Below are 115,343 nucleotides of genomic sequence, written 5' to 3' on the forward strand. Positions count from 1 at the left end.
AGCTTAGATTTCGTAATGGTCTTGCTCGGTAAAAATATCAAAACTAAAGCTACTTGAACCGATGCTATGTAAGGTGAGCTTACACCCTTGGCGAATTTGCAGCTCTTTGACCAAGAAGTTTTTCAGGCACTGGTTACCTAACTGCACATCACCTGAAATATGCATTTGCTTATTTCCATTTGACCAATGGCAATCTAAACCTGCTGGCAAAATTGACAAACTAGCATCATTAAAATCCACCAAACCAAACAAGGCAGACACAGGCTGAGCGCACTCAGAACAGCCGATTCCGCGTTCCAAAATAGTCGCAATGTCTTTCAAATCAACACTCGAGCTACGTAAGTTACGCAAATAATCATGAAACAACGCTCTAACTAGCAACGTCGTGCCAACACCTCGCTCCTCACCGCTGGCAGAGTCGATAATGTAAAACGCCATTTGACCACTCATAAGCCAACTGTAATCAAACACGAGCGGTAAACTTTCTGTCGACTGCAACAAACGGTAACTGCAGTGCCATGCGCCTTGAGAACTGTCATTCTCTGGTAAAAGTGCATGTAATAACTCTTTGGCTGCGTTAGGATTTTTACGCAAATAATCTAGGTGCCAGTGAAGCTCTCGCTCTTCTGGCATCTCACCACCACCATCGACACGGAACCATTGACTTGAAAAATCACGCTGATCCGACAGAGTATTCTGAGTATCTTCCAGCGTGCTCTCAATGGCACAGGCTAAATGTTGATGATTACTGATCGGCTTGGGCAAAAAGTCCTTAATACCAAATTTCAATGCTTTCGCTACATCGGACATATCTTCCGTAGCAGAAACCACAATTAAAGGAAGTGATGGATAAGCAATGCTCACCTCTTCAACAAACTCAATCCCGTTTAACACTGGCATGGATAAGTCACAAAGAACAAGGTCTGGGGGCGTTTCTTTCAGTTTGCGCAGCCCATCCAAACCATCTTCGGCTTCAATAACGATATAGCCTTGAGCGACTAAATATCCACGAGTGATACGGCGAAAGATCGGATCATCATCAACGACCATGATGACCTTAGGTTGAACAGCTTCAGACACAAGCGCATTCGCTTCATCATCAATCCGAATTTCTTTATACATAGCTTCAACCTCACTATGCTCTTCCTGTTCACAAAATTTTTTATTGTTATAGGATAGTTTCATACGTTACCTATTAAGGTAGTCTTGAAATAACATTTATACAAATATTCCGGATTTCCGTATAGTTGCAAACTATACGTACGGAATATGGCATATCATACTAGTCGTTGATATGTCTCAAACTTTGATGTCCTATATGCGTATAAATTACTCCTTCTTGTAAAATAATGTGTCAGGAACTATGAAATTAGATGACCTAAACCTCTTTCGACTGGTTGTCGAAAATGGCAGCTACACCGCTACTTCACGCAAAACTATGATCCCTGTAGCCACCATTACCCGACGCATTCAAGCGCTTGAAGATTCGTTGAATCTAAGACTATTGAATCGCCATGCTCGTAAGCTGTCTCTTACTGAAGCCGGTGAGCGTTTCTTTGGTGAATGTTCTCCTCTGCTAGAGCGCCTTGCTTCTATGGCTGAAGAGATCACCGATGAATGCCGTGGTGCCTCAGGGAAAATTAAAATTTCTGCTCCGTCAAACCTTACTCGCCGTTTGATGATGCCAATGTTTATTGATTTCATGCGTGCTTTCCCAGAAATCAACATTGAACTTACCACCAGCAATCACGCGGACCAACTTGACCCAACTGAATGGGATGTCATCTTCCGCGTTGGTCCACAGCGAGACTCAAGTCTAATTGCCCGTAAAATCAGCGAAGTTAAGGACATTTTGGTCGCAAGTCCTGACTACTTAGCGAGAAACCCAACCCCTACTCATGCAGAAGATCTCACACAACACTCTCTGCTGAAAGGGTACCCATTGATTAAATGGCAGCTCACCGATAGCAAAGGTGAAACTGTCGTTAACTTGGATAAAGCACGTTTCCAAGCCAACACGATTGATGTAGTACGTCACGCCTGCTCTCAAGGATTAGGTATTACCTTGATGCCAGATGTCATGTTAGAACAGTACATTCAGTCCGGCGCGTTGGTGCGCGTACTGAGCGACTGGTCGGCCAACCCTCGTGATATCTATATGCTTTACAACCACAAAGACCACTTACCAGAAAAAGTGCGTCTGTTTATCGACTTTGTGATTGGCTACCACATCCACTGATCATCATCAGTATGCAACAACGAAGAAGGGCCTAATGGCCCTTCTTACATTACAAATATTCGACAAAATCCCCTAAGGAACGAGCCGGTGCTGGCATTTCAGTTCCCATTGGCGTGCCCAAATAGAGGAAGCCGACAATCTCATCTTCTCCTTCCACACCAAAGGCTGAACGCACTTCTGGGTGGAACATCCAGTTACCAGAACGCCAAATACCTTGGAAGCCCTGGGCAACTGCTGCCATCTGCATTGCTTGAACCGCACAGCCAGCTGACAAGTGTTGTTCAATCGCTGGCACTTTCACGTGTGGTGTCACTTTAGCAATAACGGTTATCACCATTGGGGCGCGAAACGGTGCATTTTTCACTTTCGTGATCACCGCTTCATCACTGTTATCCGCAACGGCCGCTTTAACCAAAATAGCAGAGAGTTTTTGTAACCCACTCCCTTGAGCAATCACAAAGCGCCACGGAGTTAAATTACCGTGGTCAGGAGCCCTCAGACCGGCACGAATAATATTTTCGAGAGCTTTACCTTCTGGAGCAGGGGCCTCCAGTTTTGCCATTGAGCGGCGATTTAACAGTAATTCAAGAGCGTCCATAACCATTCCTAACATCGAGTTACAATACCAACTGCTGTTTATTCAGCCAGTTTTATACCACTTATTGATAATAGTGACATAGCTTAGCAATTTCATAACAAAAAAAGCGAGTGATACACTCGCCTTTTACATTCTAATTCCGATTTAAACCGCCGTTTTTATACCGCTAAAGCATAAGCTAATAAAAGTGCTCTCCTTTACCCGCTCTATCGAGTAATCCGCTGCACGGTGCAAAACGAGGCCCATACAACTCACAATATCGGTTCATCAAGTCAATAACTTTGGGTAACCCAAGCTGGTCCATATAGGAGAAAGGCCCCCCTAAAAACGGCGGGAAACCGATCCCAAAGATAGCACCAACGTCACCATCGCGTGCAGAAGCGATCACCTGTTCGTCTAAACAGCGCACTGCTTCATTGAGCATAGGTAACACGCAGCGCAGCGAAATCGTTTTGGGCGTTAAATGGGTTTCCGTTGATAACCCAAACATTCGATAAACCTTACGATCAACCTCTTTTCGTTCACCTTGCCGATAAACATAAAACCCTTTCCCCACTTTGCGCCCTAACCGACCACTAGCTAACAAAGGCTCAAAAATATCGGGACCGGAAAAACGAGGACCGAGATTGTCGACTAAGTTTGGAATCACTTTTGCGCCAATATCAATCCCAACCTCATCTAACAAAGTAATTGGCCCGACAGGAAAACCGAAGTTCACCAACGCAGAATCAATCTCGTCGATGGGTTCACCATCCATCATTAATTGCGCCGCTTCATTCATGTAAGGTGCCAAAATGCGGTTAACGTAGAATCCCGCACTGTCTTTCACCACTATTGGCGTTTTACCTTGGCGTCTAGCAAAACTCACCGCCAGTTGAATCGCTTCGGGTGAAGTTTTCGCGTGTGGAATCACTTCAACCAATGGCATTTTATCCACTGGACTAAAGTAATGCAGACCAATAATTCGTTCAGGATGTGCAGCGTTTGCTGCAATCGCGTGAATGGGGATCGAGGAGGTATTAGAGGCAAACACTAATTGCTCATTGTGAGTTGAGCGGGTTTCAATCTCTTGCACCATCTGCTGCTTCAGTTCGATATCTTCAAATACTGCTTCAATTACTAACTGACAACGATCCAGAGTATTAAATTCGGTACTCCCCGAAAGACGCGACATGACATTTCGCATCTGATAAGAGGTGATCTTCCCGCGCTGTTGCTGCTGGGCTAATCTTTCATAACTGTAGCGTAACGCAGAAGCAATGCCCTGATTTGCCACATCTTTGATGCGTACATTCATTCCAGCTTTAGCAACGCTGACGTAACTGATGCCCGCCCCCATAAACCCACCGCCTAGCACCAACGCATGAGTCAACTCTCTAGCAGCTTCCGCTCCTTGCTGCTCTTTTTTCAGCTGAGTGGTCGCAAAGAAGAGCTTACGCAGCGCTTTGGATTGCTTGGTCATCACCAACTCACCAAATTTAAGCGCTTCTAGCTCTAGTCCTTTCTCAAAACCCGCTTTACTGCCCTGACCAATGACATCCAAGATGGCATCAATCGCGGGATAGTTACCACGTCCTTTCTTGAACGCTTGGGCTTGGGCTTTATCCAACACCCATTGTCTTATCCATTGAGATCGCGCCAAAAGACGTTCAAACCAAGGCAGAGTTTGGGACACCCTTTTATGCTCCAGCCAAAGCTGAGCAACGTCCAACAATACGCTATTAGCGACCATCACATCGGCTAAACCCAACTTAACGGCTTTTTTTGCCGCTACAGTTTTGCCAGTCAACATCATATCCAGCGATGGCAACAAGCCAATAAGTCTTGGCAAGCGCTGTGTACCACCAGACCCAGGCAGCAGCCCCAATTTCACTTCAGGCAACCCTAACACCGTGATGGAATCATCAGAGCAAACACGATAATCACAGGCCAAAGCCAACTCTAGTCCGCCACCAAGACAAGGACCATGAATGGCGGCGACCGAAGGGAAAGGCAATGCTTGAATTCGCGCAAATAATCTCTGTCCACGTGAAGCAATCTCTTGCGCTTCACTGGCGCTAGCGCAGGAGTGAATCATATTGACATCAGCACCGGCAATGAAGTTGTCGGCCTTGCCCGAATAGATGATCAACCCTTTGACACGATTTTGCTGAGTTTCGAGATCGGTTAGGATCTCCTCAAAATGTTCTATCGATTCGCGCTTCAGCGTATTCATTTTCTCGTCAGGCACATCGATACACAACCACGCAATAGAGTGGTTATCAATGGAAAATTGCAGTCCGGTTTGCTCGTTCATAGCTCAGCCTCCAACACCATTGCAACGCCTAAACCCCCAGCAGCACACGCCGTGGTTAGCCCTAACCCGCCACCGCGTTTACGTAATTCATATAAGGTTTGAGTAATCATTCTCGTGCCTGTCGCCGCAAAAGGGTGACCATAAGCAATCGACCCACCCTGGACATTAAAGCGTTCCCAATCCACCTCACCAACTTGAGCACTGCGGCCAAGATGGGCGGCAGAAAATGCATCGCTGCCTAGCGCTCGTACATTAGCAAGCACCTGTGAGGCAAAGGCTTCATGCATATCAATTAAGGTCAGATCTTTTAAGGTAACGCCTGCGCGATCCAACGCGATCGGCGTAGCGTAAGCAGGCCCCATCAGCATATCTTGCAGCACTTCAATTCCGGCAAAGGCATAAGAACGCAAATAGCCTAACACTGGCAAACCAAGCTCTTTGGCTCGACCTTCTTTCATCAGTAATACCGCCGAACCACCATCCGTCAAAGGTGAGCTATTTCCCGCCGTCACAGACCCATAGCGACGATCAAATACCGGCTTCAACATAGCGTAATCATCGAGGGTATTCTCTGGCCGTAACGTATTATCTTGCTCAAGCCAATGGGCATAGGGTTCTGGGAAAGCGACCATCACCTGCTGGCTCAAATCACCGCTACTCCATGCTTGTTGAGCTAACTGATGGGAGCGAAAGGCGAATTCATCTTGGTCTTGACGTGCAATATTGTGGGTTTTCGCCATCTGCTCAGCAATTTGTCCCATCGAAAGTCCGGTCGAGTAATCGGCGATAGGCAGTGGAACTGGCAAAAGATCGCGTAAATGCAAATGACGCAGCAAAGAGAGTTTATCGCCCCAAGTTCGCTTTTTGGACATGGCGAGCAATGCTGCCGCGAGAGGCTTTGACACTCCAATAGGCAATACGGAGCTGGAATCAGCCCCACCTGCAATCCCGGCTTGAATCGAGCCCGCCATAATGCTTTCTGCCACAGAGGCGACCGCTTGGAAACTGGTCGCACAAGCACGGGAGACACTGTAAGCATCTGTCGTCACCGCCATCCCCGTACCTAAAACTATTTCACGGGCAATATTAGGCGCTTCTGGCATTTGAATGACTTGACCAAACACCACTTGGTCTATCCACTTGGGGTCAACGTTGGCACGTAACAATAATTCTCGCACCACCATTTTACCGAGTTCAACAGCAGGAAGCGCTTTTAGCTCCGTACCTTGGCGAGCGAAAGGTGTACGCAGCCCAGCAACAAAGGCGACACGCTCTCCAGAACGCGTCTTCACACAATTCCCTTGATGAGTCATGATAAGTCCTTAACATGAAGGTCCGACCTGAATAACTTCAAGTGTAATCAGAATGTTACATTTCGCAAATTGGGGTAAAAATAAACGTGAGTAGCAACACCATTTAAATTGGTATTGGTTATAGCCTTCCCTTCAATTGGCTATTTACGCTAACTTTGACATGTGTAAATCCGTTATTGATCCACACAAAATATAATTTATATATTGATAAAGCATGGTCGGCTTAGAAAAATATTTCTGTGCGTAATATGGTTAAATAAAAATAGGAATTGGTATGAATAGGTACTATTCAATGATCGTGCGGAACTCACCAACTTGCTGGCAAAAAAAAAACCACACAAATCGTTGTGTGGTTGGAATTTATAAAGCAATTAACTTACGCCAATTGAAAAGTAATCAGTTTCCTGATTAGGAGAAAGTAAAGTCAGCCTTCAAAAGGAAGTGTCATCTTGCTCAACACGCTAGTCACAAGGACTAACTAGATGACAAGTGTTACTATAACGGCTTCAGAACAACAAAATTTGAATTAGATCAATTTTAGTGTGATTTATTCGAGGTATGAAATTTAAAATTGATTCAAAACAATCTCTGTGCAGATTGTGCTTTACAAGGGTGAAACACCATTTCTTAACGATTTATTACGTCAAGTTTCGCTATTTTCTTCTTTTAAAAACTAGGGAATTTCATCGTCATCTCAAATAAGGTTTGTCATTTAAAACCAACCCAAACTTCACTTTTAACCATTTAAAGTAAAAGAGTGACTCAAGTGCATAGATAATGCATTTTAACTACTGCATAACCCGCAAAATGTAAACGATAACATTATTTCCGCTCACACATTAACCGCCTAACGTTGATAGAGTATTTACTCTATATAAACGATTTTTTCGACGCATTTACGCCAATTCGCCATCATTTCCACAATTTTATCGTTTTTTTACCCATTAGTCGCATTGCCAAAAGGGATACTAACGTCTAGTATCAGCGACCCACTGAGTAATTGCTCAAGTTAACGCCCAAAAGAGGCGTAAAACCATAGGAAAAACACATGAAGAAGACGCGTCTGTTTAAAAAGACACTGGTTGCATTGACCGTTGGTCTCGCGACACAGCAAGCAGCTGCTGCGGGTTTCCAACTCAACGCACAGTCTGCGACGGGCCTTGGCCGTGCTTTTGCTGGCGATGCCGTAATAGCTGACAATGCTGCTGCAATGGCTCGCAACCCTGCCACTATGGCACTATTTGACAAAACCTCTCTCTCTTTAGGTTTTGAAACCATTACGACTGATATCAAAGTCAAAGATGCAACCTATTCACGTAGCATTACAGGTTTAGGTACAAAGATCAGTGAATCAGATGCAGACTATTCTGATGCTGGCAGCACATCTATCGCACCAAACTTACATCTAATTGTTCCAGTGAACGACAAATTCGCTTGGGGTGTTGATGCATACACAAACTTCGGTACAAAAACCTCTTTTTCCGATAGCTATTCTGCCGCGGAATATGGCGGCCTAACCGACGTTAAAAGTTTTAACTTTGGTTTGGCTGGGTCTTATCGTCTAAACGAGGCGTGGAGCTTTGGTGCTGGACTAGACGTAGTCTATGGTCAAGGTACGATGAAACGCGCCGTTCCATCATCCAGCAGCAACTTAATTGACGTTGACAAAGCTGATGGTTGGGCTGTCGGCTATAACGTTGGTACTGTATACGAAGTAAACGAAAACAACCGTTTTGGTTTGGCGTATCACCACAGTCCAGAATTCAAAGCAAAAGACGACAATGGTCAAGAGATCACCTTGCCGCTGCCTGATATCGCTGAATTCTCTGGCTACCACCGTATCAAAGATACGCGTTTTGCCGTGCACTACAGCGTTCAATGGATCGGCTGGAGTTCATTTGATCAAATTGATTTTGATAACCTAGATTCTAGTGAAAGCCAGCTGGCAGCAAGCAGTACTTCCTACGCTAAAAACTACCAATGGAAAGATGGCTGGCACTATGCTATTGGCGGAACCTTCTATCTGAATAAAACTTGGACACTACGTGCCGGTTACATGTATGACACTAGCGCACAAGATTCTGTGACCTCTATTTCTGTTCCAGATTCAGATCGTCAATGGTTCTCGACTGGTGTAACTTACCAAATCAATGAAAAATCCAACATTGATTTTGGTTTTACCTACTTGATGGGTAAAGATACCGACGTATCAGAGTCGCTTACACTGCCATCATCAAGCTCACCGACCAATTACGTTACAACTAATGTAACGGGTAAGACTCGCGCAGACGCTATCCTGATGGGTTTGCAATACAGCCGTACTTTCTAAGTGTTTGCTGCATAAAAAAGGTCGCTTAGCGGCCTTTTTTATTCCCTCAATTCAGCGAATTTCAAGCAATGCTATGCAATCAATCCACTTGAACAGTGATGCGAATTGCAAAATCGTCATCTACGCATACCTCTATAGAATAAATCTCAACTAATCCACACTCCTTACATTGCCAAAATCTGAGTTCACTAACTAGATTTACTGCAGTTTCTCCAGCGAGCGGAACGCTATCGTCCCCAAGTGCTCCACACTGCGATAGTCCGCTCAAAGGAGCTTGTGATATTTGCACTTATTTGCAGGCATTGATTCTGGGAGTTTGTAATGAAAAACACCTTTACCTTAGCGCTATTAGGCACTTTAACCTCTGCAATCTCCCTCCATGGCGTAGCCAGCGAGTCGAGCCACGGCGCAACCACTGAAGCAGTCGCAGACAGTGTTATCGCGGAGCAACGCACCCAACTAGCAGAAAACACCAAGAACAAAGGGTTTGGTCCTCAATCTCCGCGTGATATCGATAATACTCAAGGCAGTAATACCATTGTGTTTGGTATGGCACCTGAATACCAAGACCTCAACCTGTGTAATATCCATTTTCACAAAAATGCTGAACACAAAGGCGGACAATTTACGACTTACGCAGGGAACGGTGATGGTCACGGATACATGAGTGGCTTCGTTTATGACGGCAAACTCTCTTCCGATGAAAAGCACCCCACCGAACATGAAATTTGTCCGAGTGAACATGGGGCTTTGCAACCTGGTGACACCATTGAAGTTCACTATGTGCACTCATCCGCCAACGTGGGTCCTGGGCCAACCTTAGGGGCATGTTTAAGCGAGAGTATCAACAACCCACAACTGCGCGTTGAAGCTCAGGTATTTGTGTTAGTGAACGACCCATATGCGCTTGATTTTAATTACTTAATGGCAACTGGTAAGAAAAAAGGCCGCGAGCAAGCTCTGAATATTCCATCCCATACTGGTACTCCAGTGCTCTACTCTGGCTCTACCACTGGGCCGAGTTACAACGAAAAAGGGTCACCATTCCAAGTGACTTGGAGCGTGCGCCCGAACGTATCTAAAGTGAATATTGAAACCGTAGGCCAATGGTGTAAAAGCAACGTATTCAAAGAAGATCACGCCCACGGCGTGCGTAATCTCGTGATTAACCCTGACCTATTATCACCAATCCGCTAAGTCGCTAAGTCGCTAAATCACTATTTTCCAGTATCACGTGAGAGAAACCTGCAGCAGCAGGTTTCTTTTTATATGCTGCAGTTAAAGTCTGATGATTATAATGTGGCGAATATTCGCTCTGCGGCCTCTTCTAGCAAATCCAGTACGTGCTCAAACCCTTCATCACCCCCATAGTAAGGGTCAGGGATCTCTTCCTGCTCCATACCAGCCTTAGTCAGCAACAAAGAGAGCTTATGCTGATAAGCTTTTGGACAATGGTCAATTAAATAGTCCAAGTTCTCTTTATCGGCAGCTAAAATCCAATCGAAATCAACAAAGTCATCCGCAACCACTTGCCGAGCGTGAATGCCGTGAAACGAGTACCCTCGACGCTCACCTTCACGACGTGCTCTCTGGTCAGGCGCTTCTCCTTGGTGATAGGCAATGGTGCCAGCCGAATCGATACGAACAGAGATACCTAGCTGCTGGGCTTTAGCGCGAAATACCGCTTCAGCCGTTGGCGAGCGGCAAATATTGCCCATGCACACAATCAAAATTGCCTTCGTTTTCCCTGCCATACTTATCTCCTCTTTCCACTCCATAGTCATACACTGTCATGATGCAATACCACGAAGTGCTATCAAGTCATCTCCCTGATTTTTGCCAGTGTTTGCTCGGATAATATTAGGTTATGATGCAAAAAACAGAACAAGAAAGGAATAGTCATGTCTGAGGACAGCATTAAGCAAGAGCGTCACAAGGCTCGCCAACAAAAAGTAAAAGAGAAAGTCGATGCCAAAATCGCCTCTGCACAAGAAGTGAAAGGACTACTTTTAGTCATTACCGGTAATGGCAAAGGTAAATCCACTTCGGGCTTTGGCATGATTACTCGCGCGATTGGTCATGAGAAGCGTTGCGCTGTGGCGCAGTTTATTAAGGGCACTTGGAACAATGGCGAGCGCAATGTTTTAGAAAAGCTCGGGGTTGAATTCCACGTCATGGCGACAGGGTTTACTTGGGAGACGCAGAATAAAGAGACCGACACCGCCGCAGCGCAAGCCGTGTGGCAAGAGTGCAAACGTCTGTTGCAAGACGACACCATCGATGTACTGCTGTTTGATGAGTTAACTTATATGGTTAACTACGGCTACATTGAGCTAGAAGAAGTGATCACTGCACTACAAAACCGTCCGCACATGCAGTCGGTGATCATTACTGGCCGAGCAGCGCACCGCGAGTTAATTGAGATTGCTGACACTGTCTCTGAAGTAAAAAACATCAAACATGCGTTTGAATCTGGTATTAAAGCGCTTCAAGGGATTGATTGGTAAATTTTTCTCAACTCTCTTGTTAAAAAGGTCAGTGAATGACTTCACTGACCTTTTTAGGGTACTCAATTGGATGTGGAAAATGACATCACACTTAGTTAAACAAGCCTTTCAATAAACTGTTGACCGCCTTCTTGGTTTTCTCATCTTTGATTTTATCGTCGAGTTTCTTTAAGCCACGATCGAGCTCTTTTTCCGCCTTTTTCTTCATCACATCATCCATTTTCAAACGAAACTTAGGCTGTGCCCAAGCACCGTGAATTTGCAGCGGTATGGTCACATCGCGTAAATCATCAATCGATTTACCACCTTGACCTTCAAGTGAACCAACGATAGAGGTTCTAAACAGCATATCCATGGTCTGTTTAATGTAGTTGGCATCCCCCTGACCAGCGATACGCAGTAATGGCGATTGCATTTGTAGGTCCTGTGTCGACATATTGCCTTGATCAAATTTGAGTGTGGCAGTTAACGCGCTGAAATCGGTTTTCTTCGTATTCTCTTCCGTTACTTTTTCGCCTTTGATGCGGGCATAAGTGGTGCGAATCAAATGAGGAATATTGATCCCATTAATCGCTCCATCAGCAAAATTGATCGCCATCGTTCCGGTTAGGTTTTGCTTAATCGCTTTGGGCGTTAAACCACTGCCAGCAATATCAAAGGTGATATTACCTGTTCCTTCGAGCAGATCTTTTTCAGCCACATCGTGGAGTAACGGCAGAACTTTGACATTGGTCATCGCCCCTTTCGCTGTGTAATGTGCCGGCGCTTGATGGGCATCCAGTAAGGCTTGCAGTGTCATTTTCCCTTGGTACAGATCAGCATTGAGATGGTTAAGTTTGACCTGACCTTGCAATACCTTCATATCCACATCAACGTTTTGCAACTGCATATTTTGCACTTTAAGCGCACCGATTTTCACGGTGCCAGCCACATCTAGATTATTTAACGCTGCTAGGTTCGGTTCTGGTGTATCGGCTTCTACAGCGTCATTGGTTGCAGGTTTCTGTTTCTCAGTTCCCGATTGAGTTGAAGATGATTCATCACCCTTCGCCGCTTTTACACCAAGAAAAGCGTCCACATCGAACTTAGGACTGGTTAAAGCAAAGCGTATTTTGGGTTGTTGCAACAACTCAACACTGGCTTGCCCCTTCCACTGTAAATCGTTGGCTTTGAGACTATCCAGCCACAGCTGAGCTTTCCCAGCGGCTGAGTCATAAGCCAGTTTAGCCTGTAAGGATACATTTAACGGCGTTTGCGGCAGAGAGTCACCAGTAACCGTAGCATCCAACGTCAGTTGATCCACGCTCACTTTGGTCAACGCTTTATTGACCATCAATGACGCTTTTCCTTGCGTGGAAAAAGTTAAATCTTGTTTAGCTCCTGAGAGTTGATAATTGAGCTCGCTGGCTTGTCCGATCGCAAATTTGGGTAAGGACAACTTAAGCTCTTTCAACGCCATTTGTTGGTCATCATAGCTGGCCGTGATCTCAGTCTCTTTGAGCGCCGTCATCAAGGGGTCTTCAGCTAAGCGAATCTGGGTTGTTCCTGAAAGTGCGAACTGTTGCTGATTGTGTTGCCCTTTGGCACCGAAACGCAAATTCGACCAAGTTCCGACAGCAAACTCCGTTAGGTTCAACTGCACATCGTGCAACTTGGTGTAGGACTGGGTTTGCTGATTTTGAATATCGAACAAGGCATTAACGACTTCAATCCCCTCGAGTGAGACTTGCCAAGGCACTTTTTTCTCAGAGGAATTGGCCGCGGAAACAGTTACCGTACTCTTCTGGCTATCGCTGCTTGTTTTGGTATTCTCGGCAGGAGCGGCTTTTTTATCGGCTTGCTCAGCGGATGTCTTTAACGTTAAAGCATCGAGGTTAGAGGTGCCGTTTTTGAGGGTTTCAAGATGGACTTCAGCACCTTCTAGGCGCACTTTACCGATTTGTAATTGATGCTCCATTAAGCCAAACAGAGAAATATCAATTTCCACTTGGTCTACTTTAAACAAATTCACCGAGCTAAAACCGCTAGGATTCTTCAGCTCAGTTTTGCCCAATTCAAAACCGATCGCAGGGAAAAACTGCCAGCGAATATTGCCGTCGATCTTAAGATCTAGGCCAGTCTTAGCCTTAACCTGATTAACTAACAAGGGTTTAAATTGATTCGGGTTGACCAACACCACCAGCGCTAAAGCGCTACCACAAACCAGAATAAAGACAGTCAACACAATCAGGGACAGTTTTTTCATCGGTTCTTCCTTGTTAGCTACAGAAAAAGAAAATGGCACTCAAAGTGCCATTCATCTTAAAAGAAATATAACGCTAAATTGCTATTAATGCGTAAATTTTATGATTTTAGCAATTTAGAGATGTGCGCTTTTAACACATCGATCGCAATACGGTTTTTACCACCACGAGGAACGATGATGTCCGCATGCTGTTTAGACGGTTCGATAAATTGCAGGAACATAGGACGAACTGTTTTTTGATACTGAGTCAGTACCGAATCCATAGTACGACCACGTTCTTCAACATCGCGTTTCACACGACGCAGCAAACAGATGTCTAATGGCGTATCCATAAACACACTGGCTTGCATCAAACTGCGTAGACGTGGATCGGTTAGCAGCAAGATCCCTTCAAGAATGATCACTTTCTTTGGTGTTAGCAAAGTCGTGTTTTTAGTACGAGTGTGCTCAGTGTAGCTGTACTCTGGAACATGAACTTCTTCACCGCGAAGTAATTGTTCTAAATGTTCACAAAGCAGATCGTGATCCAATGCACTTGGATGGTCGTAATTCGTTTTTACACGTTCTTCCATACTCAGATGGCTTTGGTCTTTGTAATAGCAATCTTCTGTGATCACCCCAATTTGATGATCGCCCACTTTCGCGCGTAGCTCGTTATAAATAGTACTTGCGATAAGGCTCTTACCAGAAGCAGAAGCGCCAGCGATACCGATGATGACGCATTGATTATTATCAGACATGTATGTGTACCCGATACGTGTAAATGTGAGGAATTAAGATAAACCGCCTGATTATAGGGAGATCGCTAGTCAGATACCAGTTTCGAATGGCCAAAATACAGTGCTTTTCGCCCAATTGATTAAACAAAAAGCAGAGTAAACGATTACATTCACTCTGCTCAAAGTTAGATCTGCATCACAACTAGACTAAGGTTATACCAATCGCGTCCGGTTTTACCGTTCCTTGCCAAAAAAGAATCGAGCTGATTCGTTCTGCCAAGTCTAAATAATAACCCGCATGCTCACTTTCCGGGCGACGAGCGACCGTTGGAATACCCGCATCAATATCTTCACGCATCGCAATATGCAGCGGAATTTGTGCCAGAAGAGCTAAACCATATTCACCGGCTAACAGCACCGCCCCACCGTTGCCAAAAATATGTTCTTTTGTGCCACAGTGACTACAGATGTGATAGCTCATGTTCTCAATCAATCCGACCACGGGTACGTCGACTTTTTCAAACATCGCCGCCCCTTTACGCGCATCCGCTAACGCTAAGTCTTGAGGCGTAGTCACAATCACAGCCCCAGTCACCGGAATTTGTTGGGCGAGCGTTAACTGAATATCCCCCGTACCCGGTGGCATATCAATCACCAAATAATCCAAATCGGGCCATTGGGTTTCATTTAAAAGCTGCTCTAGCGCTTTCGATGCCATTGGGCCACGCCAAATCGCCGCTTCCGCTTTATCAACCAAATAGCCAATAGAATTGGTGTATAAACCGTGCGCTTCAACAGGCTTCATCCAACGATCATCCGCCACCAGCGGTTTTTGACCTTCGGTACCGAGCATTAAGGGCACTGATGGACCATAAACATCGGCATCCAATAACCCTACTTTGGCACCAGAGTGAGCAAGGGCCAGAGCCAAGTTGACTGCGGTGGTCGATTTACCAACACCACCTTTCGCCGACGTGACAGCAATGATGTTTTTCACCCCGGCAATGGTTTTAGCCACCGGCGTTGCTAAGGTTTTGGTTTTTACCGAGATGGTATAGTCAAATCTCGATACCTCTCCTTTTTGCAGCTGGTTTTGAATCCATGCATCCAACTCTTTGATCAGACCATGAGCGGCAAAAGGGAAAGTAATCTGATAAGCCTTAGGGCCAGATTCGGTCACTAAATGAGGTTGATTTGCCCAATCTGCAATCAGATGGGAATGGGAAAATTGATTTAGCCAGGCGCATAAATCTTGTTTGGACGTCAACGAATGCATAGGTCCTCCTTTTTGCTCGTATGCTATCACTCAATGTGCATAGAAAGAAGCCTGAAAAAGTTAGACATTCAACACTCCTGCGCCTTGGAGTTACTGGCATCATAAGGTAGTATTAACGACCAATCTTTTTATACCTATCAAGAAAGCGAATAATTAAGTATGGCAACTGAACCAAGAAAAATTTTGGTAACTTGTGCCCTTCCGTACGCTAACGGTTCTATCCACCTGGGTCATATGCTTGAGCATATCCAAGCGGATATTTGGGTACGTTACCAACGACTACGTGGCAACACTATTAACTTCATCTGTGCTGACGATGCTCACGGCACGCCAATCATGCTTAAAGCGCAACAGATGGGTATGACTCCTGAAGAGATGATTACCAGCGTTAGTGAAGAACACCAGAAAGACTTTGCTGGCTTTGATATCAGTTTTGATAACTACCACAGCACTCACAGTGATGAAAACCGTGAGCTGGCTTCACACATCTATCTTGAACTGAAGAAAAACGGTTTTATTTCTAGCCGCACTATCTCTCAACTCTATGATCCAGAGAAAGAGATGTTCTTGCCAGACCGTTTTGTAAAAGGCACTTGCCCTAAATGTAAGGCAGAAGACCAATACGGCGACAACTGTGATGTTTGTGGTGAAACCTACAGCCCAACAGAACTGATTAACCCTCGTTCAGCGGTGTCTGGTGCTACTCCAGTATTGAAAGATTCAGAACACTTCTTCTTCGACCTGCCTCAGTTCGAAAGCATGTTGAAAGAGTGGACTCGCTCTGGTTCGCTACAATCCGAAACTGCGAACAAAATGCAAGAGTGGTTCGAATCAGGTCTACAACAGTGGGATATCTCACGTGATGCGCCATACTTTGGCTTTGAGATCCCTGGTGAAACCGGCAAATTCTTCTACGTTTGGCTAGACGCACCTATCGGCTACATGGGTTCATTCAAAAACCTATGTAACAAACGTGACGACCTAGACTTCGCTGAATACTGGAATAAAGACAGCTCAGCTGAGCTTTATCACTTCATCGGTAAAGACATTGTTTACTTCCACAGCCTATTCTGGCCAGCGATGCTAGACGGTGCAGGTTACCGTAAACCAAACAACGTTTTCGTCCACGGCTACGTCACCGTCAACGGTGCGAAAATGTCTAAATCAAAAGGCACTTTTGTTAAAGCAAGTACGTACCTGAAACACTTAGACCCTGAATGTCTTCGTTACTACTACGCTGCAAAACTGAACAGCCGCATTGATGACCTTGATCTTAACCTAGAAGATTTCTCACAACGCGTTAACGCAGATGTCGTCAACAAGATTGTGAACCTAGCTTCACGTAATGCTGGTTTCATCACTAAGCGTTTTGATGGTCAACTCTCTGCGCAATTTGCAGAGCCAGCGCTATACAAAGAGTTTGCTGATGCAGCTGAACGTATTGCTGAGCTATTTGAAACTCGTGAATTCGGTCGTGCAATTCGTGAAATCACTGCACTCGCTGACAAAGCAAACCAATATGTTGATGAGAAAGCACCTTGGGTTGTGGCGAAAGAAGAAGGTCGTGATCAAGATCTGCAAGACATCTGTACTGTAGGCATTAACTTGTTCCGCGTGCTGATGACTTACTTGAAACCGGTTATGCCTGCTCTAGCTGAACGTACTGAAGCCTTCCTAAACCAAGAACTGACTTGGGATAGCATCGCAACACCACTGACAGCTCACGCAGTTAGCCCATTCAAAGCGCTGTTCAACCGTATCGATCCAAAAAATATCGAAGCGATGATTGAAGCATCAAAAGAAGAAGCAGCAGCCGAGAAAGCAGCCATTGCAGCAGCCGCGCCTAAAGTGACACAAACTGAATTGGAAAAAGATCCGATTGCAGCTGAAATCGAATTTGACGATTTTGCTAAAGTGGACCTTCGCGTTGCCAAAATCATCTCTTGTGAAGCTGTGCCAAAGGCTGAAAAACTACTTAAATTCCAATTAGATATTGGCGGTGAAATTCGTCAAGTCTTCTCTGGTATTAAAGCAGCTTACAATCCAGAGGATTTGGTAGGTAAATACACTGTGATGGTTGCCAACCTTAAACCTCGTAAAATGAAGTTTGGTATGTCTGAAGGTATGATTCTAGCCGCTGGCCCTGGTGGTAGTGAGCTATGGATTCTTGAGCCACACGAAGGTGCTCAACCTGGCATGCGCATCATGTAATCTGTGACGAATGTCCTAAGCCCTCATAGCCTCAGGTTATGGGGGCTTTTTTATGCCTCTTTATGCTTCAAACGCACTAATTAAGTGCACCAATTAGAAAAGATTACAAATAACCTGCTGATTTTTATAGGTGTAAAGATTGGCACTATGCCTGCATAGTTATACAGACAGTTGGGTATGACTGACAAGGAGTTGGTTATGTTTGTATTACTTTCTATGATCATCTCATTGGCCATCTTAGGCCTGATGTTTTTCTATGCCAAACAGCGAGAATCCTCAGCTCAGCGTAAATACGATTTGATCGTCGATTTGCGTGAACTGCTTGTCCTATGCCGCCAGCACCGTAGCGCGACCCATCATGTGTTGATGTTTGACGAAGATCGCCATCTCGAACTCAACGAGTTGCAACAAGCCTTGATGAATCAATCACAGCATCTGATCGGTATTGCGCACTTCGATAACAAACCTATGTATCGTATTTTGCAGCGCAAGCTCGACAGTCTCACCAGTGACTGGCAAGAACGCTCAATTGCCCGCAATCAAATTGTGCATGGCAAAGCGATTCGCCACTGTATGTTTCTACTGGATGAAGTGATGCTGGCATGGCTGGTTGAATCGGGACGTGAAGAGCTAAGTGACGAATACCACATTAACTGGCAGCAGATTATTGATGCTATGGATGCATTAACGCAACTGCGTATTTGTATTGAAGATCTCGATTCGGCAGAAGGACGTAGGCGCTTTGCCCACTACGTTGACACTGTGCAGCGTAAAATTAACCAGTTGTCGATCATCAGTGCATTAACGATCGCTTCGCCAGGTTGCACTCATGCTTTAGAGGTGTTGAGCGATTGGGAAAAAGATCAAACGATCTCATTGAGCACTCAAGAGTTATATGCCATTTCGTCAACATTGTCGCTGACCATCGCTCATGTTTACGATCATATGCTCAGTGAACTGTTGGAAACTCTTTACCAACCATTACCCAAACTGCTGATCGCTTGAGGTAAACAGAGACCTTTAAAAGCAACAAGGCCGCTAAATAGCGGCCTTGTTTAATACAGGATTAGATGATTAAACCGACATTACAGAAGCTTACGCGCTGTTTCCACAACCACTTTAATGGAACGAGTTTCCGCCAATTTTAGTGTCTCATGGTCTGGAGTCTCTTTTTGAGTGCGGTTAATGATCACACCAGCGACACAGCCCGCTTTAAGACCTGAACTCGCACACATGGTTAGCAAGGTAGCTGATTCCATCTCAAAGTTAAGTACACCCATCTCCTGCCACTCTTTCATTGAGCCTTGGAAACGACGTACAACACGACCAGTAAAGGTGTCGTAACGCTCTTGACCTGGGTAGAAAGTATCACTAGACGCAGTCACGCCAGTGTGAACTGTTGCGCCACTTTCGAGAGCAGCAGCCTTCATTGCTGTCGCAACATCAAAGTCGGCAACCGCTGGGAATTCCATTGGCGCGAAGTGTAGGCTTGCACCATCAAGACGGACAGAACCTGTGGTCACAATCATATCGCCGACATTTACGTGGGGTTGGATAGCCCCCGTTGTCCCTACGCGAAGGAAAGTACGCACACCGAGTTGCGCCAATTCTTCAACCGCGATAGAGGTTGATGGACCACCAATACCTGTCGAACAAACCACGACAGATTTACCTTCAAGCTCAGCACGGAACACGGTGTATTCACGGTGGCTAGCGAGGAATGTTGGGTTATCCATCAGATTGGCAATCTTTTCAACACGCGCAGGATCACCAGGGATGATGGCCAGCGTTGCCCCTTTTAAGTCTTCTTGAGTTACACCAAGATGGAATACAGCTTGAGTCATAGATACTCCTTATTGCGGCTTGTTCAGCTCTCTCATTTATAACGGGTACGGGCTTACTTTATCCGACCAGACCAATTTTAAAGCCGACGATTATCACAAAATTCACAGTAATAAATTTCACTATTACATTAATATGTGACTTTAATCACAATAAATAAGGGCAAGTGACATAGCCCAGCAAAGAAAAAGGTGCTGATAGCAGCACCTTTCAGTATAGAGCGATTCTAAAAATCAGCTGTGCTTGGGTTTATAACGAAGTAACCGTAACGCATTAAGTGTCACGAGCGCCGTAGCGCCACTGTCGGCCAATACGGCAACCCAAAGCCCCGTAATACCTAGAAGGCTAGTGACGAGAAAGACGGCTTTAAGCCCCAAAGCAATGGTCACATTTTGTTTGATGTTACGCATCGTCGCTCGGGATAACGCAATCATGTTCGGCAACTCAATCAAATGACTGTGGGTGATCGCTGCATCGGCAGTTTCAAGCGCCACATCCGAACCACTCCCCATCGCAATACCAATGTGTGCCTCTTTCATAGCAGGTGCATCGTTAATGCCATCCCCTACCATTGCGACATGGCGCTGCTGTGCTAAAGAGCGAATACAAGTGACTTTATCTTCAGGCAACAGCTGAGCTTGGTAGCTCATTCCTAGTTTACTGGCGATTGCCGCAGCGCTACGCTGGTGATCCCCAGTTAACATCACAGTGTCAACACCGAGGTCTTTTAGCGCGGAAACGGCACCTAGTGCATCATCGCGTAAGGTATCTTGCCAGGCAATGACACCAATAATCACCTCATCCACCGTAACGTACACGGCTGTTTTACCCTCACCCTGCAATCGTTCGATCGATGCCAGGGCTTGCTCTGGCGCATCGGCGAAATGATTTGGCGCGATCAGAGTAATGTGCTGACCATTGACCAATCCAGTCACGCCTTTACCAGCAATCGCACTACGCTGCAGCGCAGGCTCAAAGGCGACACCATCTTGCTTGGCTTTACGAATAACCGCTTGGGCAAGTGGATGGCTTGCGCCAACTTCAACCGCTGCCGCCATCTGTAATACTTGCGCTTCACTCCAAGCATCAAAACCTTTCACATCGGTTACTTGAGGTTTACCTTGGGTCAGCGTTCCTGTTTTGTCCAACGCAACTTGGTCTATATGCGCCAATTTTTCTAATGCCGCACCACCTTTAATCAGCACACCAAACCGAGCTGCCATGGCGAGCCCAGAGGTAATGGCAGCAGGTGTGGAAATCACTAATGCACAAGGACAGGCAATCAACAACATGGCTAAGCCACGATACACCCATGTATCCCATGGCTGAGCAAATAGCAGTGGAGGAATCGTCACCACCAGCAAAGCGACGACCATCATCAAAGGCGTGTACCAACGGCTGAATTTTTCGAGGAAACGTTCGAGCGGAGCTTTGCGCGATTCCGCCTCTTCGATCATATGCAAAATACGATCGATCGCATTTTCCCCTTGGCGCGAAGTCACTTGGATTTGAATCACTTTATCGATGACGACAGAACCTGCTGACAAAGACGCCCCTTGGGTATGCTCAACAGGAATAGACTCACCTGTGAGTGCACTTTCGTCCATACTGGCTAACGCATCCAATAGCTTGCCATCGGCAGGCAAACGCCCACCAGGTGCCACTTCGACGATATCGCCCACCGTCAAAGACGCAATATCCGTTTCAACACGTTGCCCATCGACAATTTTGATCGCTTTTTCAGGCAAGAGTGCCATCAACGCTTGCACACCACTACGCGCTTTTTCTGCGGCAAAGCCTTCAAGTCGTTCACCGATCAAAAAGAGCCACAGCACCATAGCGGCTTCGGCGGTCTCGCCTAAATAGAGCGCACCACATGCTGCGACCGTCATCAAGGTTTCAATGGCGAAAGGTGTACCTGCTTTCGCTAATTTGAATGCCGAGACAGCGATAGGGAAAAGACCAACAAGGCAGGTCAACACATAGAGCCATTGCGCGGCTGATTCTGAACTGAAGCTGACAACAAATGCTGCCAACATGCCAATACCTAAGCCAAGTAATCGCAGATTATCTGACTGTTGATACCAAGGTTTAATCTCATCCGATGAAGGAGATGGTGAGTCGAGAGAAACTATATTAAAACCCGAGCGACCTACCGCCTGTTCGACCGCGTTTTTGGTCTGTTCATCATCATGTTCAACCACCAGTTTTTCAGTGCTAAACACGACTTTGGCTACAACGATATCAGACAACTGCCCAACTGCGTTTTCAATTTTGCGCGCACATGAAGGACAATCCATCCCAACGACACGCCAACTAGAGCGATATTTACCTTCTCGCCGAGCAGGTTCTCCATCATCGCCACCACCGCCTTCCGGTGAATGAGCATCCAGTGCCAATGCACCTTGCACCGCACTGCCCGATGCTGGACGAATAGAGAGAATTTTAGGAGAGGAATGACAGCAAGATTCCTGAGATTTAACAGGTTTTGCACTGCGAGTAGAGCAACAATCAGTATGTTTGGTACACATAAATAAGACTCCTTATCAATTACATTACCAAGCATACACTTTGGAGTTAACTCTAAGGTCAAGCAGTTTTTTACTGCCCTAGAAAAAGGAAAGGGGCTTACGCCCCCGACACCTTTAGACTGGATGTTTAAAACAGCTCACCAGATTTTTTTCTACCGCTTTAAGCACTTCTGTGCGTGAAATCAGTCCTACCAGTTTTTGGTTATCCACCACCGGATACACTTTAGGCTTACCCACTTGCATCAAATCCGCAAGCTCGATGATACTCATATCAGGCGATACCGTAAGCACTTCTCGGTGCATACAATCCCCCACCACATGAGAGTCCTGACAGTAGTAACTGGCCTTCATCAATTTATCCAATAGATCCTGCTCGGAAATGAAGCCAATCACATGCTCCTGATTATCAATCACTGGGCCACCTGGTCTATTGGCTTTTAACAGCTTGGTCAAAGCAGCAGTCAGCGGCATGTCGGGGGTAAACGTAACAGGCTGATACGTCATATAATCTTTTACTTGTATTGAGTCCATAGCAAATCGCCTCCTTAGCGAGCAACCGACCGTTGCGGTTACTGTAAGTGTTGACCAGTTTTAGCGTTTTGCTAAATGGGAATCATCAATCAGTGTGATAGTTTTTACCAATAAAAAGGCTGAGTTATTCACTCAACCTATATAAATCAAGATCATCCACGCAAACTAAAGATGATTATTTCCAACGTTCAGCAGCTTGTTGATCGCATTCTCGCGACTCTATCCAGCGATTTTCATTGGCAGTGCGCTCTTTCTTCCAAAATGGAGCCTGAGTTTTCAGGTAATCCATAATGAATTCGCAAGCAGCAAAGGAAGCGCTACGGTGGGCACTCGTTACGCCGACCATTACAATTTGGTCACCTAGGTCCATATCACCGACACGATGGATAATACAAACACGAAGCAGTGGCCAACGCTTCGCCGCTTGATGGGCAATATCGGTTAACGATTTTTCTGTCATGCCTGGGTAGTGTTCTAGATGTAACCCTTGCACTTCGTCACCCAAATTCATATCGCGCACTTTACCAACAAAGGTCACGATTGCGCCTGCGTCGGTGCCTTGCGCCAATGCTGCATACTCATCCGCTAAGGAGAAGTCCTGCTCTTGGACCGATACTTTCAGTTCCATATTAACCTCCGGTTACCGGTGGGAAAAACGCGACTTCATCCCCTTCACACAAGCTATGGGTCATCGGGACAATCGATTGATTCACCGCTGCGAGCAACTTACCTGACTCCATCGCCAAAGACCATTTACCTGGCTGCAATGACAAATGTGCCCGCAAATCATCTACGGTCGCAAACTGGTTGTCGAGCTCGAGGCTATCGCAGCCCACAAGCTCTCGAGTTTGTGCAAAAAAGAGCACCTTAATCATGCATCCACCTTAAAGTGACCTGATTTACCACCGGTTTTCTCTAACAAGCGCACTTGTTCGATCACCATGTCTTTTTGCACCGCTTTACACATATCATAGATAGTTAGCGCAGCTACCGAAGCAGCCGTTAACGCTTCCATCTCAACGCCAGTTTTACCTGCAAGCTTGCATACGGACTCAATACGTACTTTGTTTTCAGCCGTGATCGCTTCTAAATGCACTTCAACTTTAGACAGCAACAGCGGATGGCAAAGCGGAATCAGATCCCAAGTTTTCTTAGCGGCTTGAATACCCGCAATACGCGCAGTCGCGAATACATCACCTTTGTGGTGCTGACCAGAAACAATCATATTTAAGGTTTCTGGAGCCATACGCACAAAAGCTTCTGCTCTGGCTTCTCGTACCGTTTCAGCTTTCGCAGACACGTCGACCATGTTGGCTTCACCAGAGGCGTTGATATGAGTAAATTGGTTCATCTCATGCTCCTATTACAGGTGAGGCATGAAGTTACATGGACGATGAGTCGCATCCAACTGATCTTTAATAATTTTCGTCCAGCCAGTGCGGCAAGCGCTGGTAGAACCTGGCATGCCAAAAATCACCGTGTGGTTAGCAAATCCAGCAACCGCACGAGATTGAATAGTCGATGTTCCAATCTCTTCATAAGAGATCATACGGAACAACTCACCAAAACCTTCAACTTCTTTATCAAACAAAGGCTTAATTGCTTCAGGTGTGCTATCACGTGAGGTAAAACCTGTCCCGCCAGTGATCAAAACGACTTGCACATTTTCATCCGCAATCCACTGTGAAATAACAGCGCGAATTTGATAAATGTCATCGATCACGATTTTTTTGTCTGCAAGATGGTGACCTGCGTCTTTTAGCTGCTCAACAAAGTATTGGCCAGAAGTATCGTTCTCTTCAGTACGAGTATCAGAAACAGTTAGAACGGCGATGTTTGCCGGTTGAAATTCACTTGCTGCGTGACCCATAAGTTCACCTTCAATTATCAGATTTATTCCACGGTACTTGTGCCATTTGGCAAAAGCATCAATTCTTTGCTCGCCCTTTGACCTTTGGGATTAGCGTAAATAACGCTTAACCACCAATTGAGGCTAAATGCGGCGTCATGCCAGTATTCCCGTCGTGCAAGAAGTGGCTAACAGACTTAGTTTGTAAATGTGATTGGATACGTTGAATCAAAGCTGGCTCTTGTTCATCCGCTTGCATCAGGTCACGTAACTCAACGCCCTCTTCACCAAACAGACAGAGATGTAACTTGCCAGTCGCCGAGATGCGCAGGCGATTACAGCTCTCACAAAAGTGCTTCTCATAAGGCATGATTAAGCCAATTTCGCCCTGATAATCTGCATGCACAAAGACTTGGGCAGGACCATCATTACGACCACGAGCTTTAAGAATCCAGCCGTTCGCAATCAGAGTGTTACGAATCGATGTACCAGAAACATGGTGTCGGTTGAAGAGATCATCCATTTCACCCGTTTGCATCAATTCAATAAAACGCAATTGGATTGGACGGTGTTTTATCCATTGCAGAAATTGAGGCAGCTCTTGATGATTGAGATTTTTCATCAAGACAACATTCACTTTGACCTGGTCGTAACCCACTTCAAATGCACGTTCAATTCCTGCCATCACCTGATGAAAACGGTTTTGACCTGTGATTTGATGAAACATACGTGGGTCAAGACTATCTAAACTCACATTAATATGAGTTAAACCTGCGTCACGCCACTCACCAACCAGCTTTTCCATTCGGTAGCCATTGGTGGTGGTTGCCACTTTTTCGATCCCAGGCGTCTGCGCCACGACATTAATGATGTCGGTAAAATCTTTGCGCAACGTCGGCTCACCGCCAGTAATACGGACTTTAGACGTACCACAATCGGCAAACGCATGCACGACACGCTTGATCTCAGGCAGAGTTATAAAGGATGAGTTACGCTGGCCCGAAGGACGATATCCATCAGGAAGACAGTAAGTACATTTAAAGTTACAGACATCTGTAACAGACAAACGCAAGTAATAGAACTTACGTTCGAATCGATCTTGAAATTGTTGCGCCACGAAACACCTTTCCAAACACGGGAGGCACCATCATTTCTCATCGTGCCCTCGTGGCATTATTGCCACTGGCTTCAGCACCGTATCCACGTTTAGACTTAGGTGATGAAGCTCGGAGTTATGGCAACTGGTTGCATTACATGAACTGTTCTACAATCAGCAGCTGGAGGCTAAAATACTTAAAAATTGTATGTCTTTCCACCCCTTAATCAAAAAAAAGATCGCTCCTACCTCACTTTTTTGGCAAAGCCATACCGCTTGTTAAAGAAATGACCTACATTGTGCTCACCTTCGTTAACCAAGCAGAATCAATGACCTTACATCATAGTCACAAAGTCGTCGCCATTGGTGGTGGCCATGGTCTTGGCCGAGTGTTAGCGGCACTGAAAAGTTTTGGCGACAACGCCACTGGAATCGTCACCACCACAGATAATGGCGGTTCAACAGGACGTATTCGTGATTGCCAAGGTGGGATCGCATGGGGCGATACCCGCAACTGCATTAATCAATTAATTACCGAACCCTCGATCAGTTCGATGATGTTTGAATACCGTTTCAAAGGGTCTGGTGAGCTCAATGGGCATAATTTGGGGAATCTGATGCTGACCGCTTTAGATAACCTATCGGTACGCCCCTTGGACGCGATCAACCTGATCCGTAATATGTTGAAAGTCGACGTACGCATTGTGCCAATGTCAGAGCATCCGTCTGATCTAACGGCTCTTTCTCGTGATGGTGTGCGTGTGACTGGCGAGACCAACGTCGACGAAATGGAAGGCGATCTCATCCGTTTAGATCTCGAACCTGAAGTACCAGCGACAAAAGAGGCAACTCAAGCGATATTGGAAGCCGATGCAATTATCTTGGGACCAGGAAGTTTTCTTACCAGCTTAATGCCACCGCTATTGCTCCCTGAGATAGCCAATGCCATTGCGACCAATCAAAATGCTAAGCTGATTTTTATCGAAAATCTCTCTCCAGAATTTGGCCCTGCAGGGCGAATGTCTCTACAGCAGAAACTGGAATGGTGTGAGCGATCATGTCACGCGCGCAAAATTGATGTGGTATTGGGAGAGAAAGCGCACCCAGAACTGGATACGCTTTGGAATTGTGTCACTCAAGAATTGGCTTCGCCAAATCGCGCTTGGCGCCACGATCGCATGAAACTGCAAAAGGCGATTGAAGACCAGTTAAGGTAATAGTTGCTGATAACGCGCGAACGTTGCTTTCAACAGTTCCATCATCCGCTCGGCTTCGGTATTCACTTCGAACTCCAAGCCGAGTTTGACCATTCCATCGATTTCTACCGCTTTAGCACACAGTCGATCTGCCCCAAAACTTGCCGCACTGCTTTTTAACGCATGACTGATCTCTTTGAGATACTCATACTGTTCAGCTCCACTAATTTGGCTAAGCTGCTGCTCGTAACTGGTCAATTCACCAAGAAAAATTTCCAACAACACAGGCACGTTCTCTTGACCAATTTCCTGCGCTAAACCATCGATTTTACCTTGATTTAAAAAGTCCATAAGCGATTATTTTTCCTTCTCTTTTTCTTTTTCGTTCCAACTTTGCAACTTACGATAAATGGTAGATGGGCTCACATCCAAATACCCAGCTGCTTTAGGAATATTGCCTTCACAAGCTTCAATGGCTTTTTCGATGGCTTGTTTTTCAGTTAACCACAAAGGGAAAATGTCATGCACTGACACCGGACCACGCTCATTGCTTTCGGTCACTACCTCAGCACGAGGTTCAATTGGGCGGTTTAATGGCGGTGGTAACATATTGAGGGTAATTTCACGTCCTTCGTTGAGCACAACGACGTTACGCAACACGTTTTGCAACTGGCGTACGTTACCTGGCCATCCATAGTGTTTAAAACGCTCTACCACTTCAGCATGCAGACGAACAAAACCTTTACCCTCTTCTTTTGACATAAAGCCCAGCAGTGAGTAAGCGATTTCAATCACATCATCACCACGTTCGCGCAGTGGTGGCAAATGCAATGGGATGACGTACAAACGGTAATACAAGTCCTCACGAAAACGACCTTCCTGTACCTCTTTCCAAGGATCACGGTTCGTTGCACAGACAAAGCGGACATCGACGCTCTTCATTTTGGACGAACCTACTTTTTGGAAGGTACCTGTTTGGATAAAGCGTAATAATTTGGTTTGTAGATCCAAATCCATTTCACACAATTCATCCAAGAACAACGTGCCACCATCTGCGGCTTCGGCTGCCCCTTGGCGATCCGTTGCTGCGCCAGTAAACGCCCCTTTCACGTGACCAAACAGCTCACTTTCGATCAAATCTTTCGGGATTGCAGCACAGTTAATCGCAATAAACGGTTTATCACCACGTTTACTCGCCGCATGAATAGCTTCAGCACATACCTCTTTACCCGTACCACTTTCACCAGTGATAAAAATACTCGCCTTACTGGTTGCTGCTGAGTCAATCGTGCGATACACCGCCTGCATAGTCTGACTACTACCGATAAAACCTTGATAATTTTGGTTACCAGGGTCATCAGTTTCATTTTTTAATTTGCTTGCCTTGCGAATGGCATTATTGACCGTGACACGCAAGCGGTCCGCTTCGCAGGGTTTAATGAGGAAATCTTGTGCACCATGACGCATTGCTTCCACAGCAGTATCAATCGAACCGTGTGCTGTCATGAACACGACAGGGACATCAGGATGCTTGAGTTTCACTGCGTGCAATACATCCATACCAGTCATATCTGGTAAACGCAGATCAAGTAGAATCAGATCCGGCTCTCGTTGAGCAATACTTTCGATGGCCTCTCGTCCGGTCCCAACTACCTTGATATCAATTTCCAAAGGCAATAGATAGGAACGGTATAGCGCCGCCACCGACGCGGTATCCTCAACCATGAGCAGATATTTTGCTTTTTGAGTTGGGTATTCTAATTGCATAACCTAGCCGTTACTGTTTTATTTGCATTTTGCTCATAATAATCGCATTAGGGATTGCATTTTGCAAATCGCAATTCCAATTTTGACCGATTATCGCAATGTCGTCACATTTTTTAATGATTTAAAGTTGGCATAGGATATGCATTATTAATATCGACCCGCAAGGGTCACCTAGCCAACTGACGTTGTTAGTGAATTCAATATTCACAGAATTACAGCCAATAGAGATAATTTCTATTGGCTATTTTTTTATCTTAAAAACGTCGTTTAGACACAAAGTCTAACTGTTAATAATGAATTTTGTACGTAGCGCTTCAATTTGATCGCGAATTTGCGCAGCTAGTTCAAATTCTAGATCTTGGGCGTGTTTGTACATCTTCGCTTCTAACTTGTGAATTTCTTTGTCCAGCTGCTGTGGCGTTAATGTGTCATAGCTTCCAGAAGGTTCTGCGACCTTGTTCAAAGGCACCAATTTTTGAGATTTTTGTTGTCGTGACTTCGTCACATCGCCCAGTTCCATAATGTCTTTCACATTACGTTTTAGCGCCTGAGGGACAATACCCATTTTTTCATTATAGGCTTGCTGCTTTTCACGACGACGATTGGTCTCATCCATCGCTTTGCTCATCGATTTCGTGATCCTGTCTGCGTATAGGATTGCTTTGCCTTTAATGTTACGTGCAGCACGTCCAATAGTCTGAATCAACGAACGCTCAGAACGTAAGAAACCTTCTTTATCGGCATCCAAAATGGCGACTAAGGAGACTTCTGGCATATCCAGACCTTCACGTAACAAGTTGATGCCGACCAACACATCAAATTCACCTAAACGTAAATCGCGGATGATCTCAACTCGCTCTACCGTGTCTATATCTGAGTGTAAATATCGCACCTTAACGTCATGTTCATGCAGGTATTCTGTCAAATCTTCAGCCATGCGCTTAGTTAATGTCGTCACTAATACACGTTCATCTTGCGCTGCGCGCAAACGAATTTCAGAGAGTAAGTCATCAACCTGAGTCGCGACAGGACGCACTTCCAATATTGGGTCAAGCAAGCCGGTAGGACGCACCACTTGATCCACAATATCTTCGCCCGATTTTTCCAATTCGTAATTACCTGGCGTCGCAGAGACAAAAATAGTCTGTGGTGCCAACGCTTCAAACTCATCGAACTTCAAAGGACGGTTATCCAGCGCTGATGGTAAACGAAATCCATACTCTACCAGCGTTTCCTTACGCGAACGGTCGCCTTTAAACATTGCCCCGATTTGGGGCACAGTCACGTGCGATTCGTCGATAACTAACAAGCCATCGTGAGGTAAATAATCAAACAGTGTTGGCGGCGGCTCCCCCTCAGCGCGCCCACTCAGATAACGCGAGTAGTTTTCGATCCCGGAACAAAAACCGAGTTCGTTCATCATTTCAATATCGAATTGGGTACGCTGACTAATGCGTTGCTCTTCTAATAATTTATTGTTGTCCAATAAATATTGCTTACGCGCCTGTAGCTCCACTTTGATATTTTCTATCGCTTCTAGAATCCGATCACGGGGGGTAACGTAGTGTGTTTTCGGATAAATAGTATAACGCGGCAAATCACGCTGTTTAACGACACCAGTCAGTGGGTCAAACACACTGATACAATCCACTTCATCGTCAAACATCTCAACACGTACCGCATCTTGTTCAGATTCTGCAGGGAAAATATCGATGACCTCCCCTCGCACCCGAAACTGACCGCGCTCGAAGCCAATATCATTACGCGAATACTGAAGTTCAGCTAATCGTCTTAACATATCACGCTGCTCAAGCACATCACCACGGCGCAAGTGCAACATCATTTTTAAATAAGAATCAGGGTCACCCAAACCATAAATAGCCGACACAGAAGCAACGATAATTGCGTCTTTTCGTTCCAGTAACGCTTTGGTCGCTGACAAACGCATCTGTTCAATGTGGGCGTTTACTGAAGCATCTTTTTCAATAAAAGTGTCTGTCGTCGGAACGTAGGCTTCTGGTTGGTAGTAATCGTAGTAAGAGACGAAATACTCAACAGCATTGTTGGGAAAGAAACTTTTCATCTCACCGTAGAGCTGTGCGGCAAGGGTTTTATTGGGAGCAAGTAATATCGTTGGACGTTGAGCTTGGGCAATCACATTCGCTAACGTAAAGGTTTTACCGGATCCAGTCACACCAAGTAAGGTTTGATGAGCTAAGCCCGCATCTAAACCTTCTAACAGTGATTGAATCGCTGTAGGTTGATCACCAGATGGCTGATAGTCAGAGACCAACTCAAACGCTTTATTCATTCTTCCTTCACTCTCTTTCTATTCTCTTATCACTATATTGTCGCTGTTAGTCGAAGCGCATGGCAAGTTGTTCTTTGTCTGCTGCATGCTAAACATAGTGTTTCACTCCATAGACGCCACGATAAATCGCTCTCCCAAAAGAACGCAGCAGTGAGCAGAAAAACATACCAATATGGGTAGATTAATAAAAATAACTCTGTTATTATCCGTGCCCCTGTCAGGATCCCCTCCTTAAATAGCACGTAAAATAATCCACGGTTTTTCCCCAGTTTTTCTAAAAATGACATTTCCATAACATTTACGATCAATTTCTTTTATCTGAAAAATTATTGTTATTAAGTCAATTTTAAAAAATAAAAACAATAAGTTAATCACAAAAACACTCCCATTTGTATAATTATCCACAAGACACTTTTTAGCCAAAATCTAATTACCCAGAAACAATTAACATGGTTATCCACAATTTTAGTGGATAAGTAAACCTAGCTCAGATGGGATAAGGTCTGCAGAAAAGTAAAGCGTTTATTTGCGAAAAAACTTTAATTTTTTCAACAGCAACAGGTTGACATGGTGGTGAGGGATCGTTAACATCCGCACCGCACTAAGCAATTCCCCCTTAGTTCAGTCGGTAGAACGGCGGACTGTTAATCCGTATGTCGCAAGTTCAAGTCTTGCAGGGGGAGCCAAATTCCAGAAAAAGCCCAATCGAAAGATTGGGCTTTTTCCATTTTTAATCTCTGGTGATTATCAAAACTCCGCATGCGGCATCACTTCAGTTGTGCTATTGAGCTTTCGTTGTCATCTAGTTTCATTTTCATCTAGTGTGTTACTTGGCTGCACTCTCGCTTCAACACCGTACCCCACCGAACCAACTAAAGACCTACTGTTTATGCAACCGTCTCTCAGTTGCAACATATGAATAAGATGTATGAATCTTGTTTTTTACTTTCGCAATTTTTCTATATATCAACAATTTTGACTGGTTTTGCGTATACTTTTTATTCTGCTATCTAAAACCTTAGCTTTCCTTGGTTGTTATTGGTTAGACAAAACTGGATAATGCTGGGATCGGAATAACACTCTTAAATAACTATGACCGAATATGTGTTGTTGTTAATCGGTACCGTACTGGTTAACAACTTTGTACTGGTAAAATTCTTGGGCTTATGCCCTTTCATGGGCGTGTCGAAAAAGCTGGAAACAGCGATTGGTATGGGGTTGGCAACCACGTTTGTCTTAACTCTCGCCTCCGTGTGTTCGTATTTAGTAGAAACCTACATTCTCCAACCTCTGGGGATCGAGTACTTACGCACGATGAGCTTCATTTTAGTCATCGCTGTTGTTGTGCAATTTACTGAAATGGTTGTGCACAAAACAAGTCCGACTCTCTATCGTCTGCTTGGTATTTTCTTACCGCTGATCACCACCAACTGCGCGGTGTTAGGCGTTGCGTTATTGAACGTCAACGAAAACCACAACTTCATCGAATCGATCATCTACGGATTCGGTGCCGCCGTCGGCTTCTCTTTAGTATTGATTTTGTTTGCGTCGATGCGTGAACGAATCAACGTTGCCGATGTGCCAGCACCTTTTAAAGGTGCCTCCATTGCTATGATCACTGCCGGTTTGATGTCGTTAGCCTTTATGGGCTTTACCGGGTTGGTGAAATTGTAATGAATACCATCTTAATTGCTGTCATCGCCCTCGCCGTTCTCGCCGCGATATTTGGGGCGATTCTCGGTTTTGCATCCGTACGCTTCAAAGTTGAAGCCGATCCTATCGTTGATCAGATCGACGCGATTTTGCCGCAAACTCAATGTGGTCAGTGTGGCTACCCTGGTTGTCGTCCATACGCAGAGGCGATAGCCAATGGCGATGCGATCAATAAATGCCCTCCAGGTGGACAAGCGACCATTGAAAAACTCGCCGACCTTATGGGCGTTGAAGTGCAAGAATCAGCACACGATCTTTCAGAGAATGTTAAAAAAGTCGCCTTTATTCATGAAGATATGTGTATTGGCTGCACTAAATGCATTCAAGCCTGCCCAGTTGACGCCATCGTGGGTGGGACAAAAGCGGTACACACTGTCATTAAAGATGAGTGTACTGGCTGTGATTTATGCGTAGCGCCTTGCCCAACCGATTGTATCGAGATGGTTCCTATTTCTGTTACGACAGATAGTTGGAAATGGCAGTTAAACGCTATTCCTGTTGTTAATGTTACCGACACTGAGCAACACGCTCAGAAAAGCGTGAAGTAAGGGCTGGTATGTTGTCATTAATCGAACAGATCAAATCCGGTAAACTCTGGGACTTTCCTGGTGGTATTCATCCGCCAGAGAACAAGACTCAATCAACTCGAGAAACCTTGGTACAAGCCAAAATTCCTCACGAATTGATTTTGCCAATTAAACAGCATATTGGTAAAGCAGGTGACCTACTTGTTGAACCCGGCACTTACGTACTCAAAGGTCAACCACTGACCAAATGCAATACCGCATTTACCGTGCCCGTGCATGCGCCAACGTCAGGCACAGTGGTTGCTATCGAACCACGTACCGTCGCTCACCCATCAGGTTTAACTGAACCTTGTATCATCATCGCGCCTGATTTCGCAGATACATGGTGTGAACGCCAACCGATGCCAGATTTTACTCAAGCATCGCCAGAAGATTTGATTGAAAAAGTCCGCCAAGCGGGCATTTCCGGCATGGGTGGTGCTGGCTTCCCAACAGCACGTAAGATCGAATCCGGTCAATCCAAAATAGAGATGTTGGTAGTAAACGCAGCAGAGTGTGAACCTTACATCACTGCCGATGACATGCTGATGCGCGAACACGCAGACGAAATCATTGCTGGCATCAAGGTCGTCGAACATATTCTGGCGCCCAAAATCACCATCATTGGTATTGAAGACAATAAGCCACAAGCAATTGCTGCCTTACAACAAGCGGCTGAACATGAAGAAAACATCGTCATTCGCGTAGTACCAACCAAGTATCCTTCTGGTGGCGCTAAACAGCTGATCAAGATTCTCACTAACTTGGAAGTGCCAAGTGGTGGTCGCTCGACCGATATCGGCCAGATGGTGCTCAACGTGGGGACTATTCAAGCGATCAAACGCGCGGTGATTGACGATGAACCCTTGATTCGTCGTGTCGTGACCTTAACCGGGAAAGCATTTAAGCGCCAACGTAACGTTTGGGCACTGCTGGGTACGCCAATTCAATCGCTATTGGACGAGTTTGGTTACAAAGCCGATAAAAAAATGCCACGCCTGATTATGGGTGGTCCGCTTATGGGCTTCACTTTGCCCCATGCACAAGTGCCAATCACCAAAATCGCTAACTGTATTTTGGCTCCGACACGTCGAGAAATCGCGCCGGCGCGCCCTGAACTCTCTTGCATTCGTTGTAGTGCTTGTGCCGATGCCTGCCCGGTCTCCTTGCTACCACAGCAATTGTATTGGCATGCAAAAGCCGAAGAGTACGACAAATGTGAAGAGCTGAATCTAAAAGAGTGTATTGAATGCGGTGCTTGTGCCTACGTTTGTCCAAGCGATATTCCACTCGTTCAATACTATCGCCAAGCGAAAGCCGAAATTCGTTCCCGTCGTATCGAAGCAGATGCGGCAGAAAGGGCTAAACAGCGTTTTGAAGAGAAAAAAGCTCGCCTCGAACGCGAAAAAGAGGAACGCGAAAATCGCTTCAAGAAAGCGGCGGAAAATCGCCGCACTGAAATGACCCAAACGGGTGGCGGTGACGCCATTGCCGCAGCCATTGCACGCGTGCAAGCACAAAAAGCACAACCGGCATCAGAAGCAGCAGTGAAACCTGCCGTTGCCGCCGCGATCGCAAAAGCCAAAGCGAGACAAGCAGAAGCGATGCAAACCGGCGCACAAGAGCCTGATAACAGTGAAATGGCAAAATTGCGTGAAGAGCGTAAGCGCCAAGCAAGAGAGCGAAAAGCACAAAAGGCAGCTGAAGAGGCAACAAACGCGGGTGATAGCAATCCAGCCGACGATAAGAAAGCATCTGTAGCCGCAGCGATTGCTCGCGCTAAAGCGCGTAAAGCCGCGCAGGAAGCTGAAGTACCAGCTGAAACCAGCGCAGACGTTGCACCAGCTCAAGCAGAACCCGAAGCGGCCGATCCGAAAAAAGCGGCCGTAGCGGCAGCGATTGCTCGTGCTAAAGCGCGTAAAGCCGCGCAGGAAACTGACGCTCCCGCTGAAACCAGCACAGATGTTGCGCCAGCTCAAGCTGAACCCGAAGCAGTTGATCCGAAAAAGGCGGCCGTGGCTGCTGCAATTGCTCGCGCTAAAGCACGTAAAGCCGCGCAGGAAACGCAAGCTCCAGTTGAAACCAACGCAGATGTTGCACCAGCACAAGCGGAACCCGAAACGGTCGATCCGAAAAAAGCGGCCGTAGCGGCAGCGATTGCTCGTGCTAAAGCGCGTAAAGCCGCGCAGGAAGCTGAAGTACCAGCTGAAACCAGCGCAGACGTTGCACCAGCTCAAGCAGAACCCGAAGCGGCCGATCCGAAAAAAGCGGCCGTAGCGGCAGCGATTGCTCGCGCTAAAGCACGTAAAGCCGCGCAGGAAACGCAAGCTCCAGTTGAAACCAACGCAGATGTTGCACCAGCACAAGCGGAACCCGAAACGGTCGATCCGAAAAAAGCGGCTGTAGCGGCAGCAATTGCTCGCGCTAAAGCACGTAAAGCCGCGCAGGAAGCTGAAGCCCCAGCAGAAACCAGCGCAGACGTTGCACCAGCACAAGCGGAACCCGAAGCCGTCGATCCGAAAAAAGCGGCCGTAGCGGCAGCAATTGCTCGCGCTAAAGCACGTAAAGCCGCACAAGAACAACAAAATAATCCAACTGAGGAGAACGACTAGTGGCCTTTTTTATTGCTAGTTCGCCGCATACCCATGTCAAGCGTCGCACCGCTGATATCATGAAATGGGTCGCGCTATGCGCCCTACCTGGTCTTGGTGTGCAAACCTACTTCTTCGGTTATGGCACACTGATTCAAGTGATCTTTGGTACTTTAGTCGCTTTAGCAATTGAAGCAATTGTGATGAAGTTACGCCATCGTTCTATTGCCGGTTCATTGGGTGATTTTAGCGCACTCGTGACTGCGTGGTTATTGGCAGTTGCGATTCCACCGCTTTCTCCATGGTGGGTCATTTTTATCGGTTTATTGTTTGCGGTATTAATTAGTAAGCAGCTATATGGTGGTTTGGGACAAAATCCATTTAACCCTGCGATGGTGGGTTATGTGGTACTCCTTATCTCATTCCCAGTACAAATGACCAGTTGGATGTCGCCTACTCAATTGGCGCCAGATAGTGTCTCATTTAGCGACTCGTTCTCTCTGATTTTTACTGGTTTTTCTGTCGACGGACTCTCGCTACAACAGATACGTACTGGCATCGACGGCATTACTATGGCTACGCCATTAGACGCAATCAAAACTTCGATCAAAGCAGGTCATAGCATGACCCAAGCGATTAACCAGCCGCAATTTAGCCATTTGGCGGGCATTGGTTGGGAATGGGTTAACATTGCTTATCTTCTCGGTGGTTTGATTTTACTGCGTTTACGCATTATTAACTGGCACATTCCAGCCGCTTTCTTAGGTGGGGTACTTGTGACAAGTATCATCGCAACTCTAGCAACACATGGCACAACGGCGTCACCGCTAATTCATCTATTATCTGGTGCCACTATGCTAGGAGCTTTCTTTATCGCGACCGATCCAGTCACCGCTTCCACGACCAATAAAGGTCGCCTGATTTACGGTGCATTTATCGGTGCCATGGTCGTCATCATTCGTAGCTGGGGTGGCTTCCCTGATGGCGTCGCATTTGCTGTATTGCTCGCTAATATGTGCGTACCAATGATTGATTACTACACCAAACCAAGAACTTACGGGCACTAAGGACATTCATGTTAAAAGCTATTCGCAAAAACGGTCTGACCCTCGCAGTCTTCGCCTGTCTTTCTACGGGAGTGGTTGCGTTAACTAACTTCCTGACATCGAGTCAAATTAAAGAGCAGGAAAAGGCTCAGCTTTTGTCTATTTTGAACCAAGTTATTCCACCAGCAATTCATGATAATGAACTAGCCAACACATGTACTTATGTGACCGCGCCAGAGCTGGGAACAACAGATTCCATGCCAGCTTACATTGCAACGCTCCAGGGTAAACCAACGGGTATCGCCATCGAATCGATTGCACCTGATGGCTACAGTGGCGCCATAAAAATCATTGTGGGTATGAATGCAGAAGGCGTTATCACCGGCACTCGAGTGCTCGCTCATCAAGAAACCCCAGGGCTTGGTGATAAGATCGATCTTCGCATAAGTAATTGGATCTTAAGCTTTACTGGCAAACAAGTAACACCAGAAAATTTAGATACATGGAAAGTGCGTAAAGATGGAGGCCAATTCGACCAATTTACTGGCGCTACCATTACCCCTCGCGCGGTGGTCAAAGCGGTTAAAAATACGGTACAGTATGTCAATGAACACCGAGATGAACTGTTTAGCCAAGCGCAGCACTGTGAGGTGAAATAAGATGAGTGACAATAAAATCTTAATGAAAAATGGGATGTGGGATAATAACCCTGCCCTTGTTCAGTTACTCGGATTATGCCCTCTCCTTGCGGTGTCATCGACGATTACCAACGCACTGGGCTTAGGCCTAGCCACCCTGTTGGTATTGGTGAGCTCTAACGTGACCATCTCTTTGGTGCGTGAATATGTGCCCAAAGATGTGCGTATTCCCGTCTTCGTCATGATCATTGCTGGACTGGTTACTTGCGTACAATTATTAATGAATGCTTATGCTTACGGGCTTTACCTTTCTCTTGGTATTTTCATTCCGTTGATCGTAACCAACTGTATCATCATTGGTCGTGCTGAAGCATTCGCTTCAAAAAATGATGTATTGCCGTCCGCTTTAGATGGCTTCTGGATGGGCTTAGGTATGACATCAGTACTTGCTGTACTCGGTGCATTACGTGAAATCATCGGTAAAGGCACTCTATTTGATGGCGCGGATCTCTTACTTGGTAGCTGGGCCAAGGTATTACGCATTGAAGTGTTCCACTTCGATAGCAGCTTTTTACTTGCTCTGCTCCCGCCAGGTGCCTTCTTTGGTGTCGGTTTTCTAATTGCCGCTAAAAATGTGCTCGATAAAAAATTGGCTGAACGCCAACCAAAAACAGAAAAGCCTGCCATTGAACGGGCTCGCGTTACTAACGCGCAATAACGATGACAATAATGACGAATTTGACCTCGCTCATGTATGTGAGTGAGCGTCAAACGCACTGGAAGCAGCCTCAAAATGAACAACACAATACGCAGAGAAATTCTCGAGCGATTGCGGGAAAATAATCCCCATCCGCAAACAGAACTTAACTGGTCAACACCATTTGAACTGTTGATCGCCGTACTACTCTCAGCTCAAGCAACTGACGTTAGCGTTAATAAAGCCACTGACAAGCTTTATCCCATTGCGAACACACCGCAGGCACTGCTCGATCTCGGTGTCGATGGGGTTAAAGAGTACATTAAAACCATTGGTCTATTTAATTCGAAAGCTGAGAACGTTATCAAGACTTGCCGCATATTAATTGAAAAGCATGGCGGTGAAGTACCTGAGAATCGTGAAGCCCTCGAAGCCTTGCCAGGTGTTGGTCGTAAAACCGCCAACGTCGTATTGAATACGGCGTTTGGTTGGCCCACTATCGCAGTAGATACGCACATTTTTCGCGTGTCCAATCGCACTAAATTTGCTGTGGGTAAAAACGTTGATGAAGTGGAACAAAAGCTACTGAAAGTGGTTCCCGCTGAGTTTAAGGTCGATGTACACCACTGGTTAATCTTACACGGTCGCTATACTTGCATCGCGCGTAAACCACGCTGCGGAAGTTGCATCATAGAGGACCTTTGTGAATATAAAGAAAAAGTCTACCCTGAAAATTAGGAGCAATTATGTCTAACAGCCGAATTCTTCACACCATGTTGCGCGTTGGCAACCTAGATACGTCGATTGCCTTTTATACCGACATCATGGGTATGAAACTATTGCGTAAAAGCGAAAACACCGAATACAAATACACCTTGGCTTTCGTTGGTTACAGCGATGAGTCTGAAGGTGCCGTTATCGAATTAACTTACAACTGGGGCGTTGAAAGCTACGACCTAGGCAACGCATTTGGTCATATTGCGATCGGCGTAGACGACATCTACACCACTTGTGATGCAATTAAAGCAGCAGGCGGTAACGTGACTCGTGAACCTGGTCCAGTCAAAGGTGGCACAACGCATATCGCCTTTGTTGAAGATCCTGATGGTTACAAAATTGAACTGATTCAAAACTCACAAGCAAGTTCAGCGCTCAAAGGCTAATTAGCTGGTCAACGTAATATAACGGATCAAAAAACCGCTATTTTTTAGCGGTTTTTTTATTCTCTTTTGCAGCACGAAATTCACCACAATGATATTTACATGATAATAATTATCATTTAATCTAAATGCCAATTGAGTCTTTAGGAGAGTGAACTCATGTCCATGAAAGAGTGGGAAAAGCATACTTTGCTAGCCGATAGCGCTATGCAACAAGCGGATCACCTACGCGGCATTTTGCACTATCAACAGGCACTAACCCTAAGTGAACGTATCAGTGACTATGAAGAAATTGAGCTCGAAGATCGACTATTTATCTCAGTGATCTCTTGCCATAATCTGGCTGATTTTTGGCGTCAGATGGGGGATGAACAGTATGAGCTTAAATACCTAGAGTTGGCCTCGGAACGCATACTCACCCTTGTACCTCAGTGTCATAACAGCAGTTGTGAAGCCTTTATTGACTCTTTAGGGTGCTGCAAAAAAGCCCTCGTTGAATTTATGAAACGCCATCCAAACCCGAAAGTCGCACAATCGGTAAAAGATGTGGATAGCGCAACAAGCTGCAATATCATCGCGCGTTTTCGCTTGAATTAATCGACTAGAAAACCTAAGGGTGGCTACTTAAGCCACCCTTACTCTTGAATCTGAATTAGTAGTACATCTCACTGCGCCCCAGCGAAATCACCACGCGACGGTTTTTCTGTTTGCCGATCGGTGATGCGTTATCAGCCACTGGACGACGTTTACCGTAGCCTTCCACTTGAATTCTGTCTTGCGCTAACCCTAGTGACTCAAAATACTTACGTAGTGACTCTGCCCGTTTTTCGGAGAGATCTTGACTGACATCTTTGGTATCCATGGAATCGGTGTAGGTTGCAACCAAGACCAAATCGATGTCTTTGTTATAGCGAATATATTCTGCAATCTGAGCCAGGCGTTTTTGCGAAGCCTTGTTAAGCTCAATACTGTCGCCTTGGTCATAGTGCAAAATGGTAAACGATATATCCTCAAAGCCGTAAGGCAGCAATTTAGAGATACACGTATTGAACGCATTATAGGGTTGTTGAAACAGCACCGAAGATAAGCCGATTTCAATCCGCTTATCAGAACTTTGCCATTCGTTGTAACTAAACGTCGGATAGCGCCCTTTCTCCAGTTCACTGAGCATAGTCCACGCCGTTTGCCCACCCACATAGCCATCAAACTGCTTAAAGAATTTCAACGTTGTTAAACGATCTGCACTCTCCCCAGGACGCCACGCTGGCGGGAGAGAAACAAGGCTTACATCGCGAGTTTCACCCATTGGGCGTAGCATTTTTAGTTCAAAGTCGAGATTAATTTTTTTCCCTGCGTGCGAGGAAAACTCTGCATCACCGAAATTAGGAATTGTATGAATAAGACGACATTCCAGCGGCGTATCTGTCGCTAGAGTCCATGTTGACTGTTCTGGTTTTGCCACATAATGCATTTCGAATGCGTTGGCAAAACAAGGCGTCATCATAATTGCCGCCCCCAGATATAATGCAACCTGTTTATTCATAAGAACTTTTTCTCTTTATGTAACTTCTATCAAAGGCAATGAATTGCCATACAACGTGTGACTAGCTGAATAATGCAAAAATCCCGCCAATCTGCATAGTGGCTCCACTAGGATTATCACTATACTTTTCGACTTATTCGGAATATTGGCGCTGTTGCCACAAACTAAGCAGAGACTTACGGCACCTAAGTGTACTCGTTACAAAACACTCTGCTAATCAAAACCAATTAATTGCCCCTAAAAACCTCAGTTTGGTTTTTCTTGTCGGCATTATCTGTAATAATGCTGCCCCTGTCACACATACTAGGGCACACATGAAAGAAGTAGATGAAGCACTCACCCTGAAAAAACGCTTTCGTGGCTATTTTCCAGTGGTTATTGATGTAGAAACAGCCGGATTCAATGCAAACACTGACGCTTTGTTGGAAATATGCGCAGTCACTCTGCGTATGGACGAACATGGTGATCTCCATCCTGCCTCGACTATTCATTTTCACGTTGAGCCGTTTGAAGGCGCAAACATCGAGAAAGCAGCACTAGAGTTTAATGGCATCTACGATCCATTTAGCCCTCTGCGCGGTGCAGTCAGTGAAGAGCATGCTTTGAAAGAGATCTATAAGCAGGTCAGAAAAGAGCAAAAAGCCGCCGATTGTAGCCGAGCCATCATCGTTGCCCATAATGCGACCTTTGATCATAACTTTGTGATGGCAGCCAGCGAACGATGCAAGATGAAGCGCGTTCCATTTCATCCATTTGCTCACTTTGATACAGCAACGCTGGCGGGGCTTGCCTATGGTCAAACTGTGTTAGCTAAAGCTTGCCGTAGTGCGGGAATGGATTTCGATAATCATGAAGCACATTCAGCCCTTTACGATACCGAGCAAACCGCTCGATTGTTCTGTGGCATCGTCAATAAATGGAAAGCACTTGGTGGCTGGCCTTTATTGGCAGACGACGAAGAAGAAAACGCATAACAATAATCACTATGTCTCGTGATTCCACTTTATGAGAGTCGCTCGCTGAGTATTACTCGAGAGTATAAGAGACACAACCGTTCGAGAAGTATATGAATCCTGTAGTTATTTCTGTCTGCATAATGCTGCTGCTAGCATTAATGCGAGTCAATGTAGTGGTGGCACTCACCTTTAGTGCCATTGTCGGTGGATTGGTATCAGGCATGAGTCTGACTGATTCTGTTGCCGCGTTTGAAAGCGGCCTTGGTGGCGGTGCTACTATCGCCCTAAGTTATGCCATGTTAGGGACATTTGCTGTTGCTATCTCTCGCTCTGGCATTACTGATTTGCTAGCACAATACGTGATCAAAAAGCTGCATGGTAAAGAGAACAATGCCGCAACGACTGGCCTAAAATACGGTGTATTGGTGGCACTGTTGCTAATGGCTATCTCTTCACAAAACGTGATCCCAGTGCATATCGCCTTTATTCCTATTTTGATTCCACCTTTGCTAGGCGTCTTTGCCAAACTGAAACTTGATCGTCGTTTAATCGCTTGTGTACTTACCTTTGGTTTGATTACGCCTTATATGGTGTTACCGATTGGATTTGGTGGCATTTTCCTCAACAACATTTTGTTGAAAAACCTGCACGATAACGGTCTACCAAACGTCACTGCTGCTCAAGTGCCGACCGCAATGCTGCTGCCGGGCGCGGGCATGATCGTTGGTCTTCTGATTGCCGTATTCTTTAGTTACCGTAAACCTCGCGAATATCGAGTAACTGAGCACACTTCGACAGAACAAAAAAGTATCACCATCAATAAAAAGCACATCGCCATCGCGGCTCTTGGTATCATCGCCGCTCTAGCAGTACAGCTAGTGACAGGCTCGATGATCATCGGTGCTCTGGCTGGCTTTATGGTATTTACTTTTGGTGGGGTTATCGCTTGGAAAGAGACCCACGATGTGTTCACCCAAGGCGTTCACATGATGGCGATGATTGGCTTTATCATGATTTCTGCAGCAGGTTTTGCGGCAGTAATGAAAGAGACTGGCGGTGTAGAATCATTGGTTCACGCCCTATCAACCAGTATTGGTCATAACAAACCACTGGCTGCACTATTGATGCTGGTTGTCGGTCTATTGGTGACCATGGGTATCGGTTCGTCTTTCTCAACCATTCCTATTATCGCGACCATTTACGTGCCGCTCTCTTTAGCCTTTGGTTTCTCACCAATGGCAACCATCGCTCTAGTGGGCACCGCTGCCGCGCTAGGTGATGCAGGCTCTCCTGCTTCCGACTCAACGTTAGGTCCAACTTCAGGACTAAACGCCGATGGTCAGCATGAACATATTTGGGAAACCGTGGTACCGACGTTTATCCACTATAACGTGCCTTTGATTATCTTCGGCTGGATTGCAGCAATGGTGCTGTAATCAATTCTAAGAGATGGTGAAAAAGCAGCGCACTGGCGCTGCTTTTTTATTGCTCTTCGCTACTCGCTGCCTGAGAGACGGCTTATCGTCAGTGATCGACATGTGAGCGCAGATTTTTTTAACAAGCACTTAATACGGCTGCTTGAACTCAAACAACGAACATCATAAATGACGCGCAAATAAAAAGGGCTTGGAATCTCCAAGCCCTTCTTATTATCCATTTTTAATGTAAGGCAATATTATGCGCCTTCGTTGTACAACTCTAAACTCGCAAGGTCTTGCTGAATTTCACGTTGTACTTTTGCGTCATCGTTACGCATTGATTCTAGATAGTCTAGGTATTCTTGGTTGATATCACCTGTCACATACTGACCATTGAACACTGACGTTTCAAATTGAGTAATCTCTGGGTTACCAAGACCTACAGCTTCAACCAAATCTTCCAACGTTTGGAAAATCAGCGCATCAGCACCAATCTGCTTACAGATGGCATCTGCGTCACGACCGTGTGCGATCAGTTCAGTTGCGCTAGGCATATCAATACCATACACGTTCGGGAAGCGAATTTCAGGTGCTGCAGAAACCATGTACACTTTCTTCGCACCAGAATCACGAGCCATCTCAATGATCTGTTCAGAAGTCGTACCACGTACGATAGAGTCATCCACCAAAAGTACGTTTTTGTCTTTAAATTCAGAACGGATTGCGTTCAATTTACGACGAACAGATTTCTTACGTTGTTGTTGACCAGGCATGATGAACGTACGGCCAACATAGCGGTTTTTCACGAAACCTTGGCGGTATGGTTTATCGATCGCTTGTGCGATACGTAATGCGATATCGTTAGAAGTTTCTGGAATTGGAATAACCACATCGATATCTAAGTCAGCGTATTCAGTCTTAATGCGCTCACCCAATTTAATGCCCATTTCAACGCGAGCGCTGTAAACAGAAATTTTATCGATAAATGAGTCTGGACGAGCAAAGTAGACGAATTCGAAGATACATGGGTTCAATTGTGGGTTATCAGCACATTGCTGTGCAAATAGCTGACCATCAAATGTCACGTAAACCGCTTCACCAGGTGCGATATCGCGTACGAAATCAAAACCAACAGCATCTAACGCAACAGATTCAGATGCTGCCATATACTCGGTACGGCCGTTCACTTCACGTTTACCAAGGCATAGAGGTCGAATACCATGTGGGTCACGAAACGCAATCATACCGTGACCGATAATCATAGCAACAACCGCGTAAGCACCTTTGATAGTACGGTGAACGTTAGCTACCGCACGAAAAACATCATCTTCATTCACGTTGCCGCGAACGGTATCAATTTCATGAGCAAGAACGTTCAATAGAACTTCTGAGTCAGAAGTGGTGTTGACGTGACGACGATCTTTATCAAACACGCGTTGACGAACTTCACTCGCATTAGTGAGGTTGCCGTTGTGTGCCAGAGTAATACCGAAAGGAGAGTTAACATAGAAAGGTTGAGCTTCAGAAGCGCTTGAACTGCCTGCTGTTGGGTAACGAACATGACCAATACCCACTGTACCTTGTAGTCTTTGCATGTGTCTTGCTTCGAACACATCCTTAACTAAACCGTTCGCCTTGCGCAGACGGAAACGATTGCTTTCTATGGTACAAATACCCGCGGCATCTTGGCCACGATGCTGCAATACCGTTAATGCGTCATAGATAGACTGGTTTACAGGCGTTGTGCCCACGATTCCAACAATACCACACATGTGCTAATCCTCGATTTGCGACAATAACTGGCGCGGTTAAGCGCCAGACATAAAACTTGATGATGACATTATGTGCTCAAAGAACGGCTCTATAATCGGTTTAAATTTAGGCACGAGTTCTGAATTTTGCCACCAATCGGCTGCGGCAAAGTTAGTGAACGTGTCAATAAAGACTAAAGCGGCTGCAACGATTAAAACCCCGCGCAGCGCACCAAACACCACACCTAAAACTCGGTCTGTACCAGATAGACCCGTCTTCTGCACTAATTGTGCTATCACGTAGTTAACAATGGCTCCGACAATCAATGTGGCAACAAATAAAATACCGATCGCTGCCCCATCTCGGAATGTCTCATTTTGGATATTGGTTAAGTACACTGCCAAACGGGAGTAGTACTGTGAAGCAATAAAAAATGCCCCAAACCAAATCACTAACGACAATGCTTCCCTAGCAAAGCCACGAATCAAACTGATCAAAGCGGATAGCCCGATCACACTTAAAATGACGATATCTAACCAATTCATGAGTTTTTACATCTTAAGTTGGCGCGCATTTTAACAGAAAAATGCGCGACGCAAACGTTTTCTTATGGGTTTAGTGGTTTAAATTTGAGCAATTGACCTTTTGCACCGGTAATTTTTTCCAATTCACCGAGCTGACGCTCCAATTTACTCTTTGACACATCTGGACCAACAATTACTCGTGTAAAACCATTTTCCTGTTTCACATGAGCCTGATAGCCTCTTTTTTGTAAATCCTCTACAAGTGTCTTAGCGTTGTCGGCATTCTTCAAAGCCATCAATTGAATCAACCAAGCATCATCTTGATAAGTGTTGGTATCAGGGACATCCTTCACTTCTGTTTTGAGCGGCTTATTGGCTGGAGCTTTACTTTGCTCTTCTGTCACCGTTACCGGCGTTTTTGGCAAAGCAGCTTTGTCTTCAACCGGGTTGAGTACCTCAAACTGCTCGGCTTGACTGTCAAGCTCTGGCTTAATTGGAATGCTGGCGACATCGTCTTTGTAATGTGTTTTTTGTCCATCTAACACATCCGGTAATACAATCACACCAAGCGCAACTAAGACTATGGTACCTACCAAACGGCTTTGAAACTTACTCGCCATTTATTCTCCTTTACTTTGCCAATGCTCCAGCACCTCACCAACGGTGTGGAATGAACCGGCGACGACTATGACATCGTCAGCAGAGACTTGTGTCAACGAGGCTTCAAAAGCCTCTACCGGTGTATTAAATTGCTGTAGAGATTGCTCTGTATGTGGTTGAATTTTCTCCACCAGCTCATCAGCTGTCGCTGCTCGTGGTCCAGTAAGAGATGCTGGATACCAATGTTTCACTACAGGAGCTAAGATTGCCATCGTTGAGGTGATGTCTTTATCATGCAACATACCGACAACCAGATGAACTTTCTGGTTTGGATAACGAGCTTGGATCTGATCAACAAGATACTGAGCTGAATGAGGGTTATGAGCCACATCAAGCAAAATGAGCGGGTCAGAATGAATCTTCTGCATGCGTCCAGCTAACTGAGCATTTTTCAATCCAGTAACGATATCAACATCACTGATTTCCAACCCAGACGTGCCTAACGCCATTAACGCAGTGGCAGCATTAGGTAATGGTAGAGTCGGAATAGGAAGGTTTTCGAGGTCAAAACTGCCGTTGTGCCAACGCCAAGTAGTATCTGAGGTTTTCTCATAATCGAACTGAATACCAACTTGATAGAACTTAGCACCGATATCATCTGCATGGGCAGCAACGGTGGCTGGCGGTTTAGGTTGACCACAAATAGCCGGTTTACCGCCACGGTAAATACCCGCTTTTTCAAAACCGATCACATTGATGTCATCACCAAGCCAATCCACATGGTCAATCGCTAGGCTAGTGATCATTGATACATCATGATCAACCACGTTGGTAGCATCCAGACGCCCACCTAAGCCCACTTCCAATAGCAACACTTCAACTTTCTCAGTTTGGAAAATTCTCAGTGCCGCCAACGTACCATATTCAAAGAGACTTAATGAAATATCACCACGTTGTTCTTCAATGAAGGCAAAAGCAGCCGTGTGTTTTTCATCAGCCAGTTCTTGGCCATTGATACGAATACGTTCGTTATAACGAATCAAGTGAGGGGAACTGTAAACGCCAACCTTGTATCCAGCAGCCAAAAGAATCGCTTCCATTAGCGCACAGGTTGAACCTTTACCATTGGTTCCGGCAACGGTAATTACCGTAGGAGCAGGTTTGGTCAATCTCGCCTTTTCAGCCACTTTTGAAACACGTTCAAGTCCGAGATCGATAGCAGAAGAGTGAATATGAGTTAAATAATCAAGCCACACCGCTAGTGGGGATGTGGCTTGAGGGATAAGGTTTTGTTTCATCTAACGTGTAACCATATTTCAGTTGGTTTAGTTAGTGCCTACTTTACCCTTTTTTGTCCGCTTCTGGTACAGAATATGAAGCTTCATTTTCTGCAACTTCTTCAGTGACTAGCGGAGAACTGTGATGCGTCATTTTTGCCAGTAAACCAGCAACACGAGCGCGCATATCACGACGGTCAACGATCATATCGATAGCACCGTGTTCCAATAGGAACTCACTACGTTGGAAACCTTCTGGAAGATCTTCACGTACGGTTTGTTCGATAACTCGACGACCAGCAAAGCCAATAAGCGCTTTAGGTTCACCAATGTTGATATCACCAAGCATTGCTAAACTTGCAGACACACCACCCATCGTTGGGTCAGTTAGCACGGAAATAAAAGGCAGACCTTTTGCAGATAGACGCTCTAAAGCTGCGCTGGTTTTTGCCATTTGCATTAGAGACATAAGCGCCTCTTGCATACGTGCACCACCACTAGCAGAGAAGCAGACTAAGCCACAGTTGTGTTTGATCGCTTCATCAACGGCGTGAACGAAACGAGCACCAACAACAGAGCCCATAGAACCGCCCATGAAAGAGAATTCAAACGCACACGCCACCACAGGAACAGACATCACTTCGCCTTTCATTGCGATCAGTGCATCTTTCTCACCACTGCTCTTTTGTGCAGCAGCAATGCGTTCTTTATAGCGTTTAGAGTCTTTAAACTTCAGTTTATCTTGAGGTTCAAGTTCTGCAGCGATTTCATAGCGACTGCTATCATCCAAAAACGTTTCTAGACGGCGACGAGCCTTCATACGCATATGATGATTACACTTAGGACACACTTCCAAATTGCGCTCGAGCTCTGCGTAATACAGAACCTGCTCACATGAAGTACATTTCGTCCACACCCCTTCAGGAATGTTTGCTTTGCGAGAACTAACAATATGGGTTTTGTCTAAAATCTTTTCGAGCCAACTCATGGAAGACCTTTTACTATAACTCTCCCGCACCATCGCGAAAGATACAAATCGAATATTAATGCGTGAGGATTAAACCACATAACCCGCTAACTGTGCACAAAAAACTGGTTGTACCTATTTTTTCGTACCACTTCACGCATATCTCTTTGGAGTTTTTGATGCAATTTTATCCAATTAGTTCAAGTTGTCCGGCAAAAATAGCGGGCCGACTGGAACTTTAGGTAAATCAAACTCCTGTGGATAATCCACTTCCACTAAATACAGACCTTCCGCTTTAGCAGTTGCCCCTGCCAAATTACGGTCTTTTGCCTGCAATAACCACTGAATCCATTCTATTGGTTGTTCACCGCGACCAACCACGAGCAAACTCCCAACAATATTTCGCACCATGTGGTGAACAAAGGCATTTGCCTTAATATCAACCACCACAAAATGCCCATGTCTGGTGACATTTAAATGCATGACATTACGCCAAGGGCTGCGTGATTGACAATGAGCAGCTCGAAACGACGTAAAATCATTTTCGCCTAGCAAATACTGACCAGCGATATGCATTTTTTCTGCATCTAAATCGCCGTGATAATGGCTGATGCCTTTATCCAAGATAGCCGGACGGTAGGCATGATTATAAATAATATAGCGGTAGCGACGTGCAGTTGCACTAAAGCGCGCATGAAATTCATCTGGCACTTCTTTCGCCCAACGAAGTGCGATGTCCTTTGGCATGTTCGCATTTGCGCCCATAGTCCAAGCCACCATTTTTCGGTCGGCTGTTGTATCAAAATGCACAACCTGTCCCGTTCCGTGAACCCCCGCATCAGTACGACCAGCACACTGAACTTCAACCGGGTGATTAGCAACAATACTCAGCGCCTTTTCTAACGATTCTTGGACACTTTTTACTTCCTGCTGTCGCTGCCAACCATAGTAATGAGCGCCATTGTACTCAATACCTAAAGCGATTCTCATGATGTTCTCTCGTTAAAAATGGGGCTGGAAGTATAATATCAATTCGCCACAATTTCTAATTACAGAATGAAAAAGGCAGGAATTCCTGCCTTTTAATCACTCTATGCGCGCCCATTAAGCACATCAATGAGGTGTTTTGCTTGACGACGAATTTCGTCATCCCCGTCCACAATCGCTTCTTCTAGCAGTTTAATGGCACCTTTCTTGTCGTTCATCTCAACGTACATTTTGGCAAGGTCCAATTTACCAGCGGCTTCAGCGTTCAAGTCCACATCAATATTAGAAATGGTACCGATCACATCTGGGAACTCGCTTAGACCGACATCCAGTTTCAGCTCTTCATCATCAGGGTTGAAACGCTCATCGTCTTGCTCAACTTGAGCCATCAATTCATCGATCGTCATGTACTTTTTATTCGGTTCATAATTTTCGATGTTTTCTTGTTGGCCCCAGTTTTCCTTCACCACGTCAGGCGACTGATTCTGAATATCGCTGTTCCATACGGCTTCTTCATCCGCTGGAACGTCATCTGGAATTTCAGCTTGTTGCTCTGGTGTAAGATTAAAACCATTCCAATCTTCGCCACCCATTTCCAACATAGCATCGATGTCCATACCGGCACTGTCGATGGTACGAGCATCAATCGGCTTATCAAAGCGGAATGGTGCTTGCTCGCTTGGTGTTTCATCTAACCAGTTATTCAGTGACTGCTCTTGATACTCTCTATCGATATCATTTGCACTATGAGCAACAGGATTAGCTTCAGCAGGCTCAGGTTCTGTTACTACTGGTTCAGCCAATGGGTCATCAAGGTCAGCCGTATCCAGTGAAAAATCATCGTCTTCACTCTCATCAGCTACAACAGCAGGTTCGCTAAAGACAGACGCCAAAGCATCTTCTTCGGTGAATTCTGGCAACTCATCATCGCCGACTTCAAAGTCACCCAGTTCGAATTCATCGTCGTCAATCGAATCTGAAACCACTTCACCAGGCTCACTCGCAACGGATGCTAATGCATCTTCTTCAGTGAACTCTGGTAGCTCTTCATCGCCAACTTCAAAGTCACCCAGTTCGAATTCATCATCGTCAATCGAATCTGAAACCACTTCACCAGGCTCACTCGCAACGGATGCTAATGCATCCTCTTCAGTAAACTCTGGTAACTCTTCATCACCAAGATCAAAATCTTCTAACGCAAACTCATCTTCCGGCTCTTCGGAAACAACTGGTTCTGATAACTCTGCAGAAGCTTCAGCAAGCTCTTCTGGCTCCTCAGAAACCGAAGCAAGTGCATCTTCTTCAGTGAACTCTGGTAGCTCTTCATCGCCAAGATCAAAGTCACCCAGTTCGAATTCATCATCGCCAATCGAATCTGAAACCACTTCACCCGGTTCACCCGCAACGGATGCTAATGCATCCTCTTCAGTAAACTCTGGCAGCTCTTCATCACCAAGATCAAAGTCGTCTAACGCAAACTCATCTTCCGGCTCTTCGGAAACGACTGGTTCTGATAACTCAGCAGAAGCTTCAGCAAGCTCTTCTGGCTCCTCAGAAACCGAAGCGAGTGCATCTTCTTCGGTGAATTCTGGTAGCTCTTCATCGCCAAGATCAAAGTCGTCTAACGCAAACTCATCTTCTGGCGCTGCAGAAGCGACTGGTTCGGATGATTCTGCTGGTGCTTCAGTTAGCTCTTCTGGTTCCTCAGAAACCGAAGCGAGTGCATCTTCTTCGGTGAATTCTGGTAGCTCTTCATCGCCAAGATCAAAATCTTCTAACGCAAACTCATCTTCCGGCTCTGCAGAAGCGAGTGGCTCTGATAACTCTACAGGAGCTTCAGCAAGCTCTTCTGGCTCCTCAGAAACCGAAGCGAGTGCATCTTCTTCGGTGAATTCTGGTAGCTCTTCATCGCCAAGATCAAAGTCGTCTAACGCAAACTCATCTTCCGGCTCTGCAGAAGAGACTGGTTCGGATGATTCTGCTGGTGCTTCAGTTAGCTCTTCTGGCTCCTCAGAAACCGAAGCGAGTACATCTTCTTCAGTGAATTCTGGTAACTCTTCATCGCCAACTTCAAAGTCACCCAGTTCGAATTCATCATCATCAATAGAATCTGAAACCACTTCACCCGGCTCACTCGCAACGGATGCTAATGCATCCTCTTCAGTGAACTCTGGCAGCTCTTCATCGCCAAGATCAAAGTCGTCTAACGCAAACTCATCTTCCGGCTCTGTAGAAGAGACTGGTTCGGATGATTCTGCTCGTGCTTCAGTTAGCTCTTCTGGCTCCTCAGAAACCGAAGCGAGTGCATCTTCTTCGGTGAATTCTGGTAGCTCTTCATCGCCAAGATCAAAGTCGTCTAACGCAAACTCATCTTCCGGCTCTGCAGAAGAGACTGGTTCGGATGACTCAACTGGGGCTTCAGTAACCTCTTCCGGTTCGTTATCACTCAAATCAAAATCATCAAGTGCAAACTCATCATCCGATTCTTCAGCTGTCTGATTCGCAAGAAGCGATTCTTCTTCTCGCTCAGCTTCAGGTTCTGGAGTTGATTCTTGCCCGTCCAACGCGACTTGAGGTTCAAGTGTTTCCATCTGCGGCTGAGTTTCAGACACGACAGGCTCTAACCCCGCGCGATCTGCATTTTCAGGCAGCTCTTGCTCGGCCAAATCAAAGATTGCGTCATCACTTTCTAGCGGCTCAAGTGATTCTTCATCGTCAATTAACCAATCATCATCTTGAGGAACACCAAATTCATTAGCGACTGGCTCAGGCTCGTTAGAAACCGTACCTTCAATTTCTGGGTTGAAATCAAAGCCATCATCATCGGCAGCTGTTTTTGGCTCAGATTCTGCTGAGAAATCAAACTCGCCCAACAGTGGATCTTGCTCAGGTACATTACTAATCAGATCATCAATGAAGTGTTCACTATCGAACGGCTCATCTTTTTCAGGTTCTGCTGCTTGCTCTATTTCAAGCAACTCGTCAAACAGATCTACCCCTTCTGCGTCATTTTGAACGGCTGGAGTATCTTGCTCCATTTCAATCAGTTCAGGGTCTTCAGATAACTGCAAATCATTGATAGGTGCTTGATCGTCATCGATAAGTTCATCGAGTAACGCAGTACTACCATCAGAGAGGTCTAAATCGAAATCCTCTTCCAGATCGCCAGTTTCTTCGTTAAGCAATTCATCTAAGGTTTCGCCCGCTTGCAACTTTGCCAGCAAGTCATCATCTTCCTCAGCATGTTTTGCTTCTTCAGGGTCTTGCAGTAGTTCATCTAATAACGCGACGCTGTCATCTTCAACAATCGGTGCACTGGTATTAACGACTTGTTCATCCAGTAGCTTATTGAGTAACTCTTCTTCATCGGAAGCAGGCGCAGTAGTTGCGAAAGCACTCTCATCAAGGGCTTCTTTTTCCAACGTTTCTAGATCGGCTTGCGACTCTATATTGCTAAACAGTGAGTCCAGCTCATCATCAGAAGCGAGGCTATCGCTCAAATCGAGGTCATGCTCTTCGTCTAATAACGCTCCTTTGCCCAGATCAAGTTCATCTGTCGTGGTGGCATCATCGTCATCGAGGAAAGCGTCAAAATCGACCTCTTCGTCAGTTGGGTCACTCTCACCATTTGCGAGTAACTCATCTAACAACGATTGATCCAACGAATCTGAGTCTAAATCTTCACCATCCCCATCACCGGCAAGTAATGCTTCGATATCATCTTGAGATATTGAAGAGTTATCGTCGTCTGAGAGGTCGAATATGTCAGAACCAGCGTCATCTGCAGCGGCATCAAGCGTACGCTGCATTTCATCTAAACCAATTGCTGGTTCATCTTCCAGAGCCGAGGCAGATAGGTCAGCATCAAGATCCCCGTCATCACCGATACCGGCAAACAGGTCTTCTCCATCTTCATCACCCAAATCGAAGTCAATGTCATCATCACTGAGTTCAGAGAAGAGTTCATCACCATCCTTGCTGTCGGTGACTGAGTCATCAAACAACGCTTCTTCACTGATATCACTTGAATCACCAAACAGGTCTTCATCCAATTTGAGATCGTCGTCATCCATATCCATTGGCTCTTCGCCAAGAGTGATAGGTTTTTCAGTGACAATGGGCTGTTCTAGGATCTGCGTCTCATCTTCGTTTTTACCTGAACGACGGTTGAGTAGCATTACCACCAGTAACGCAATTAAAACACCAGGAATCAGTGCTAGCCCAGCGACCAACCAAGTATTAGAAAGCAAACGATCCATCGTTGAAGGCGCTAAGCGCGCAGCCTCTTCGCGCTTACGTTTTTCTTCTTGCAGTAGCTTTTCAACTTCACTGCGAATACGGTTTTCATCACCTAACTGCTGTTTCAAGCCAGTCACTTCATTTTGTACATCACTGAGCATCAAACGCAGGCGATGATTCTTCTCTTCCAGAGCCAGCAACTCAGTTTGCGAACTACTCAGCTCTTTTTGCAAAGCATCCGCTTCTTTACCCGTAGGTGCGGCCGTAGCTTGTGCTGTTGTTGACGCGACTTTTGCTGGAGTTGCAGTTGCTGCATTAGGCGCTGCAGGTGCTGACGATTCGTCTGTTTTTTCTGGCTTAGGTGTTTCATTAGTCAAGCGAGCTTGATGCGCTTGCATCACGCGCACGGCTTCTTCTGTGGTCGCGCTTTGCACTTGCGCTAATGAAGGAATTCTTAAGGTGCTACCCGGTATGAGGGTGTGGATATTCTGATTTTCAAATGCTTGAGGGTTTAGACGATAAATCGCGAGCAGCGTCTGCTGAACTGAAACTCGTGGCGAAGGACGAAGCCGAGTCGCGATCGACCATAACGTATCTTTGGCCGTTGTGGGACCAAAAAATTGGGCGGGCTGATTTTCAGCAGCGACGGCTTGCGAGTTACGTACGACTTCACTGTTGTACTGAGGGGTAGATTGAACTTGGCCCGATGGCCCTAGAAGACGAATCCCCTCCGCGCTCACAACAGAAGTCTGAGTCACGGCTGCTACTGCAACGGGCAATAGCAAACGCTTAAAAAATTGACGCATATAAGGCTCAGCTATGTGCTTGGATAAATTAAAAAGAGATCTGTTAAATATATCGGAATCATGGGACAAAACTATAGAAACAAACGCAAAAAATGTGTGTAGCTACTAATAATCGCATAAATCTCACACTAATTTGTTTCAAACCGCCGTCTGTCCTACAACAGCGTATGTAATCTTGAGAAAAAAATAAAGCCAGCATTGACGCTGGCTTTAACATTTTCTTACTGCAACACGTTATTCTGCTTCAATTTTGGCCCAAGTGTCACGCAGGCCGACAGTGCGGTTGAAGACTAAAGCATCTGCTTTAGAGTCTTTGTTATCAGCACAGAAGTAGCCAATACGTTCAAATTGGTAACCAAACTCTGGTTTTGCAGTCGCCAAACTTGGTTCAACAAAGCCTTGAACTTTTTGCAGTGAATCTGGGTTGATTGTTTCTGCGAAGTTAGATGCTGCACCTGGGTTTGGTACAGTAAATAGGCGTTCGTAGAGACGGAATTCAGCAGGAAGTGCTTTCGCCACAGAAACCCAGTGAATTACCCCTTTCACTTTACGACCGTCTGCTGGGTTTTCACCTAGCGTCGCTGGATCGTAAGTACAGTAGATAGTTGTGATGTTGCCTTCAGCATCTTTTTCTACGCGTTCAGCTTTAATAATATAAGCGCCACGTAGACGAACTTCTTTACCTAGAACCAAACGTTTGTATTTCTTGTTTGCTTCTTCACGGAAGTCTTCACGTTCAATCCAAACTTCACGAGTAAACGGAACTTCACGTTCGCCCATTTCTGGTTTGTTTGGATGATTGTGAATGTTTAGCATCTCAACTTTATCGGCATCGTAGTTTTCGATAACGATTTTAACTGGATCTAGCACAGCCATTGCGCGAGGTGCACGTTCGTTTAGGTCATCACGAATACAAGATTCAAGTGAGCCGTACTCGATCATGTTTTCTTGCTTCGTTACACCTATACGTTTACAGAACTCACGCATAGATTCAGGAGTGAAACCACGACGACGTAAGCCAGAAATCGTTGGCATACGTGGGTCATCCCAACCGTTAACCAATTTTTCAGTCACGAGTTGGTTAAGCTTACGCTTAGACATCACAGTGTATTCAAGGTTTAGACGACTGAACTCGTACTGACGTGGGTGACATTCAATAGAGATATTGTCTAGAACCCAGTCATACAGACGACGGTTGTCTTGGAATTCAAGAGTACACAGAGAGTGAGTAATGCCTTCCAGCGCATCAGAAATACAGTGAGTGAAATCGTACATTGGGTAAATGCACCATTTGTCACCGGTTTGGTGATGCTCAGCAAAACGCACACGGTACAACACTGGATCGCGTAGAACGATAAAAGAAGAAGCCATATCGATTTTTGCACGCAGACATGCAGTACCTTCAGCAAAGCCACCTGTACGCATTTTTTCAAATAGCGCTAGGTTTTCTTCTACAGTGCGGTCACGGTATGGGCTGTGTTTACCTGGCTCGGTTAAAGTGCCACGGTATTCACGAATCTGCTCTGGACTTAGCTCTTCAACATACGCTAAGCCTTTTTTAATCAATTCAATTGCATATTCGTATAGCTTATCAAAGTAATCTGAAGAGTAATGAGGTTCTCCAGACCATTCAAAGCCTAACCATTTTACATCTTGTTTAATCGACTCAACGTATTCGAGATCTTCTTTTTCTGGGTTAGTGTCATCAAAACGAAGGTTACACTGTCCCTGATAGTCCTGAGCAATACCAAAGTTCAAACAGATAGATTTCGCGTGCCCAATATGCAGATAACCATTTGGTTCTGGTGGGAAACGAGTATGCACGCTATTGTGTTTACCATCCGCTAAATCTTTGTCGATGATTTGGCGAATGAAGTTCGATGGACGAGCCTCAGCTTCACTCATCTATAGCACCTCTAGTTTATTTAGTATTGTCAGTGTGAAAAATGTCTTTGTGCTCACAGGCCAATTCAACTGGCTAACAGTGAAGAACAAAGAATATTGCGGCTAATGATCCACAATTATTAAGTATTGCACAATAAAAAGTGCGGCTTTCTTATGATTATTTATCGTTACTGGTCGAATATCCTTCGTACCAGTCACAAAAAGCCCTCCGAAGGGAGGGCTGAATAGTATGCTTGATTGCACGTTATGGCAATGTCACATTGGACAAGTCTTCACTTGGATCAATGGATTTCATCTCACCGGCAACAATTTCAGCCAATGGTCCTAGCACAACTTGAAGATTGTTATTGCCCAACTTCACAACCCCCATCGCACCAAGTGCTTTTAGCGTTTTCTCGTCAATAACACTCATATCGTTCACGGTTAGGCGCAAACGAGTAATACAAGCATCGATATTGCTCAAATTTTCATGGCCACCAAGAGCTTTAAGATACTGTCTTGCTAAGCCACCTTTCGCTTGGTTTACTGCCGATTTTTGCGTAGCCACAGCGATATCGTCTTCACGACCAGGCGTTTTCAACTTGAATACTTTGATCGCGAAAGTGAACGTCACAAAGTAGATAAAGAAGAATACGATACCGATAACCAGCAAGGTGACAGGCTTAGTTGCCAAACCCCAGTTAAGTACGAAGTCAATCAAGCCTGCAGAGAAACCAAATCCATCGAGTGTGCCAAACATGTTCGCAACAACAAGAGAAAGGCCAGTAAATACCGCATGCAATGCATAAAGCGCAGGAGCTAGGAAGACAAACAGAAACTCAAGCGGCTCTGTAATACCGGTTAGGAATGCACAGAAAGCCACAGAGAACAACACACCACCAACTTGGCTGCGTTTCTCTGCTGGTGCTGCTAGATACATCGCCAATGCTGCCCCTGGAAGACCAAACATCATGACAGGGAAGAAACCATTCATGAATTTACCAGCACTTAAATCGCCACCAAAGAAGCGGTTTAAGTCACCTGTTTTCACAGTTTCAGTAACCTGATTCACAACAGCGGTCACTTCAGGTGTCACGACATTGCTAAATTGGAAAGTGTGTTCCTGACCAACCACTAACGATTTCGCCAAGGTTGGATCAACACACAGTTTAGTAATCGAAGGTAGCGCTTGACTCATTGAATGCGCGCCGGATACCAACACTTCCTGACAGCTTCCCATCCCGAACCAGAAATAAGAGTTCAGTACATGGTGTAGGCCCACTGGAATCAATGCACGGTTAAGTAGACCATACGCAAATTCACCAATAGAGCCAGAGTTAGCGATACCATGTGCAACGCTATCTAGACCCGCTTGGATACTTGGCCAAACCTGGCCCAAAATAGCACCAGCAATGACCGAAAACACCCCTGCCACGATAGGTACTAAACGTTTACCAGAGAAAAAGGCTAACCATTCTGGCAGGCGAGTATTATGAAAAGCATTATAAGAGTGACCAGCAATAATACCGGCGAAAATACCACCGAAGAACGACATATTAATCGTGCTATCAATGGTTTTCGTTGTTGCGGTTAAAACAAAGTAGGCAACGGCACCTGCAATACCTGCAGCACCTGCGCCGTCGACAGATAAGCCGACCGCAATACCCAAACCAAATAATAGTGGAAGATTGTCAAAGATAGCCCCACCAGCACTTGCCATAAATGGGATATCAAGAAGATCCCCTTGTCCCAATCGCAGCAATAAGGCGGCAACGGGTAAAGTGGCGATAGGCAACATTAGCGCCTTACCCAACTTTTGTGCATAACCTAAAACGTTCACGTGTTGTTCTCCAGTTTGATTTCCGTATCTTAACTTCTTTATGTGTAATGAATTGTGACTTTTTTTAGTCATTCAATTTAGTCACGGCCAGTGTATTCAGTTACTGTAACTAGGCAAACTATCAGCCCCACATCTTGTGACATCAATCACCAAAATATGCTTAACTTATGTTACAAATGGCGACATAGTCGAAACTTATTTTACATTATGAAATATGATATTTTCGCGCTATGATAGAAAAGGAATATTGTGGGTAAAGCACCCATATTTAGGTGATAAAACCATCAAGAATGAGCGTTTTAATAACATCTTTTTGGTTAGTTGTTTTCTGCTTGATAACATTAGGTTATAACGTTGATGAGATGATGAGTGCAGGAAAAAAAGTTTATTTCCGTTCTCTGACCATCACGTAATCAAAAAGCTGTGTTTTACACTGAGTGGTATGCGTCGAGCTGATCATGCGAATCAGCCCCTTGCGACATGTCTCAGCGAGCATTATGAGATATTTAAGGATTTGAAGATGAAGTACGCGTTGATTAACGGCATTATCTACACTGGCTATGACAGATTAACCCAGCATGCAGTGGTGATTAATAATGACACCATCACTCAAGTATGCCCTCAAGAGGTGTTGCCTGAAGATATTGACCTAATTGACGTCAACAGTGCGATTATTGCTCCAGGATTTATCGACTTACAACTGAACGGTTGTGGCGGTGTGATGTTTAATGATGACATCTCAACTAACGCGTTGAACATCATGCATAACGCGAACCTCAAGTCAGGCTGCACCAGCTTCTTACCTACTTTTATTACTTCTTCTGATGAGGATATGCTGCAAGCCATTGAGCAAACTCGCCAGTATATGGCGCAACATCCCAATCAAGTACTGGGTTTGCACCTAGAAGGTCCTTATCTCAATCCAGAGAAGAAAGGTATTCACAATATCGATTTCGTGCGCTCCTCTGATCAAAACATGATCGACACTATCTGCGCTAACCGCGATGTGATTGCCAAAGTGACCATGGCGCCTGAAGTCAATGATCATAAGCATATTAAGCAGCTTGCAGAAACGGGCATCGTTGTATCTCTTGGGCATACTAACTGCACATACCAACAAGCCAGAGCTGGTTTTGCCTCCGGGATGACATTTGCAACGCATTTATTTAATGCGATGTCATCGATTACCGGTCGTGAACCAGGGGCGGTAGGTGCAGTATATGATTCTCAAGATGTATACACTGGCATCATCGCTGATGGGTTCCATGTCGACTACGCGAACATCCGAATCGCTAAGAAAATCAAGCAAGATAAGCTGATATTAGTGACCGATGCCACAGCTCCCGCAGGTGCTGAAATGGATTACTTTATTTTTGTAGGCAAGAAAGTATATTACCGAGATGGTAAGTGTGTTGATGAGCATGGCACACTTGGCGGTTCAGCGCTCACCATGATTCAAGCGGTGAAAAATGCAGTTGAACACGTAGGTATCGCTTTAGACGAAGCATTGCGGATGGCAACACTCTATCCTGCCAAAGCGATGAAACTTGATCATAAACTGGGCAAACTCGCTCCAGATACCGTCGCCAACCTGGCGATTTTTGATCAAGATTTTCAGGTTAAAGCGACAATAGTTAACGGTAAGTATGAGCAAAATTAGTCATGAATGGCGGACAAATCGGCAACGTAGATCTTGTAAAACAATTAAATAGCGCAGCAGTATATCGTTTAATTGATCAGCAAGGACCCATTTCTCGAATTCAAGTTGCCGATGTCAGTCAACTGGCACCAGCGAGTGTCACTAAGATCACTCGCCAATTACTTGAACGTGGTCTAATTAAAGAGGTAGCACAGCAAGCTTCCACTGGTGGACGCCGTGCTATTTCTCTAGAAACGGAAACCAAGCCCTTTCACTCAGTCGCGGTACGTCTTGGCCGTGACTATATCCAGCTAGGTCTTTATGACCTCAGCGGTAAAGAGCTTTGTTCTTTAAATCAAGACTTTCCTTATTCTGACCAACACCAGTTAGTGGAAGGTCTAATCCAATTCATCGAAGTTTTTATCAATAGCAATCAAGAGCAAATCCAGCAACTGATCGCGATTGGTATTGCCCTCCCCGGCTTAGTGAACCCAGAAAGCGGCGTGGTTGAATACATGCCTCACGTTGATGTCGACACCATGGCCATTGGTGATACCGTCCGCGACTATTTCAAAGTTGCTTGTTTTGTTGGCAATGATGTCCGTGGCATGGCGCTAGCTGAACACTATTTTGGTGCCAGCCAAGATTGCCAAGACTCCATTTTGATCAGTGTCCACCGCGGTGCAGGCGCCGGTATTATCGTTAATGGGCAAGTCTTTTTAGGCCATAACCGTAACGTAGGTGAAATTGGTCACATTCAAATCGATCCGCTCGGCGAACAATGCCAATGTGGCAATTTTGGCTGCCTAGAAACCGTTGCAGCCAACCCAGCCATCGTGCGCCAAGTAAAAAAACGGGTTGCACAAGGTTACCCAACCTCTTTAGCGAACGAAGAGAAGATCACTATCGATACGATTTGTGAGCATGCGTTAGCGGGTGATGAGTTAGCCAGCCAAGCCCTCATTAAAGTTGGGAATTACTTAGGCAAAGCGGTTGCGATTACCGTTAACCTATTCAATCCACAAAAAATTGTCATTGCTGGACAGATAACTCAAGCACAAGAACTTATTTTCCCAGCCATCTACCGCAATGTGGCGAATCAGTCGTTGCGAGTCTTCCATCGCCAACTGCCCATCGTTGCGTCACAAATTGATAAACAACCAACGTTGAGTGCCTTTGCGATGATCAAACGCGCAATGCTTAACGGCGTTTTGCTGCAGAAACTACTCGAAAACTAGTGCTACCGCACACCTTCCCGGTTTCATCACTAATCGAAACGATGAAACCGGATCAAAATGCCGCTTTCCCTTACTAAATTACTCTACTCTATAGATAAAACGTTCTCGTAAAACAGTGAATTCATCGTCTATGGAACTCATATTTATATCCTGTGCTTTTATCGCAGGTTTTATCGCTTTGCGTTGTCACTTACCGCCTTTGGTAGGATTTCTAATCACGGGTTTCGTACTGCACGCGGCTGGATATTCAGCCAATACCACCTTGGTCAATTTGGCCGATTTAGGTGTGACACTCCTGCTCTTCTCCATCGGTCTAAAGCTCGATATCAAGATGTTACTTGCCAAAGAGATTTGGGCTAGCGCCACATTACATAATTTGGCCTGCACACTGTTTTTCGCTATCGCCCTCGTTGCGCTCCAATATCTTGGATTACATAGCCTAGCCGGACTTAATTTTTATCAGTTGATGTTAATTGGCTTTGCACTCTCATTCTCCAGTACCGTGTTTGCCGTTAAGTCACTGCAAGAAAGGGGAGAAATGCACGCCACGTATGGAATGTTGGCCATTGGTATTTTGGTGATGCAAGACATCTTTGCTGTGATATTTCTATCCGCATCCACGGGTAAAACCCCCGATATTTATGCCTTAGCTCTGTTCCTCCTACCTTTGGCTCGGCCAGTTTTCTATAAGTTGTTGGATTGGGTTGGCCATGGTGAAATGCTGGTGTTGTTCGGTATTTTCTTTGCCTTAGTGCTGGGCGGCGGATTGTTTGAAAGCGTTGGTCTCAAAGCAGATTTGGGCGCAATCATTATAGGGATGTTACTTTCAGGACACGGTAAAGCGTCAGAACTCTCTAAATCATTATTCAATTTAAAAGAGCTGTTTTTGGTCTGCTTTTTTCTCAATATTGGCTTAGCTGCGCAATTGTCTGTCACTGGTGGCTTGCTTGCCTTTTTGCTCTTGCTCCTACTTCCCTTTAAAGGCGCGCTCTACTTTTGGATGTTAAGACCCCATCACTTTCGTACCCGCACGACGCTATTAGCCTCACTAAGCCTATTAAATTACAGTGAATTTGGTTTAATCGTCGCAGGACTTGCCTATCATCAAGGATGGTTACCAGCAGATATTTTGGTCGCACTGGCCATCGCTATTCCCTGCTCTTTTGTTATCTCAGCTCCCATCGTGCGCAAAAGTAATCAGATTTACCAAAAGTCAGCACCTTGGATTCATTCCCCGGTTGCAGATGCACTCAATCCTAAAGATCGTTTAATCAGCGCAGGTAATGCCCAAGTGATCATCTTTGGTATGGGCCGTATCGGCACTGGTGCCTACGATGAAATTCACTCCCGCTTTGGGAAGGTCTGCTTGGGCATAGAACTTAAAGAGGACGCAGCACAGGAACACAAAGAACAAGGACGGAATGTGATCGTCGGTGATGCAACCGATCCCGACTTTTGGGAACGGATTCTCGATACAGAGCGAGTCAAATTGGTGCTGCTTGCCATGCCACACAATCAAGCCAACAAAATCGCTTTGGCACTCCTCAAACAACATAACTATGCAGGGCAAATAGCAGCAATCGCTGAGTATCATGATCAAAAAGAAGATTTGCTCGCCAGTGGTGCTCATGCCGCTTTCAATATTTATAGCGAAGCAGGAACAGGTTTTGCGCGACATGTTTGTCAGCAGCTAAAACCTCACTTTGATTAGCTATCTAGCTAACTCTCTGAAGAAAAATAAAAAAGAGGTCAATGACCTCTTTTTTATCGCTTTTTGCTAGTTTTTTCGCCTTTAATTAAATTTTATATACAATATTTGTTGTTTTATTAAAAATCATTCACCATTATCCGTTTTATATAAATTATTACCCATTTATTGGTTGCTTTTTTTAATCAAAGTGGCAAATTGAACTCATCGGAAGAAACCAAGTAAGTAAGGAAGTCGTATGTGTTCTATCTTTGGCATTCTAGACATAAAAAGTGACGCAGCTGAGTTGCGCCCTGTCGCCTTAGAAATGTCTAAAAAACTTCGCCACCGTGGCCCAGACTGGTCAGGCATCTATTCATCAGACCGAGCAATTCTCGCACATGAACGCCTAGCCATCGTGGGTCTCAATAGCGGCGCTCAACCTCTGTTCAGCCCAGATAGAAAACTGATCCTTGCTGTCAATGGTGAAATCTATAACCACAAAGAAATTCGCGCTCGTTATGCAGGCAAATACGATTTCCAAACAGAGTCAGATTGTGAAGTCATTTTGGCGCTTTATCGCGACAAAGGTGCAGATCTGCTCGAAGAGCTGAACGGCATTTTCGCTTTCGTTCTTTATGATGAAGAAAAAGATGAATATCTCGTAGGTCGTGACCACATTGGTATCATTCCTTTGTACCAAGGTTACGATGAACACGGTAACTACTATGTGGCTTCAGAAATGAAAGCACTTGTTCCTGTGTGCAAAACCATCAGTGAATTCCCTCCAGGTTCTTTCTACCGTTCTGGAGATGCAGCACCACAGCGTTACTACGAACGTGATTGGTTTGAATACAACGCAGTAAAAGACAACCTTTCATCAAAAGAAGAGTTAACCGCAGCACTTGAAGCAGCAGTGAAACGTCAATTGATGACTGATGTACCTTACGGTGTATTACTTTCAGGTGGTTTGGACTCATCAATCACTTCAGCCATTGCCAAACGTTACGCTGCAATGCGTATTGAAGATGATGAAAAGTCAGCAGCTTGGTGGCCTCAATTGCACTCTTTCGCGATTGGTCTTGAAGGTGCGCCTGATTTGAAAGCGGCTCGTGAAGTGGCTGAACAGATCGGTACGGTTCACCATGAAATGACTTACAGCATTCAAGAAGGGTTAGATGCGATTCGTGATGTTATCTACCACATTGAAACGTATGACGTGACAACCATTCGTGCATCAACTCCTATGTTCTTGATGGGACGTAAGATCAAAGCGATGGGGATCAAAATGGTGCTCTCTGGTGAAGGTGCAGATGAGATTTTTGGTGGTTACTTATACTTCCATAAAGCACCAAATGCTCAAGAATTCCATGAAGAAACTGTGCGTAAACTGCTTGCATTGAACTTGTTCGACTGTGCTCGTGCTAACAAATCGCTGGCTGCTTGGGGGGTTGAAGGTCGCGTACCATTCCTAGACAAAGAATTTATCGATGTTGCAATGCGTCTAAACCCTAAAGACAAAATGTGTGGCAACGGCAAGATGGAAAAACACATTCTGCGCGAATGCTTTGAACATTATCTACCAGCCTCTATCGCATGGCGTCAAAAAGAGCAGTTCTCTGACGGTGTAGGTTACAACTGGATTGATACCTTAAAAGCTACTGCGGAAGCAAAAGTAACTGATCAACAAATGGAAACAGCGAAATTCCGCTTCCCATACAACACCCCAACCACTAAAGAAGGGTATGTATATCGCGAAATTTTTGAAGAGCTTTTCCCTCTTGAGTCAGCTGCACACTGTGTTCCTGGCGGCCCATCTGTGGCATGTTCTTCCGCTAAAGCCATTGAATGGGATGAGTCATTTAAAAACTGTATCGACCCATCAGGTCGTGCGGTGAAAGCTGTCCACCACGAAGCCTACTAATCAGCAGATGTCGGCTAGAGACTAAAAAGGTGCCTAAGGCACCTTTTTTGTTATTGAGCATTTTTCTCATGCAACGATTTGGTTTTCTAACCAATAACGTTAATCACTATCAATCGAAGAGGACTTTATTGCCAAATCACGGTTGGCGATGCTTATCTCGACACATTGATTAATCAATTTAATTAACATGATAGAACGTGCTTCACCGTCTGGTTCTTGATAAATCGCTTCAATACCAGCGAATTGTCCCCCAGTGACTTCAATCACTTGACCTTTTTGTGGACCAGCATCTTGAACAACTAGAAGGCGTTCTTCTTCCACCAACTTCAGCTCACTTATCAAATCACTATTAAGCTCTTTGGGCATTGCCCCAAAGCGAATGAAATCCACAACACCACGAGTTGAACGCACTGACGTAAAGGTAGGTCCTTGTTCATAATCAAATCGAACAAACACATACGATGGAAATAATGGTTCTTTAACCTGCTGACGCTTACTACGAACAATCTTTTCTATGACAACCTCAGGGTAATAACACTCTACTCCCTGATTTTCTAGGTGGAGTTTTGCTCGCAATTGCTCACCACGCTTGCAATACAATAAGTACCAACGTTTCATAAGACGACCCCACTCTTTTTTCCCAATCCTATCACATTCGCCGACACATTAAATAAGAGAACCCTTTGTCCGCTTAACCCGTGCGCAATCAGTCACTCTGTTTTCACTATCATGTGATTTTAGTCACATATTATTGGGTATTTTCCATTTTTGAAAAAATAGTTTACGCACAACAAGAGTGTGCAACAAAAAACATAACTAGATGAATTTTAAAGAATTTTATTATCAGTTCATAATTCGGTAATTTTTATAACTTGCGATTTAATTACCTAGTCTGTATACGTACACTCCGAATAAATCTCTTTATTACAACCTAAAAATAGTTGTCATTACTTTGTAATTTGTTGGGAATTTCATTTCTACAATCTTGAAATGGTTACCCGATACTTTTGATGCATAACACAACCGCGCAAGCGGACGCTTACAGGAACTTCATATGTCTGACTTGAACATTTTCAAGCAACCGAAGTCGTTCTATCTGATCTTTTCAATAGAATTCTGGGAACGATTTGGTTTTTATGGGATGCAAGCCATCCTTACTGTATACCTTGTAAAAATCTTAGGTATGGATGAATCTACGTCATTCGTACTGTTCGGTGCATTCTCTGCATTGATCTACGGTTTTGTTGCTGCTGGCGGTTGGTTGGGTGACAAAGTCATCGGCACCAAACGCGCTATCACTTTAGGCGCAATTATCCTTATGATTGGTTACGCACTTTTAGGTGTATCAACCACATCAGGACACATCGGTGGTTCTACACTTATTTTCGTTGCAATGGGCTTTATCACCGTTGGTAATGGCCTGTTCAAAGCGAACCCATCAAGCCTTCTTGCCAAAGTGTATGACGAAAACGACCCTCGTTTAGATGGTGCGTTTACTATGTACTACATGGCAATCAACATCGGTTCTTTGATCTCTATGATCCTAACCCCTATCGTTGCTGATAAAGCGGGTTACGGCATGGCTTTCGGCGTAAGTGCGATTGGTCTTGCGATTACCGTTGTCAACTTCCTATCTTGCCTAAAAATGCTTAACTCTGTCGGTTCTCCAGCAGATTTAGCACCAGCAAACAAAACTAAGCTTCTCATGGTTATTATCGGTGCTGTAGTAGCAAGCTTCATCTGTAGTTACCTACTACAAAACCTGACTCTTGCGCATGGTATTTTGGTTATTGCTGGTTTGGCTATTTTGTTCTTCTACTTTAAAGAAGCACTGAGCATGACTGGTATTGAACGCCAAAAGATGTTTGTAGCCTTTGTTTTGATGCTACAAGGTATCGTGTTCTTTGTACTTTACTTCCAGATGCCAACATCATTGAACTTCTTTGCGATTCACAACGTAAGTCATGACCTATTTGGTTTCCAAGCTGAACCTGAACAGTTCCAAGCACTTAACCCATTCTGGATTATGATTGCTAGCCCAATCCTAGCGATTATGTACGGTAAACTGGGTGATAGCCTATCTATGCCGTTCAAGTTTGCTATCGGTATGGCGCTGTGTGCCCTGTCATTCCTTGTTCTCTCTTGGGGTGCAGGCTTTGCGAATGAACAAGGCATCATCAGTTCTAACTGGTTAGTACTAAGCTACTTGTTCCAATCTATCGGTGAATTGTTAGTATCTGGTCTTGGTCTGGCAATGGTGGCTCAACTCGTTCCACAACGCATGATGGGCTTTGCTATGGGCATGTGGTTCTTAACCTCTGCAACAGCCGCGGTTATCGCAGGCTGGGTTGCGAGCTTGACTTCTGTGCCATCAGACATCGCAAGTGCACACGACTCACTAGCTATCTACGGTGATGTATTTGGTAAGATTGGTTACAGCACGGCAGTGATTGCTGTGATTACTTTCCTTATTGCACCAAAACTGACTCGTGTAAGCCGTGGCGAAAGCGCATCTAAAGCGGAAAGCGCACAAGCTTCTGCATAAGCCAGACCTGTTTTGAATAATAAAAAGCCTCGTTAATTAACGAGGCTTTTTTATATAAACCTTGTGAGCTAAACCTAGCTGTAGTACTCAACGAGTTTAGCCATCATTTCAATGTGTAAATCGCTGTCATTTAAACATTCGACATAGTGAAATTCTTCGCCACCAGCTTCGATAAAGATCTCCTTATTTTGCTCTTGAAGCTCTTCTAAGGTTTCTAGGCAATCCACAGAGAACGCTGGAGAAACAATATCCAGCTTACGAATACCTTTTGCAGGCAAAGTTTCCATCGTCTTATCGGTATAAGGTTGTAGCCACTCTTCGCGCCCGAAACGCGATTGATAGGTCATTATGATTTGGTCAGAGCCTAGCCCCAATTCAATCCGTAATAACTCAGTCGTGCGCTCGCAATGCTGAGGATAACAGTCACCATTGTCGGCATAACGTTGAGGTATGCCATGATAAGAACAAAGTAGTGCATCTCCTTGACCATATTGCTGCCAAGAGCGACGAATTTTATCTGCTAACGCTTTGATATAAGCTGGATGATCGTGATAGTCACGAATGAAAATGAGCTCCAGCACCACTGGCTTAGATCGCATCGCATTGGCAATGCCGTCAAAGACAGCAGCAGTGGTCGTTGCGGAATATTGCGGATAGAGCGGAAGGACAATAATACGCTCCACGCCACGTGCTTCTAATGCTCGAATGCCATTAGCTAAGCTCGGTTCACCATAGGTCATACCGAGCTCAACGGGTAGTGCCAACTCCTGCTCAAGCTTAAGCTTTTGACGTTTGGAGTAAACCATCAAAGGTGAGCCTTCGTCCATCCAGATAGACTGGTATAGTTTGGCTACCTTAGGTGAACGAATGGGTAAAATAATCCCGTGTAATATTGGACACCAAAGCAGACGAGTTAAATCGACAACTCGTTTATCATGTAAAAACTCGCCCAAAAACCGCTTAACTGCTTTAGCAGTAGGTTCTTCTGGGGTACCTAAGTTTGCCAGTAATACTCCGACTTTTTTCTCACTTTGCACTTTATTGACCCTTTGCATCGTAAACTTTTGTGGTACCTAACTCTGTGTATATCACAAGAAAATATCATAAAAAAAGCGACCTTACGGTCGCTTTTCACTATAGCAAAGTTTTGCGCAAATTAAGCTAGTGCTTTTTCGATATCGGCACTTACTTCTTCAACTGCTTTAGTGCCGTCGAATTTTAGATACTTAGTTTCACCAGTCGCTGCCAATTTACCGTAGTATTCGATAAGTGGTGCAGTTTGAGTGTGGTAAACGTTTAGACGAGCACGTACTGTTTCTTCTTTGTCGTCATCACGAACAACGAGGTCTTCACCAGTCACGTCATCTTTACCTTCCACTTTAGGTGGGTTGTAAACAACGTGGTAAGTACGACCTGAAGCTAGGTGTGCACGACGGCCAGCCATACGCTCAACGATAACGTTATCAGCTACGTCGAATTCGATTACGTAGTCAACGTCTACGCCCATTTCTTTCAAGCCATCAGCTTGAGGAATAGTGCGAGGGAAGCCATCTAGTAGGAAACCTTTTTCACAATCGTCTTGAGCGATACGTTCTTTGATTAGACCAAGAATAATATCGTCAGAAACAAGCTGACCTGCATCAATAACTGCTTTCGCTTGTTTACCAAGCTCAGTGCCCGCTTTGATTGCAGCACGTAGCATGTCACCAGTTGAAATCTGTGGAATACCAAACTTCTGCTGAATGAATTGAGCCTGTGTGCCTTTACCTGCACCTGGAGCACCTAAAAGAATGATGCGCATGTTCTATCCTCTTTATTAACTAAATCGTTATACCGAAGCTCACAACGTCTTGTGATTTGCATGGTAAGTTTCGGTATAAACCAATCTCATTGATGGCGTGCCAAAATACACGCCTCGCTTTTCACATTCAAGTCGCAGATTCTACCACAACTTTTTCTTGTGCTGACGAAAGTTAGACTAAAGATTGCGACGTTTTATAAGAAAATCATCGCAAATAGTTTCGTGTAAATTGGGTTAACTAACACGAAAAAAGCTCGCCATTTGGCGAGCTTTGTCTAACTCTAAAGGATTATGCCTTTACCAGCAATTGGTTAACTGCACTTAGGAACTCTGATGGATCATCCATCGAGCCACGTTCTGCTAACATCGCTTGGCCAAACAGCACTTCAACCCAACGACCAAATACTTCTTCATCAGGCTCATCTGCCATGCGAGTGACCATTGGATGTTCTGGATTGATTTCGAAAATGTACTTCACTTCTGGCGCAGCTTGACCTGCAGCAGCCAAAAGTTTCGCCATTTGTGTCCCCATTTCAAAGTCATCTGTCACTAATACTGCAGGTGTACTTGCCAGCTTGAATGTGGTACGAACTTCTTTAACACGGTCACCAAGGTAAGCTTTGACACGTTCAACCACAGATTTGAACTCTTGCTCAGCTTCTTTGTGCTTTTCTTTCTCTTGTTCGTCTTCAAACTTGCTCAGATCTAACCCAGCTTTGGTAATTGATTGGAAAGACTTTCCATCGAACTCAGTCAGATAATTCATCATCCACTCGTCGATGCGATCAGACATCAGCAGTACTTCAATACCTTTACTGCGGAACTGCTCTAGGTGAGGACTGTTTTTGGCTGCTTTATAGCTATCAGCCGTCAAATAGTAGATCTTATCCTGCCCTTCTTTCATGCGAGATACGTAATCAGCCAGAGACACTTTCTCTTCCGAGGTATCTTCATGAGTTGAAGCAAAGCGCATCAGACCCGCAATTTTTTCTTTGTTAGAGAAATCTTCTGCCGGACCTTCTTTCAATACCAAACCAAATTCTTTCCAGAAGGCAAGGTACTTTTCACTGTCGTTTTTCGCTAGACCTTCTAGCATAGTCAACACGCGCTTAGTTAATGCGCTGCGCAAGGTATGAGTAACTTTGTTGTCTTGCAAAATTTCACGAGAAACGTTCAGCGGTAAGTCATTGGAGTCAATCAAACCACGTACGAAACGCATATAACTTGGCATGAACTGAGCTGCGTCATCCATAATGAAGACGCGTTGTACGTAGAGTTTCAAACCATGTTTGTGTTCACGGTTGAACAGATCCCACGGTGCTTTGGTTGGGATATACAGCAAACTCGTGTAATCGTTTTTACCTTCAACGCGGTTATGCGACCAAACTAGCGGATCAGCGTAATCGTGAGTAATGTGTTTGTAGAACTCTTGGTACTCTTCATCTTTTACTTCCGACTTTGAGCGTGTCCAAAGCGCTTGAGCTTTGTTGACCTGCTCCCACGTTTTCTCACCCGTCTCTTTACCTTCGTCATCTTTTTCAGCAACGTGTAGGTAGACAGGAATGCTAATGTGATCCGAATATTTGGAAATCACATCACGTAAACGCCACTCAGATAAGAACTCTTTTCCCTCATCGCGCAGATGTAAGATAATATCCGTCCCGCGGGATTCTTTATTAATGGTTTCAATGGTATACTCGCCTTCACCTTTCGAATACCACTGGACGGCATCTTCGGCTGGTAAGCCTGCGGCGCGTGTACGTACTGTCACAGCATCCGCAACGATGAATGCAGAGTAAAAACCAACACCAAACTGACCAATTAATTGAGAATCTTTGGTTTGTTCTTCTGAGAGTTTAGAGAAGAATTCTGCTGTTCCAGACTTCGCGATTGTACCTAAGTTTTCAATCACATCATCTCGGCTCATACCAATACCATTATCTGAAACAGTAATGGTGTTCGCGTCAGCATCGAATGATAGCTTTACGCCCAAATCGGCATCGCCTTGATAGAGTTCTGGATTAGACAACGCTTTGAAACGCAGCTTATCCGCTGCATCAGACGCGTTGGAAATAAGTTCACGTAAAAAGATCTCTTTGTTGGAGTACAAAGAGTGAATCATCAGATGAAGTAACTGTTTTACTTCTGATTGAAAACCACGTGTTTCTTTATTCATAGTTGCAGTTTCGCTCATATCCGCTCCATAACATCTAAACATGTTCATTCCGAACCACCTCAGAATGAACGCTGAAACTTTGCTAAATAGATGAGGACTGCAAATGTAAAATCAAGGTCAATTGCAATAAAAACGATGTTTTTTGCATTTGTATTGTTTATGCTTAGCTTTGTTTTTATCAAGGAAGATAAAAAATGCTATAGTCTTAACTCGTTCTTAACTCGTTCTTAACTCATTGACATGGAATATACCTTCTCGGTAAAAGTCAAAAAATCTAATACTTATAAAAGAAGATATCGATGAGTAACATTGGTCCAAAGTTTATTCTTGATGATAGATTCACCTTTGATCCCACAAGTAACTCATTAGTTGATAAAGAAGCTGACGACGAGATTGTTCGCCTCGGAAGCAATGAGAGTCGTATTTTACTAATGCTGTCACAACGCCCAAATGAAGTCGTTACTCGTAATGAGTTACATGATTTTGTCTGGCGGGAACAAGGTTTTGAAGTAGATGATTCTAGTCTTACACAGGCTATTTCGACACTTCGGAAGAATCTAAAAGACTCAACTAAATCACCTCAGTTTGTGAAAACTGTACCTAAACGCGGTTACCAGTTGATTTGTAATGTGTATTCTATCAATGAGCCATTAAATTTCGAGATTCCTACTCCAATAACATCGGTGGAAAAGGAGTCCTTGGTTAACGATTCTACGAATGATGATGACCTCTCACCTGCCAACGTAGAAACGCAAAATAACTCAATAGAACATACAGAAACAGAGAAGCATTCTGAGACTGTTAGTTTACAAAATGATGATGAAGTAACGGTAAAAAATCAAAAAAGTTCTAAATCACCCGATATTGTGACAAAAATGTTACTATTGGTGGCGATTTTAATGCCGATCATCGTTTTAACGTGGATGAGCCCTACTCCCGCTAAATTTATCCATTTAGCCAGCTATAACGATATAGAGGTGAATGCGCCGCTAAATCAGCCTGAGTTGACTTCTTGGTTGCCTTCAATCAAGCAGTGTATTGAGGCTTACAGCGTCCGACATAGCGGGGAATCCAAAGCGAAACAAGTCATCGCGACAGGTGGTCAGGACAACGTCCTTGTACTTAACTATGTTCACCAGCCGCAGCAATCTGTGGATAACTTCACGGTAAGAATCCTTGCCAATCAAAGTGATTTATCCAACCTTTGCCGGTAATGGGATGAAAAATGACAAAAAGAATTGCTACGATTATCTTTCTGATATCATTAATTTTTTCTGCCTGGTTATACCTCGACAGTGATCTCAAAGTAGAACAACTGCTCTCTTCAAGAGAGTGGCAGTCTCGTATCGTGACTAAATTGGAAAGCGATCGTTCCGTTGGCCCATTAACTCGGGTCGATGTGTCATCCAACATGAAATACTTACCTAATGGTAACTATATTCGTGTTTCTGTGATGCGATTGTTCGCTCAACAGTCAAAAGAGCCAGATAGCGTGATCAATATATCTGAAACAGGGGATTGGGACGTCAGTGATAATTACCTTTTAGTGACACCAAAACAGTTTAAGGACGTTTCTAATAGCAAAAGCAGCGACTTTACCCCTGATCAACTTAAGCTGATCACCCAGTTCTTTAAATTAGATGCAGAACAAAGCCGTCGCATTGATATCGTCAATGATAAGACTTTACTACTGACTAGCTTGAGTCACGGTTCTCAGGTGCTGTTTAGTAACTAGTTAAATTCGAAAAGGGATCACCTCAAGGGCAGCAACGCTGCCCTTCTGTTTATATTATGGACTGGATAAATTCACTTGGCCTTTTCATCGGCTCATACTTATCAAACACCCTTGCCGCACTCTCTGGCGGCGGGGCTGGTTTACTGCAATTTCCTTTGCTTATTTTCTTAGGACTGCCTTTTTCACAAGCCCTTGCAACCCATAAAGTCGCTAGTGTCGCCCTAGGTTTAGGCGCAGCGTTTACTCACATTCGCCATCGCAATATTCCTTTAGGGATGGCAACCTACGTGACTTTAGTAGGACTTGTTGGCGTGGTTATTGGAGCCAATATCGTAGTTTATATCCCTGAACAAGCCGCCAAAATGATGTTGGGGGCTATGATTTTGGGCTTAGGCATCTACTCACGTCTTAAAAAGTCACTTGGTCAAGAAGAGCAACCGATTCGTCGCGATGCGATGGGAATGCTTTGGGGAGCGCCATTACTCATTTTCATTGGCATTATTAATGGGTCTCTAGCTGCTGGCTCTGGGCTGTTAGTCACCCTGTATGTTGTCCGCTGGTTTGGTTATAGCTATAAACAAGCCATTGCTATCACTATGTTTTGCGTTGGTTTTATCTGGAATGGTATCGGTGGTATTGCTGTGGCACACGCTGGGGCGCCTATTTACTGGCCTTGGTTACCGATTTTGTTACTCGGCTCTTTTGTTGGTGGCAGCACTGGTGCGTATCTTGCCAATCGCTATAGTAACCGAGTGATTAAAATCATATTCGAAGTGATCACCGTCGTAGTTGGGATCAAGCTATTAGTTGGCTAGAGATAGTTGGCTAGAGATTATTGTAGGTTAGAGATTAGCGGGATAATGATGAAAAAAGCGATCATTGATATTTATTACTGTCGTCAATGTAACTGGATGCTTCGTGCCAGTTGGATGGCTCAAGAACTGCTGCATACTTTTAGTGAAGAATTGGAAACTGTTGCCTTACATCCTGATACGGGCGGCCATTTTGAAATTCTATGCAATGGCAAAACCATTTGGGAACGTAAAGCAGATGGTGGTTTTCCTGAAGCAAAAGTGCTTAAACAACGTGTCAGAGATGAAATTGATCCTGAGCGTGACTTAGGCCATGCCGATCGTGTCTTGCCATCTGAGCAATAACGTTGGCGATGAGAGATGAGGATTCATCTTTAATGTGGAATCCTCATTCTCGTTAGGCAAGGCAAGTTGCAACTAATGTTTCACCATCAAACGTAATGACTGATAGTTTATCGTTTTCCAATAATCCGTAGCTGGCTGGTAAACCATTTCTGGGAAAGGTGACCGAGCCTGGATTAAAAATAATGGTTTTATCGATTTTTTCTGCAACGGGGACGTGAGTGTGTCCATGCGCAATCACATCATTTTCTCTTAATGGTGGTTGCTTGTTTTGATTGTAAAGATGACCATGCGTCAAAAACAGGCGCTGTCCATTTTCCAGCAGTACCCAGGCGTAATCGCTCATCATCGGAAAGTTGAGCAGCATCTGATCAACTTCACTGTCGCAATTACCACGCACTGCAATAATTTTATCGGCATACTGATTGAGCAGATTGGCGACTTCAGGAGGATTATATCCCTCTGGAATCGGGTTACGGGGGCCGTGATTGAGTAAATCTCCAAGTAAGACTAATGTCTGTGCACCAGATTGAGCGAACAGGGTTAAAGTACGCTGTGTAGCGGGCAAAGATCCATGGAGATCGGATGCAAAAAACAGTTTCATAAGCTACCTCTCTAATACTCAAGCATTGTACGGATTTTTAAATGGAACGCCACCCACACTATTCTCTTCGCAGCATGAAACAACTAGCGTATGATCCGCTGTAACGATCTATATTCTCTTCTTTATCATCACTCACTTTTCCGGCACATGGGCAACGGCAGGGAGGCATAATGAAAATTCTGATTACCGGTGGTACTGGCCTGATTGGCAAAGAATTAGCCAAATTGATCATGACACATGAATTGGTCGTACTTACTCGTAATCCTTATCGGGCAAGACAGCAACTGTCTTACATTAACCACGATAAGATAAAGTTTATCCATACACTTGAAGATCTTAACGATCTCAATAGCTATGATGCCGTTATCAACCTTGCTGGCGAACCTATTGCCGATAAGCGTTGGACCAAAAAGCAAAAACAAGCCATTTGTGATAGTCGCTGGAATATTACCCAAAAATTAGCCAATTTGATCAAAGCCAGTCAAACACCTCCCAAAGTGTTCATTAGTGGCTCAGCGGTTGGTTATTATGGGAATGATTCAACGGGTACGTTTGATGAACACAATGATATTCACAACGAACGTTTCTCTCACTATGTCTGCGCTAATTGGGAAAAAATTGCTCTAAGTGCTCAGAGTGAGAATACTCGAGTGGTGTTACTCAGAACTGGCGTTGTACTTTCTACTCACGGGGGGGCATTGAAAAAAATGTTACTCCCTTATCAGTTAGGTTTGGGTGGTACCATAGGCAATGGAAAACAGTATTTGCCTTGGATTCATATGGTCGACATGGTTAGAGCCATTGTGTATTTGCTCGAAAGCCCTCAAGCACATGGCGCATTTAACCTTGTCGCTCCACATCCAACCACCAATAAAGAATTTGGCCGCACCCTTGCCCATTGTTTAAACCGCCCACATGTGTTGTTTACTCCCAAGTGGTTGATTAAATTACTGATGGGGGAATCGTCAGAATTGCTCATTGACAGTATTGGTGCCAAACCTAAACGATTGAATGACATTGGCTTTCAATTTCATTTCACGCGCATAGAAGCCGCTTTGCGTAACCTATTACATTTGAATCATTAAGTAAGGTATATCGCCGTGACAGCATCCCATCCTCTTTCAATTCTGATTACTGGTTGTTCTAGTGGTATCGGCTATATGGCCGCTCATGAGCTCAATAAACGCGGCTATGAAGTGATCGCCTCTTGTCGCCATTCTGATGATGTCCAACGCCTCATAGATGAAGGCCTGACTTGTATTCAGATCGATTTAGCTGATGAGCAGAGCATCGATAACGGTGTGAAACTGGCATTGGCATTGACTGACAACAGACTTAATGCACTGTTTAATAATGGCGCTTACGGACTGCCTGGGGCATTAGAGGACCTATCGACTCAAGGATTGAGAGAACAATTTAATACGAACTTTTTTGGTTGGCATCATCTGACCACGCAACTGATTCCTCATTTTCGCCAGCAGAGCTATGCTCGCATTGTTCAAAATAGTTCTGTGCTTGGATTCGCCGCGATGAAATATCGGGGCGCTTATAACAGTTCATAATTTGCTATTGAAGGCTGGACTGACACCCTGCGTCTTGAATTGGCCAACACCAATATTCGTATCTCGCTCATTGAACCTGGCGCTATTGAGACCCAGTTTAGGGCCAATGCGTTACGTGCTTTTAAACAATGGATCGACATTGACCACAGTGTGCATCAACAAGAGTATCAAAGTCAGATTGATCGTTTATCTCGTACTCATTCACGTAACAAGTACGCACTTCCAGCAGAAAGCTGTTTACCATCGATCATTCATGCACTTGAAGCAGACAACCCTAAGTTAAGATATCGAATCACCAAACCAACCAAGATGATTGCCATACTCAAACGGCTGCTACCGGGAAAAACGATCGATAAGATCTTATTAAAATCTTCTTAAAAGATAACATTGTCATTAATCGTTCATAATTTGCACTCATAATCGATCCTGTTTCTTACCCTATTGATCTTTCTGAGAGCCGTTATGACCCTGAATCAGTGGAACTGGCTTGGTGTTATGGTCGTGGTCGCACTGTTCCTCGCGTTTTAATACCAGTCGTCACAATTAACGATCCCTTTCCAACGCCAATTATTAACAAGGCATATTGGAAAGGGATGTTTATTTTCTCACATCCGTAAACTTGCCTTGAAAAACGAATCACTTTGCCCCATTTTAGGAAAAAAGTGCGACGTTATAAGGATTTGCTATGCAATCACCATACATTATCGATGTGAGCCAAACCAATTTTCATCAAGTGCTAGAAAGCTCTGCTCACACGCCTATTCTGTTTTATTTTTGGGCACCGATGAGTCAAGAGAGTGCTCAGTTGTTGCCACAAGTACAGCAATTGGCGCAGAAATACGATGGCGCATTTACCCTCGCGATTTTGAACTGCCAGCAAGAACAAGCCATTGCTGCTCAATTTGGTATTCAAGCTCTACCGACTATTGCCATGTTCATCAATGGTCAACCTGTAGATGGTTTAGGTGGCCCTCAACCGATTACAGCAATAGAGACTATGCTATCGCGTCACCTTCCAAGTCAGGAAGAGCGTGACGTCAATAAAGCATTACAACTAATTCAAGAGCAACAATACAGCGCAGCACTGGCGCTACTTCAGCCGCTTTCTGATGAGTGGAAAAAACAAGGTGATGTGAAATTGGCACTCGCAGATTGTTACCTAGAAACTCAACAATTTGACTTGGCTGCACAATGGCTAAGTAATATTCCATTGGAATATCAGGATAACTACTATAAGAGCCTCTGCTCTAAGTTGGAGTTACATCAACAAGCGTCCAATAGCCCAGAGTTGCAAGCACTAGAACAAGCCTATCAAGCGGCTCCGCAAGATGCCAAGCTCGCCAGTGATTTGGCTACCTCATACCATGAGGTTTCCCGCGATGAAGAAGCGTTGGAATTGTTGTGGTCATTCTTGAAAAAAGACCTGAATACGCTTGATGGCGAGATGAAGAAAACCTTTATGGACATCTTAAATGCGCTTGGCCAAGGCAACAGCCTAGCCAGCAAATATCGTCGCCAGCTCTACTCACTGCTCTACTAATCACTTCTGAAATCGTTTTTTTTAAAACAATTCGTTTAGTGTGAGCAATGACAGCAGTGCCCTTTCAAATCTTCGATGATCGGGCACTCGCTATTTTCATCACCTGGACATTCGTTGACCCACTCTTGCAGTTGTTGCTGAACCAAACGCAGTTCCTCAAGCTTCTTCGTCACTTGTTCTAGCTTTAATTGAGCTTGTTGCTTCACCGCTTTACTCTGCCGGGTAGGATCATTGGCTAACTGGAGCATTGCTTTACACTCGTCCAGACTAAAGCCAACCCGCTTACAGCGTGCAATTAATAACAAATCATCGATGTGTCTTTGCTGATAAGTGCGATAGCCGTTATCGGCGCGAATAGGGGCAGCAATCAATCCTTTCTCTTCGTAAAGTCGGATCGACTTAGCGGTAAGACCGGTTTTTTCTGCTACCTCGCTGATATTCATCATAGCTCGACTCCTCTCATTCAATTGCGCTTAGCGAATCACCTCAAGTGTATCGCGGCATTTTCATCGGCTGACATTGCGCATCCACTCTAAACTAACATGAACAAAAAAGCCCTGACCAGAGTCAGAGCTTCTTTTATTAGAACAAGTTACGCGAATGAGCGAAAAGTTCTAGCTAAGCTGATGCATTTAGCAAATCAATTAAGTCTTGCTCAGTACGAACTTCAACCCCCAGTTCTTGTGCTTTGACCAATTTAGAACCAGCAGCTTCACCAGCAAACACTATATCGGTATTTTTCGATACGCTACCTGCGACTTTAGCACCCAGTGCTTGTAATGCTGCTTTAGCGTCATTACGCGATAACTGACTTAAACTACCAGTGAGCACCACCGTTTTTCCAGCTAATGGCTGTGCTGCGGCTTCTGCTTCGCTTTTCGCCGCCAATTCCGGCCAATGCACACCCAATTCACGTAAACGAGTAATCACTTGCTGATTGCGCTCTTGGTCAAAGAAAGCATTGACGTGATTCGCAACCACAGCACCAACATCTGGCACTTCAATCAACTGCTCTACCGAGGCCTGCATAATGGCTTCTAATGTGAGGAAATGCTGAGCAAGATTCAGCGCCGTTGCTTCGCCCACTTCACGGATGCCCAATGAATACAGGAAGCGAGGCAAGCTCGTCTCTTTCGCTTTCGTTAGCGCATTAACGACGTTTTGTGCCGATTTAGGCCCCATACGTTCCAAAATCGTCAACTGACCGGCACTCAAAGTAAAGAGATCGGCCGGAGTCTCAACCAACTCTTTATCTACCAGCTGTTCAATCACTTTTTCGCCAAGACCGTCTACGTCCATCGCTTTACGAGAAACAAAGTGCTTAAGTGCTTCTTTACGTTGTGCAGGACAAACCAAACCGCCGCTACAACGAGCAACCGCTTCTCCTTCAACTCGTTCCACTTCAGAGCCGCAGACAGGACAGTGCGTAGGAAACACAATCGGGCGCGAATCCTCTGGGCGTAACTCTTTTACGACTGAGACAATTTGTGGAATCACATCACCTGCACGGCGAATGATCACGGTGTCACCAACCGCCACGCCTAAACGTTCAATCTCATCCGCATTGTGAAGCGTCGCATTACTTACGGTAACGCCACCAACAAAGACAGGCTCAAGCTTCGCGACCGGCGTAATAGCGCCAGTACGACCGACTTGGAACTCAACATCATTGAGACGAGTCATCTCTTCTTGTGCTGGGAACTTATAAGCAATTGCCCAACGAGGTGCTCGAGCAACAAAGCCTAGCTCTTCTTGAATCGCGATATCATCAAGTTTGATTACCACCCCATCAATCTCATAAGGCAGATCAGGGCGGCGAGTCATAATATCTTGATAGAACGCTTTTACCGCTTCGACACTATCAACCAGCTTAACTTCAGGGCTCATTGGTAAACCCCAGCCTTTTAGCTGAATAAAACGCTCATAATGGCTATCAACTAAGTTTCCGCCTTCAATAACCCCCACACTGTAAGCGTAGAAAGCTAACGGGCGTTTGGCGGTAATACGAGAGTCAAGTTGACGCAGGCTACCTGCAGCAGCATTACGTGGGTTAACAAAGGTTTTTTCACCTTTTTTGATCGCTTCTTGATTCAAACGTTCAAAGCCCGCTTTAGGCATAAACACTTCGCCACGAACTTCGATACGTGTTGGCCAACCTTCCCCACTCAAACGTAGCGGAATGGCCTTAATGGTGCGCACGTTCTCAGTGATGTTTTCTCCCGTAGAGCCATCACCACGTGTTGCAGCTCTCACCAAAACACCATTTTCATAAAGCAAGCTAACGGCTAATCCATCGAGTTTGGGTTCACAACAAATATGAGCTGCTTTGGCAGCAGGAACACGATCGCTCATGCGGCGGAAAAACGCATCCAACTCTTCGTCATCAAATACGTTATCGAGCGAAAGCATCGGGATCTCATGGGCAACTGACTCGAATCCATCCAGAGGAGCGCCACCAACGCGCTGACTCGGTGAATCTGATGTCACCAACTCTGGATGTTGTTCTTCTAGCGTCAGTAACTCGCGCATAAGGCGATCGTACTCAGCGTCCGGAATCGTTGGGTCATCTTCCACGTAATAACGGACTGCATGGTAATTTAGGGTTTCGCGTAATTCTTTGAGTCTCTGCTCGACATTCTGCATCGTTATTATTCTCTCGAATGATGAAAAAAGGCCCCGCTCGGAGCCTTTGCACTGTATTTTATGATTAAGCGTTGGCTTTGCGAGCCTTGTAATCTCTAATCTGTTGGCGATATTCAGCAAGGCGATCTGGGGTCATTAAATTGCGCCCATCATCGAGCACATTACCACCCATATCATCCGCTATCTGCTGCGCCGTTTTAAGCATCAGTTTAAAGTTTTGCTCAGCATCACCAAAGCAAGGCAAGGTCATAAAGAAAGAGATGCCTTTGGTGGTGAAACTGTCTGGGTCATCATGCTCTAATGTTCCAGGTTGCATCATATTTGCGACGCTAAACAATACCTTACCTGTACCAGAAAGGTCGGCATGGCGATGGAAAATATGCATTTCGCCATACAGCAAACCATTTTGCTGCATGCTATCAAATAATTTGGTACCGACAAAAGGATGGTTTCCTGCACAGTGCACGTTAAGCACCAACACTTCCAACTCATCTTCTACCGGTTCAACAGTAACAGGGTCAGATTCTATTGGCGCAGGTTGCTCTACTTCATCAGATTGAGCAATCGCAGTCTCTTGAGTGACATACGGATTATCCAATGCCACAGTCGGTTCATCTACTTCAGCTTCTGCAGTAGAAAACGAGCCAATTAATGGATCAACAGCATCAGACTCGGTATCGCCAAAATTAGGTTCTTTGCGACTAGCCGCTTGAGCCGTATCTTGTTTACCTAAAGATGCTTCATCCTCTTGGTCAACATCGATTTTTTGCAGAGGTCTCTCTCCAAACTTGGATTTTCCTTCCTTCTTAGAGGTCCAAAGACCATGAAATAGTAAAGCGGCTATCGCTAGCCCGCCAACAATAATGAGTACGAATCGCAATTCCTGCATCTTAAACTCTCAGTTTCTCTACTTTTGATGTTCTGAGTTTATGTCTGTAAATAGAACGTTGTTGACCAAGTAGGTTTGTCAGTTCATCTGGCTACTTTACCAAAACTCTTACCCTATTTAGAACAACTTAATGTAAGAACTTCCATCCTTGCACTATTTTTTACCGTGCTTTTATGACTGTATTGCTCAGATACAATACAATGACAGCTGAAAAATGTTTAACACCAACCCGGAACAGTATTAATGCAACCAAAACAACGCACTGGCTTTGGCTACTTTTTTTACGGACTAGATTTGGCTTTTTCCTCAGGCATTCGCCGTTTTGTTCTTATGCCATTACTCGCCAATATCTTACTCGTCGGCGGCGCACTTTACTTTCTATTTCATCACTTAGGTGGATGGATTGATCAGTGGATGGGCCATCTACCCGACTTTCTATCCTGGCTGAGTTACCTAATTTGGCCGCTGCTTGTTATTACAATATTAGCGACCTTTTCTTATTTTTTTAGCACCTTAGCCAATTTTATTGCCGCACCGTTCAACGGATTACTGGCAGAAAAGGTTGAAGAGAAGCTTACCGGGCAAAAAGTGAATGACGATGGCATTCTTGATGTAGTGAAAGACGTGCCACGAGTTCTTAGCCGAGAGTGGCGCAAGCTGATGTACGTTCTGCCAAAAGCATTGGGACTGTTTATTCTGTTGTTAATCCCAGCGCTCGGTCAAACTGTGGGTCCGATCGCTTGGTTTATTTTTACGGCCTGGACTCTTGCTATTCAATACTGTGATTATCCCTTCGATAACCACAAAATCGATTTTCACTCAATGCGTCTGAGCTTGAAACAAAAGCAATCAAAAGCTTACACCTTCGGCATGGTCGTTTCCGTTCTCACAACAATTCCCATTGTGAATCTGTTTGTTGTCCCTGTTGCGGTTTGCGGTGCAACAGCATTGTGGGTCAATGAATATCGCGATGAATATACCCGTCGTCCTTAAGCAATTCTGGGTGTGGGGCATTTGGCAACTTAGATCGTTCAACTAGATGTAATATGAGACTATATCTTATAACTTTTTAGTCCTTTTACCTGACTAGTGAAGTGAATATGCTTCTTAGCATATTCACTTCGATACAATGTTATCGACACGATCCCGTGCGAAATGAAGGAACATCACAATGAGCAAAATCTACGAAGACAACTCTCTTACTATTGGTAACACACCACTCGTTCGCCTAAATAAAGTCAGCAAAGGCAATGTACTGGTCAAAGTAGAATCTCGTAACCCTAGCTTCAGTGTTAAGTGCCGTATCGGCGCAAACATGATCTGGGACGCAGAGAAAAAAGGTTCGCTTAAAGCAGGTGTTGAACTTGTAGAACCTACCAGTGGTAACACCGGTATTGCTCTCGCTTTCGTTGCTGCAGCTCGTGGATACAAATTGACTCTAACCATGCCTGAGTCAATGAGCCTTGAACGTCGTAAACTGCTAAAAGCACTAGGTGCAAATCTCGTTCTTACTCCAGCAGCTGCAGGTATGAAAGGTGCAATCAACAAAGCAGAAGAAATCGTCGCTAGCGATCCTGCAAAATATTTGATGCTGCAACAATTCAACAACCCTGCTAACCCAGAAATTCACGAAAAAACCACTGGTCCTGAAATTTGGGATGCAACCGATGGTCAAGTGGATGTGTTCGTCGCTGGTGTAGGTACAGGTGGTACTCTAACTGGTACATCTCGCTTCCTAAAAGCACAAGGCAAAAAAATCACTTCAGTAGCTGTAGAACCTGCTGAATCACCAGTCATCACTCAAGCACTCGCTGGTGAAGAAATCAAACCTGGACCACACAAAATCCAAGGTATTGGCGCTGGTTTCATTCCTGGAAACTTAGATTTAGAACTGATTGACCGCGTAGAAACAATCCCTTCAGATGACGCAATTGCGATGGCTCGTCGTCTAATGGAAGAAGAAGGTATTCTAGCCGGCATCTCTTCAGGTGCAGCAGTTATTGCTGCTAACCGTCTTGCGGAACTACCTGAATATAAAGATAAAACTATCGTTGCGATTCTTCCAAGCTCTGGTGAACGTTATCTTTCAACTGCGCTGTTCGCAGGCTTTTTCACCGAGAAAGAGAACGAACAATAAATACGTAGCTAAATCAAATTTTCTTGTAAAAAAGCCCCTAACTGGGGCTTTTTTGTTGATTCTGGCTCGCCCTTTGGTAATATCGGGCTGTTTTATTTTTCGCTTCAAAATAAAGAAGCGACCAAGTTTGTACTACGAACGCTTGAGAACATTAGATTTTCGGCGGGCGGTCAAGTGATCCAGGCAAGTTTTGCTAGACGCAAAGTAAACGCCACTCTGGCACATTTGCGGCTATCAAGGTAAGCTATGACTGGTCAACAATCTTACAAAAATATAAATTAATTGGGGTATATCACATGTACGAGAAGCAAGTAGAAATTACTGCAGAAAACGGTCTTCACACTCGTCCAGCAGCACAATTCGTAAAAGAAGCTAAAGCTTTTGACGCAGACATCACTGTAACTTCAAATGGTAAAAGCGCTAGCGCAAAAAGCCTATTCAAGCTGCAAACTCTAGGCCTTGTAAAAGGTACTGTAGTTACTATCTCAGCTGAAGGTGCTCAAGCTAAAGAAGCGGTTGATCACCTAGTTGCTCTAATGGATCAACTTCACTAATACGACCATTTCTATTAAAGCCATTTTGCCGATGCAAAATGGCTTTGTTGGAAATAAGGCAGAGAATAGGCTAAATATTTAGCATCTTTGTCTCTCATTTCACGTTTACAGATGACCAGTTTAAGGTAACGCTATGATTTCAGGCATCCTAGCATCTCCTGGTATTGCTATTGGTAAAGCATTACTACTTCAAGAAGATGAAATTGTCCTCAACACCAACACTATTTCTGACGCTCAAGTCGAAGCTGAAGTGCAACGTTTTTACGAAGCGCGTAATAAGTCAGCTCAGCAACTAGAAGTGATCAAGCAAAAAGCACTTGAAACGTTCGGTGAAGAAAAAGAAGCGATCTTCGAAGGCCACATTATGTTGCTGGAAGATGAAGAGCTAGAAGAAGAAATTCTGACTCTTATCAAAGAAGAAAAACTTCACGCAGACAACGCAATCCACACTGTTATCGAAGAGCAAGCGGCTGCGCTAGAGTCTCTAGACGACGAATACCTAAAAGAACGCGCAACAGATATCCGCGATATCGGTTCTCGTTTTGTTAAAAACGCACTAGGTATCAACATCGTTTCTCTAAGTGATATTAGTGAAGAAGTTATTCTGGTAGCTTACGACCTGACTCCTTCAGAAACAGCACAAATCAATCTAACTTATGTTCTTGGTTTTGCTTGTGATATCGGTGGCCGTACTTCTCACACTTCAATCATGGCTCGTTCTCTTGAATTGCCAGCGATCGTGGGTACTAACGACATCACTGCGAAAGTGAAAACCGGTGACACACTGATTATTGACGCTATCAACAACAAGATCGTGATCAATCCTTCAGACGCTGAACTTGCTCAAGCAAAAGACGTTCAAGCTTCATTCCTAGCAGAAAAAGAAGAGCTAGCGAAACTGAAAGATCTACCAGCAATCACTCTTGATGATCGCCACGTAGAGCTTTGCGGTAACATCGGTACAGTAAAAGACTGTGACGGTATCAAACGCAACGGTGGTGAAGGCGTAGGTCTATACCGTACCGAATTCCTATTTATGGACCGCGATGCACTTCCTACTGAACAAGAACAGTACGAAGCGTACAAAGAAGTTGCTGAAACTATGGCTGGTCAATCCGTTATTATCCGTACTATGGATATCGGTGGTGATAAAGACCTTCCATACATGGACTTGCCAAAAGAGATGAACCCATTCTTGGGTTGGCGTGCAATCCGTATCAGCCTTGAACGTCGCGAAATCCTACGTGACCAGCTACGTGGTATTCTACGTGCATCTGCTCACGGCAAACTACGCATCATGTTCCCAATGATCATCTCTGTTGAAGAGATTCGTGAACTGAAAGCGGCTCTAGAAGAGTACAAAGCTGAACTTCGCAGCGAAGGTTACGCATTCGATGACAACATTGAAATCGGTGTAATGGTTGAAACTCCTGCAGCAGCAGCGATTGCTCACCACCTCGCAAAAGAAGTGTCATTCTTCTCTATCGGTACTAACGACCTTACCCAGTACACACTGGCTGTAGACCGTGGTAACGAAATGATTTCTCACATGTACAACCCACTTTCTCCATCAGTACTAAGCGTAATCAAACGTGTTATTGATTGCTCACACGCTGAAGGTAAATGGACTGGTATGTGTGGCGAGCTAGCAGGCGACGAACGTGCGACTCTATTGCTTCTAGGTATGGGTCTAGATGAGTTCTCAATGAGCGGCATCTCTATTCCTAAAGTTAAGAAAATTATCCGCAACACTAATTTCGCAGAAGTAAAAGCAATGGCAGACGAAGCGCTGACCAAAGCAACTGCTGCTGAAATCCAAGCTTGTGTTGATAAATTTATTGCCGAAAAAACCAAATAATCGAAGCGATAACCATGGCATTAGACGGTGAAAAGTAGTCGTCTAATGTCATTGATTGTTATACTATACTTCGACAGAAAAAATTTTAAACGTTAGGAGCATGACACAATGGGTCTGTTTGACAAACTTAAGAAGCTAGTCTCTGACGACAGCGCTGACGCAGGTGCAATTGAAATCATCGCACCACTTTCTGGTGAAATCGTAAACATCGAAGATGTGCCAGATGTCGTGTTCGCTGAGAAAATCGTTGGTGACGGTATCGCTATCAAGCCTTCTGGCGACAAGATGGTAGCTCCTGTTAACGGTACTATCGGTAAAATCTTCGAAACTAACCACGCGTTCTCTATCGAATCTGACGACGGCGTTGAGCTATTCGTTCACTTCGGTATCGACACTGTTGAACTGAAAGGCGAAGGTTTCAAACGTATCGCTGAAGAAGGTCAAAGCGTGAAAGCTGGTGACACTGTTATCGAATTCGATCTTGCTCTTCTACAAGAAAAAGCAAAATCTACTTTGACTCCAGTTGTTATCTCTAACATGGACGAAATCAAAGAGTTGAACAAACTTTCTGGTTCTGTTGTTGTTGGTGAAACGCCTGTACTACGCGTTACTAAATAATTATATTTAGCCAATGCGATAAAAAAACGCTGCCTAGAGCAGCGTTTTTTGTTTGTATCTGATGCTAATTCAAACCAAGTGCATAACGCAGCACCTGTTTTTTGATTGGGCCAGCATGCTCTGCCACTTTAAGTAATGCGTTTCTCGCCAGCTTTAGGGGCGTTATTTCATTGCTAAACGTTTTATAAAACACATCCATACCACTTTGCATCAGCAAGTTATCAGGACGACGACGACGCTCATAAGCTTGTAGCTGGCGCAAGGTAATCACACTGTGATCTTTGGTTACCTCTAATAACACTGCCACATCCTTAAATCCTAAATTCACGCCCTGCCCTGCCAATGGGTTAATCGTATGGGCTGCATCCCCAATCACTACACAGCCATTTTTGACGTAAGTTTGCGCGTGACGACGAGTTAAAGGGAAATGGCCATGTTGCTGCACTTCGATATCCCCAAGTTCTGTTGGGAAGTAGTGCAAAATTTCTTGGCGTAATTGTTCTGGTGAAAGATGGCTAAGCTGTCTGATACGGCTAGGTGCGTCATACCATACCAAAGAGCCTTGATGTCCATTAAGAGGCAAAAATGAACGCGGTCCCGATGGGAAAAATTGTTGCCAAGTGATGTCTTGCTGCGGCAACTCTGTTGTCACGTTAATCAACATGCAGCTTTGGCGATAATCCCAAGCAGTCACGCCAATACCAGCGATGCTGCGGACTTTGGAATTCGCCCCATCCGCACCAATGACCCAAGGTGCATAGATTTGAGCACCCGACTCTAACGTGATGCACTTTTCATCCTCACCCTGTATCGATGCCAATCGGTCAGGACAGAATAGCGTGATATTCTCCGCGGAGAATTGCTGCCACAGGCCAAGTTGAATAATGCGGTTTTCCACCATGTAGCCAAGCTGGTCTAATCCTAGGTCTTCACTGTTAAAGCGAGTACGACATTCCGGATGTTCCCACGTTTCTAAACGGCGGTAAGGGCACACGCGCATACTTTCAATCGCCGACCATGCGCCTAGTGAGTTAAGCAGATCAACAGATGTCTGAGAGATCGCAGAAATTCGTACATCCATCGGTTGCTGTTCGCTATAAGCTTCAGGCGTCGCACTTTCAACCAGTGCAACTTGGCGGCCTTGCTTGGCCCAACCTAATGCTAAGGCGGCACCTACCATGCCTCCGCCAATGATTACCACATCAAACTTGTTCATATTTCATGACTTCTTACTGTATTTTGCCTCTGGTCGTATTGTACGTAGTGCCACTTTATTTGCGAATTATTTTGTGCAAAAACCTTAAGTAAAACATGGGTAAAAGCCTGATAGCACAATGCTTACAATAGATTTCGTGTCATGACTAGTCAGTCTCTTTTTAAAGAAGTACAATACGCGGCTTATTATCACCGAGGTGATGATAGGAAAGCATACCTAAGCTTCTTCCGCCTGCTATTCTTCCAGTAGAGGCAGCTTAGGTATAATCACAACCGATGAACTATTAAACGAGCGAAAGTGAGATGAGTAAGAAACTGCTAATTAAAACCTGGGGATGCCAGATGAACGAATACGATTCATCAAAAATGGCCGACCTGCTTCATGCTGCCAATGGCTATGAGCTGACCGAAGAACCAGAGGAAGCAGATGTCCTACTACTGAACACCTGCTCTATCCGTGAAAAAGCACAGGAAAAAGTTTTCCACCAGCTTGGCCGTTGGAAAACGTTGAAAGACAAAAAACCTGGTGTTGTGATCGGTGTGGGCGGTTGCGTGGCGACACAAGAAGGCGACCATATCCGTCAACGTGCTCCATTTGTTGACGTTATTTTTGGTCCACAGACATTGCATCGTCTACCAGAAATGATTAAGCAATCACAGGTAAATCATGGTCCTGTGATGGACATTTCTTTCCCAGAGATCGAAAAGTTCGACAGTTTACCAGAGCCTCGCGCAGAAGGTCCGACAGCGTTTGTTTCTATTATGGAAGGCTGCTCAAAATACTGTACTTACTGTGTAGTACCGTATACTCGCGGTGAAGAAGTAAGCCGTCCAATGGACGACGTTTTGTACGAAATCGCACAACTTGCTGATCAAGGCGTACGTGAAGTTAACCTTCTAGGCCAAAACGTAAACGCCTATCGCGGTGCAACGTTCGACGGCGGTATCTGTTCATTTGCAGAATTGCTTCGTCTTGTGGCATCGATTGATGGTATCGACCGTATTCGTTTTACTACCAGTCACCCACTTGAATTTACTGATGACATCATCGCTGTGTATGAAGATACTCCTGAACTAGTGAGTTTCTTACACCTACCTGTACAAAGTGGTAGCGACCGTATTTTGACAATGATGAAACGTCCTCATACTGGTATCGAGTACAAATCTATCATTCGTAAGCTACGTAAAGCGCGTCCTGATATCCAAATCAGTTCTGACTTTATCGTTGGCTTCCCTGGTGAATCGGATAAAGATTTCCAAGACACCATGAAACTGATTCGTGATGTCGATTTCGACATGAGCTTCAGTTTTATCTTCTCTCCTCGTCCTGGTACACCGGCAGCAGATTACCCATGTGATTTGTCTGAGGATGTGAAGAAAGAGCGTTTGTATGAACTGCAACAGCAGATCAACTCACAAGCTATGCGTTACTCTCGTCAGATGCTAGGCACCGAGCAACGTATTTTAGTCGAAGGTCCATCGAAGAAGAACCTTATGGAACTTCGAGGCCGTACTGAGAACAACCGCGTCGTCAACTTCGAAGGCTCAGCCGACCTAATTGGTCAATTCGTTGATGTGAATATCGTGGACGTGTTCCCTAACTCACTGCGTGGTGAATTAGTACGTACTGAAAAAGAGATGAACCTTCGCGTTGTTACTTCACCATCGGAAATGATGGCGAAAACTCGTCGTGAAGATGAGCTGGGAGTCGCTACTTTTACTCCATAAGCTCGTATAAACTGTCATTAGGTGCCCGGTCGCAATCGGGCATCCTAGAATGACATTATTGAGAGGCTAATTTGAGCAATAAAATCGTTACTGTCGAGATCAATCTCGAACCTTCTGATAACCGCCGCCTGGCAAGCCTATGCGGTCCTTTCGACGATAATATTAAACACTTAGAGCGCCGCTTAGGTGTTGAAATTAACCACCGCAACAACCTTTTTACTGTTGTTGGTCAACCTCATACTACCGAGGCGGCTGTCGACATTCTCAAAACACTTTATGTGGATACTGCGCCTGTACGTGGCGAGATTCCTGACATAGAACCTGAGCAGATTCATCTGTCCATCAAAGAGCATGGCGTTTTGGAACAAAATACTCAGGTGGAATCTTCTATTGCTCACGGCAAAGAAGTGTTTGTGAAAACCAAAAAAGGAGTGATTAAACCTCGCACTCCTAATCAGGCTCAATACCTGATGAACATGGTTACCCATGACATCACGTTTGGTATTGGTCCTGCTGGTACAGGTAAAACCTACCTTGCGGTTGCGGCAGCAGTGGACGCATTAGAGCGCCAAGAGATTCGTCGGATCTTACTGACTCGACCAGCGGTTGAAGCGGGTGAAAAACTCGGTTTCTTACCTGGTGATTTGAGCCAAAAAGTGGACCCTTATTTACGTCCTCTTTACGACGCTCTGTTTGAAATGCTGGGATTTGAACGTGTAGAGAAGCTTATCGAGCGTAACGTGATTGAAGTTGCCCCGCTTGCTTACATGCGTGGTCGTACTCTAAACGATGCATTTATCATCCTCGATGAAAGCCAAAACACCACTGTCGAACAGATGAAAATGTTCCTTACCCGTATCGGCTTTAACTCTCGTGCAGTCATTACTGGTGACGTCACCCAAATTGACTTACCTCGTGGCGCTCGTTCAGGCCTTCGCCACGCAATTGAAGTGTTGAGTGAAGTCGAAGAGATCAGCTTTAACTTTTTCATCGCCGACGACGTAGTTCGTCACCCTGTGGTGGCTCGCATCGTTAATGCTTATGAAAAATGGGAAGCGCAAGATCAAAAAGAGCGCAAAGAGTACGAAAAACGTCGTCGCGATGAACGAGAAGCAAAACTGTTAGAAGGACAAAAAGCCGACCTTTCAGTGACTCGTTCTGCTATCGAGGAATCAGACGAATAATGAGCATTGAACTAGATTTACAAATTGCTTGTGAAAATGAACAAGGTCTGCCAAGTGCAGACCAATTTTCTCATTGGCTCACACAAGCTGTGAGCGGCTTTCAGAAACAAGCAGAAGTGACTATCCGTATTGTTGATGAAGCGGAAAGCCACCAGCTAAACTTTGATTACCGTGGCAAAGATAGACCAACGAACGTGCTATCTTTTCCATTCGAAGCGCCTCCAGGTATTGAAATCGACTTGCTAGGTGATTTGATCATTTGTCGTCAAGTCGTTGAACGTGAAGCACAAGAGCAAAATACGCCCTTGACCTCACACTGGGCGCATATGGTTGTACATGGTAGCCTTCATCTGTTAGGTTATGACCATATTGAAGATGATGAAGCCGAAGAGATGGAATCTCTTGAAGCGGATATCATGCAGGCAATGGGCTTTGAAGACCCTTATGCTGCTGAAAAAGAGTAACACGCAGCCTACTGAATTGAGGCAGCCTGTGATATGTGCGCTATCACACGTCTGATAGCATAATATTATTGAGAAACAATGAACGAAGATAATTCGCAAAGTTCTGACGGTCCGAGTAGAAAGTCCTTCTTTGGGCGTTTAGGTCAGTTATTCCAGGGAGATCCCAAGGATCGTCAAGAATTGGTTGACGTCATCCGAGACTCTGAAGTGAATGACCTAATTGACCATGACACTAGAGATATGCTTGAAGGTGTTATGGAAATCTCCGAAATGCGTGTCAGGGACATTATGATTCCGCGTTCCCAGATGGTTACGATTGATCGTAACGACAATCTGGATTCGCTTGTCGCACTGATTACAGATGCTCAGCACTCTCGCTACCCTGTAATCAGTGAAGACAAAGACCACGTTGAGGGCATTTTGCTCGCGAAGGACTTACTTAAGTATCTGGGCTCCAACAGCTCACCATTCAACATCGATGAAGTGATTCGTCCTGCGGTCGTCGTACCGGAGAGTAAACGAGTCGATCGCCTGTTAAAAGAGTTCCGTGAGGAACGATATCACATGGCGATTGTCGTAGATGAGTTCGGTGGCGTTTCAGGCCTAGTGACCATTGAAGATGTGCTGGAAGAGATCGTTGGTGATATTGAAGATGAATTCGACGATGATGACCAACAGGAAATTCGTAAACTCAGCAAACATACCTACGCGGTAAAAGCGCTGACCACAATTGAAGATTTTAACCAAACATTTAATACCAACTTCAGCGATAACGAAGTGGATACTATTGGTGGATTGGTGACTACGGCGTTTGGGCATTTACCCGGTCGTGGCGAGGTCGTTGAAATCGACCGCTATAACTTCAAAGTGACAGCAGCAGATAACCGTCGTGTTGTGCAACTTCATGTCACCATTCCTGATATGGAATCATTACCGCAAACCACTAACGAGTAATGTTAACCCCTCTCTTACCAATAAGAGTTCAGAAAAGTTGCAGATGATTAAAGTTGTTACTCATCGCCTAAAGCGGCCCTTAGCGGCCGCTTTTATTGGCGCACTCACTACCCTTGCCTTTGCACCCTATCAATATTGGCCTATCGCTATATTGAGTCCCATGTTACTGCTGCTACTGCTAGATCAACGCACTACCAAACAGGCCGCTTGGATCGGTTTCTTCTGGGGGCTTGGTCAATTTGGGACTGGTGTCAGTTGGGTTCATGTCAGCATAGATACCTTTGGTGGCATGCCAGAAATTGTGACCATAATCTTACTGTCACTGTTAGTTGCCTACCTCGCTTTGTATCCCGCACTGTTTGCTTGGCTGTTAAATCGTTATTGCGCGAACTCAGGGCGCACACGCTTTTTCATCATGGCTCCTGCGCTTTGGTTGATTTGCGAGCTATTACGCGGTTGGGTCTTTACCGGTTTCCCTTGGCTCTGGTTAGGTTACAGCCAAATCGATAGTCCACTGGCTTCCTTTGGACCTATTGGTGGCGTCAAACTTATCACCTTTATGGTGATGTTATGTGGCTCAGCACTGGCTTACATGGCTCTTAAACGTGCATGGCGTCTAGCGGTGATTCCCGTTGTCATTCTTGCTACCGGTTTTGGTCTTACGTCAGCGCAGTGGGTCACTCCCGATCCAAACCGAGTTGCATCGATAGCTTTGATTCAAGGTAATATCGCTCAAGAGCTGAAGTGGTTACCCAACCAACGTTGGCCAACCTTGATGAAATATGTCGATCTTTCCCGTCAAAACTGGGACTCTGATGTCATCATTTGGCCGGAAGCGGCAATTCCTGCTCTCGAATACGAGGTTCAGCCGTTTTTAACTAATCTTGATCATGCCGCCCGCATCAACAACAGCAGCATCATCACCGGTATCATTAATCTCGATGAGAATAAGCGTTTCTACAACAGCATTCTTACCCTTGGTAAAACGCCAAGTGATGCTTATCACTACGACATCAATGCTCGCTACCACAAATATCACCTATTGCCATTTGGTGAGTTTGTTCCGTTCGAGTCACTGTTAAGGCCATTAGCACCCTTATTTAATTTGCCAATGTCGTCGTTTACTCCTGGTAACTATGTTCAACCGAATATCATCGCGAATGGATTTTCCTTTGCGCCGGCTCTTTGTTATGAGATTGCATTTGGCGATCAAGTTCGCGCCAACGTCAATGAGACCACAGATTTTATTTTGACACTCTCTAATGACGCATGGTTTGGGCACTCTATCGGCCCACTGCAACACATGGAAATTGCGCGCATGAGGGCCTTAGAGCTAGGTAAACCGCTTATTCGCTCCACCAACAACGGGGTTACGGCGATTACCGATTATCAAGGGCACATTGCCTACACAATCCCGCAATTCGAAACTGGTGTGTTAAAAGCCGATGTAGAGACCACTCAAGGTGTCACACCTTATTATCGATTTGGTCCATGGCCTTTGTATATTTGGATTTTGGCTACCGTCGGCTGGGCGTTACGCCGCCGTATGGCAACTAAGCCTTAAAGGCTTCATAGCAGACAAGCAAGGCGCTACTTTAGCGCCTTGTTTTTTGATTGATGGAACTAGCGAACACGATGAACACTAAGGGTTGAGCGGTTCACGATGGAACGTTTTTCCTCCACAATGAATGCACGGCATGACTTTAGTGGGATGAATGTACTCAGTTTTATGACCACATTGCTCACAGACCAGTACCCCTAAGCCAATCACATCGCCTTCTTGATAAAGCCCCTGTTGCTCTAACTCCTTGGCTAACTCAATCCATTCGATGCGAGTCTTATCGGTAATATCGAGCAAACTTTGCCAGATAGAGTTAGCAATCGTGAGATAAAACGGCCCACTCTTACTCTCCTCAAATGCATCAGCAAACTCTTTAAGGTCAGCTTTTACATAGGCAGAAATTAACGCGATTTCGTCCTTGGTCATTTCATTGGCGGCACTCACCACTTTTTCTGAGTTTTCCAATAAATGCCCTATTTCTTCAGGGCTTTGTTTTAGCCTATGAACGAATTCTTCGAGTAATGCTTCGTAACCTTGTTTCTGTTTTGGCATAAGTCACCTCCATCAATGTGGATTGGCTATTGTTGTGCTCTCCAGCTTTAGGTATTCTATGACGATCTATTAGTATCAATTCTAATTGAACTCACAAATTCCAAGATAACCGGATATCATCGATGCAAGATCAATATAACCCGCAAGATATTGAACAGAAAGTTCAACAGCACTGGGATAACAACAAGACATTTGTTGTCACTGAAGACCCGAACAAAGAAAAATTCTACTGTCTCTCAATGTTCCCATACCCAAGTGGTCGACTCCACATGGGTCACGTGCGTAACTACACCATCGGTGACGTAATCTCTCGCTTCCAGCGCCTACAAGGCAAAAACGTCATGCAGCCTATTGGTTGGGACGCTTTCGGTCTACCTGCAGAAAACGCAGCAGTGAAAAACAATACTGCACCTGCACCTTGGACATACGAAAACATCGAATACATGAAAAACCAGCTTAAACTTTTAGGCTTTGGTTATGACTGGAACCGCGAATTCGCCACTTGTCGCCCTGAATACTACCGCTGGGAACAGGAATTCTTCACTAAACTGTACGAAAAAGGTCTGGTTTACAAAAAAACCTCTTCCGTCAACTGGTGTCCTAATGACCAAACCGTACTTGCTAACGAGCAAGTAGAAAACGGTTGTTGCTGGCGTTGTGATACACCTGTGGAACAAAAAGAGATTCCACAATGGTTTATCAAAATTACTGCTTATGCCCAAGAGCTGATTGATGATCTAGACAACCTAGAAGGTTGGCCTGAAATGGTGAAAACCATGCAGCGCAACTGGATCGGTCGTTCTGAAGGTGTTGAGCTTTCTTTCCAAGTGAAAGATCACGACCAAGACCTAGAAGTGTACACCACACGTCCTGACACGCTTATGGGCGTGACTTACGTGGGTATTGCAGCTGGTCACCCTCTAGCGATTAAAGCAGCAGAAAACAATCCAGCGCTTGCCGCATTCATCAACGAATGTAAAAACACCAAAGTAGCTGAAGCTGAACTGGCTACAATGGAGAAAAAAGGGATGGCGACTGGCCTGACTGCTATTCATCCATTGAACGGTCGCGAAGTGCCAATCTATGTAGCAAACTTTGTACTGATGGATTACGGCACAGGTGCGGTAATGGCAGTTCCAGCTCACGACCAACGTGACTACGAATTTGCGACTAAATACGGCCTAGACATCATGCCGGTTATCCAACCATTGGATGGCAGTGACGCTGATATTTCTGAAGCTGCATACACTGAAAAAGGTCGTCTATTTAACTCTGGTGAGTTTGATGGTCTTGAATTCCAAGCGGCATTCGACGCTATCTCTGCAAAACTAGAAGCAGAAGGTAAAGGTAAGAAAACCGTAAACTTCCGTCTACGTGACTGGGGTGTTTCTCGTCAACGTTACTGGGGTGCACCAATCCCAATGGTAACCACTGAAGACGGTCAAGTTCATCCAGTACCTGCTGATCAACTACCAGTGATTCTTCCTGAAGATGTGGTAATGGATGGCGTGACTAGCCCAATCAAAGCAGATAAAGAGTGGGCGAAAACTACATTCAATGGCGAACCAGCACTACGCGAAACCGATACCTTTGATACCTTTATGGAATCATCTTGGTACTACGCACGTTACTGTTCACCACAAGCAGACGATATTCTAGATCCAGAAAAAGCAAACTACTGGCTACCAGTAAACCAATACGTGGGTGGTATTGAACACGCATGTATGCACCTACTGTACTCACGTTTCTTCCATAAGTTGCTACGTGACGCCGGCTACGTGACTTCTGATGAACCATTCGAAAAACTGCTTTGTCAAGGTATGGTACTAGCAGACGCTTTCTACCTAACCAACGAAAAAGGCACCAAAGAGTGGGTTTCACCAACTAAAGTTGATGTAGAGCGTGACGGTAAAGGTCGCATTACTAAAGCGATTGACAACCAAGGTCGCGAAGTTGAGCACTCAGGCATGATCAAAATGTCTAAGTCGAAAAACAACGGTATCGACCCACAAGAGATGGTCGACAAATACGGTGCAGATACAGTTCGCCTATTTATGATGTTTGCTTCTCCAGCTGAAATGACACTGGAATGGCAAGAATCAGGCGTTGAAGGTGCAAACCGCTTCCTACGTCGCGTATGGAAACTGGTCAATGAACATATCGTTCACGGTGCGGCTCCTGCTATCGATGTTAATGCGATGAATGCTGATCAAAAAGCGCTACGTCGTGACGTACACAAAACTATCGCGAAAGTGAGCGATGATATTGAACGTCGTCAGACTTTCAATACTGCAATCGCTGCCATTATGGAACTGATGAACAAGTTGACTAAAGCTTCACTTGCTGAAGGTCAAGATCGTGCCATTATGGACGAAGCACTGAAATCGATCGTACGTATGCTGTACCCAATCACTCCACACATCTGTTTCGAAATGTGGGAAGCTCTGGGTGAATCAGATATCGATCATGCAACATGGCCAACTTATGATGAAGCTGCACTAGTTGAAGACGAAAAACTGATCGTGCTTCAAGTAAACGGCAAAGTTCGCGGTAAAATTACCGTTGCAGCAGACGCTTCAAAAGAGCATGTTGAAGAGCAAGGTCTAAGTGACGAGAACGTAATGAAATTTACTGAAGGTAAAACCATCCGTAAAGTAATCTACGTTGCTGGGAAACTTTTGAACATTGTTGCTAACTAAGAGTTAAATAATTGGGATAATCTACTTGTCCTAAGTATGTCGAAGAAGTTGCCTTTCGGGGCAACTTCTTTCATCAATATCAAATACTGCGAAGAACTTAGCTTAATCTACGGCAGCTGCAGATTAAGCTAAGTCTTTCGATAACAGAGAACACAATACTAATGCGCTTAACACAGTCTTCTCCATTTCAATTTTCGTTGGTTATCCTCCTTGTTTCTCTTTTGAGTGCCTGTGGTTTCCACCTCCGTGGCGACTACGATATTCCTGATGCACTAGACACGATGTCATTCACCAGCTATGACGAATACAGCACCTTTACGCGTGTGGTAAAACGTCAATTGCGCATGAACGAAATCAACTTGGTGACGCCGGCAGAGAACGTTCCTAACCTAACACTCGTTTCGGAAAGCATTAGTGAGCGTACCTTATCGCTGTATCAAAACACTCGCGCAGCTGAAAAAGAATTAACCTTCCATGCAGTTTATCGCGTCACTATCCCAGAGATCGGCGATAAAACCTTTACTACCAGCGTTACACGTAGTTATTTGGATAACCCACTAAGTGCTCTAGCAAAATCAGTAGAGCGCGATATGTTGGAAGATGAGATGCGCAAATTGGCAGCGAGTCAAATCATTCGCCAAATGGCTCGTCTGAAAGCCAACATTGAAGCTGGCACGATGAACCTAGATAAAGATGGAGCGAAGATCTCAACCAAAGAGATGGCTCAGCAAGAAGCCGATCGTAAAGCGCAGGAAAAAGTAGGTAGTGATTTATCCAATTCAGACTCAGTCAACTGATTGAATTTGAGATCATTATTACATGAGAATTTTTGCTGATAAGCTCAACGAGTCACTCAACAAGTCAATCATGCCATGCTATTTCCTGTATGGTAATGAACCGTTGCTGCTCGACGAATCGAAAACGTTAATCGAGCGCGCAGCGTTTGCCCAAGGTTTTGAAGAGAAGCATCGCTTTAACGCAGATGCGAGCTTAGATTGGCATGAAGTGTATGATTGCTGCCAATCCATGAGCTTATTCTCGTCACGGCAACTGATTGAAATTGACATTCCAGAATCCGGAATCACCGCTGCAGTAGGTAAAGAGCTCGCAGCGCTCGTTGAGCAACTCAATCCAGATGTTCTGTTGCTGATACTGGGTAACAAGCTAACGAAAGCGCAAGAAAATGCAGCGTGGTGCAAGAGCATCAACACATTGGGATGCTTAGTGAACTGCCTTACCCCGGATCTATCTCGTCTGCCACAGTTTGTTATGAGCCGCTGCCGCCAATTAGGTTTAACCCCAGATAAAGAAGCAGTGCAAATGCTAGCCCAATGGCATGAGGGTAACCTATTTGCTCTGATGCAAAGCTTAGAAAAGCTCCGTCTAATTTATCCCGATGGTCAATTAACCTTAATTCGCCTCGAAGAGGCACTAAGTCGTAATAATCACTACACGGCTTTTCACTGGACAGATGCCTTACTCGAAGGCAAAGGTAACCGAGCACAGCGTATTCTGCGTCAGCTGCAGGCAGAAGAGTTTGAACCGATTATTTTGATACGTACGGTACAGAAAGAGCTGTTCCAGTTACTGCAGATGCAACAGATGATGACCACTACACCCCTTTCAGGTGTGATGGAAAAGTTTCGTATTTGGCAAAATAAAAGAGCGATTTACGCAGCCGCTCTGCAACGCTTAACTCCACAAAAATTACGTCATTTGGTGCAATTACTTGCTCAATGCGAAATATTGACAAAGACTCAATATGAGCAACCCATATGGCCACTTTTGCAACAACTCAGCCTCGAGTGTTGTCATACAGAAGCGAACATACCTCTGCCTTACTAAGGCGTGGTATACTGCAACGCTGTTAATTCATTTAATTCCTATTTGTATTTGAGGATATTTACTTGCAACGCGAAGAACTTACCGCATTTTTGGCAGACAAAGCCGACGACATGAAAGCAGTCGATATTGTGACTCTCGATGTACAAGGCAAATCAAGCATCACCGACTTTATGATTATTTGTACAGGCACCTCGAAGCGCCACGTTTCCTCTATCGCAGACCATGTCGCGAGCGAAGCACGTAAAGTTGGGCTACCTCCGCTTGGTTTAGACGGCGAAAATGAAGGTGAATGGGTAGTACTCGATATGGGCTCATCCATTCTGCATGTGATGCAAGAAGAACAACGCGAACTGTACCAGCTAGAAAAACTCTGGGGCTAACCGTTGAAAATTCAATTAATTGCAGTAGGCACCAAAATGCCTAAATGGGTCGAAGAAGGTTTTGAGGAATATCGCCGCCGATTTCCTCATGACATGCCCTTAGAATTGGTAGAGATCACCGCCGGCAAGCGGGGCAAAAATGCTGATATCGCTCGAATTCTACAAAAAGAAGGCGAAGCAATGTTGGCTGCTGTACCAAAGGGCAACCGTATTGTCACTCTTGATATTCCGGGAAAACGATGGGACACCGAGCAACTTGCGCAGCAGCTTGAAGCATGGAAACTCGATGCGCGCGATGTTTCAATATTGATCGGTGGCCCAGAAGGCTTAGCGCCTGCTTGTAAGCAGGCGGCTGAACAGAGCTGGTCGTTATCTCCTCTCACCCTACCTCACCCGTTAGTTCGTGTGGTGATGGCTGAAAGCTTATATCGAGCTTGGAGTATTACGACAAATCACCCATATCATCGAGAATAGGTAGAGATGTTACGTAAGCGTAGCCCAATCCGAGACTACCAAATTGAAGCACGGTTGTTCCGCAACCGTGCTGTGGTGTCTTTTGTCGGAATTATCATGTTAGTGGGCGTGCTGATCGCAAACTTGTACAACATACAAGTTAACCAATATCAGGACTACAAAACTCGCTCAAATGACAACCGCATTAAAGTGGTCCCAATTTCACCGAACCGCGGACTTATCTACGATCGAAACGGGAAATTGCTTGCTGAAAACCGCCCAGTTTTTAGCTTGGAGATCACCCCTGAAAAAGTAAAAGACATGGATGATCTCATCCAGCGTCTACAAAAAATTGTTCCTATCTCCCAAGATGATATCGACGAGTTTCAAAAAGAGCGCCGTCGTAACCGCCGTTTTGATTCCATTCCTATTTTGACGCAGTTAACTGAAGATCAAGTGGCCAAATTTTCAGTTAATCAGTATAAATTCCCCGGCGTACAAATTACCGCAGCACTGAAGCGTTATTACCCTTATGGCGATATGCTGACACACGTACTTGGCTATGTATCTCGAATCAATGACAAGGATTTAGCTCGGTTAGACCGAGAAGGTAAATCGGCGAACTATCAAGCGACGCGTGATATCGGTAAATTGGGCGTCGAAAAATATTATGAAGATGTCTTACACGGCACAGCTGGTTATCAGGAAGTCGAAGTGAACAGCCGTGGTCGTATTATCCGTACGCTCAAATACGTGCCACCTACCCCTGGTAAAGACATCGTTTTAAACATCGATATCGACCTGCAAGTGTATGTCACCCAATTGCTCGATGGCCGTCGTGGTGCAGCCATTGTTCTCGATGGTAAAGATAATGGCGTGTTAGCCATGGTATCGAGTCCTAGTTACGACCCGAATGCATTTGTCCATGGGATTTCTGGCGCAGAGTATGACCACTTACTCAAAGATACCGATCGTCCATTGGTTAACCGCACCACCCTAGGTATCTATCCTCCTGGGTCTACGGTAAAACCCTTTATTGCGGTGTCTGCATTAGAGCAAGGAGTAATAACACCTAATACGACACGTAACGACCCTGGCTATTGGCGTATTCCGAACTCCAACACTCGTCCGTTCCGAGACTGGGCACGTTGGGGACACGGCACCGTCAACGTCACTAAAGCCTTGGAAGAGTCTGTCGATACGTTCTTCTATCAAGTTGCTTTTGATATGGGGATCGATAACCTATCGCGTTGGATGCAGATGTTTGGCTTTGGTGACTATACCGGGATCGATATCTACGAAGAGAGTAAAGCCAACATGCCGACCCGAGAATGGAAAATGGCACGTTTTCATAAACCTTGGTATCAAGGGGATACGATTCCTGTTGGTATCGGACAAGGTTATTGGACGGCTACGCCGCTACAAATAGCTAAAGCAACGTCGGTTTTGATTCATCATGGTAAAGTGATTGCACCGCACTTGCTGCGTTCAACCATTAACAATGGTGAGGCGTTCTCTACGCAAAAAGACGCTGAAATTGTCACTTACCCACCGATTACCGGGGTGCCAGACAAATATTGGAACATCGCTATCAATGGTATGTATTTGGTGAACAACGGTCCGAAAGGTACGGCTCGCCATGCCTTTCACGGAGCGCCCTATACCAGTGCGGGTAAATCAGGTACAGCGCAGGTATTTGGCTTGGCAGAAGGTCAGTCCTACAACGCGAGTGAGCTTGCTGAGCACTTACGTGACCATGCGTTATACACCTCATTTGCGCCGGTGGAGAATCCTAAGGCGATTGTCACCATCGTACTAGAAAACGCCGGTGGTGGTTCGAGTCAAGGTGCGCCAATCGCGCGTAAAGTTTATGACCGCCTGATTTTAGGTACAGGCGTGAATAAGGACGATAAGAAATGAATTTAGATCCATCCTCAGAAAATCGTTCTTTTTTTCAAAAGATACACATCGATTTGCCACTTGTTCTGGCCGTCATACTGCTGATGTTCTTCAGTTTGATTATTATGTACAGCGCAAGTGGACAGAATATGGCAATGATGGAACGTCAAGGCATGCGTATGTTATTGGCGTTAGCAGTGATGATTGGCATTGCTCAAGTGCCACCAAGGACCTTTGAACGTCTTGCACCTATGCTGTTTTTTGCTGGTGTACTCATGCTCATTGGCGTATTGCTGTTTGGTGAAATTTCTAAAGGTGCTCAGCGTTGGTTGAATTTAGGTTTTGTTCGTTTTCAACCGTCTGAATTATTGAAATTGGCCGTGCCGTTAATGGTCGCCAGCTTTATCGGTAATCGCCCACTGCCACCGGATTTTCGCACCTTATTACTGTCACTTGCCATGGTATTTGTTCCTACCATATTGATCGCTAAGCAGCCAGACCTTGGCACCTCGATTTTGATCGCTGCATCAGGGGTGTTTGTTATTTTCTTGGCTGGTATTAGCTGGAAATACATCGTAGCAGCAGGGGCTGCCGTCGGGGCATTTATCCCTGTGCTATGGTTTTTCCTAATGCATGACTATCAAAAAACCCGTGTGCGCACCCTATTTAATCCAGAGTCCGACCCTCTTGGTGCTGGCTATCACATCATCCAAAGTAAGATTGCGATCGGCTCTGGTGGTTTGATGGGCAAAGGTTGGCTGCATGGAACTCAGTCACAGTTAGAATTTTTGCCAGAACGTCACACCGATTTTATCTTTGCAGTTATCGCTGAAGAGTGGGGACTTATTGGCGTCTTGGTACTACTCTCAGTGTATCTGTTTGTGATAGCCCGCGGTCTCTACCTTGCGACTAACTCGCAAACCGCATTTGGACGCATGATGGCGGGGAGTATCGTATTAAGCTTTTTTGTGTATGTGTTCGTGAATATCGGCATGGTGAGTGGAATTTTACCTGTTGTTGGCGTTCCTCTGCCATTGATCAGCTATGGTGGCACCTCCATGGTGACACTATTAGCGGGATTTGGGATTTTAATGTCAATTCACACTCACAGAAAAGCATTCTCTAAGGCGAACTGAATGACAAAAATTGCTTTGCCATACGCAGCAGCCATCGCGCTTTTTTTGGCTGGTTGTAGCTCGTCTGGACGCTACTCGATTGATAACGATATTGCGCCTAATGCGCCGATTTCGGTTGATCATATTGAAGATGCGCATCCACAAAATGAACCGTATAGCCTTGGCGGCAATAAAGACTATACGTTGGGCGGTGTGACTTATCACATCATTAAAAACACTGAAGGTTATACCGAAAAGGGCAAAGCTTCGTGGTATGGGACTAAGTTTCATGGGCATTTAACGTCAAATGGAGAAGTTTACGATATGTACTCCATGACAGCCGCACATAAAACACTGCCTTTACCAAGCTATGTCAAAGTGACCAATGTGGACAACGGCAAGACTGCTATTGTTCGCGTCAATGACCGAGGTCCATTTCATACTGGTCGCATCATTGATTTAAGTTACGCGGCAGCATATAAATTAGGAGTGCTGCAAACTGGAACCGCGAATGTAGAAATTGCTGTGATTTCTGCTGACAAAAACATCACTTCGGATGATAAAGCAGCCCAACAGCAATACTATATTCAGGTTTCATCTTCACAAAATGAAAATAATGCCCGAACTTTAGCGAAAAATTTGAGTCAAACGTTATCAGTGCGCAGTTTTGTTGATACGGTTGATGGCAGTCATAGGGTGTTTTTAGGCCCGTTTGTTGACTATTCTCTGACTCAAGAAAGTTTAGAGCGAGTAAAATCTCTCGGCTACCAAACTGCATTTGTGAAAAAGCTCATCCATTCGCGATGATACGCAAGGAACGCCATACCTAGGTAGGCACTGTTCTGCCGTATCATTTCTGATAAGATAACGGACAATTAAGTAAAAAAGTCAAACTCACCATGAAAAAAACGATCTTACATTCTGTTTTGGCGTCTTCTATTGCGCTATCAGCAAGTTTCTCAGGTTCCGCTGCTGCTTCACCAGTTGTTGTACCAGATGCTCCACAAATCGCCGCTAACGGCTATGTGTTGATGGATTTCCATTCTGGTAAAATTCTCGCGCAAAAAAATATGGACGAGAAACTTCCGCCAGCCAGTTTGACAAAAATGATGACCAGTTATGTTATCGGTCAAGAATTGAAACGCGGTAACATCAGCAACGATGATGACGTTGTTATTAGCCAAAATGCTTGGGCAAAAAACTTCCCTGATTCTTCAAAAATGTTCATTGAAGTAGGCACAACAGTCAAAGTTAGTGACCTAAACAAAGGTATCATCATTCAATCAGGTAACGATGCGTGTGTCGCCATGGCAGAGCACATCGCTGGCTCAACGGATGCTTTTGTGGATCTGATGAATGCTTGGGCGAACACCCTCAACATGAAAGACACACACTACACCAACGTGCATGGTCTGGATGATCCAAATCTTTATACCACTCCACATGATTTGGCCGTATTGGCACAAGCCATTATTCGTGATGTACCAAACGAATACAAAATCTACTCTGAGAAAAAATTCACCTACAACGGCATTACTCAATACAACCGTAACGGCTTATTGTGGGATAAAAGCATGAACGTGGATGGCATGAAAACAGGCCATACAAGTCATGCAGGTTACAACCTTGTTTCTTCAGCAACCGAAGGCCAAATGCGTCTTATCGCGGTTGTGATGGGTACTAAGAGCTCAAATGCACGTAAAGCAGAGAGCAAAAAACTGTTAGGTTATGGCTTCCGTTTCTTCGAAACGGTTGAGCCACACAAAAAAGGTGAAACCTTTATCAACGAACGCATTTGGATGGGCGACAAAGATACTGTTGCACTTGGCGTAAACGAAGATACTTATGTAACCTTGCCTCGTGGTCAAGCAAAAGACCTAACTGCTAACTTTGTACTTGAAAAAGAACTTAAAGCCCCAATTAAGAAAGGCGATGTAGTTGGCAAACTTTTCTACCAAGTTGATGGTAAAGACGTTGCTCAGTACCCACTAATGGCACTTGAAGATGTGAATGAAGGTAGCATGTTCAGCCGTCTATGGGACTACATTGTATTGTTGTTCAAAGGCTTATTCTAATCGCTTAGATTAAATGAAAAAGGCCGCTCTTAGCGGCCTTTTTTGTACCCTTGAGATCCATGCAGAATGGCTGTACTATTCTGCACCGTTATTTACTGGCAAACCTTGGAGTTTCCTATGTTGACTATCAACTCTGACGCAAAACTAAAAGATCTTCTCGAGTTCCCTTGTTCTTTTACTTACAAAGTAATGGGACATGCAAAACCTGAATTGCCAGAGCTCGTTTTAGAAGTGATTCAACGTCATGCTCCAGGCGACTACAACCCACGTGTAAAACCAAGTGGTAAAGGCAACTATCACTCAGTATCAGTGACCATCACAGCCACCTCTATTGAGCAAGTTGAAATCCTTTATAAAGAACTTGGTGACATTGAGATCGTACGTTTAGTTCTGTAGTTTCTTCAATTATATTTGATAAAACTCAACTTTATTTTAAAGCAGCTTTCGCTGCTTTTTCTATATAATTCAGTTGGTTAATTAAATTACGTTTCACAAGTGTTAAAAAAAAGCGACATAAAAAGTAGTTCAAATCGTCTATCCAGTTTATAATCCAAAAACTTTATATAAGAGCGATGGACAATAGAATGGATAGTGAGCTGGTCGTCAGACATTTAGGTCGTCAGGACTACCTACCTATTTGGCAAGACATGCATGATTTCACCGACCAACGAGATGACAATACTCGTGATGAAATCTGGCTAGTCGAGCACAACCCAGTGTTTACACAAGGGCAAGCTGGCAAAGCTGAGCACCTTCTCAATACTGGTGACATTCCTGTTATTCAAAGTGACCGTGGCGGTCAAGTCACCTATCATGGTCCAGGTCAAATCGTTGCTTATTTTTTAATTAACCTACGTCGTAAGAAACTTGGGGTACGTGAGCTGGTAACCGACATTGAAACATTGGTTATCAATACCCTAAAACATTACGACATAGAATCTGCTGCTAAACCGGATGCCCCTGGTGTCTATGTGGACGGACGTAAAATCTGCTCACTTGGTCTGCGCATTCGTAGAGGTTGTTCCTTCCACGGATTGGCACTCAATGTCAGTATGGACCTATCTCCTTTCTTGCGTATCAACCCATGTGGTTATGCAGGGCTTGAAATGGTGCAAGTGAGTGACCTTAACGGACCAACGACAGTAGCAGACGTTGAAACACTATTAGTAAAAGAGCTCGTAAACCTTTTGGGCTACGAGAAAGTTGAATTCAGCACAGAAGCCTATAATCATGAGTAAACCAATTCAGATGGAACGAGGCGTCAAATACCGCGACGCTGAGAAGATGGCACTGATTCCAGTTAAAAACATGCCAACTGAACAAACTGAGGTTTTACGTAAACCTGAGTGGATGAAAATCAAACTGCCATCCGATAGCCAACGAATCAAGGACATCAAGTCCGCAATGCGCAAGAATAACCTTCACTCTGTATGTGAAGAAGCCTCTTGCCCTAACCTAGCTGAGTGTTTTAACCACGGTACAGCTACGTTCATGATTCTAGGTGCGATTTGTACTCGTCGTTGTCCTTTCTGTGACGTTGCTCATGGCCGCCCACTGACGCCTGATGCTCAAGAACCGAAAAAATTGGCTCAAACCATCAAAGACATGAACCTTAAATACGTTGTTATCACGTCGGTAGACCGTGATGACCTACGTGATGGTGGCGCACAGCACTTTGCTGATTGTAACCGTGAAATTCGTGCATTGAATCCAACCATCCGTATCGAAACACTGGTTCCAGACTTCCGTGGTCGCATGGATACAGCATTAGAACTGCTGAAAGACAACCCACCAGATGTGTTTAACCACAACTTGGAAACCGCACCACGCTTGTATCGTAAAGCTCGCCCAGGCGCGAACTACAAATGGTCACTTGAATTACTACAAAAATTCAAAGAACAACACCCAGATATTCCAACTAAATCAGGGATCATGATGGGTCTTGGAGAAACCAAAGAAGAGATCATTGAAGTCCTTAAAGATCTTCGTTCACACGGCGTAACCATGCTGACTCTAGGCCAATATCTCGCGCCAAGTCGTCACCACTTACCTGTGGCTCGCTACGTGCCACCCGCTGAGTTTGATGAACTGAAAGAGATTGCCCTTGACCTAGGCTTTACTCATGCCGCTTGTGGCCCATTTGTTCGTTCTTCTTACCATGCAGATCTACAAGCTCAAGGCATGGAAGTAAAATAGTCGATACATCTAACGATGCACAAAAGCCGATATGGAATCCATATCGGCTTTTTTATTTTCGAGACACGCTATAGTTGCAGCTTCTTTGTAAGTTTTATACGCTGTTCGTGGCTTTGACTAAAATAAAGAGAACAGACAACGTAAAGGAATCCATTATGAACAAAATGGGACTCGTGGCGATCTTGGTAGCCGGCGGTTTAGCTGGATGCGCATCTAACGAGCAGAGAGACAATTATCAAGAAGCTTCATTTGAACTGTGTAACACCAGCGTCAAAGTGTACTCAGTCAGTGACGACGGACGTGTTCGCATCGTTTGTGAAGATGGATCTAAATTCTCACTCCAGAGCGAACAAACCTTAGAGACGATGCGTGACATTAACGCAGATTACTGCTCTGGTGAAGGTTTGGGTAAATTCTCTGAAAGCAGCAACTACTACATGTTCCAATGTAAATCGGGAGCACTGCTTAGCGTAGCTAAGTAATCTAGTAGGTACTGGTCAAACAACAAATTCCAAATACGTAAAAGGCCCGCATAATATGCGGGCCTTTTCATTATCAGCTAAGTGTTGGCAATTAAGCGTAAACAGGTAGACGTTTACAGATATCCAATACTTTCTGTTTAGTTGCATCGATCACTGATTGGTCGTTGATGTTATCTAGAACATCACACATCCAGTTTGCTAGATCTTTAGCATCTTGGATATCGAAACCACGACGAGTGATTGATGGTGTACCAACACGGATACCTGAAGTCACGAATGGGCTACGAGGATCGTTTGGTACTGAGTTTTTGTTCACAGTGATGTTTGCTGCACCTAGTGCTGCATCTGCTTCTTTACCAGTGATGTTTTTGTCGATCAGGTCAACAAGGAATAGGTGGTTTTCAGTGCTGTTAGACACAATTTTGTAACCACGTTCTTGGAATTGAGCAACCATCGCTTTTGCGTTTGCAACAACACGTTCTTGGTAAGCTTTGAATTCTGGTTCCATTGCTTCTTTGAATGCTACCGCTTTTGCTGCGATAACGTGCATCAAAGGACCACCTTGGCCGCCAGGGAACACTGCAGAATTCAGTTTTTTGTACATCTCTTCGCCAGCATTAGACAGGATCAAACCACCACGTGGGCCTGCTAATGTTTTGTGAGTTGTAGTTGTAACAACGTCAGCAAATGGGATTGGGCTTGGGTATACACCAGCAGCAACAAGACCTGCTACGTGAGCCATATCAACGAATAGGTAAGCACCTACTTTGTCCGCGATTTCACGCATGCGTTTCCAATCAACGATTTGTGAGTATGCAGAGAAACCACCGATGATCATTTTTGGCTGATGTTTTACTGCCAACGCTTCCATTTCATCGTAGTTGATTTGACCATCTTCATCGATGCCGTAAGGAATCACATTGTAGTGTTTACCAGAGAAGTTAACTGGTGAACCGTGAGTCAAGTGACCGCCGTGTGCAAGGCTCATACCTAGAACGGTATCGCCTGGGTTCAACAAAGCCATGTAAACAGCGCTGTTTGCTTGTGAACCAGAGTGTGGTTGAACGTTCGCGTATTCACAACCGAACAGTTGGCAAGCACGGTCAATAGCTAGCGCTTCTGCTTTATCAACATACTCACAGCCGCCGTAGTAACGTTTACCAGGATAACCTTCTGCGTATTTGTTGGTAAGCTGAGAACCTTGAGCTTCCATTACACGCGGACTGGTGTAGTTTTCAGAAGCGATAAGTTCAATGTGCTCTTCCTGACGAAGAGTTTCTTCCTGGATGGCAGCGTATAGCTCCGGATCGTAATCAGCGATGTTCATATCACGCTTAAGCATCTGTATCTCCTGACTCAGACTAACTGAAAGTATGGGGAAAAAACCGCACAATGACTAAACGCAAACGTTTTCGTCACCGCAATGGCGCGCATTCTACATAATTTGATCTGTATCATAAAGAACATTTTTACGAATTTATTATGCAGTTTTTTCATATTGATGGATGAACAGTTTCATAACCCTTTATGAATCGGCAGATAGGGCCTGAAGTGTCAATTATTTCGCTTTACACCCTGTAAAACGCTCGTTACATAGGTTTACCCTAATTTCCCTTCTCTATCTACCGAAAAAATCGTGTTTTTATTACTATCCGTCCATTCTGGTCAATTATTCACAATGTTAATGGAAAAACACTCACTCAAAGAAGACGCGATTGCGATTTTGACAGGTTCAATCATTACCGCTCAAGGCGTATTTTTCTTACAATCGGCTCACCTGCTCACGGGTGGCACAGCAGGTTTATCTCTTCTACTGGCTCAACTACTGCCTTGGAGCTTTGGGACACTCTATTTTGTGACCAATCTACCCTTCTATGTCCTTGCTTGGCGTCGTTTTGGTGGTGCGTTTGCTCTCAACAGCGTTATCGCGGGAGCTTTAGTTGCTGTATTTACCGATCAGTTGCGCCATTTAATTCATTTGGATGTGGTCAATGAATTCTATTGCGCTCTCGCTGGCGGGCTATTTATGGGGCTAGGGATGCTCATTTTATTCCGGCATCGCTCCAGTTTGGGTGGCTTTAACGTGATGTGTCTTGCCATTCAAGACAAATGGGGAATATCGGTTGGAAAAACCCAAGTCGTGATCGACTGTTCTATTCTTATCGTTTCGTTCTTCTATGTTAGCCCATGGCTACTAATGCTATCCGTCGCTGGCGCGATCTTAGTCAATATGGTGTTGGGTATGAATCACAAGCCCACTCGCTATACCGTTCGTTACAGTTAAGCATCCTATCCATCTCTCTATTTCACCAATCAGAGCGAAGTGTGACCAAAGCACTTCGCTTTTTAATATTGTTAAAGTATTTACTGGCACCACTTCAGATCATGCCAATCACAAATCACTGAAAGAAAACAATTCGTTGGCACAAGGAAACGCCACAAAATGGTTAATTACTCCCTTCTTTGCCCAAAAAGCCAGCATTCAATTCAAAATGATAAAAAAAGGGTTTACAGCTCCAAACAGTTTGCTATGATGCGCTCCGCACTTGAGGGATGAGTTGGGAAAACATCACTTAAGTATAAAAATACCCTGGAGGGGTTCCCGAGTGGCCAAAGGGAGCAGACTGTAAATCTGCCGGCTCCGCCTTCGATGGTTCGAATCCGTCCCCCTCCACCATATTCTTCTCTTCGTGAGAAAAACTTGATTGAACGTGTTGGGAAAACCTCAGTCAAGCTTATTCTGTTAAAGAATAGGAAAACCCCTGGAGGGGTTCCCGAGTGGCCAAAGGGAGCAGACTGTAAATCTGCCGGCTCCGCCTTCGATGGTTCGAATCCGTCCCCCTCCACCATATTCTTCTCCTCGTGAGAAAAACTTGATTGAACGTGTTGGGAAAACCTCAATCAAGCTTATTCTGTAAAAGAATAGGAAAACCCCTGGAGGGGTTCCCGAGTGGCCAAAGGGAGCAGACTGTAAATCTGCCGGCTCCGCCTTCGATGGTTCGAATCCGTCCCCCTCCACCATATTCTTCTCTTCGTGAGAAAAACTTGATTGAACGTGTTGGGAAAACCTCAATCAAGCTTATTCTGTAAAAGAATAGGAAAACCCCTGGAGGGGTTCCCGAGTGGCCAAAGGGAGCAGACTGTAAATCTGCCGGCTCCGCCTTCGATGGTTCGAATCCGTCCCCCTCCACCATATTGCAAAAGCCAGCTCATCGAGTTGGCTTTTTTGCTTTCTAGTATCGCGATTTAATTCATCGAATCCATTCACATACAAGATGTGCAGCTTAGTCATTGATTCTGAGTCCAATCAATAAAAAAGGCCACCTTAGGTGACCTCTCTCTGAAGCAGATTCTGTTACTTCTGCAAATACGCAGGAACATCAGCAATGCTGTTCAATACTGCCGTTGCAAGTGCTTCACCTTGCTCAGTCACAGGCTTGCCCGTACGTACCAGAATTTTAGTACCAACGCCGGCTGCTTCAGCCGCCATCAAGTCTTCTGCTTTATCGCCTACCATAACGGACTTTGCCATATCAATTTTTAGGTAGTCACGAGCAGAGATAAACATGCCTGGCTTTGGCTTACGACAATCACAATCTTGCTTATATTCGCCAATGCCATGTTCTGGATGATGTGGGCAGTAGTAAATACCGTCAAACTCCACACCATTGTCTTCAAAGTTCCAGTCCATCCATTGCGTTAGAGATAAAAAACGATCTTCACTATAAATCCCACGCGCAATACCCGCTTGGTTAGTTACCAATACAAGCAGATACCCCATTTGCTGCAATTTCTTCGTTGCCTCAAATACCCCTTCGATAAATTCGAAGTCGTGCTCGTCATGCACATAACCATGATCGACGTTAATTACGCCATCACGGTCCAAAAACACCGCTGGTTTAGCCAAAACTACTCTCGCTATTGAGTGAATATAGAGGAATTATTGCATAGCTTATTTCTTTCATCACTATCAAATTGCTTTCTGTTATAGCCAAATTAAGGTTTTAGACGTCTAGACGTCAAAATATCTATTGACTTGAATGGCGAGAAACCATAGCATCATCATCCAAGTTTTAAGGTTTACAAGACAATATTCTGTGGCACAACGCTTTCAGAATGGGTTTGCTAGCAAACCGTTCCCTGCACAGGTTTTCGAATGATTGAAATAAGTAATGTTAACAAGGTGTTTTTACAGGGCGAAAAGGAAATTCACGCGCTGAAAAACATCAATCTCACAATTCCACAAGGCACCATTTTTGGTGTTATCGGCTCATCAGGTGCAGGGAAAAGTACGCTGATCCGTTGTGTGAATATGTTAGAGCGCCCAACCTCAGGTTCTGTCGTCGTCGACGGCGTTGATCTGACTCAGCTGAGTTCGGCAGAACTTTCTGCTGCACGTCGTAACATCGGCATGATTTTTCAGCACTTTAACTTACTTTCATCACGTACGGTATTCGATAACGTAGCACTACCACTTGAGCTTGCAGGCAAAGATGAGAAAGTCATCGCCAGTAAAGTGAACGAGCTACTTGAACTGGTTGGCCTAGCGGATAAAAAAGAGAGCTATCCATCCAATTTAAGTGGTGGTCAGAAACAGCGTGTGGCAATAGCTCGTGCATTAGCTAGCGATCCAAAAGTATTGCTATGTGATGAAGCAACCAGCGCGCTTGACCCAGCAACAACGCAATCGATTCTCGAGCTACTTAAAGAGATTAACCGCCGTTTAAACATCACTATGTTGCTGATTACCCATGAAATGGATGTAGTAAAAAGCATCTGTCATGAAGTGGCGATCATCGGTGGTGGTGAGTTGGTTGAGAAAGGCACTGTCGGCGATATCTTTGCTTATCCAAAAACAGAGTTGGCGCATCAATTTATTCGCTCAACACTCAATCTTTCTATTCCAGATGACTTCGCTGACCGTCTTCTTGCTGAGCATGTCGCGGGCACGCATCCTCTGGTTCGTTTGGAATTCACTGGTGCCAGTGTTGATATTCCATTGGTTTCTCAAGTATCACGTAAGTTCAATATCGACGTAAGTATTCTGAATTCTGATCTCGATTACGCTGGCGGTGTTAAGTTCGGCATGATGGTCGCAGAGATTCTTGGTGACAAAGAAAATACAGAAGCAGCAATTCAGTTTATTCGTGATAACAAGGTAAAAGTTGAGGTACTTGGTTATGTCAATGCATGATTTAATGGCGTGGGTATCACTCAACAGTGATCTAATTTTAAAAGCAACTTGGCAAACCATCTACATGGTAGCCGTTGCAGGTATCGTGGGTTTTGCGATTGGTATTCCTCTTGGCGTGGTACTTCACACCACTAAGAAAGATGGACTACTTGAAAACCCAGCACTAAACCGAGTACTAGGCGCTATCGTTAACATCGGCCGTTCTGTGCCATTTTTGGTGCTGATGGTAGCAATCATTCCAGTGACAAAACTACTGGTGGGTACTTTTATCGGTACAACCGCAGCGATTGTACCTTTGACTATTGGCGCAATTCCTTTCGTGGCACGTCTGATTGAAGGCGCCATGATGGAAGTTCCTTCCGGTCTAATTGAAGCTGCACAATCGATGGGCGCAACACCTTTGCAGATCATTAGCAAGGTGCTGATTCCAGAAGCGTTACCGACTATTGTCAATACGGTGACTGTCACCTTAGTGACCTTAGTAAGTTACTCAGCCATGGCAGGTACTGTTGGTGGTGGTGGTCTAGGTGACGTAGCAATCCGTTACGGCTTCTACCGCTACGATATCGTTATCATGGCAGTAACCGTAGTATTGCTCATCATCTTAGTACAAATAATTCAATCAGTTGGTGATGCACTGGTTCGCCGTGTAGACCACAGATAAGCAACATTAAACACTATAAGACATAAAAAATTTAACAGGAGTTAGGAATGAAATTCAGCGTAAAAGCTCTATTCACCGTTGCAGCGGCAGCATCTACACTGATTCTTGCTGGCTGTGGTGACAAAACTGCAGATCAAAGCAAAATCAAAGTTGGCGTAATCGCTGGTGCAGAAGCACAAGTAGCCGAAGTTGCTAAAAAAGTAGCAAAAGAAAAATACAACCTAGACGTTGAGCTAGTGACTTTCACTGACTACGTAACACCAAACGCTGCACTAGCGGACGGTTCAGTTGACGTGAACGCGTTCCAACACAAACCATACCTAGACCAACAAATGGAAAGCCGTGGTTACAAACTTGCTATTGCTGGTAACACCTTTGTTTACCCAATCGCCGGTTACTCAAACAAAATCAAAACTGTTGCTGAAATCAAAGACGGTGACCGTATCGCAGTACCAAACGACCCAACTAACCTAGGTCGTTCACTCATGCTGCTTGAAAAACAAGGTTTGATTAAACTACGTGACGGCGTATCTCTAAACGCGACAACTCGTGACATCGTAGAGAACCCTAAAAACCTAGAAATCGTTGAACTAGACGCATCTCAACTACCTCGTTCTCTAGACGACGTAACCGTTGCGATCATCAACAACACTTTCGCAAGCTCTATCAACCTAACACCAAACAAAGATGGTATTTTCGTTGAAGATAAAGATTCACCATACGTGAACCTAATCGTTGCTCGTCAAGACAACGTAAACAACGAAAACGTGAAAAACTTCGTGAAAGCTTACCAAACTGACGAAGTTTACCAAGCAGCGCAAAAAGCGTTTGGCGGTATCGTTAAAGGTTGGTAATTCATTCTTATTAAAGAATAAAAACAAAAGGTTGGCCATGGCCAACCTTTTTTGTATCTCGCATTTGGGCTTATTTAACCCCACTTATTTCAAATGATCCCAAGAGATGTTAGAAACAATCCGGCACTGATCGCATTTGAAATGGAAAATATCATGCAGTGGCTCATCAAGTAGCCATTCGCCGCCACATTTTGGACAACGGCGAGCCTGCTCTTGCGCTAGGCTCATACCACCGACACGATACAAGTAATAGTAAGTTGGTACCTTGGTGAGATACTCAATCCGGCCGCGCAAATCCCACCCACGAATGAACATGTCACTGTCGATATCGCAAATTTCATGCAGTGCCGCGTGCTCAGCTTTGCAACTGCCCGCCATCTGGATTTCATCGCATGCCTGCCACTCTGTTTGCCACTTCACAACCGCTTTATGGTCACCATTGAAGGTTGGCTCATTATGATAGAGTGGAATAGGCAACAAGGTGTCACCACTGCGCAGTGGTGAACAGGTGTGCACATATGTTGTGTACAGGACTTGCCAACTGGGCTGAACGTTATCAGCCGCCTGTTCAGAGTTCATATCACGCCCGAGCAAGCGCACCTTAGGGGCAAGCAAACAAGCATCACTTAAACGCTCAATGCACACTTTCACAAAGTCTGAGTGATGACGTGGGTGTAAACTCTCTTTTTCTGGGCAAACGGCACGCACAAAAAATTCACCGTCGCCCATCACGACAGGAAACTCACGTCCTAAGACTTGACCGTTGTAACGTAAGGCTTCCATTAAGCCATTAATCGCTTTATCAACAGCACTGATGGTGGTGTTATCAAAACACTCAAATTCCAGTTCAACAACAAACATTCAAATTAAACCGTGGTTTTCATCGGGCTAGGCTGTAATTGAGAAAGAAAGAGATCCAACGAGGGCGCAAGGACTTCACGCTTATTGGTTCCCAATGTTTCAAGTAATACCTGCCCGGTTAAGTTACATAACGAGATCACTTGCAGTTCATCTTCCGCAGCAGCAATAAACACCGTTGGTTTTTGCTTCAAGCGACGTTGCATCACCAAGTGACCCAAAATATTCTCTTGTAAACGCTCGAAATCTTCGTCGCTCCACACTTGCAACAAAGTCAACGACTGTCCATGCCACTGCGCAGGCATATCTGCACAATATTGAGAACCGTAAAACTCAATCACATCCGCATGCAGCGTCAGTTCAATGGCTCGCTCCACATTGGAAAAATCACCTTTTTCCTCTCGAACCACTGGCTGCCAGTAGACACATTCCTCAGTGGTTTCACTGATACATGGCGACGCCAATCCAACGAGATCTGCATCGGCAGGAAGGTGGCCAAATTGTTGCTGACACTGGGCAACATAACGCTGACTAAATAGGGCAAGCGCCTTATCAATGGATGTCATATCCTTCTCCATCGTCGATTCCTTTATCCCTGCTTAATGAC

General features: G+C 44.8%; 99 protein-coding genes, 5 tRNA genes, 1 pseudogene and 1 riboswitch. Of the genes and pseudogenes, 62 read left to right on the top strand and 43 right to left on the bottom strand.

All coding sequences use genetic code 11. The features are described 5' to 3' along the window. Positions 1–3 precede the first annotated feature (3 nt). The gene (locus tag OCV11_RS11850; protein WP_261893058.1) at positions 4–1,122 is read right to left on the bottom strand and encodes a response regulator; all 1,119 of its coding nucleotides are present in this window, start codon (positions 1,120–1,122) and stop codon (positions 4–6) included. A gap of 241 nt (positions 1,123–1,363) precedes the next feature. Here OCV11_RS11850 and OCV11_RS11855 point away from each other — a divergent pair, with 241 nt between their 5' ends. Further along, the gene (locus OCV11_RS11855) at positions 1,364–2,239 is read left to right on the top strand and encodes a LysR family transcriptional regulator (protein ID WP_261893059.1); all 876 of its coding nucleotides are present in this window, start codon (positions 1,364–1,366) and stop codon (positions 2,237–2,239) included. Between the two features lie 49 nt (positions 2,240–2,288). On the opposite strand, the gene OCV11_RS11860 is transcribed toward OCV11_RS11855, so the two are convergent. The 3 genes from OCV11_RS11860 to fadI all read right to left on the bottom strand — a co-directional run bounded on the left by OCV11_RS11860 (position 2,289) and on the right by fadI (position 6,446). After that, positions 2,289–2,837 (bottom strand): NAD(P)H nitroreductase, encoded by a 549-nt coding sequence (locus tag OCV11_RS11860; protein ID WP_261893060.1) that lies wholly within the window; start codon positions 2,835–2,837, stop codon positions 2,289–2,291. Positions 2,838–3,015: 178 nt separating this feature from the next. Further along, entirely contained in the window at positions 3,016–5,133 is a 2,118-nt protein-coding gene (gene fadJ / locus OCV11_RS11865; RefSeq protein WP_261893061.1) for a fatty acid oxidation complex subunit alpha FadJ, read from the bottom strand. Continuing rightward, complete coding sequence (fadI, locus tag OCV11_RS11870) at positions 5,130–6,446, bottom strand: acetyl-CoA C-acyltransferase FadI (RefSeq protein WP_261893062.1); 1,317 nt, start codon at positions 6,444–6,446, stop codon at positions 5,130–5,132. Before fadI ends, fadJ begins: the two co-directional genes overlap by 4 nt. Positions 6,447–7,494: 1,048 nt before the next feature. Between fadI and OCV11_RS11875 the strand changes: the two genes are divergently transcribed. Continuing rightward, complete coding sequence (locus OCV11_RS11875) at positions 7,495–8,775, top strand: outer membrane protein transport protein (RefSeq protein ID WP_261893063.1); 1,281 nt, start codon at positions 7,495–7,497, stop codon at positions 8,773–8,775. A 321-nt stretch (positions 8,776–9,096) separates the two neighbouring features. Further along, positions 9,097–9,972: a delta-class carbonic anhydrase gene (locus OCV11_RS11880; protein ID WP_261893064.1), complete on the top strand. Its 876-nt coding sequence runs from the start codon at positions 9,097–9,099 to the stop codon at positions 9,970–9,972. A 95-nt stretch (positions 9,973–10,067) separates the two neighbouring features. Here OCV11_RS11880 and OCV11_RS11885 read toward each other — a convergent pair whose 3' ends face one another. Next, on the bottom strand, positions 10,068–10,529 hold the full coding sequence (locus OCV11_RS11885) for a low molecular weight protein-tyrosine-phosphatase (RefSeq protein WP_261893065.1): 462 nt from the start codon (positions 10,527–10,529) through the stop codon (positions 10,068–10,070). A gap of 147 nt (positions 10,530–10,676) precedes the next feature. Here OCV11_RS11885 and cobO point away from each other — a divergent pair, with 147 nt between their 5' ends. Continuing rightward, positions 10,677–11,282, top strand: a complete 606-nt coding sequence (gene cobO / locus OCV11_RS11890) for a cob(I)yrinic acid a,c-diamide adenosyltransferase (RefSeq protein WP_261893066.1) — start codon at positions 10,677–10,679, stop codon at positions 11,280–11,282. A gap of 91 nt (positions 11,283–11,373) precedes the next feature. Here cobO and OCV11_RS11895 read toward each other — a convergent pair whose 3' ends face one another. The 3 genes from OCV11_RS11895 to apbC form a co-directional block, all read right to left on the bottom strand. Then, positions 11,374–13,527: an AsmA family protein gene (locus tag OCV11_RS11895; RefSeq protein WP_261893067.1), complete on the bottom strand. Its 2,154-nt coding sequence runs from the start codon at positions 13,525–13,527 to the stop codon at positions 11,374–11,376. A gap of 98 nt (positions 13,528–13,625) precedes the next feature. Beyond that, positions 13,626–14,267 carry a uridine kinase gene (gene udk / locus OCV11_RS11900; RefSeq protein ID WP_261893068.1) on the bottom strand — a complete coding sequence of 214 codons (642 nt, stop codon included), beginning with the start codon at positions 14,265–14,267 and terminating at the stop codon, positions 13,626–13,628. A 181-nt stretch (positions 14,268–14,448) separates the two neighbouring features. Further along, positions 14,449–15,522: an iron-sulfur cluster carrier protein ApbC gene (apbC, locus tag OCV11_RS11905; protein ID WP_261893069.1), complete on the bottom strand. Its 1,074-nt coding sequence runs from the start codon at positions 15,520–15,522 to the stop codon at positions 14,449–14,451. Between the two features lie 159 nt (positions 15,523–15,681). Here apbC and metG point away from each other — a divergent pair, with 159 nt between their 5' ends. Together metG and OCV11_RS11915 are read left to right on the top strand one after the other, a co-directional pair. Then, a complete protein-coding gene (gene metG, locus OCV11_RS11910) occupies positions 15,682–17,733 on the top strand; it encodes a methionine--tRNA ligase (RefSeq protein WP_261893070.1) in 2,052 nt (683 codons plus the stop codon). 198 nt (positions 17,734–17,931) lie between these two features. Continuing rightward, entirely contained in the window at positions 17,932–18,738 is an 807-nt protein-coding gene (locus tag OCV11_RS11915) for a hypothetical protein (RefSeq protein WP_261893071.1), read from the top strand. Positions 18,739–18,818: 80 nt separating this feature from the next. Here the strand turns inward: OCV11_RS11915 and udp are convergent, their stop codons facing one another. The 8 genes from udp to moaA form a co-directional block, all read right to left on the bottom strand. Further along, positions 18,819–19,577: a uridine phosphorylase gene (udp, locus tag OCV11_RS11920; RefSeq protein ID WP_261893072.1), complete on the bottom strand. Its 759-nt coding sequence runs from the start codon at positions 19,575–19,577 to the stop codon at positions 18,819–18,821. Positions 19,578–19,808: 231 nt separating this feature from the next. Further along, positions 19,809–22,106: a zinc/cadmium/mercury/lead-transporting ATPase gene (locus tag OCV11_RS11925; protein ID WP_261893073.1), complete on the bottom strand. Its 2,298-nt coding sequence runs from the start codon at positions 22,104–22,106 to the stop codon at positions 19,809–19,811. A gap of 114 nt (positions 22,107–22,220) precedes the next feature. Then, the gene (locus OCV11_RS11930) at positions 22,221–22,637 is read right to left on the bottom strand and encodes a CBS domain-containing protein (protein WP_261893074.1); all 417 of its coding nucleotides are present in this window, start codon (positions 22,635–22,637) and stop codon (positions 22,221–22,223) included. Positions 22,638–22,812: 175 nt separating this feature from the next. Further along, positions 22,813–23,265: a molybdopterin synthase catalytic subunit MoaE gene (moaE, locus tag OCV11_RS11935; RefSeq protein WP_261893075.1), complete on the bottom strand. Its 453-nt coding sequence runs from the start codon at positions 23,263–23,265 to the stop codon at positions 22,813–22,815. Position 23,266: 1 nt separating this feature from the next. Then, a complete protein-coding gene (gene moaD, locus OCV11_RS11940; RefSeq protein ID WP_261893076.1) occupies positions 23,267–23,512 on the bottom strand; it encodes a molybdopterin synthase sulfur carrier subunit in 246 nt (81 codons plus the stop codon). After that, positions 23,509–23,988, bottom strand: a complete 480-nt coding sequence (moaC, locus tag OCV11_RS11945) for a cyclic pyranopterin monophosphate synthase MoaC (RefSeq protein WP_261893077.1) — start codon at positions 23,986–23,988, stop codon at positions 23,509–23,511. The genes moaD and moaC overlap by 4 nt, the downstream gene beginning before the upstream one ends. A 12-nt stretch (positions 23,989–24,000) precedes the next feature. Continuing rightward, positions 24,001–24,507, bottom strand: coding sequence for a molybdenum cofactor biosynthesis protein B (gene moaB, locus OCV11_RS11950; RefSeq protein ID WP_261893078.1), 507 nt, complete (start codon positions 24,505–24,507; stop codon positions 24,001–24,003). Between the two features lie 106 nt (positions 24,508–24,613). Continuing rightward, entirely contained in the window at positions 24,614–25,603 is a 990-nt protein-coding gene (moaA, locus tag OCV11_RS11955) for a GTP 3',8-cyclase MoaA (RefSeq protein WP_261893079.1), read from the bottom strand. Then, positions 25,592–25,730, bottom strand: a riboswitch (molybdenum cofactor riboswitch). Its footprint overlaps the gene before it by 12 nt. A 181-nt stretch (positions 25,731–25,911) precedes the next feature. Here moaA and OCV11_RS11960 point away from each other — a divergent pair. Beyond that, positions 25,912–26,799, top strand: coding sequence for a YvcK family protein (locus tag OCV11_RS11960; protein ID WP_261896291.1), 888 nt, complete (start codon positions 25,912–25,914; stop codon positions 26,797–26,799). Here the strand turns inward: OCV11_RS11960 and luxU are convergent. From luxU to uvrB, 3 genes are all read right to left on the bottom strand, one after another. After that, positions 26,791–27,129 (bottom strand): quorum-sensing phosphorelay protein LuxU, encoded by a 339-nt coding sequence (luxU, locus tag OCV11_RS11965; RefSeq protein WP_261893080.1) that lies wholly within the window; start codon positions 27,127–27,129, stop codon positions 26,791–26,793. The two genes, OCV11_RS11960 and luxU, sit on opposite strands and share 9 nt — an antisense overlap. A 6-nt stretch (positions 27,130–27,135) precedes the next feature. Continuing rightward, positions 27,136–28,545, bottom strand: coding sequence for a quorum-sensing sigma-54 dependent transcriptional regulator LuxO (gene luxO / locus OCV11_RS11970; protein ID WP_261893081.1), 1,410 nt, complete (start codon positions 28,543–28,545; stop codon positions 27,136–27,138). 280 nt (positions 28,546–28,825) lie between these two features. Further along, on the bottom strand, positions 28,826–30,856 hold the full coding sequence (gene uvrB / locus OCV11_RS11975) for an excinuclease ABC subunit UvrB (protein WP_261893083.1): 2,031 nt from the start codon (positions 30,854–30,856) through the stop codon (positions 28,826–28,828). A 610-nt stretch (positions 30,857–31,466) separates the two neighbouring features. Here uvrB and OCV11_RS11980 point away from each other — a divergent pair. The 10 genes from OCV11_RS11980 to OCV11_RS12025 all read left to right on the top strand — a co-directional run bounded on the left by OCV11_RS11980 (position 31,467) and on the right by OCV11_RS12025 (position 39,864). After that, positions 31,467–31,542, top strand: a tRNA-Asn gene (locus tag OCV11_RS11980). 406 nt (positions 31,543–31,948) lie between these two features. Next, a complete protein-coding gene (rsxA, locus tag OCV11_RS11985) occupies positions 31,949–32,530 on the top strand; it encodes an electron transport complex subunit RsxA (protein ID WP_261893085.1) in 582 nt (193 codons plus the stop codon). Next, entirely contained in the window at positions 32,530–33,117 is a 588-nt protein-coding gene (gene rsxB, locus OCV11_RS11990; protein ID WP_261893086.1) for an electron transport complex subunit RsxB, read from the top strand. The genes rsxA and rsxB overlap by 1 nt, the downstream gene beginning before the upstream one ends. 8 nt (positions 33,118–33,125) lie before the next feature. Next, positions 33,126–35,747, top strand: coding sequence for an electron transport complex subunit RsxC (rsxC, locus tag OCV11_RS11995; protein WP_261893087.1), 2,622 nt, complete (start codon positions 33,126–33,128; stop codon positions 35,745–35,747). Continuing rightward, positions 35,747–36,793: an electron transport complex subunit RsxD gene (gene rsxD, locus OCV11_RS12000; RefSeq protein ID WP_261893088.1), complete on the top strand. Its 1,047-nt coding sequence runs from the start codon at positions 35,747–35,749 to the stop codon at positions 36,791–36,793. Before rsxC ends, rsxD begins: the two co-directional genes overlap by 1 nt. 8 nt (positions 36,794–36,801) lie before the next feature. After that, a complete protein-coding gene (gene rsxG, locus OCV11_RS12005) occupies positions 36,802–37,431 on the top strand; it encodes an electron transport complex subunit RsxG (RefSeq protein ID WP_261893089.1) in 630 nt (209 codons plus the stop codon). A gap of 1 nt (position 37,432) precedes the next feature. Further along, positions 37,433–38,128: an electron transport complex subunit E gene (locus OCV11_RS12010; RefSeq protein ID WP_261893091.1), complete on the top strand. Its 696-nt coding sequence runs from the start codon at positions 37,433–37,435 to the stop codon at positions 38,126–38,128. Between the two features lie 75 nt (positions 38,129–38,203). After that, a complete protein-coding gene (gene nth, locus OCV11_RS12015; RefSeq protein WP_261893092.1) occupies positions 38,204–38,845 on the top strand; it encodes an endonuclease III in 642 nt (213 codons plus the stop codon). A gap of 8 nt (positions 38,846–38,853) precedes the next feature. Continuing rightward, positions 38,854–39,270, top strand: coding sequence for a lactoylglutathione lyase (gene gloA, locus OCV11_RS12020; protein ID WP_261893093.1), 417 nt, complete (start codon positions 38,854–38,856; stop codon positions 39,268–39,270). A 156-nt stretch (positions 39,271–39,426) separates the two neighbouring features. Beyond that, positions 39,427–39,864: a DUF2753 domain-containing protein gene (locus tag OCV11_RS12025; protein WP_261893095.1), complete on the top strand. Its 438-nt coding sequence runs from the start codon at positions 39,427–39,429 to the stop codon at positions 39,862–39,864. Between the two features lie 55 nt (positions 39,865–39,919). On the opposite strand, the gene motY is transcribed toward OCV11_RS12025, so the two are convergent. Beyond that, positions 39,920–40,771 carry a flagellar protein MotY gene (gene motY, locus OCV11_RS12030; protein ID WP_373332828.1) on the bottom strand — a complete coding sequence of 284 codons (852 nt, stop codon included), beginning with the start codon at positions 40,769–40,771 and terminating at the stop codon, positions 39,920–39,922. A 353-nt stretch (positions 40,772–41,124) separates the two neighbouring features. Between motY and rnt the strand changes: the two genes are divergently transcribed. Next, complete coding sequence (rnt, locus tag OCV11_RS12035) at positions 41,125–41,784, top strand: ribonuclease T (protein ID WP_261893098.1); 660 nt, start codon at positions 41,125–41,127, stop codon at positions 41,782–41,784. Positions 41,785–41,876: 92 nt separating this feature from the next. Next, complete coding sequence (locus OCV11_RS12040; RefSeq protein WP_261893100.1) at positions 41,877–43,202, top strand: Na+/H+ antiporter family protein; 1,326 nt, start codon at positions 41,877–41,879, stop codon at positions 43,200–43,202. Positions 43,203–43,441: 239 nt separating this feature from the next. Here OCV11_RS12040 and purF read toward each other — a convergent pair whose 3' ends face one another. From purF to nagE, 9 genes are all read right to left on the bottom strand, one after another. Next, complete coding sequence (purF, locus tag OCV11_RS12045) at positions 43,442–44,956, bottom strand: amidophosphoribosyltransferase (protein WP_261893101.1); 1,515 nt, start codon at positions 44,954–44,956, stop codon at positions 43,442–43,444. 36 nt (positions 44,957–44,992) lie between these two features. Then, positions 44,993–45,481, bottom strand: coding sequence for a CvpA family protein (locus OCV11_RS12050; protein WP_261893103.1), 489 nt, complete (start codon positions 45,479–45,481; stop codon positions 44,993–44,995). 62 nt (positions 45,482–45,543) lie between these two features. Then, a complete protein-coding gene (locus OCV11_RS12055; RefSeq protein ID WP_261893105.1) occupies positions 45,544–46,080 on the bottom strand; it encodes an SPOR domain-containing protein in 537 nt (178 codons plus the stop codon). After that, positions 46,081–47,358 (bottom strand): bifunctional tetrahydrofolate synthase/dihydrofolate synthase, encoded by a 1,278-nt coding sequence (folC, locus tag OCV11_RS12060; protein ID WP_261893106.1) that lies wholly within the window; start codon positions 47,356–47,358, stop codon positions 46,081–46,083. Between the two features lie 43 nt (positions 47,359–47,401). Continuing rightward, the gene (gene accD, locus OCV11_RS12065) at positions 47,402–48,325 is read right to left on the bottom strand and encodes an acetyl-CoA carboxylase, carboxyltransferase subunit beta (protein ID WP_261893107.1); all 924 of its coding nucleotides are present in this window, start codon (positions 48,323–48,325) and stop codon (positions 47,402–47,404) included. Positions 48,326–48,499: 174 nt separating this feature from the next. Next, on the bottom strand, positions 48,500–49,294 hold the full coding sequence (gene truA / locus OCV11_RS12070; RefSeq protein WP_261893108.1) for a tRNA pseudouridine(38-40) synthase TruA: 795 nt from the start codon (positions 49,292–49,294) through the stop codon (positions 48,500–48,502). 101 nt (positions 49,295–49,395) lie between these two features. Continuing rightward, positions 49,396–54,336, bottom strand: a complete 4,941-nt coding sequence (locus tag OCV11_RS12075; RefSeq protein ID WP_261893109.1) for a FimV/HubP family polar landmark protein — start codon at positions 54,334–54,336, stop codon at positions 49,396–49,398. Between the two features lie 234 nt (positions 54,337–54,570). Beyond that, a complete protein-coding gene (gene glnS, locus OCV11_RS12080; protein ID WP_261893110.1) occupies positions 54,571–56,241 on the bottom strand; it encodes a glutamine--tRNA ligase in 1,671 nt (556 codons plus the stop codon). A gap of 244 nt (positions 56,242–56,485) precedes the next feature. Then, the gene (gene nagE / locus OCV11_RS12085; protein WP_261893111.1) at positions 56,486–58,060 is read right to left on the bottom strand and encodes an N-acetylglucosamine-specific PTS transporter subunit IIBC; all 1,575 of its coding nucleotides are present in this window, start codon (positions 58,058–58,060) and stop codon (positions 56,486–56,488) included. Between the two features lie 520 nt (positions 58,061–58,580). On the opposite strand from nagE, the gene nagA reads away from it, so the two are divergent. The 4 genes from nagA to asnB all read left to right on the top strand — a co-directional run bounded on the left by nagA (position 58,581) and on the right by asnB (position 64,548). Then, on the top strand, positions 58,581–59,720 hold the full coding sequence (nagA, locus tag OCV11_RS12090) for an N-acetylglucosamine-6-phosphate deacetylase (RefSeq protein ID WP_261893112.1): 1,140 nt from the start codon (positions 58,581–58,583) through the stop codon (positions 59,718–59,720). Between the two features lie 2 nt (positions 59,721–59,722). After that, a complete protein-coding gene (nagC, locus tag OCV11_RS12095; RefSeq protein WP_261893114.1) occupies positions 59,723–60,937 on the top strand; it encodes a DNA-binding transcriptional regulator NagC in 1,215 nt (404 codons plus the stop codon). Between the two features lie 130 nt (positions 60,938–61,067). After that, positions 61,068–62,648, top strand: coding sequence for a cation:proton antiporter family protein (locus OCV11_RS12100; RefSeq protein ID WP_261893115.1), 1,581 nt, complete (start codon positions 61,068–61,070; stop codon positions 62,646–62,648). A gap of 235 nt (positions 62,649–62,883) precedes the next feature. Next, positions 62,884–64,548: an asparagine synthase B gene (asnB, locus tag OCV11_RS12105; RefSeq protein ID WP_261893117.1), complete on the top strand. Its 1,665-nt coding sequence runs from the start codon at positions 62,884–62,886 to the stop codon at positions 64,546–64,548. 99 nt (positions 64,549–64,647) lie between these two features. Here the strand turns inward: asnB and rfaH are convergent, their stop codons facing one another. Continuing rightward, entirely contained in the window at positions 64,648–65,166 is a 519-nt protein-coding gene (gene rfaH / locus OCV11_RS12110; RefSeq protein WP_261893119.1) for a transcription/translation regulatory transformer protein RfaH, read from the bottom strand. 436 nt (positions 65,167–65,602) lie between these two features. Between rfaH and dtpA the strand changes: the two genes are divergently transcribed. Beyond that, positions 65,603–67,093, top strand: coding sequence for a dipeptide/tripeptide permease DtpA (gene dtpA, locus OCV11_RS12115; RefSeq protein ID WP_261893121.1), 1,491 nt, complete (start codon positions 65,603–65,605; stop codon positions 67,091–67,093). 74 nt (positions 67,094–67,167) lie between these two features. Here the strand turns inward: dtpA and hemH are convergent, their stop codons facing one another. The 3 genes from hemH to htpG all read right to left on the bottom strand — a co-directional run bounded on the left by hemH (position 67,168) and on the right by htpG (position 71,088). Further along, on the bottom strand, positions 67,168–68,130 hold the full coding sequence (hemH, locus tag OCV11_RS12120; protein WP_261893123.1) for a ferrochelatase: 963 nt from the start codon (positions 68,128–68,130) through the stop codon (positions 67,168–67,170). 119 nt (positions 68,131–68,249) lie between these two features. Next, the gene (gene adk, locus OCV11_RS12125) at positions 68,250–68,894 is read right to left on the bottom strand and encodes an adenylate kinase (protein ID WP_261893125.1); all 645 of its coding nucleotides are present in this window, start codon (positions 68,892–68,894) and stop codon (positions 68,250–68,252) included. 289 nt (positions 68,895–69,183) lie between these two features. After that, positions 69,184–71,088, bottom strand: a complete 1,905-nt coding sequence (gene htpG / locus OCV11_RS12130; protein WP_261893127.1) for a molecular chaperone HtpG — start codon at positions 71,086–71,088, stop codon at positions 69,184–69,186. A 281-nt stretch (positions 71,089–71,369) separates the two neighbouring features. Here htpG and OCV11_RS12135 point away from each other — a divergent pair, with 281 nt between their 5' ends. From OCV11_RS12135 to OCV11_RS12150, 4 genes are read left to right on the top strand one after another with little or no spacing between them, the layout of a single operon-like run. Further along, on the top strand, positions 71,370–72,284 hold the full coding sequence (locus OCV11_RS12135; RefSeq protein WP_261893129.1) for a winged helix-turn-helix domain-containing protein: 915 nt from the start codon (positions 71,370–71,372) through the stop codon (positions 72,282–72,284). A gap of 11 nt (positions 72,285–72,295) precedes the next feature. Beyond that, positions 72,296–72,805: a regulatory protein ToxS gene (locus tag OCV11_RS12140; protein WP_261893130.1), complete on the top strand. Its 510-nt coding sequence runs from the start codon at positions 72,296–72,298 to the stop codon at positions 72,803–72,805. 56 nt (positions 72,806–72,861) lie between these two features. Next, positions 72,862–73,620: a sulfite exporter TauE/SafE family protein gene (locus tag OCV11_RS12145; RefSeq protein WP_261893132.1), complete on the top strand. Its 759-nt coding sequence runs from the start codon at positions 72,862–72,864 to the stop codon at positions 73,618–73,620. Between the two features lie 48 nt (positions 73,621–73,668). Beyond that, on the top strand, positions 73,669–73,962 hold the full coding sequence (locus tag OCV11_RS12150; RefSeq protein ID WP_261896293.1) for a SelT/SelW/SelH family protein: 294 nt from the start codon (positions 73,669–73,671) through the stop codon (positions 73,960–73,962). A 52-nt stretch (positions 73,963–74,014) separates the two neighbouring features. On the opposite strand, the gene yfcE is transcribed toward OCV11_RS12150, so the two are convergent. Continuing rightward, positions 74,015–74,563 (bottom strand): phosphodiesterase, encoded by a 549-nt coding sequence (yfcE, locus tag OCV11_RS12155; protein WP_261893134.1) that lies wholly within the window; start codon positions 74,561–74,563, stop codon positions 74,015–74,017. 170 nt (positions 74,564–74,733) lie between these two features. On the opposite strand from yfcE, the gene OCV11_RS12160 reads away from it, so the two are divergent. The 3 genes and pseudogenes from OCV11_RS12160 (at position 74,734) to OCV11_RS12170 (ending at position 77,665) form a co-directional block, all read left to right on the top strand. Then, positions 74,734–75,648 carry a TIGR01777 family oxidoreductase gene (locus OCV11_RS12160; RefSeq protein ID WP_261893136.1) on the top strand — a complete coding sequence of 305 codons (915 nt, stop codon included), beginning with the start codon at positions 74,734–74,736 and terminating at the stop codon, positions 75,646–75,648. Positions 75,649–75,663: 15 nt separating this feature from the next. After that, a pseudogene (locus OCV11_RS12165) lies at positions 75,664–76,503 on the top strand (SDR family oxidoreductase). A gap of 307 nt (positions 76,504–76,810) precedes the next feature. Then, positions 76,811–77,665 carry a co-chaperone YbbN gene (locus OCV11_RS12170; protein ID WP_261893137.1) on the top strand — a complete coding sequence of 285 codons (855 nt, stop codon included), beginning with the start codon at positions 76,811–76,813 and terminating at the stop codon, positions 77,663–77,665. Between the two features lie 35 nt (positions 77,666–77,700). On the opposite strand, the gene cueR is transcribed toward OCV11_RS12170, so the two are convergent. The 3 genes from cueR to zipA all read right to left on the bottom strand — a co-directional run bounded on the left by cueR (position 77,701) and on the right by zipA (position 81,197). Further along, positions 77,701–78,108: a Cu(I)-responsive transcriptional regulator gene (gene cueR / locus OCV11_RS12175; protein ID WP_261896294.1), complete on the bottom strand. Its 408-nt coding sequence runs from the start codon at positions 78,106–78,108 to the stop codon at positions 77,701–77,703. Positions 78,109–78,283: 175 nt separating this feature from the next. Further along, entirely contained in the window at positions 78,284–80,308 is a 2,025-nt protein-coding gene (gene ligA / locus OCV11_RS12180) for an NAD-dependent DNA ligase LigA (protein WP_261893138.1), read from the bottom strand. 64 nt (positions 80,309–80,372) lie between these two features. Further along, positions 80,373–81,197 carry a cell division protein ZipA gene (zipA, locus tag OCV11_RS12185; RefSeq protein ID WP_261893139.1) on the bottom strand — a complete coding sequence of 275 codons (825 nt, stop codon included), beginning with the start codon at positions 81,195–81,197 and terminating at the stop codon, positions 80,373–80,375. A gap of 243 nt (positions 81,198–81,440) precedes the next feature. On the opposite strand from zipA, the gene cysZ reads away from it, so the two are divergent. From cysZ to crr, 5 genes are all read left to right on the top strand, one after another. Continuing rightward, complete coding sequence (gene cysZ, locus OCV11_RS12190; protein ID WP_261893140.1) at positions 81,441–82,190, top strand: sulfate transporter CysZ; 750 nt, start codon at positions 81,441–81,443, stop codon at positions 82,188–82,190. A 178-nt stretch (positions 82,191–82,368) separates the two neighbouring features. Beyond that, positions 82,369–83,334 (top strand): cysteine synthase A, encoded by a 966-nt coding sequence (gene cysK / locus OCV11_RS12195; protein ID WP_261893141.1) that lies wholly within the window; start codon positions 82,369–82,371, stop codon positions 83,332–83,334. A gap of 296 nt (positions 83,335–83,630) precedes the next feature. After that, positions 83,631–83,888 (top strand): HPr family phosphocarrier protein, encoded by a 258-nt coding sequence (locus OCV11_RS12200; protein WP_014205558.1) that lies wholly within the window; start codon positions 83,631–83,633, stop codon positions 83,886–83,888. Between the two features lie 133 nt (positions 83,889–84,021). Further along, positions 84,022–85,746: a phosphoenolpyruvate-protein phosphotransferase PtsI gene (gene ptsI, locus OCV11_RS12205; RefSeq protein ID WP_261893143.1), complete on the top strand. Its 1,725-nt coding sequence runs from the start codon at positions 84,022–84,024 to the stop codon at positions 85,744–85,746. Between the two features lie 108 nt (positions 85,747–85,854). Continuing rightward, complete coding sequence (gene crr / locus OCV11_RS12210; protein ID WP_068714311.1) at positions 85,855–86,364, top strand: PTS glucose transporter subunit IIA; 510 nt, start codon at positions 85,855–85,857, stop codon at positions 86,362–86,364. 64 nt (positions 86,365–86,428) lie between these two features. Here crr and OCV11_RS12215 read toward each other — a convergent pair whose 3' ends face one another. Then, on the bottom strand, positions 86,429–87,580 hold the full coding sequence (locus OCV11_RS12215; RefSeq protein WP_261893145.1) for a 2-octaprenyl-3-methyl-6-methoxy-1,4-benzoquinol hydroxylase: 1,152 nt from the start codon (positions 87,578–87,580) through the stop codon (positions 86,429–86,431). A 302-nt stretch (positions 87,581–87,882) separates the two neighbouring features. Here OCV11_RS12215 and miaB point away from each other — a divergent pair, with 302 nt between their 5' ends. The 5 genes from miaB to lnt all read left to right on the top strand — a co-directional run bounded on the left by miaB (position 87,883) and on the right by lnt (position 93,473). Then, positions 87,883–89,307: a tRNA (N6-isopentenyl adenosine(37)-C2)-methylthiotransferase MiaB gene (miaB, locus tag OCV11_RS12220; protein WP_261893146.1), complete on the top strand. Its 1,425-nt coding sequence runs from the start codon at positions 87,883–87,885 to the stop codon at positions 89,305–89,307. Between the two features lie 71 nt (positions 89,308–89,378). Beyond that, positions 89,379–90,491 carry a PhoH family protein gene (locus OCV11_RS12225; protein WP_261893148.1) on the top strand — a complete coding sequence of 371 codons (1,113 nt, stop codon included), beginning with the start codon at positions 89,379–89,381 and terminating at the stop codon, positions 90,489–90,491. Then, a complete protein-coding gene (gene ybeY, locus OCV11_RS12230) occupies positions 90,491–90,955 on the top strand; it encodes an rRNA maturation RNase YbeY (protein ID WP_261893149.1) in 465 nt (154 codons plus the stop codon). The genes OCV11_RS12225 and ybeY overlap by 1 nt, the downstream gene beginning before the upstream one ends. A gap of 78 nt (positions 90,956–91,033) precedes the next feature. Beyond that, complete coding sequence (corC, locus tag OCV11_RS12235; RefSeq protein WP_261893150.1) at positions 91,034–91,909, top strand: CNNM family magnesium/cobalt transport protein CorC; 876 nt, start codon at positions 91,034–91,036, stop codon at positions 91,907–91,909. A 43-nt stretch (positions 91,910–91,952) separates the two neighbouring features. Next, a complete protein-coding gene (lnt, locus tag OCV11_RS12240) occupies positions 91,953–93,473 on the top strand; it encodes an apolipoprotein N-acyltransferase (RefSeq protein ID WP_261893151.1) in 1,521 nt (506 codons plus the stop codon). Between the two features lie 78 nt (positions 93,474–93,551). Here the strand turns inward: lnt and OCV11_RS12245 are convergent, their stop codons facing one another. Beyond that, the gene (locus OCV11_RS12245) at positions 93,552–94,022 is read right to left on the bottom strand and encodes a zinc ribbon-containing protein (RefSeq protein ID WP_261893152.1); all 471 of its coding nucleotides are present in this window, start codon (positions 94,020–94,022) and stop codon (positions 93,552–93,554) included. A gap of 122 nt (positions 94,023–94,144) precedes the next feature. On the opposite strand from OCV11_RS12245, the gene leuS reads away from it, so the two are divergent. From leuS to OCV11_RS12310, 13 genes are all read left to right on the top strand, one after another. After that, entirely contained in the window at positions 94,145–96,721 is a 2,577-nt protein-coding gene (gene leuS / locus OCV11_RS12250; protein ID WP_261893153.1) for a leucine--tRNA ligase, read from the top strand. Between the two features lie 161 nt (positions 96,722–96,882). Further along, on the top strand, positions 96,883–97,518 hold the full coding sequence (locus OCV11_RS12255) for an LPS-assembly lipoprotein LptE (protein ID WP_261893154.1): 636 nt from the start codon (positions 96,883–96,885) through the stop codon (positions 97,516–97,518). A gap of 22 nt (positions 97,519–97,540) precedes the next feature. Then, positions 97,541–98,566 carry a DNA polymerase III subunit delta gene (gene holA, locus OCV11_RS12260; protein WP_261893155.1) on the top strand — a complete coding sequence of 342 codons (1,026 nt, stop codon included), beginning with the start codon at positions 97,541–97,543 and terminating at the stop codon, positions 98,564–98,566. 62 nt (positions 98,567–98,628) lie between these two features. Continuing rightward, the gene (rsfS, locus tag OCV11_RS12265; protein WP_261893156.1) at positions 98,629–98,946 is read left to right on the top strand and encodes a ribosome silencing factor; all 318 of its coding nucleotides are present in this window, start codon (positions 98,629–98,631) and stop codon (positions 98,944–98,946) included. Positions 98,947–98,949: 3 nt separating this feature from the next. After that, positions 98,950–99,420, top strand: coding sequence for a 23S rRNA (pseudouridine(1915)-N(3))-methyltransferase RlmH (gene rlmH, locus OCV11_RS12270; RefSeq protein WP_068714329.1), 471 nt, complete (start codon positions 98,950–98,952; stop codon positions 99,418–99,420). Positions 99,421–99,426: 6 nt separating this feature from the next. After that, complete coding sequence (mrdA, locus tag OCV11_RS12275) at positions 99,427–101,319, top strand: penicillin-binding protein 2 (protein ID WP_261893159.1); 1,893 nt, start codon at positions 99,427–99,429, stop codon at positions 101,317–101,319. Beyond that, on the top strand, positions 101,316–102,434 hold the full coding sequence (gene rodA, locus OCV11_RS12280; protein WP_261893161.1) for a rod shape-determining protein RodA: 1,119 nt from the start codon (positions 101,316–101,318) through the stop codon (positions 102,432–102,434). Before mrdA ends, rodA begins: the two co-directional genes overlap by 4 nt. Then, positions 102,435–103,220, top strand: coding sequence for a septal ring lytic transglycosylase RlpA family protein (locus OCV11_RS12285; RefSeq protein WP_261893163.1), 786 nt, complete (start codon positions 102,435–102,437; stop codon positions 103,218–103,220). 92 nt (positions 103,221–103,312) lie between these two features. Next, positions 103,313–104,488, top strand: a complete 1,176-nt coding sequence (locus tag OCV11_RS12290) for a serine hydrolase (protein WP_261893165.1) — start codon at positions 103,313–103,315, stop codon at positions 104,486–104,488. 117 nt (positions 104,489–104,605) lie between these two features. Further along, entirely contained in the window at positions 104,606–104,884 is a 279-nt protein-coding gene (gene ybeD / locus OCV11_RS12295; protein ID WP_261893167.1) for a DUF493 family protein YbeD, read from the top strand. A 188-nt stretch (positions 104,885–105,072) separates the two neighbouring features. Next, entirely contained in the window at positions 105,073–105,726 is a 654-nt protein-coding gene (gene lipB / locus OCV11_RS12300) for a lipoyl(octanoyl) transferase LipB (RefSeq protein ID WP_261893168.1), read from the top strand. Further along, positions 105,719–106,684, top strand: a complete 966-nt coding sequence (gene lipA, locus OCV11_RS12305; RefSeq protein ID WP_261893170.1) for a lipoyl synthase — start codon at positions 105,719–105,721, stop codon at positions 106,682–106,684. The genes lipB and lipA overlap by 8 nt, the downstream gene beginning before the upstream one ends. Positions 106,685–106,839: 155 nt before the next feature. After that, positions 106,840–107,166: a hypothetical protein gene (locus tag OCV11_RS12310; RefSeq protein WP_261893172.1), complete on the top strand. Its 327-nt coding sequence runs from the start codon at positions 106,840–106,842 to the stop codon at positions 107,164–107,166. A gap of 91 nt (positions 107,167–107,257) precedes the next feature. On the opposite strand, the gene glyA is transcribed toward OCV11_RS12310, so the two are convergent. Next, a complete protein-coding gene (gene glyA, locus OCV11_RS12315) occupies positions 107,258–108,508 on the bottom strand; it encodes a serine hydroxymethyltransferase (RefSeq protein WP_261893173.1) in 1,251 nt (416 codons plus the stop codon). 342 nt (positions 108,509–108,850) lie between these two features. Between glyA and OCV11_RS12320 the strand changes: the two genes are divergently transcribed. The 5 genes from OCV11_RS12320 (at position 108,851) to OCV11_RS12340 (ending at position 110,359) form a co-directional block, all read left to right on the top strand. Beyond that, complete coding sequence (locus OCV11_RS12320; RefSeq protein ID WP_261896295.1) at positions 108,851–109,450, top strand: YitT family protein; 600 nt, start codon at positions 108,851–108,853, stop codon at positions 109,448–109,450. A gap of 308 nt (positions 109,451–109,758) precedes the next feature. After that, positions 109,759–109,843, top strand: a tRNA-Tyr gene (locus tag OCV11_RS12325). Positions 109,844–109,930: 87 nt separating this feature from the next. Next, positions 109,931–110,015, top strand: a tRNA-Tyr gene (locus tag OCV11_RS12330). 87 nt (positions 110,016–110,102) lie between these two features. Then, positions 110,103–110,187, top strand: a tRNA-Tyr gene (locus OCV11_RS12335). An 87-nt stretch (positions 110,188–110,274) separates the two neighbouring features. Continuing rightward, positions 110,275–110,359: transfer RNA gene (locus tag OCV11_RS12340), tRNA-Tyr, on the top strand. Between the two features lie 162 nt (positions 110,360–110,521). On the opposite strand, the gene gmhB is transcribed toward OCV11_RS12340, so the two are convergent. After that, positions 110,522–111,073, bottom strand: coding sequence for a D-glycero-beta-D-manno-heptose 1,7-bisphosphate 7-phosphatase (gmhB, locus tag OCV11_RS12345; RefSeq protein WP_261893174.1), 552 nt, complete (start codon positions 111,071–111,073; stop codon positions 110,522–110,524). Positions 111,074–111,322: 249 nt separating this feature from the next. On the opposite strand from gmhB, the gene metN reads away from it, so the two are divergent. The 3 genes from metN to OCV11_RS12360 are packed head-to-tail and all read left to right on the top strand — an operon-like array spanning position 111,323 to position 113,878. After that, on the top strand, positions 111,323–112,360 hold the full coding sequence (gene metN / locus OCV11_RS12350) for a methionine ABC transporter ATP-binding protein MetN (RefSeq protein WP_261893175.1): 1,038 nt from the start codon (positions 111,323–111,325) through the stop codon (positions 112,358–112,360). Next, positions 112,347–113,024: a methionine ABC transporter permease gene (locus OCV11_RS12355; protein WP_261893177.1), complete on the top strand. Its 678-nt coding sequence runs from the start codon at positions 112,347–112,349 to the stop codon at positions 113,022–113,024. The genes metN and OCV11_RS12355 overlap by 14 nt, the downstream gene beginning before the upstream one ends. 47 nt (positions 113,025–113,071) lie before the next feature. Further along, a complete protein-coding gene (locus tag OCV11_RS12360) occupies positions 113,072–113,878 on the top strand; it encodes a MetQ/NlpA family lipoprotein (protein WP_261893178.1) in 807 nt (268 codons plus the stop codon). Between the two features lie 84 nt (positions 113,879–113,962). Here OCV11_RS12360 and OCV11_RS12365 read toward each other — a convergent pair whose 3' ends face one another. Both OCV11_RS12365 and syd read right to left on the bottom strand, forming a co-directional pair. Then, positions 113,963–114,739 (bottom strand): Zn-ribbon-containing protein, encoded by a 777-nt coding sequence (locus OCV11_RS12365; protein WP_261893179.1) that lies wholly within the window; start codon positions 114,737–114,739, stop codon positions 113,963–113,965. A gap of 5 nt (positions 114,740–114,744) precedes the next feature. Continuing rightward, positions 114,745–115,302, bottom strand: coding sequence for a SecY-interacting protein (gene syd / locus OCV11_RS12370; protein ID WP_261893181.1), 558 nt, complete (start codon positions 115,300–115,302; stop codon positions 114,745–114,747). Positions 115,303–115,343: the final 41 nt, after the last annotated feature.

Source organism: Vibrio porteresiae DSM 19223, assembly GCF_024347055.1.
Lineage (GTDB): Bacteria > Pseudomonadota > Gammaproteobacteria > Enterobacterales > Vibrionaceae > Vibrio > Vibrio porteresiae.

Coding starts and splice junctions, on each gene's coding strand:
- OCV11_RS11850 (WP_261893058.1), bottom strand. CDS start 1,122: ATGTATAAAGAAATTCGGATTGATGATGAAGCGAATGCGCTTGTGTCT.
- OCV11_RS11855 (WP_261893059.1), top strand. CDS start 1,364: ATGAAATTAGATGACCTAAACCTCTTTCGACTGGTTGTCGAAAATGGC.
- OCV11_RS11860 (WP_261893060.1), bottom strand. CDS start 2,837: ATGGACGCTCTTGAATTACTGTTAAATCGCCGCTCAATGGCAAAACTG.
- fadJ (WP_261893061.1), bottom strand. CDS start 5,133: ATGAACGAGCAAACCGGACTGCAATTTTCCATTGATAACCACTCTATT.
- fadI (WP_261893062.1), bottom strand. CDS start 6,446: ATGACTCATCAAGGGAATTGTGTGAAGACGCGTTCTGGAGAGCGTGTC.
- OCV11_RS11875 (WP_261893063.1), top strand. CDS start 7,495: ATGAAGAAGACGCGTCTGTTTAAAAAGACACTGGTTGCATTGACCGTT.
- OCV11_RS11880 (WP_261893064.1), top strand. CDS start 9,097: ATGAAAAACACCTTTACCTTAGCGCTATTAGGCACTTTAACCTCTGCA.
- OCV11_RS11885 (WP_261893065.1), bottom strand. CDS start 10,529: ATGGCAGGGAAAACGAAGGCAATTTTGATTGTGTGCATGGGCAATATT.
- cobO (WP_261893066.1), top strand. CDS start 10,677: ATGTCTGAGGACAGCATTAAGCAAGAGCGTCACAAGGCTCGCCAACAA.
- OCV11_RS11895 (WP_261893067.1), bottom strand. CDS start 13,527: ATGAAAAAACTGTCCCTGATTGTGTTGACTGTCTTTATTCTGGTTTGT.
- udk (WP_261893068.1), bottom strand. CDS start 14,267: ATGTCTGATAATAATCAATGCGTCATCATCGGTATCGCTGGCGCTTCT.
- apbC (WP_261893069.1), bottom strand. CDS start 15,522: ATGCATTCGTTGACGTCCAAACAAGATTTATGCGCCTGGCTAAATCAA.
- metG (WP_261893070.1), top strand. CDS start 15,682: ATGGCAACTGAACCAAGAAAAATTTTGGTAACTTGTGCCCTTCCGTAC.
- OCV11_RS11915 (WP_261893071.1), top strand. CDS start 17,932: ATGTTTGTATTACTTTCTATGATCATCTCATTGGCCATCTTAGGCCTG.
- udp (WP_261893072.1), bottom strand. CDS start 19,577: ATGACTCAAGCTGTATTCCATCTTGGTGTAACTCAAGAAGACTTAAAA.
- OCV11_RS11925 (WP_261893073.1), bottom strand. CDS start 22,106: ATGTGTACCAAACATACTGATTGTTGCTCTACTCGCAGTGCAAAACCT.
- OCV11_RS11930 (WP_261893074.1), bottom strand. CDS start 22,637: ATGGACTCAATACAAGTAAAAGATTATATGACGTATCAGCCTGTTACG.
- moaE (WP_261893075.1), bottom strand. CDS start 23,265: ATGGAACTGAAAGTATCGGTCCAAGAGCAGGACTTCTCCTTAGCGGAT.
- moaD (WP_261893076.1), bottom strand. CDS start 23,512: ATGATTAAGGTGCTCTTTTTTGCACAAACTCGAGAGCTTGTGGGCTGC.
- moaC (WP_261893077.1), bottom strand. CDS start 23,988: ATGAACCAATTTACTCATATCAACGCCTCTGGTGAAGCCAACATGGTC.
- moaB (WP_261893078.1), bottom strand. CDS start 24,507: ATGGGTCACGCAGCAAGTGAATTTCAACCGGCAAACATCGCCGTTCTA.
- OCV11_RS11960 (WP_261896291.1), top strand. CDS start 25,912: ATGACCTTACATCATAGTCACAAAGTCGTCGCCATTGGTGGTGGCCAT.
- luxU (WP_261893080.1), bottom strand. CDS start 27,129: ATGGACTTTTTAAATCAAGGTAAAATCGATGGTTTAGCGCAGGAAATT.
- luxO (WP_261893081.1), bottom strand. CDS start 28,545: ATGCAATTAGAATACCCAACTCAAAAAGCAAAATATCTGCTCATGGTT.
- uvrB (WP_261893083.1), bottom strand. CDS start 30,856: ATGAATAAAGCGTTTGAGTTGGTCTCTGACTATCAGCCATCTGGTGAT.
- rsxA (WP_261893085.1), top strand. CDS start 31,949: ATGACCGAATATGTGTTGTTGTTAATCGGTACCGTACTGGTTAACAAC.
- rsxB (WP_261893086.1), top strand. CDS start 32,530: ATGAATACCATCTTAATTGCTGTCATCGCCCTCGCCGTTCTCGCCGCG.
- rsxC (WP_261893087.1), top strand. CDS start 33,126: ATGTTGTCATTAATCGAACAGATCAAATCCGGTAAACTCTGGGACTTT.
- rsxG (WP_261893089.1), top strand. CDS start 36,802: ATGTTAAAAGCTATTCGCAAAAACGGTCTGACCCTCGCAGTCTTCGCC.
- OCV11_RS12010 (WP_261893091.1), top strand. CDS start 37,433: ATGAGTGACAATAAAATCTTAATGAAAAATGGGATGTGGGATAATAAC.
- nth (WP_261893092.1), top strand. CDS start 38,204: ATGAACAACACAATACGCAGAGAAATTCTCGAGCGATTGCGGGAAAAT.
- gloA (WP_261893093.1), top strand. CDS start 38,854: ATGTCTAACAGCCGAATTCTTCACACCATGTTGCGCGTTGGCAACCTA.
- OCV11_RS12025 (WP_261893095.1), top strand. CDS start 39,427: ATGTCCATGAAAGAGTGGGAAAAGCATACTTTGCTAGCCGATAGCGCT.
- motY (WP_373332828.1), bottom strand. CDS start 40,771: ATGATGACGCCTTGTTTTGCCAACGCATTCGAAATGCATTATGTGGCA.
- rnt (WP_261893098.1), top strand. CDS start 41,125: ATGAAAGAAGTAGATGAAGCACTCACCCTGAAAAAACGCTTTCGTGGC.
- OCV11_RS12040 (WP_261893100.1), top strand. CDS start 41,877: ATGAATCCTGTAGTTATTTCTGTCTGCATAATGCTGCTGCTAGCATTA.
- purF (WP_261893101.1), bottom strand. CDS start 44,956: ATGTGTGGTATTGTTGGAATCGTGGGCACAACGCCTGTAAACCAGTCT.
- OCV11_RS12050 (WP_261893103.1), bottom strand. CDS start 45,481: ATGAATTGGTTAGATATCGTCATTTTAAGTGTGATCGGGCTATCCGCT.
- OCV11_RS12055 (WP_261893105.1), bottom strand. CDS start 46,080: ATGGCGAGTAAGTTTCAAAGCCGTTTGGTAGGTACCATAGTCTTAGTT.
- folC (WP_261893106.1), bottom strand. CDS start 47,358: ATGAAACAAAACCTTATCCCTCAAGCCACATCCCCACTAGCGGTGTGG.
- accD (WP_261893107.1), bottom strand. CDS start 48,325: ATGAGTTGGCTCGAAAAGATTTTAGACAAAACCCATATTGTTAGTTCT.
- truA (WP_261893108.1), bottom strand. CDS start 49,294: ATGAGAATCGCTTTAGGTATTGAGTACAATGGCGCTCATTACTATGGT.
- OCV11_RS12075 (WP_261893109.1), bottom strand. CDS start 54,336: ATGCGTCAATTTTTTAAGCGTTTGCTATTGCCCGTTGCAGTAGCAGCC.
- glnS (WP_261893110.1), bottom strand. CDS start 56,241: ATGAGTGAAGCTGAGGCTCGTCCATCGAACTTCATTCGCCAAATCATC.
- nagA (WP_261893112.1), top strand. CDS start 58,581: ATGAAGTACGCGTTGATTAACGGCATTATCTACACTGGCTATGACAGA.
- nagC (WP_261893114.1), top strand. CDS start 59,723: ATGAATGGCGGACAAATCGGCAACGTAGATCTTGTAAAACAATTAAAT.
- OCV11_RS12100 (WP_261893115.1), top strand. CDS start 61,068: ATGGAACTCATATTTATATCCTGTGCTTTTATCGCAGGTTTTATCGCT.
- asnB (WP_261893117.1), top strand. CDS start 62,884: ATGTGTTCTATCTTTGGCATTCTAGACATAAAAAGTGACGCAGCTGAG.
- rfaH (WP_261893119.1), bottom strand. CDS start 65,166: ATGAAACGTTGGTACTTATTGTATTGCAAGCGTGGTGAGCAATTGCGA.
- dtpA (WP_261893121.1), top strand. CDS start 65,603: ATGTCTGACTTGAACATTTTCAAGCAACCGAAGTCGTTCTATCTGATC.
- adk (WP_261893125.1), bottom strand. CDS start 68,894: ATGCGCATCATTCTTTTAGGTGCTCCAGGTGCAGGTAAAGGCACACAG.
- htpG (WP_261893127.1), bottom strand. CDS start 71,088: ATGAGCGAAACTGCAACTATGAATAAAGAAACACGTGGTTTTCAATCA.
- OCV11_RS12135 (WP_261893129.1), top strand. CDS start 71,370: ATGAGTAACATTGGTCCAAAGTTTATTCTTGATGATAGATTCACCTTT.
- OCV11_RS12140 (WP_261893130.1), top strand. CDS start 72,296: ATGACAAAAAGAATTGCTACGATTATCTTTCTGATATCATTAATTTTT.
- OCV11_RS12145 (WP_261893132.1), top strand. CDS start 72,862: ATGGACTGGATAAATTCACTTGGCCTTTTCATCGGCTCATACTTATCA.
- OCV11_RS12150 (WP_261896293.1), top strand. CDS start 73,669: ATGAAAAAAGCGATCATTGATATTTATTACTGTCGTCAATGTAACTGG.
- yfcE (WP_261893134.1), bottom strand. CDS start 74,563: ATGAAACTGTTTTTTGCATCCGATCTCCATGGATCTTTGCCCGCTACA.
- OCV11_RS12160 (WP_261893136.1), top strand. CDS start 74,734: ATGAAAATTCTGATTACCGGTGGTACTGGCCTGATTGGCAAAGAATTA.
- OCV11_RS12170 (WP_261893137.1), top strand. CDS start 76,811: ATGCAATCACCATACATTATCGATGTGAGCCAAACCAATTTTCATCAA.
- cueR (WP_261896294.1), bottom strand. CDS start 78,108: ATGAATATCAGCGAGGTAGCAGAAAAAACCGGTCTTACCGCTAAGTCG.
- ligA (WP_261893138.1), bottom strand. CDS start 80,308: ATGCAGAATGTCGAGCAGAGACTCAAAGAATTACGCGAAACCCTAAAT.
- zipA (WP_261893139.1), bottom strand. CDS start 81,197: ATGCAGGAATTGCGATTCGTACTCATTATTGTTGGCGGGCTAGCGATA.
- cysZ (WP_261893140.1), top strand. CDS start 81,441: ATGCAACCAAAACAACGCACTGGCTTTGGCTACTTTTTTTACGGACTA.
- cysK (WP_261893141.1), top strand. CDS start 82,369: ATGAGCAAAATCTACGAAGACAACTCTCTTACTATTGGTAACACACCA.
- OCV11_RS12200 (WP_014205558.1), top strand. CDS start 83,631: ATGTACGAGAAGCAAGTAGAAATTACTGCAGAAAACGGTCTTCACACT.
- ptsI (WP_261893143.1), top strand. CDS start 84,022: ATGATTTCAGGCATCCTAGCATCTCCTGGTATTGCTATTGGTAAAGCA.
- crr (WP_068714311.1), top strand. CDS start 85,855: ATGGGTCTGTTTGACAAACTTAAGAAGCTAGTCTCTGACGACAGCGCT.
- OCV11_RS12215 (WP_261893145.1), bottom strand. CDS start 87,580: ATGAACAAGTTTGATGTGGTAATCATTGGCGGAGGCATGGTAGGTGCC.
- miaB (WP_261893146.1), top strand. CDS start 87,883: ATGAGTAAGAAACTGCTAATTAAAACCTGGGGATGCCAGATGAACGAA.
- ybeY (WP_261893149.1), top strand. CDS start 90,491: ATGAGCATTGAACTAGATTTACAAATTGCTTGTGAAAATGAACAAGGT.
- corC (WP_261893150.1), top strand. CDS start 91,034: ATGAACGAAGATAATTCGCAAAGTTCTGACGGTCCGAGTAGAAAGTCC.
- lnt (WP_261893151.1), top strand. CDS start 91,953: ATGATTAAAGTTGTTACTCATCGCCTAAAGCGGCCCTTAGCGGCCGCT.
- OCV11_RS12245 (WP_261893152.1), bottom strand. CDS start 94,022: ATGCCAAAACAGAAACAAGGTTACGAAGCATTACTCGAAGAATTCGTT.
- leuS (WP_261893153.1), top strand. CDS start 94,145: ATGCAAGATCAATATAACCCGCAAGATATTGAACAGAAAGTTCAACAG.
- OCV11_RS12255 (WP_261893154.1), top strand. CDS start 96,883: ATGCGCTTAACACAGTCTTCTCCATTTCAATTTTCGTTGGTTATCCTC.
- holA (WP_261893155.1), top strand. CDS start 97,541: ATGAGAATTTTTGCTGATAAGCTCAACGAGTCACTCAACAAGTCAATC.
- mrdA (WP_261893159.1), top strand. CDS start 99,427: ATGTTACGTAAGCGTAGCCCAATCCGAGACTACCAAATTGAAGCACGG.
- rodA (WP_261893161.1), top strand. CDS start 101,316: ATGAATTTAGATCCATCCTCAGAAAATCGTTCTTTTTTTCAAAAGATA.
- OCV11_RS12285 (WP_261893163.1), top strand. CDS start 102,435: ATGACAAAAATTGCTTTGCCATACGCAGCAGCCATCGCGCTTTTTTTG.
- OCV11_RS12290 (WP_261893165.1), top strand. CDS start 103,313: ATGAAAAAAACGATCTTACATTCTGTTTTGGCGTCTTCTATTGCGCTA.
- ybeD (WP_261893167.1), top strand. CDS start 104,606: ATGTTGACTATCAACTCTGACGCAAAACTAAAAGATCTTCTCGAGTTC.
- lipB (WP_261893168.1), top strand. CDS start 105,073: ATGGATAGTGAGCTGGTCGTCAGACATTTAGGTCGTCAGGACTACCTA.
- lipA (WP_261893170.1), top strand. CDS start 105,719: ATGAGTAAACCAATTCAGATGGAACGAGGCGTCAAATACCGCGACGCT.
- OCV11_RS12310 (WP_261893172.1), top strand. CDS start 106,840: ATGAACAAAATGGGACTCGTGGCGATCTTGGTAGCCGGCGGTTTAGCT.
- glyA (WP_261893173.1), bottom strand. CDS start 108,508: ATGCTTAAGCGTGATATGAACATCGCTGATTACGATCCGGAGCTATAC.
- OCV11_RS12320 (WP_261896295.1), top strand. CDS start 108,851: ATGGAAAAACACTCACTCAAAGAAGACGCGATTGCGATTTTGACAGGT.
- metN (WP_261893175.1), top strand. CDS start 111,323: ATGATTGAAATAAGTAATGTTAACAAGGTGTTTTTACAGGGCGAAAAG.
- OCV11_RS12355 (WP_261893177.1), top strand. CDS start 112,347: ATGTCAATGCATGATTTAATGGCGTGGGTATCACTCAACAGTGATCTA.
- OCV11_RS12360 (WP_261893178.1), top strand. CDS start 113,072: ATGAAATTCAGCGTAAAAGCTCTATTCACCGTTGCAGCGGCAGCATCT.
- OCV11_RS12365 (WP_261893179.1), bottom strand. CDS start 114,739: ATGTTTGTTGTTGAACTGGAATTTGAGTGTTTTGATAACACCACCATC.
- syd (WP_261893181.1), bottom strand. CDS start 115,302: ATGACATCCATTGATAAGGCGCTTGCCCTATTTAGTCAGCGTTATGTT.